Source organism: Nonomuraea sp. NPDC052129 (assembly GCF_040680095.1).
Classification (GTDB): domain Bacteria; phylum Actinomycetota; class Actinomycetes; order Streptosporangiales; family Streptosporangiaceae; genus Nonomuraea.
In genome coordinates, this window is record NZ_JBFAVX010000017.1 from 57,672 (window position 1) to 173,014 (window position 115,343).

Sequence of the window (115,343 nt, forward strand, 5' to 3'; positions counted from 1 at the left end):
GTCACCCCGCTGCACCGCCGACGCTGAAAGGGGGCGCCTCAGGGAAGCCTGGGTGCAGGCGGTGACTGCGTTATCACCGTGACGTTAGGGGTCGTTCTCATCCTCGCGTGATTACTTAGCGTATGCGACAGCAACTCAAAGTAATCACGCGTAGTGAAAGGGTCTCCATGCGCCGCATCCTGACCAAGATCCTCACGGTTGGCACCACCATCGCGACGATCGGTGTCGTCGCCCCTGCACCCGCCCAGGCGGCCGACTCGGCCTACTTCGTGATGACCGACGTCACCCGCGCGGAGTTCGTCGTCAAACTCACCGACCCCGGCAAGATCCAGCACGCCCGCGACCTGCTCAGCGGCGCCACCGCGAGCGAACCACACGTCATCGGACGCATCGACAAGAGACCCGCTCCCTACAACTGGCGCTGGAGTTACCATCTGAGGCCCGAAACGGTCGACTTCTTCGACTTCGCCATCGAGGTCTGCGACGCGACCATCCCGTACGTCGAGGATCACCTGGACGAGGCCGGCGGGCCGTTCCTGCCGGGCCTTGTCTGGTGCCCCTGGAGTTCCCAGCTCGTGCGCGAAATCCCGGCGCCATAGCCCCGGACGGCATCTGTCATCGCGGCCCCCGAGACAACCGCTCCGGGGGCTGCCCCATCCGCTGACACGATCTCCACGGCGAGCAGGCAACGTGAAGTGAAAAGAATGAGCATCCTTCAAAGCCGACGGGCTCGATTGACTACGTGATAATCGAGATGGCCGAGCTCGGTGCTGGTGTGACGACGGTCGATCCGGTGCCGATCGTCAGGCCGGGGACGCCAGCTCACTGTCCTTGACCAGATACATGAACGTCCCATCCGAAGGACCCGCACGACCACGTAGGAACCCTGGGCCTTATGGCTGTCGATCGAGCTGCTCACGGTCTGCTCGCGGCTGACGGACGGGACCTTCAACGAGAATGGCGGCTCTTTGGCGACGGCGCCAAGCGCGAGGGGTTTGGGCGCCTGGCTCTTCGACGGGCTGGGATCGCCCGCCTCTGCGGACGCGGTGGCGGAGGCGACGATCTGGTCGATCTTCGTCGCCGCATCGCCCACGGCGTTCACCGTGATGACCAGCCCCCAGGTGGCGAGTGCCATGGAGATCAGGCCGAGTATGGCTCCCGAGAGTGCCGTCCCGCCGTTGGCGGCGGCGCCACGGCCCGCGCGGGCACGGCCGACGAAGCCGAAGATCACCGCCAGCAGGCCGAGAGTGCCGGCGATGAAGAACAGCACCGGGATCAAGCCGACCAGTGCCCCGATGATGCCGATGACCAGCGCGGCGACGCCTAGCCCATTGCTGCTGCTCGTATGGGTTGGACATGTCGAACCCCTCCGCGACGGACCGGGTTTGGCCGTGCCGCCGCAGAGCGATTCCATCCCCGTATAGACCCCGTGCGATGCGCCTACAAGATCGTAATGGCGCGATCCAACAAGCAAAAGGCTTGCGCCGTATTTTGCTGATGGTCAGCCATTGGAGTCGGCAGGAATGAAGCGTCTGCCGCTGGAGTTCATAGCCGCGACTCGCCGAGGCGCCGAATGGACGACAGGACTTCGCGAATTGCGCCATTTCATTGAACGCCCCCGGATCTCATTCCGGGGACGTTCATGTGGGGGTTACCCCGGCATTCCATCGCGTAATGCACAGTGACGGGGAGTATGGAGCGTTTCGTGCTTACGCCTGCTCGGTTACCTCGATGGCGGCGCCGGGGCAGACGGCGGCGGCCTCTCGGACCGCGCTGCGCTGGTCGGCCGCGGGCTCGGGTTCGAGCAGGATGACGATGCCGTCCTCGTCGCGCTGGTCGAACACCTCCGGCGCGATCAGTACGCACTGCCCGGCGCCGCAGCACTTGACCTCGTCCACGATGACCTTCATCTTGGGTTCCCCTCCTTGTCGATCGAGATCACCAGCGGACCGGCACCGTACGCAGGCCGCCGACCGCCAGCCCTTCCACGCGCTCCAGCTCCTCCACCGGCACCGCCAGCTCCAGCGTGGGCAGCTTGCGCAGCAGCACCTCCAGCACGACCTGCAGCTCAGTACGGGCCAGCGCCTGACCGAGGCAGGAGTGCGCCCCGGAGCCGAAGGCCAGGTGGGGGTTGGGGCTGCGGGTCAGGTCCATCTGGTCGGCGGCCTCGAAGGCGCTCTCGTCCCGGTTGGCGGCGGCCATGCTGCAGATCACGGTGGTGCCCTTGGGCAGTACGGTGCCGCTGACCTCGGTCTCCTCCTTGAGGTAGCGCGGCAGGCCGAAGCCGGAGTTGGCGTCGAGGCGCAGCGTCTCCTCCACCGTGGAGCGGATCAGCGAGGGCTCGGCCAGCAGGCGCTCCCACCGGGTGCGGTCGGCCAGCAGCATGGAGACCATCTTGCCGATCATGTTGGCGGTGGTCTCGTGGCCGGCGACCAGCAGCGCCATGCCGGTGACCAGGATCTGGATCTCGGCCAGCCCGCCGTCTTCGGGGCCGCCGGCCGCGATCAGCTCGCTCAGCAGGTCATCGCCCGGCTCGATGCGCTTGGCGGCGAGATGGTCGGACATGTACTGGAAGAACTCGGCCTGGGCGGCCTCGATCTCCTCCTTGCTGTAGCGGGTGAGGTTGAGCAGCGTGTCGGACCAGTACGAGAACCGGTCCCGGTCCTCGGCGGGCACGCCGAGCATGTCGCAGATGACGTACACCGGCAGCGGAAACCCCAGGCCCGCCCTGAGGTCGCCGGGGGCGCCGTGCTCGACCATGTCGTCGATCAGGCCCTCGGCGATCCGCGCCATCTGGGGCCGCAGGGCGTTCATGCGCTTGGCGGTGAACCACTTGCCGACCAGGCGCCGCCAGTGCAGGTGCTCCTCCCCGCTGTCGGGGATGATCGCCGCCATGTCGCTGTTGAACAGCCCGCCGTCGTCCGTGGCCGACAGCCGGGCCGCGTCGGGGGCGTTCAGCAGCCGGGTGAAGCGCGGGTCGGCCAGCACTTCCTTGACGTCCTCATAGCGGGTCAGCAGCGTCGCCTGGTCGCCGCTGGGCAGCTTCACGTGCGCCACCGGGCACTTGCCGCGTAGCTCGGCCCACTCCGCGGGCGGGTCCAGCGCCGCGTCGTTGGGGATCGGATAGCTCAGAACCTGCTCGTTGACGCTCATCGGGCATCTCCTCGTGAACGAACGGATGGATGGTGGTCTTCTGGTCGCGCGGGTGGTCATGCGGGGTGGGAAATGCGGGTGGTCGTGCGGGTTCTCACGCGGGCGTGAGTGGTGGGGTGGCCTGCCAGGTGCCCAAGAGTTGCTGCCGTAGGAGGCGGGCCTGCTTGGGCATGTTCCAGCCGAGTACGCCGGTGATCTGGCCGCCCTCGCGGTAGACGGCGGCGAAACGGTGCTGTTCCGGGTCGCCCTCGGCGATGGTGACCTCGGCCGCCGGTGAGGGCAGACCGTGGGCCTGGATCTTGATGTCGTACTGGTCGGTCCAGAAGTACGGGATCGGCGTGTACGGGCGGTCGGCGCCGAGGAGGTTGGCCGCCACCACCTGGGCCTGCTCGGTGGCGTTGGTGCGGTTCTCCAGCCGGAGGCGCCTGCCGAGCCCGGCGTGCTCGAAGGAGGCCACGTCGCCGACGGCGTACACGCCCTCGGCGGCGCGGCAGCGCGCGTCGCACTCCACCCCGTCGCCCAAGGTGAGGCCACTGCCGGTCAGCCAGCCGGTCGACGGGCGGGAACCGATGGCGACCACGACCGCGTCGGCGGGCAGCAGCTCGCCGGTGGCCAGCCGCACACCGGTGACCCGGCCACCGGCGCCGGTCGGCTCGTCGACCGCGACACCAAGCTTGCCAGTCAGCTCGTCGACCGCGACGTCGGGCTGGTCGTGGGTGCCGGTCAGTTCGGAGACCGCGACGCCGAGCCGCAGCCGGACCCCGCGCTCGGTGTGGGTACGGGCGAGGAGGCCGCCGACCATGTCGCCGAGCTGTTCGCGCAGCAGCGTTTGACCCATGCCGACCAGGGTGACCTCCAGGCCCATGGCGCGGGTGGTGGCGGAGAGTTCGGCACCCAGTACGCCCTCGCCGACGACCACGAGCCGGGTGCCGGCGGTCAGACGAGCGCGCAGCGTGAGCGCGTCGTCCAGGCCGCGCAGCACGTGCACGCCCGCCAGCCCGTCCTGGCCAGGCAGCCGGTACGGCGTCAGGCCGGTGGCCACGACCACGGCGTCGGCCCGCAGCACGCGGCCGGAGGTAGTGGTGACCGCTCGCTCCGCCGCGTCCAGCGCGACGGCGGGCTCACCCCGGATGAACTCGGCGGCCAGGGCGTCGAGCTGGGCCGCGGTACGGAGCTGGGCGCGGGCCGGTTCCCAGGCGCCGGCCAGGATCTGCTTCGACAGCGGCGGCCGATCGTAGGGGAGGTGGGGCTCGGCGTCCACCAGGGTCAGCCGGCCCTCATGGCCGAGCCGCCGCAGTGCCTCCGCGGTGCTGAGCCCGGCGGCGGACGCGCCGACGATCAGTACGTGTCCGGGCGAGGTCACGAGGCGCTGCCCGGGGCGAGGGCCTGAGCTGCACTTATGCACATAAGTCGAGATCCCTTCGTCGTCCCGGTCACACATTAGCCTACAGGTGCAAGGAAACTTGCACCTGTAGGCGTTCGATAGGATGGCGACTGTGGACACCGCCAGAGAGAGCAAGGCCTCATCAGGTGACCGGCGCGTGCGCCGTACCCGGACAGCGCTGGCACGCGCGCTGATCCAGCTGGTCGAGGAGCAGGACCTGTCCCGGATCAGCGTCTCCGACGTCGCCGAAGGCGCCGGCGTGAGCCGCTCGGCCTTCTACGACCACTACCGGGACGTCCACGAGCTGGCCGAGGACGCCTGCACCGCGATGATCGACGGCTTGATCGAGTCCTTGCCCGCTCCAGAGCTCGATTCGCCGGACCTGGTGCAAGAGGCGATCCGGTCGCTGGCGGCGTTCTTCGCCAGTCTCGCCGAGCACGCGGGGCTGTATCGCGCGCTGCTGGGGCTGGAGGGCAGTGCGCGCGTCGTCGGCCACATTCGCCACCGCATGGCCACGGTCATCCGTGATCATTTGGTCGCGGCCGACGCCGGGCAGTGGCCGGAACTCGTTCCGCATGACGTCACGGCCGCGTTCACCGCCGGGGCGCTCCTCGGTGTGGCCGTCGATTGGCTTGAGGGCGGATGTGCCCGCACCCCTGCCGAGATGGCCGAGGTGATCTGGCCGCTCTTGAACGCGCACTACCGCATCAACGAGGGCGGATGGAGATGAGGCCGACGGATCCGTCGGCCTCTGGACCGCTGAGGGCTTACGAGATGAGGCCGACGGATCCGTCAGCCTCTGGACCGCTCAGGTCTTACACGCGCACTTTTCCCCTGAAGGAGAGCACCATGTCCACCGCTGATGTGTCGAGCAGGTCCCTGGCCGAGCTCGTTTCCCTGACGGGCCGCCGCGCGGTCGTGACCGGAGGCGGTCGCGGACTGGGCAAGGCGATCGCGTCACGCCTGGCCGAAGCGGGCGCCGACCTGCTGATCGGCGACATCGACGAAGAGCTCGCCCTGACCGCCGCCGGGCAGCTCGCGCGGCGCCACGGTGTACGCGTGATCGGGGCCGCCATGGACGTCACCGACGCGGCGTCCGTCGCCGCTACGGCCGACCGCGCGGTCGCCGATCTCGGCGGCCTGGACATCTGGGTGAACAACGCCGGTATCTTCCCGGCAGTCCCCCTGCTGGAGATGACCGAGGAGACATGGGACAAGGTGTTCGCGGTGAACGCGCGCGGCGTCTTCGTCGGCGCGCGTGAGGCGGCCCGGCGGATGGCGGCCGCGGGCACGGGCGGTGTCATCGTGAACATCGTCTCGACCGCCGGTTTCCGCGGCAGCGCGCCTGGCCTGGCCGCCTATGTCGGGTCGAAGCACGCCGTGCGCGGCGTCACGCGCGAGCTGGCCCTCGAACTCGCCCCGCTCGGCATTCGCGTGCTCGGAGTCGCACCGAGCTTCGTCCCCACCGAAGGCAACATGCTGGCCGCCGCGGCCGTGATGACCGACGACATCCCACCGAGTGACCTCCCGCCGACCGAGATCCCACCGACCGACCTCATGTTGAACGGTCCGATCGGGCGGGTCGGCGTACCTGATGACATCGCGCGCGTCGTCCTGTTCTGCGCGTCGGACCTGTCGACCTTCATGACGGGCAGCACACTGCTCGCCGACGGCGGCGACACCGCCTGACCCGCCTCGGTCAGTAGTCCCGTTCGGGCAGTCGCAGGTATGTGTCCGGACCGGTGATCGCGCGGGCGTCGGCCGGGCGCAGGCCCGCGCCGGCGAAGCAGTAGGCCTCGGCATGGCCCACGTACAGGTATTTGAGCAGGACCTCCTCGGCAGAGTGATCCTCGGACACGTCGCCGCCGCCCGGATGGGTGTCCCAGTCCACGACCTCGCCGTCGCGGTAGACGCAGCCCTGGTTGCCGCTCTTGGGGTTGGCATACATGCCATAGGCGACCGTGCCCGCCGACAGCACCTGCATGACGACGGGAGTCGAGGCCATGTAGCCCCATTGCTGGCTGACGAGGCAGCCGCCGGGTACGTCGGTGAAGCCGATGAACTGCATGGCCTCCTCCTCGAACGGGTCTTCCATGGCCTCTTCCAGCTCTTCCTCGTCGACGGGTGTGGCGGCTAAGCGCTGTGCCGCCTCGGCGGCGCTGATGCCGCGTACACACGCCAGGCTGAAACCGTCGTTCACGATGCCGTCCAGCGCGCCGATCAGGCGGTCGGCCTCCGTCACGGCGGCGGACTCGGCCTCGGTCAGCCTGGGATGACCGGGCGGGAACGGGAAGAACAGGCCAGGCGTGGGGCCCGCCAGGCTGAGCCGGCCGGGCGACCAGCCGGCCATCATGGGCCGCCACGGGTCTGCTCCGGCGGCGACCAGGGCGAGGGCGTTCTCGGGCCGGTCGCTGAAGACCGCGTCCCAGAGCGCGGTGCGGCCCTTGCACTCCGTGTCAACGTCATCGACCCGGTCGGCCAGCTCGGCGACCACCTCAGGCGAACCGCGCTCCGCCGCGGCGTGCAGCGGCCGCCCGAAGGGGTAAGCCCCGTCGAGCGGGTCGGCGCCCGCGTCAAGTTTGGCGCGGACCAGAGCGAGGTCCTCCCAGGAATTCCACCCGAAATCTGACCAATCTGCGGTTTCCTTGGCGGTCATGACAGCCCCTTCGAGATCACGTACGTGGACACGAGCGGGGCCATCATGGCGGAGGGCAAGGACAATTTCGGCGCGCGTCAGCCGGCAGTGCCGAACATCTGGGCGGCCATCCGGAGCGAGGCGTCGACGGTGTCGAAACCGCGCGGGAGCATGACGCGTTCGTACGCGGTGACCGCGTCGATGAGTGACTTGTCGCCGCGTGCGGCGGCGAGCAGTTCGCCGGCCAGTGTCGCGGCGTCCCGCAGCGCGGTGTTCGCGCCGACGCCGCCGGTCGGCGGCATGGTGTGGATGGCGTCGCCGAGGAGCGTGACCGGGCCGGACGTCCACGCGTCGACCCGCTCACCGGCCCGGATCGTGATCGAGAAGAACCTGTCCGAGTCGGCGTACGCGAACAGCTCCCGGAGCGCCGGATGCCAGTCGGCGGTCACCTCAAGAGCGAGCTTCCACAGGGCCTCCGGCGAGAGCTCGAACAGCTCCTCGTCCGGTGAGCCGAGCCGCTCGGGAGTGGCGAGCAGGGTGGTCATCAGGTAGTCCGACGCGCCCTCCGGCCGGGAGCGGAACCGCACCGGCGCGAACCCGGCGCCGCACCCGCTCTCGTCGGAGACCCAGGAGAAACCGCGGCTGATGGCCTCCGGGATGAGGGCCTCGGTGGTCTCGTTGATCGTCATCCGGCCGTAGACGCATCGGAGGCCGAGGTCTTTCACGGTGGCGTTCGGAAGCAACTGGCGGCGTACCGGCGAACCGACGCCCTCCGCGCCGACCAGCAGGTCGCCCTCGTCGTCGCCGCCCTCGGCGAACTCCACCCGTATCCGGCCGGAATCGGTGATCCGGTAGCCGGTCAGCGTCCGCCCGAAGCGGACGGTGTCGGCCAGTCCGGTGAGCAGGCCCTCTCGGAAGGTCTCGCGGTCCACGTTGGTGATCAGGTCGTCGGTGATTCCCGGGAAGGTCCGCGTCGTCACCTGCCGCAACTGGTGGGTGTAGCCGGCCACTACGTCGTCGTTGACCCCGCTGGTGCGGCGGACCAGGTCGAGTGTCCGCGCAGGCAGGCAGGTCCGCAGCGCGGCGTTGCCATCCGGGTCGATGTGGATGCGGTAGCCCTGGCTGCGGATCTTCGGTGTGGAGTCCCGCTCGTACACGGCGACGTCCAGGCCGCCGTGACGCAACGCCTGCGCGAGCGCCAGCCCGCCGACGCCGGCGCCCGCGATGAGGATCCGTGGTGAATCTGGCATGTCATTGTCCTTTGTTGTCCAACGTGTCCTCGCCATCGTCAAACGTTCGAAGGACTCTGTCAAGCGTTCATTTGATTAGGTCATAAGAGTGCTTGATATTGCCAGGCGTATGTATAGTCCTGCGTGTGTCTCCGTCGTCGAGTCCTCGTAGGTCGCCCAAGCCGCAGGAGCGGCAGCGCGATCCCGAACGCACCCGCAAGCGGATCCTGGACGCGGCATCGGCGGAGTTCGGCGCGCACGGCTACGCGGGCGCCCGGATCAGCGCGATCGCCGCCAGGGCGGGTGTCAACGTGCAGCTGATCTCGTACTATTTCGACGGCAAAGAGGGCCTGTACGAGGCCGTGTCGCAGCAGTGGCAGCAGCGGCGCCGCGAGCTGGCACCACCGGGCACGCCGCTGCCCGAGCAACTGCGTCGATACGCGATGGAGGCGTTGCACAACCCGGAGGGCACCCGGCTGCTCGCCTGGAACGGCCTGCAGTACACCGGTCCGGACGACGACCCCGACCACGCGCCGCGCACCCGGTTGCTCGCCGAGAGCGTCGACGAGCTGCGCGTACTGCAGGCTGCCGGCCGGCTGCCGGCCGAGGTGGACCCGGCGAGCCTGCTGGTCATGCTGATGGCCGCCGCCATGGCGACCACCACGCTGCCGCATGTCATCGAAGGCGTCTGCGGCACCGATCCGACCTCGCCGGAGTTCATCGCGCACTTCGCCGACCAGGTCGCCGTCCTGGCCCGGCTCATCGGGCTCGATGGCTCTGAGCAGTAGTGGGGAAATGACCGCTATCTTCGTTGATGCTGTTGCGGACGAAGTCGGCGGCCAGGAACAGGTTGGGGATCTGCGTCGTGGCCGTGGGGCGGTTGGTCCAGGACGCGGGCGTGTTGATGAGCAGCGGCTCGTCGTTGGCCACCGCCGAGGTGGCCTCGCCGGTGATCGCCGGATCCACGAACCAGGACCGTACGATCGAGTCGGGCAGCAGCGCCGCACCACCGGGCAGGGCCGCGCGGACCTGGGCCAGGACCTCCTGGACGATCTCCGGCCGGGTGCACTGCCGGGCGGTCTTGCCGAACAGGACACCGGGAGTGCTCCAGTCCGAGAGGTCGAGGGACAGGCAGTCGGTGACCGTGCCGTCCCCGTAGCTGGTCGCGAAGTCGCCGCGCCAGAACTGTGCCTGGCTGATCGAGGTGAGCGCCCAGGGGGTGCCCGCGTAGATGAGGTGGCCGTTGGCGATCGGGCGGGGCTCCTTGAGGTAGATCATGACCCTGTTCATCCAGTCCGTCGCCAGATGGTCCAGCCGGGCCAGGGCGGGGTCGGCCGCCTTCATGGCGGAGGTCAGCAGGGGGCGCAGGCGCTCGACGGGGAGGGCGGCCACGTAGTGGTCGGCGGTGACGGTGCCGGCGGCCCCGCTGGGATCACTCACCCGCGCGCCGGTGATCCGGCCGCCGGAGTAGTCGAAGCCGGTGGCGCTCCAGCCGACCTTGAACTGCACGCCGAGGCTGGTGAGGCAGCCGATCCAGGGGGTGAGCCAGACATCGTTGGACGGACCGCCGAGCACCCGGTCGGGCGGGCCGTACGGGCCGAGGCCGGGCCCGCTGTAGACCAGCGCCTCGAACATCAGGCCCATGGTGCGGGTGTTGGCCTTGTTCGGCTGGGCCGCGACCAGCGACGCGGTGAACAGCCTGACCAGCAGATCCCGATACTCCTGCGACATGATGCTCGCCTTGATGAAGTCGGCGAAGCCCATGTTCTCCCACCGGTCGAGCCGCCGCCTTGGCCGCTGAGGTGCCCCACAGGGGTCTGGTCGCCGCGGCCATGGCGCCCGTGACGAAGCTCCGGGCGCCCGATCTTGTTCGGTTTCTCTTGCTCGCCCACGACGGAACTTCCGCTTAACCGACACACCTGTTGGTTGAGTTAGGCGAACGATGAACGCGTGGCTCACATCTGTCAATACGTGAACGTGAGCGTCACTGCCGGGGAACGTGAAGGCTCAGCGAGTGCTTCGGTACGGGGAACGTGAAGACTCAGCGAGTGTCGGTGCCGGGGAGTTGTGACAGCCCGTTCCACACCACGAGCATGGCGGCGTCCACGAGTTCGTCCCGTGAGACCGAGGGGTGCCGCGCCCACCACTGGGCCAGGCCGTCGGTGCCCGAGATCAGCAACTCCACCACCGCCTGGGCGGCCTCGGTCTCGGGGTCGAGGCCGAGACGGCGCAGGTCACGCCCGAGCATCACGGCCACCGAACGCGTGCGGGTCTCCCTGATGCCCCAGCGCACGGCCTTGATCTCGGGATCGTCCTCGTCGGTGTGGTCGAACAGCAGGCGGCGCGCGGCGGAGTTGGCCTCGGCGAAGCTGAAGTAGGCGTTCAGCGTGGCCCGCAACCGCCGGTTGGGCGAGCCCGAGCCGGTGATCCGGGCGCCGACATGCTCGACGAGCAGGGCGTTCTGCTCCTGCAGCACCGTGATCAGCAGCACCCGCTTGGACGGGAAATGGTCGTACAGGACCGACCGTGTCACCCCCGCCGCGATGGCGATCTCCTCCATCGCCGTGGCGTGGTAACCCCGGGTGGCGAAGACCTCCAGAGCCGCCTCGACGATGCGGGCCCGGCGGGCCGAGCCCGGCATGCGCTTCCTCAGCTCCTTGCTCGCCATGCCGTGCACACTACCGTCCGACCGGCAGTTGATCCGGACTTCGGGCCGCTTACCGTCCAATTAACCGACACTCAAGTCGGTTAGCGGACTGTCCGCGAGGAGGCCCGATGGCCGAGCAGGCCGACGTCGTCATCGCCGGGGCACGCTGCGCGGGCTCGGCCGTGGCCACCGCCCTCGCCCGGGCGGGGCGCCGGGTGATCGTGGTGGACCCGGTCCGGTTCCCCGCCACGACGGTCTCCACTCACCTGCTCTTCGCCGGGGGCGTCGCGGAGCTGGCCCGCATCGGCGCGCTGGAACGGGTCGAGAAGATCGGCGCGCCGCGACTCTCGCGCGCCTTCATCGGCGGCCCCGGCCACGCGGCCGACGGCTCATACACGCCGATCGACGGGATCGACTACGTTCGATCGGACCGTGGGTCTCATCCCGGGGCTGGCCGCGCGCCTGGCGGGTTGCCGCCGGAGCACGAGGATCGTCAGCTCCGCCGAACACCCGCCGTACTTCCGCCGCTCGGCGGGCCCCGGCTGGGTCCTGGCCGGCGACGCGGGACACTTCAAGGATCCCGTCACAGCCCAGGGCATCCGCGATGCCGTACGGTTCGGGCGGCTGCTGGGCGAGGGCGTCGCGCCCCTGCTGGACGACCCCGCCGCGCTCGACCGGGCCACCCGCGCGTGGGAGCGCACCCGCGACGCGCAGTGCGTGGACACCTACCACTGGACGAACCTGCTCGGCCGCGGTGACGGCCTGGCGCACGTACAGTTCGAGCTGCTCCGCGCGCTGACCGGCCGGCCGGGCGGCGTCCGACGCGTCCTCGACGTCTACTCCCGGATCCGCGACCTGCGCGAGACGCTCGCCCTGCCCGGCCTGCTCAAGGCGACCACCCGCGCGCTCCGGAGCGGCGCCGGCGCACGACCCGCCATCGTCCGGGCGGTCGGGGACACCCTCCTCGAACTCGCCGGTCACCGGGCGGAGGCCAGACGGCTGCTGACCGGTGGGGCGGCAGCCGTCCGGCCGTGAGCCCCGGTCTCCACCGCTCCTCAGCTGCATGATCCAATTAGGGTTGACACGAATCTGGCGACCAGGTCATCCTGATCCGCGGCGTGCCCAGAAACTCGCAAAACTCAACAATCGGCAGGCGCGACAATGACGTCAGATGCATCATCCTTAGCATCTGTTCTGCAGCTTTATCAGGACCAGCTGTCCAGGGCCCCAGAAAGGGTCGCTGTTTCGGCCGGTCAAGAACATCTCACCTACCGAGAGTTAGATCGCCTCGCGAACGGCATCGCCGCTCGGCTGCTTCGTCTCACGATGACCGGGCAGCCCTGGGTGGCCGTGCTCGCGAGCCGCTCGATCCGGCTGGTCGCGGGCCAGCTCGGTGCGATGAAGGCGGGCCTCGCCTTCGCGCCGATCGACCCCGCCACGCCCGCCGAGCGGATCCGCGCCATGCTGGCGGGAGCCGCGGCCGTGGTCACGGCGCCGGAGTGGAGAGCTCTGGTCCCCGACGGCATCCCGGTGATCGACACGTCCGACGTGGCGGACGCCTCACCCCTGCCGGACGTCAAGCCCGGCGATCTCGCCTACGTCATCCACACCTCCGGCTCCACGGGGACTCCCAAGGGCGTGCTCGTCCCGCACCGCGCGCTGGCCAACCTGATCAGCTGGTCGCACGAGACCTTCGGGACCGGCGGCCGGGCCCCGCTGCTCACCAGCCCCAACTTCGACCCGTCGGTCTGGGAGATCTGGACGTACCTGACCGCAGGCACCACGATGGTCATCCCCAGCGAGCGGACCAGGCTCTCCCTGCCCGCGTTACGCGACTGGATCGTGGATCAGGAGCTGACCACCTGCTACGCGCCCACGCCCATCGCTGAAGGGCTGCTCGGCCTGTCCTGGCCGGAGAAGACCACGCTGGCGACGCTGAGCACCGGCGGCGACCGGCTCACCACGTATCCGAGACCCGAGCTGCCCTTCCGGCTGATCAACCTCTACGGCCCGGCGGAGTGCGCCGTCAACGCGATCGCCGGCGAGGTGCCGGTCGCCGACGGCCAGACCCGCCCGCCCGCGCTCGGCTCACCGCTGCCCGGCGTCACCGTCCATCTGCTGGACGAGGCGATGCGGGCGGTCGAGGAGGGCGAGATCTACCTCGGCGGCGTCTGCGTCGGCCTGGGCTACCTCGACCGGCCCGACCTCACGGCCGAGCGCTTCGTCCACGACCAGGACGGACGGCTCCTCTACCGCACCGGAGACCTGGCCCGCCGTGACCAGGCCGGCCGGATCGAGTTCCTGGGCCGCGCGGACGACCAGGTCAAGATCCGCGGCAACCGGGTGGAGCTCGGCGAGATCGAGACCGTGCTCGGCCGGCACCAAGGGGTCCGGGCCGCCACCACCGCCGTCCGCGGCCACGAACTGGTCGCCTATCTCGTGGGCACGGCGAGCGAGCAGGAGGCGCGCGCCCACCTGCGCAGGTACCTGCCCGACTACATGATCCCCACCGCCTGGGTCTTCCTGGACGAGCTTCCACTGACCCATAACGGCAAGGTGGATCGCGCCGCGCTGCCCGACCCCGTCCGCGAGCCCCGCTCCATCACGCCGCCCAGCACCGCCACCGAACAGCTGCTCGCCGAGCTCTGGCAGGACGTCCTCGACGCCGGGCCGATCGGTGCCGACGACGACTTCCTGGCGCTGGGCGGCCAGTCGCTGCTGGCGATGCGCATCGCCGCCCGCGCCTGCGGCAGGCTGAACAAGCCGGTCGAGCCCCGGATGCTCTTCGAACATCCCACGCTCGCCGCGCTGGCCCGCGCGATCGACGACCTCCCGCGGATGACGTCGGTGACCGCCGCCGAGGGCGGGCTCACGCCCGCACAGCGCCGGCTCTGGTACATCGACCAGGTGGCGCCCGGCGCGCAGTACAACGTGCCCATCCTGTACGCCCTGGACGGCCCCCTCGACACCGGCCGCCTGCAGAACGCGATCAACGAGATCGTGCGCCGGCACCCATCCCTGCGCACCCGTTACGAAGAGCGCGACAGCGAGCCGGTGCCCATCGTCGTCGAGCCGGCCGACGCGCTCATCACGATGAAGGTCATGGACGCCACCCCGCGTGGCGCGAAGGCGCTGGCCCAGCACGCCGCCCGCGACCCCTTCGACCTGCGCAACGGTCCCGTGCTGCGGGCGCTGCTGCTCCGGCTCGCCGATGACCGGCACCGGCTGCTGGTGACCGTGCACCACATCGCCTTCGACGGCTGGTCGGCCGGGGTCCTCCTGGACGAGCTGGCCCGCCTCTACACGGGGGAGAGCCTGCCCGCGCCGATCGCGCCGTACGGGCGCAGGCAGGGTCTCGACGGCCTGCCGTACTGGCGGAAGGTCCTGGAGTCGGCGCCCGAGCGGCTGGGGCTGCCCGCCGATCGCCCGGGATCGACGGGGCCGCTCCGGCCCGGCGGCCGGGTCCGGGCCACGCTGCCGGACGGGCTGCTCGCCGAGGTGGAGTCGCTCGGCAGGAGCGCCGGGGCCAGCCCGTTCATGGTGCTGTTCGCGGCCTTCCAGGCGTTGCTGTACCGCTACAGCGGCCAGGACGACATCGTGACGGGCGTGCCGTTCTCCGGCAGGGAGGCGCCGGGCGCGCACTCCGTGATCGGCTTTTTCGTGGAGACGTTGCCGATCAGGACCGGCCTGTCGGACGACCCCTCCTTCGAGCGCCTGCTGGCACAGGTGCGGGCGACGGTCCTGGCCACGCCCACGGATGTGCCGCTTGAGGACATCGTCCGGGAGCTCTGCCCCGACGGCCGGCCGCCCTTCGACGTGATGTTCGCGATGCAGGAGCCGCCGGACGTCAAGCGGGGCGACGGAGTGACCTTCCGGATGCTCGAGGAGGTGGAGAACGGCGGCGCCAAGGCCGACCTGGTGCTCTACGCCGAAGGGCGGGAGATGAGCCTGGAGTTCGCCGCCGACCTGTTCGAGCGCGCCACCGCGGAGCGTCTGCTGGGACATTACCTGCGGGTCCTGGAGCAAGTGGCGGCCGACCCGGCCGCGCCGATCTCCACGCTGCTCGCCCGGGAGCACGAGCTCGCCGGTCGCGGTCCCGACCAGTGCCTGCACCGGCTCTTCGAACAGCAGGCGGACAGGACGCCCGACGCGGTCGCCGTCGAGTTCGACGGCGCCGCCCTCACCTACGCCGAGCTCGATCGGCGGGCCAACCAGCTGGCCCACCTGCTGCGCGGGATGGGGGTGGGCCCGGAGGTGCCGGTCGCCCTGCACGTACGGCGCTCGCTCGACCTGCCCGTGGCGATCCTCGGCATCCTGAAGTCCGGCGGCGCGTACGTACCGCTCGACCCCTCCTACCCCGAGGGACGCCTCACCCAGGTGCTCGGCCGGGTCGACACCCCGGTCCTGGTGACGCACCAGGCGCTGGCCGGCGCACTGCCGCACGAGCGGCCCGTCCACGTCGACACCGACCTCGACGGCCAGCCCGAGCACCGGCCGGACAGCGGCGTCACGCCCGACGACCTGGCCTACATCCTGTTCACCTCGGGCTCGACCGGTCAGCCCAAGGGCGTGGCGATGCCGCACCGCCCCGTCGCCAACCTCATGGCCTGGCACAGCGGTACCTACCGGAGCCTGCAGTTCACCGCGCTCGGCTTCGACGTCTCGGTGCAGGAGATCTTCAGCACCTGGGCGTACGGCGGGACGCTGGTCATGGTCAGCGACGAGGTGCGGCGCGACCCGGCCGCCCTGCTCGACCACATAGCCAGGACCCGAGTGGAGCGGATCTTCCTGCCCTTCGTGGCGCTGCAGTCGCTGGCCGGCGCCGGGATCGAGCCGCCCGCCACGCTGCGCGAGGTGATCACCGCCGGCGAGCAGCTCCAGGTCACCCCGCAACTAGAACGGTTCATCAGGCCGTGGATGACGCTGCACAACCAGTACGGCCCCACCGAGGGCGCGATCATCGACATCGCCCACACGCTCACCGGCCCGCCGGAGAGCTGGCCGCGGCTGCCGCCCATCGGCAGGCCGGTCACCGGCATCCAGACACCGATCCTGAACCGCCTGGGTCACGAGGCGCCCGACGGCGTCCCCGGTGAGCTGCACCTCGGCGGCGCCTGCCTGGCCAGGGGCTACTACAACCAGCCCGAGCTGACCCAGGAGCGGTTCATCACCTGGCGGGACGGGCGCCGGCTCTATCGGACCGGGGACCTGGCCCGTCGCGACGAGGCGGGCGAGATCGAGTTCCTGGGGCGCGCGGACGACCAGGTCAAGATCCGCGGTTACCGGGTCGAGCCCGGCGAGATCGCCGCGGTGCTGGCCGGGCACCCCGCCATCCGTGAGGCGTTCGTCATGGTCCGGGACAGCGCCCTGGTGGCCTACGTGGTCGCCGACGGCAGCCCCGAGCTACGCCCTTACCTGGCCGAACGGCTGCCCGAGTACATGGTGCCGAGCACATTCGTCACACTCGACTCCTTGCCGGTGAGTCCCGCGGGCAAGGTGGACCGGCAGGCCCTGCCGGAGCCGGGCCGCAGCGCGCGGGTCGTCACGGCCCCGGCCACCCCGGTGGAGCAGGCCATCGCCGCCATCTGGCAGGAGGTGCTGGGCGGGCAGGTCGGGCGGCACGACAACCTGTTCGAGCTGGGCGGCAATTCGCTCAACGCCACCCAGATCGCCTCCCGGGTGCGCGAGGCGCTGGAAGTGCAGGTGCCGCTGCGGACGCTCTTCGCCCACCCGACCGTCGCCGAGCTGGGGGCGCAGCTCACGTCGCCGGACGTGGAGGCGGCCGCGGAGCTCTATCTGATGGTCGCCGCGTATTCGGACGAAGAGGCCGAGGCCCTGCTGCGCTCGATGGAAGGTAATCAATGAGCCTGTCAGCCCAGCAGCGCCAGCTCCTGGAAGCGTTACGCAAGAAGAAGCAGCAGCAACAGACCGAACGGCCCAGGCCCGACCGGCTGCCGATGTCCTTCACCCAGCTGCGCGCCTGGTATCTGGACAAGATGGCGCCCGGCGCCGCGCACTATCTCATCCCGCTCGCCTTCCGCGTCGAGGGCCCGCTCGACCGCGAAGCGCTGCACCGCGCGCTGAACGCCCTGGTGGCCAGGCACGAGAGCCTGCGCACCACGTTCGCCATGGACGAGGACGGCCCGTACCAGATCGTGGCCGACTCCCTCACGGTCGACCTGGCGGACGTCGAAGACAGCACGCCGATGGACCTGACCACCGGCCCGCTCATCCGCGCCCACCTGGTGCGCGAGGGCGCGGAGCGGCACGTCCTGCACCTGTTGCTGCACCACATCGTCGCCGACGCGTGGTCGCTGGACGTGCTGCGCCGGGAGCTGAGCGCGCTCTACAACGGCCAGGAGCCGCCGGCGCTGTCGCGGCAGTACCCCGACTACGCGATCTGGCAGCGGGAGAAGGACTACAGCGGGGATCTGGCCTACTGGCGCGAGCGGCTGGCGGGTGCGCCGCCGTTCACCGAGTTACGGACGGACCTGCCGCGGCCGGCCGTCCAGACGTACGCGGGCGCCGAGCTGCCCTTCTCCCTCGACCTTCCGCGCGAGGAGTTCGCGGCCTACTGCCGCGGCCTGGGCGCCACGCCGTACATGGTGCTGTTCGCCGCCTACCTGGTGGTGCTCTCGCGCCGCTCCGGCCGGCTGGACCTGGTGGTGGGCACGCCCATCGCCAACCGGGACCGGATCGAGTACGAGGGCCTGATCGGGTTCTTCACCAACACCCTGGCCATCCGCGCCGACCTGTCGGGCGAGCCGTCGTTCGCCGAGGTGGTCGAGCGGGTCAAGGAGGCGGTGCTCGACGCCCACGACCACCAGGGGATGCCGTTCGAGCGGCTGGTGGAGGAGCTCAATCCGGAGCGCCGCCTGGACCGTACCCCGGTGTTCCAGACGATGTTCAACATGCTGCCCGAGGCCACGGCGGCGCTGGACCTGGCCGGCCTGACGGTCACCTCCGTCGAGATCCCCGAGCACACGGCCAAGTTCGACCTGACCGTGGGCGTCCGCGAGACGCTGGACGGGCTCGTGGAGTACAACACGGACCTGTTCCACGCCGGCACGATCCGCGGCCTGGTCGCCGACCTCCAGCAAGTGCTGGACGGGGCGATGAGCGGGGAGGAGAGGCCGAGGGAGCTGCCGCGCCGCGAGATCTCCCAGCTCGTCACCCGGGCCTGGCGCGAGGCGCTGGGCACCGACGCCTTCGGCCCCGACACCAACTTCTTCGAGGTGGGCGGCCATTCGCTGCTGGTCCTCGAAGTGCACGAGCGACTGCGCAAGCGGTTCAGCCTGACGGTCACCGACCTGTTCAGGTACCCGACGATCGCCTCACTGACGGCCTACCTGAGCGACGACGGCCCGGCCCCGGCGGCGGTCTCGACCACCGCGCCCGCCGCCGACGGCGCGCTCGCCATCGTCGGCATGGCCTGCCGTTTCCCCGGCGCCACGGGGCCCGAGGAGTTATGGGCGGCGATCCGCGACGGCGTGGAAGCCGTCCAGGACTTCACCGACGAGGAACTGCTCGCCGACGGCGAGGACCCCGACCGGCTTTCGGACCCCGCCTACGTCAGGTCGGGTACGGTGCTGGACGGTATCGACCTGTTCGACGCCACGCTGTTCGAGTTCACCCCACGCGAGGCCGAGATCCTCGACCCGCAGCAGCGGCTGTTCCTGGAGAGTGCCTGGGAAGCGCTGGAGGACGCGGGCTGCGACCCCGCCCGCCACCCGGGGCAGATCGGCGTCTTCGCCGGCTCGGCGATGAGCAGCTATCTCATCGAGAACCTGCTGGCCGCGCCGGACGTGCTCAAAGCGGTCGGCGACTACCAGGTCATGCTCGGCAACGACAAGGACTCGCTGCCCACCCGGACCTCCTACAAGCTCGACCTGCGCGGGCCGAGCATCAGCGTCAACACCGCCTGCTCCACCTCGCTGGTCGCGCTCCACCTGGCCAGGCAGAGCCTGATCGCGGGGGACTGCGACATCGCGCTGGCCGGGGCGGTGCGGGTCAACGCCTGGACCCGGCGCGGCTACGTCTACCAGAGCGGCGGGATCGGGTCGCCGGACGGCCACTGCCGTCCCTTCGACGCCGAGGCCCGGGGCACGATCGGCGCCAGTGGCGTGGGCGTGATCGTGCTCAAGCGGCTGGAAGACGCCATCGCCGCGGGCGACACCATCCACGCCGTCGTACGCGGCTCCGCGGTCAACAACGACGGCACCAGGAAGGTCGGCTACACCGCGCCGGCCGTGGACGGCCAGGCCGAGGTCATCACCGCGGCGCTCGCCTCGGCCGGCGTCGACCCCGGCACGATCGGCTACATCGAGGCGCACGGCACCGGCACCGCGCTCGGCGACCCCATCGAGGTCGCGGCGCTCTCCCAGGTCTTCACCGGCGATCGGCGGATCGCCCTGGGCTCGATCAAGTCCAACATCGGCCACGCCGACGCCGCCGCCGGGATGGCCGGGCTGATCAAGACCGTACTGGCGCTCAAGCACCGCACGCTGCCGCCCACGGTCAACTTCGCGACGCCCAATCCGCGCATCGACTTCAGCCCGTTCTACGTGCCCACCGCCAGCGCGGAGTGGCCGCAGGAGCCGGGGCCGCGCAGGGCGGGCGTCAGCGCCTTCGGGATGGGCGGCACCAACGCCCACGTCGTGCTGGAGGAAGCACCCGCACCCGCACAGCTCCCCGCCGCACAGTCCCTCGCCCCGCTGGAGCCCCTCGCCCCGTCGGCGACCGGCCCGAACCTGCTCATCCTGTCGGCGGCCAGTGACTCGGCGCTGGGGGAGGCGGCCACGCGGCTCCGCGCCCACCTGCGCGCGCGTCCGGACACGGATCTGGGCGACGTCGCCGCCACGCTCCGGCACGGCCGCCGTCAGCTGCGGCACCGCGGCATCCTGGTCGCCGAGGACCACGAGTCGGCGCTGGACGCCGAGCTCGTCACGGGCGAGTCACGCCCCCGCGAGGTCGCCTTCGTCTTTCCCGGCCAGGGCGCACAGCGCCGGGGGATGGGCGCGGGCCTGTACCAATCGGAGAGTGTCTTCCGCGCCACCGTCGATGCCTGCTCCGGCATCCTTGAGCCGTACCTCGGCCTCGACCTGCGCGAAGTCCTGTACGGCGAGGTCGGCGACCTCGACCAGACCTGGCTCACCCAGCCCGCGCTCTTCGTCACGGAGTACGCCTTCGCCCGCGCGCTGATCGAGCGCGGTGTCCGCCCGGCGATGATGGCCGGGCACAGCATCGGCGAGTACGTCGCCGCCTGCCTGGCCGGGGTCTTCACCCTGGAGGACGCCCTGCGCCTGGTCGCCGCGCGCGGTCGCCTGGTGCAGAGCCTGCCCCCCGGCTCGATGCTGGCCGTGCCGCTGCCCGAGTCCGAGCTGGGTGACCTGCTCGGCGCGGACGTCTCACTGGCGGCGGTCAACACCCCCGAAATGTGTGTCCTGGCCGGGCCGGAGGAGGCCATCGCGGAGGTGGCGCGGCGGCTGGAACGGCAGAGTGTCGCCGGCCGCACGCTGCGCACCTCCCACGCCTTCCACTCCGCCATGCTGGACCCGGTGCTCGACGCCTTCGCCACCGAGGTCGCCTCGGTGCAGCTGGGCACGCCCGAGCTGCCGTACCTCTCCAACGTCACCGGCGGCTGGGCCTCCGGCGCAGAGACCAAGGACCCCGCCTACTGGGTGCGCCATCTGCGGGAGACCGTGCGGTTCGCCGACTGCGCCCGCGCCCTCGTGGCGGCCGACGCCGCGGTGGTGGAGGCGGGGCCGGGCCGTACCCTGACCACCCTGGTACGCCGACAGGGCGGCCAGACGACGGTCGCCACCCTCTCCTCCGCCCTCGCCGAGCCGGAAAGCGGGCGGACCGCCCTGCTGGAGGCCGTCGGGCGGCTGTGGGTGCACGGCGCCGACGTCGACTGGACGGCGTTCGGCCCACCGGGCAGGCGGGTGCCGCTGCCCACGTATCCGTTCGAGCGGCGCCGCTACTGGATCGGGCCGCGTACCCGGCGCTTCGAGGTCGCGGCCGCGCCGGTGGCGGAGGCGGTCCAGGAGCTCGACGTGGTCGCCGCCGTCTGGCGGGACGTGCTCGGCATCGCGCCCACCGGCCCCCAGGACGACTTCTTCGACCTGGGCGGTGATTCCCTCGTGGCCACCCAGCTCGCCTCGCGCCTCGGCCTGTCCATCGAGGCGGTCTTCGACCACCCCACGCTGGGCGGCCAGCGGGCGCTCGTCGCCTCGGCGGCCTCCCGCGAAGCGATCCCGGCCGTCGCCTCGGCGGACCACCGAAAGGTCCTTGCCTCGGCGGGCCAACCTGAGGTGACGCCGGTCGCCGTCTCGGCGGGCCTCCGTGAGGTGATCCCGGTAGGCGAGGAGCCCGCGCCCGTCTCGTTCATCCAGCGGCGCATGTGGTTCATCGACCAGGTGCACGGCTCGGCCGCCTACGCCGTGGCCACGGCGCTGGACCTGCGGGGCGAGCTGGACGTGGCGCGGCTGCACGAAGCCCTGCGCGAGCTGGTGCGGCGGCACGAGTCGCTGCGGACCGTCTTCCGCGCCCCGGACGGCGAGCCGGTGCCGGTGGTGCTGCCCGCGGGGGAGACGCCGCTGCCGGTCGAGGACTGCGACGACGCCGAGCGGGCGCTGAGCGAGGCCGCGACCGAGCCGTTCGACCTGGCGCACGGGCCCCTGTTCCGCGCCCGGCTGCTGCGGCTTGCCCCGGATCACCATGTTCTGTCGCTCAACTTCCACCACATCGTCGTGGACGGCTGGTCGATCACCTTGCTGAGGAGCGAGCTGGTCGCGCTGTACAACGGTGAGACCCTTCCCGAACCGCAGGTCAGATACCGCGACTACGCGCGCTGGCAGCGGGAGCAGGTCGCCGACCTCGGCTTCTGGAAGGAGCGGCTGCGCGGCATCCCGCACAGCCTGGACCTGCCCACGGACCGGCCGCGCCCGCCGATGCAGACCTTCGAGGGGGCGGTCGCCACCCACGTGCTGCCCGCGGAGCTGGCCCAAGGGCTGCGGAAGCTGAGCCAGGAACGCGGCGCCACGCTCTACATGGCCCTGCTGACCGCGCTCCACACGCTGCTGTACCGCTACAGCGGCCAGGAGGACATCTGCGTCGGCTCGCCGGTGGCCGGGCGCACCCGCCCCGAGCTCGAAGGCATCGCGGGCTGCTTCATCAACACCCTGGTCATGCGGGCCCAGATGGACGGCGGCCTGCGGTACACCGACCTCCTGGCGCAGGTACGCGAATACGCGCTGGGCGCGTACGCCCATCAGGACGTGCCGTTCGAACGGCTGGTGGAGGAGCTCAACCCGCCCAGGGACCTGTCGCGCAACCCACTCTTCCAGGTGCTGTTCAACCTGCTCAACCTGCCCAAGAGTGACCTGGACATGGCCGGGCTGGCCGTCGGGGAGCTGGCCGTGGAGGTCGGCACCGCCCAGGTGGACCTGGTGCTCTACGTCAATGAGCTCTACGTCAATGAGCAGGGCGACGAGCTGGAGTGCAGGCTGGAGTACAACACCGCGCTCTATGACCCCGGCACCGTCCAGCGGCTGCTCCGGCACTACGAGGCCCTGCTGTCCGCGATCGTCGCGGCGCCCGAGACCACGCTGTCCGAGCTGGACTTCCTCACCGGCGAGGAGCTGGCCGAGCAGCTGGACAGCCAGGACGTCGAGGTGCCCGACCTGTGCGTCCACGAGCTGGTGGAGGCCCAGGCCGACCGGACGCCCGACGCCGTGGCCGTCAGCTTCGAGGGCGCCTCGCTTACGTACCGGGAGCTGGACGGGCAGGCCAACCAGGTCGCCGGGCGGTTGCGCGCGGCGGGGGTGGGGCCCGAGACGCTGGTGGGTGTCGCGATGGAGCGCTCGGCCACGATGCTGGTCACCCTGCTCGGCGTGTTGAAGGCGGGCGGCGCGTACGTGCCGCTCGACCCGATGTACCCGCAGGACCGCCAAGACTACATCCTGGACCACTCCGGCATCGGCGTCCTGGTCACCGAGCGCGAGCTCGCCGGGCGTTACACCGGTTACCAGGGGGAGCTCATCCTGACAGATGAGGGTTTCTCCGGCGAGAGCCCGGAACGGCCGCCCGCCCTGGCCACCCACGAGAACCCCTGCTACGTCCTGTACACCTCCGGCTCCACCGGGCGGCCCAAGGGCGTGCGCGTTCAGCACTCCTCGGTGGTCAACTTCCTCACCTCCATGAGCCGCGAGCCCGGCCTGACCGGCCAGGACACGCTCCTGGCCGTCACGACGACCGCCTTCGACATCTCGGTGCTGGAGTTGTTCCTGCCGCTCACGGTCGGCGGCCATGTGCTGATCGCGAGCCGCGAGGCGGCCTACGATCCGCTACAACTGGCCGCCCTGCTGGACGGCGCGACGGTCATGCAGGCCACTCCGGCGACCTGGCGGCTGCTGCTGTCGTCGGGCTGGGCGGGCAAGCCGGACCTGAAGGCCCTGTGCGGCGGCGAGGCGCTGCCCGCCGACCTGGCCGCCGACCTGCGTGGCCGGGTGGCCGAGCTGTGGAACATGTACGGCCCGACCGAGACCACCATCTGGTCCACCCTCACCCGGGTCACCGACGGGCCGATCACCATCGGCCACCCGATCGCCAACACGCAGATCCACCTGCTCGACGCCGCGATGCAGTTGGTGCCCACCGGCGTGGTCGGCGAGCTCTACATCGGCGGGGCGGGCCTGGCCCGCGACTACCTTGGCCAGCCCGAACTGACGGCCGAACGCTTCATCACCTGGCGCGACGGGCGCCGGCTCTACCGGACCGGTGACCAGGCCCGCCGCCGGGCCGACGGCTCGATCGAGTTCCTCGGCCGGGCCGACGGTCAGGTGAAGGTGCGCGGCTACCGGATCGAGCTGGGCGAGATCGAGTCGCTGCTGCTGGCGCATCCCGCGGTCCGCGAGGGGGCCGTGGTGGTGCGTGGTTCGGACGATGACAAGAGCATCGCCGCCTACCTGGCCGCCGACGCCGAGCACGACTGGCGCGAATACCTGCGGCGCAAGCTGCCCGACTACATGATCCCCTCGGCGTTCGTGCTGCTGGACGCCCTGCCGCTCACCCCGAACGGCAAGGTGGACCGCAAGGCCCTGCCCGAGCCGGTCGCCCAGGTACGCGCTGAGGGCGCGGCGCCGCGGACCCCGGCCGAGGTCAAGCTGGTCGAGCTCTGGACGGCGATCCTGGGCGTGAAGGGGATCGGGATCGACGACGACTTCTTCGCGCTGGGCGGCGACTCCTTCAAGGCCGTACGCGCCGTACGGGACTCGGGGATCCAGGCGACCGTGCTGGACCTCTTCAAGAACCCCACCATCCGCACATTCGCCACACTCGACGGATCATCCCGAAATATCGGGTTATTGCATGAACTGACGCCGCCACGATCCGCGGCCTCGCTGACCCTGGTCTGCGTGCCGTTCGCGGGCGGCGGCGCGATTACGTACCAGCCGCTGGCCTCGGCGCTGCCCGAGCACATCACCATGCTCGCGCTGCAGCCGCCGGGCCACGAGACCGGCAACCCCGGCGAGCCCGTGCTGCCCTTCCACGAGCTCGTCGAGGGCTGCGTCAAGGAGATCAAGGAGAAGGTCGACGGCCCCCTCGCCCTGTACGGCCACTGCATGGGCGGCGCGCTCACCGTCGAGCTGGCGCGCAGACTGGAGGAGGAAGGCGTCGCCCTGGAGAAGGTGGTCATCGGCGGGCACCTGCCCGCGCCCCGCCTGCCGGGCAAGACCTTCGCCTGGTTCCGCAAGGTCTTCCCGATGGAGCGGTGGACCTCCAAGCGGCAGGCGCTGGAGTTCCTGCGGGCCATGGGCTTCTTCACCGAAGCGCTGGACCCCGCCGAGCGCGACTTCATCATGGGCGTCTTCCTCCACGACACCCAGGAGGGCGAGGACTACTACACCGAGCTCTACCAGGCGCCCATCAAGAAGCTGTCCGCGCCGCTGGTCTGCGTGGTCGGCGAGAGCGACCGCGCCACCGAGCTGTACGAGGAGCGCTTCCGCGAGTGGGAGTCCTTCTCCGACGAGGTGTCGCTGGTGGTGATCCCCAAGGCCGGGCACTACTTCCAGAAGCACCAGGCGCCCGAGCTGGCCGAGATCCTCGATGCCGGGGACCGGTCACCGGCGCCGCTGCCGCCCCGCTACCAACAGGCCAGCCTGAAGACGTTCTTCCTGGTGGCCTTCGGCCAGCTGGTGTCGCTGATCGGCACCGGGCTGACCACGTTTGGCCTGGGTCTGTGGGTCTATCAGCAGACGCGGTCGATCTCGATGTTCGCCATCGTCTCGGTCATGGCGCTGCTGCCCGCCGTCGTGCTGGCGCCGGTCGCCGGAGCGGTGGCGGACCGCTGGAACCGCCGGCTCGTCATGATCACCGCCGACTCGGCGGCCGGGGTCTCCTCCGCATCGCTGGCCGCCCTGCTGTGGACGGGCGGGCTCCAGCTCTGGCACGTCTACCTCATCGTCGCCGTCGGCGCGGTGTCGACGGCCTTCCACCAGCCCGCGTACATGGCGGCCGTGGCCCAGCTGGTGCCCAAACGATATTACGGCAAAGCCAGCGGCCTGGCCCAGCTGGGGCAGGCCGCGGGGACCGTACTGGCGCCGCTGCTGGGCGGCGCGCTCGTGGCCGCCATCGGGCTGCACGGCATCGTCGTGATCGACCTGTCCACCTTCGCCTTCGCGGTCACCGTGACCCTGGCGGTCCGCTTCCCGAACACGCTGTTCAAGAAGCGGGAGGAGTCGTTCTGGCAGGAGATGACGGGCGGCTGGCGCTACATCACCCGCAGGCACGGGCTCCTGGCGATCATCCTGTTCACCTCGTTCCTGAACTTCCCCTTCGCCATGGTCGAGGTCCTGTCCACGCCGCTGCTGCTCAGCCTCACCGACACCCGCGGCCTGGGCATAGCGCTCTCGATGACCGGCATCGGGCTCCTGGTGGGCAGCGTGATCATGACGGTGACCGGGGGCCTGGCCCGCCGCACGTACGGCATCCTCGGCTGCTTCATGGCCCTGGGCGTCTCCTTCGCCGTCATCGGGATCGCGCCCCATCCGGCGCTGCCCGCGATCGGGCTGTTCTTCATCGGGCTGTTCACCGCGCTGCTGAACGCGCACTGGTTCGCCATCGTGCAGCAGAAGGTCGGGCTCGACCTCCAGGGCCGGGTCATCGCCACGAACCTGATGCTCAGCTGGGCCATGGTCCCGGTCGGGTTCCTGCTGGCCGGGCCGCTGGTCGAGCGGGTCTTCGACCCGATCGCCGGCGCCCCGCACGGCAGGGGGATCGCCCTGCTCACCCTCGTCGCGGGCGCGGTGACCGTGCTGATCGGCCTGGCGGCCTACCGCTACCGGCCGGTCCGCTTCCTGGAGGACGACCTGCCCGACGCGATCCCCGACGCGGTGGTCATCACCGACAAGGACCTGATCCAGCGGGCGGCCGACAAGCAGCTCGTCGCCTGACCCGGTTTCCCGGTACGGCGTCGCCGTACCGGGAAGCGCACAACGCTTCCCGTCCGGGATATTGACGGTCCTGACGCAGGAAGTTACGTTTCGTCGGCAGATCGGGGGCCCGAGCGTCACACAAGGAGCCAGCCCATGATCCGAAGAATGCTGACATTCTGCACGATCGCCATCGCGTTAGCCGCCGGACTCCCCGCTCCGGCCTGGGCGGTCGACGCGACCCGTACACCGGGCTCGGCCTCCTACACCGTGAACCTCACCAGCAACGCCTCGGGCACCACCTGGACCGGCCACGAGAGCGTCAGCTTCACGAACCTGTCGGCCGACCCCCTCACCGAGGTCTACCTGCGCCTGTGGGACAACTACCACGGCAGCTGCCCGTCCACCCCGATCACGGTCACGAACGTCACCGGCGGTACGGCCGGCTCGCTGACCGTCGCCTGCACGGCGCTGAAGATCACCCTCCCCGCGCCACTGGCCCAGGGTCAGAACGGCTCGGTCGGCTTCGACCTGAGCATCGTCGTGCCCAGCGGCGCCGACCGGTTCGGCCACGACGGCGCGTACAACTTCATCGGCAACGCCCTCCCCGTCCTGGCCGTACGCGACGGCGCCGGGTGGCACCTGGACCCGTACACCAACAACGGCGAGTCCTTCTACCAGCTCGCCAGCGACTACCGGGTCACCCTGGACCACCCCAGCTCGCTGCTCGTCCCGGCGACCGGCACCTCCGTGGACACCCCCGGCGGCTCCGGCCGGACGATCACCACCGCGACCGCGAGCCACGTCCGCGAGTTCGCCTGGGGGGCCGGCGCGTTCACCAAGACCACCGGCACGACCACCACGGGCGTCACCGTTAACGTCTACCGCGTCAGCGGCATCAGCGCCGCCAGCGCCACCTCGATGATGAACACCGCCAAGAACTCGCTCGTCGCCCACGCCGGCCGCTTCGGCGCCTACCCCTACGGCGAGGTGGACGTCGTCCTGGACAACAACTTCTGGTTCGGCGGCATGGAGTATCCGGGGTTCGTGCTCGACCTGGTCAGCTCCACCGCGCTCGCCCATGAGCTGGCCCACCAGTGGTGGTACGGCATCGTCGGCGACGACGAGTACAACACCCCGTGGCTGGACGAGTCCTTCGCCGACTACGCCACCGACCTGTACCAGGGCATCAGCGGCACCAACTGCTGGAACAGCGTCTCCTGGCAGTCGTCGGCCGAGAAGATCAGCAACTCGATGGCCTACTGGGACGCCCACTCCAGCCGCTACGGCACGGTCGTCTACACCTACGGCAAGTGCGCCCTGCACGACCTGCGCCGCCTGATCGGCACCACGGCCATGCAGACGCTCCTGCACGACTACGCCGCTTCACACTGGTACGGCATCTCCACGGTGGCCGACTTCAAGGCCGCCGCCCAGGCCGCGACGACGGTCGACCTGTCGTCGTTCTGGACCACGCACCGCATCTAGGAGTCCTGCCGGGTCAGCGTGAAGTCGATCTCGAACGAGCGCTGCCAGGGAAAGGTGACGCCGGGCGGCCGTCCGGTCCAGGGTCTCCTCCCTGGTGCCGACGACGGTCGCCACGGCGGCGGCCACCACGGAGCCGATCGTGTTGCCCGCGGTGTTCCAGCCGCTGTAAGCCACCAGGCCGTCGATGAGGCCCTCCGCCCACAGCGTCTCGACCAATGGCCCTGCGCCTGGCTCTCGCCCGCCAGGCCGGGACCGACGTGAAAATGACGTCGCAGGCCCTGCGCGCCCTGGAGACGAAGGGACTGACCGAACGCGAGGTCGACCCGGCCGACACCCGCGCCAAGCGACTCCGCGTCACCGCCGCGGGCGCCGAGCTGGCGCCCCACGCGATCGCCGTTGTTGAGCAGGTCGACGCGGACTTCTTCCAGCCGGTCGCCGTCGACGACGCGATCACCCTGCTCACCCACCTGGCCCATCCCAAACCCTGAGGGGCCTCTACCCCTCATCCCTCCAGGGCGAAGAGCATCCAGGACTGGCCCGGTGCCAGGCCGGCCAGTTCCCGGCCGCACTCCTGAAGCACCTGCGGGCCCGAGGTGATGTGCGCGGTGCCGGCGTGGACGTCCCTGAACAGCCGCTGGATCAACCCGTCCCGCAGCGCCGAGGTGCCGCCCGACGCGTAGACGAACCGGGCCACCTCGGCGATCGTCGACGTGATGTGGTTGAGCGCGAGCCGCACCATGGTCTCCTGGCGTACGTCGAGGGTCCGGCCCGAGTCCAGGGTGCGTTCGGTGTCGTCCCAGGTCTCGTGCACCAGGGCCTTGGCCGCACGGAACGCCGCCTCGGCGCGGGCGAAGTCGGCGTGGAAGGCATCGCTCGCGGCGATCTGGCCGGGCCGCCCGGCCCGCGCCCCGGCATGACGGCTCAGCTCGTCGAGCAGCCGGCGGCCGACACCGAGCGCCCAGCCGGAGTGACAGATCAGCGCCTGGTCGAGGACGCCGAGCCGGAAGATCGCGCCGCCGCGCAGCGGTTCGTTGTGCGTGAAGACGTGGGTCTGCGACTCCGGTACGAAGGCGCCGTCGATGGAGTAGTCGATGCTGCCTGTGGCGCGCAGGCCCAGGACGTCCCAGTTGCCGAGCATCTTGACGTCTTCGATCGGGGTGATGAAGATCCGGGCCTCGTCGGTGCCCTCGACGGCGCCCAGGCAGTGGGCGTACTGGGCGTGCGGCATGCCCGAGGCGAAACCCCACTGGCCGCTGAGGCGGAAACCGCCGTCTTCGCGTACGGCGGTGCCCGGCCGGGTGCCCTGGCCCGCGATGACCGGCATCCGCGGGCCCGTGAAGATCCGTGCGACGGCCTCGTCGCCCAGGTAGGCGCCGGCCGTACCGTTCTCCAGGGTGGTGGCCATGACCACCCAGCCGGTCGAGGGGTCGGCGTACGACAGTTCCTCGAAGACGGCGAGCAATTCTCTGGGGGACGACTCGGCGCCGCCGAGCGGCGTAGGCACCCATATGCCGAAAAGTCCCGCCTCATGGAGGGCATCCACAACGGGTGTGGTGAGCCTGCCCTGCGCCTCGGCGGCGGGCGCCTCGCGCTCGATCAGTGGGCGCAGGTCACGGGCTCGCTCCAGCAGGGTGGGGCCGGCTGTGTGGAGTCGCAGCGTGTCGCTCATGTCCAGGTACTCCTGTTCGTGATCGTTGACGCTCTTACTCCGTCAGATCACGTCGGCAGCACATTGTCCAGAGCCGCGGCCGTTCTTCCTCCCCGTACGGATGTGGCGCGACTAGTAGTTCTACGGAAGGCGCCCGTAGCCGGCGACGGCATGCTGTGAGGCATGCAAAACGTGAACATCTGGAGCGAAGAGTTCGGCGCCGAGACGGATGCGCCGATCCTGTTGATCATGGGTTCGATGTCGCAGGGCGTCCTGTGGCCGGACGAGTTCGTCGGCCGGCTGACCGCTGGGGGCCGCCGGGTGATCCGGTACGACCACCGCGACACCGGCATGTCGGGCACCGTCGACTTCGCGGCGGACCCGTACACATGGGATGACATCAAGAACGACGTTTACCGGGTGATGGATCACCACGGCCTGGCCAGCGCGCATCTGGTCTGTCACTCGGCGGGCGGGCTGCTCGGCCAGTTCGTCGCGGTGGAGCGGCCGGAGCGGGTGCGGTCGCTGACCGTCATCGGCTCCTCCCCTCTGGGCGGCGGCGAGGGCCAGGTGATCATGCGGGCTCTGATGGGGCAGCCGCAGCCGGAGGGGAGCCTGCCGGAGCCGGCACCGGAGTTCGTGGACTTCTACCGTAAATTGATGGCCGCGCCGCCAGCGGCGGACCGGCGCGCGCGGATCGACGGCATGATCGCCGAGCAGCGGCTGCTGCACGGCACCGGGTTGCCGTTCGAGGAGGACGCGGCGCGGCGGCTGCAGGAACGGATCTACGACCGGGCCCGCGACCTGTCGGCGGTGGCCAACCATCGGCTGGCCGCCATGGCCAAGCCCGACTTCGAGCCGGTGGGCGTACTCCATCAGGTCAAGGCACCCACCCTGGTCATCGAGGGCAGCCACGAGCCGGCCAAACCGGGCCACAGCGCGATCATCGCCGAACAGATCCCGGGGGCGCGGCTGATGATCGTGGCGGGCATGGGGCACACGCTGCCGCCCGAGGTGCACGAGGAACTGGCCGCCGCCATCCTCGCGCACACGGCCGAGTGAGGCGTGTTCCGGCTCGGGCCAAGCCGCCGCAGGAGACAGCGATCGGTGAAGCGGCCGTTGCCGGTGAGCTGTCGCTGCTCTTGTGGCAGGTGAGTGGGGCCTACAGGCATGCCGCACCTGCGCTCCTGCCAATGTCACGCCGTCACGGCCGGATGGCCTGGGTCCGCCATCGCGCTTCCGGCCGCACAAGGGCGGGCTTCAAGGGATGACCGGACATTTAGCTCAGATGATGACAAAAGTTAGGTACTTTCTTCAGATGGTCTCCTACCGCCCTACCGTCCCCGCCGACCTCGACCGCGTGACCGCGTGGAGCGTGACCGAGCCCGTCGGCTGGATCCCCGCCGACCGTTACCTCGCAGATCTGGCCGAGAACATGTACCGGCCGGGATGGACATGGATCGCCGAGATCGACCACCAGGTCGTGGGACGGGCACTGTGGTGGGGGCCGGGGGACAGCGCGCACCCGGTCGCGCTCGACTGCCTCGACGTGGACCCCGCAGTGGGTGACCGCACCGCTGTCGCCGCCGAGCTGATCAGGGCCGCGCTGGCCGGATTCCCACAGCCGGTGCAGTACGCGATCAAGGCGGCCGGCGGCTGGCGCGACGATCCGGCCACCTCGATGGCGGTGGAATGGCGGCGGGCGGCAGCACACGCGGCCGGCCTCACCCGGGAAGTGGAGCGGCTGCAATTCGAGTGGACACCCGCCGACGGGGTGCCCCCGGCGACCGGCGTGCTGCGGTTCGCCGAGGCGTCCGATGAGGAGTTCCTGACGGTGTTCACGAGAATCGCCGAGGGCAGCCTGGACGCCCAGACCCGAGCGAACCTGGCAGCCAAGGGCGTGGACGCGACCGCGCGCGAAGAGCTGGACTTCTATCTCAGGGCGCCGGGCAAGCGGGAGTGGTGGCGGATGGCCTATACGCACGAGGGCGAGGTGGCGGGAATGGCGATCCCTTCGGCGACGCCGTACAACGTGAACGTCGGATATCTGGGGGTGGTCCCGGAGCTCCGGGGGCGCGGCTACGTGGACGAAGTACTCGCCGAGATCACTCGCATCCACGCAGCCAACGGAGAGCTACGCGTCACCGCTACCACCGACGTGGGCAACGCGCCGATGGCGGCCGCGTTCGGGCGCGCCGGATACCGCAACACGGAGATCCGGATCAACCTCTCCAACGATCTCCGGCCCTAGCCCGTCCGCTGCCGATGGCCAGTCGTCATGCCGCCTGGCCGGCCTCGGCGGCCGTCAGGGGAGTGGCGATCTCCTCCAGGCCCTTGCGTTCGGCCTTGACGCCCAGGAAGAGCTCCACCAGACCCGCCGCGATCATGATGATGGCCCCGATCGAGAAGGCCAGTGCCGTGTCGCCCGGTACACCCGTCTCGACCAGGTGGGCGAAGACGAGCGGGCCCGCGATGCCTCCAGCCGCCGTGCCGATGGCGAAGAAGAACGCGATGGCCATCGCCCGCGTCTCCATCGGGAAGATCTCGCTGACCGTCAGATACGCCGAACTGGCTCCCGCAGAGGCCACGAACAGCACCACCGACCAGCAGGCCGTCAGCGTCACCGCTGTGAGCATCTCCTGGTTGAAGAGCCAGGCCGTGCCGAGCAGCAACAGTCCTGATCCGATGTATGTGGCGGAGATCATCGGGATCCGGCCGACCGTGTCGAAGAGCCGCCCGAGCAGCAGCGGGCCCAGGAAGTTGCCGACCGCGATGACCGCGAAGTAGTAGCCGGTGTGCGTGTCGATCTTGAAGAACGTGGACAGGATCTGCGCGTACCCGAAGGTGATCGCGTTGTACAGGAACGCCTGGCCGATGAAGAGCGACAGGCCGAGCACCGTCCGCTTGGGATAGAGCGCCACCATGGTGTGCGCGATCCGGACGAACCCGATCGACTTGCGCTGATGAATCGTCATCGACTGCGCCGGCTCCGGCAGGTCCCCGCCCACCTGGCGCTCGATGTCGTCGACGATCTCCTCGGCCTCCTGGCCACGGCCGTGGATGAACAGCCAGCGCGGGCTTTCCGGTACGTGCCGCCGTACGAGGAGAATGGCCAGACCAAGCACCACGCCCAGCCCGAAGGCGACGCGCCAGCCGATGTTGACCGGCAGGTCGTTCAGCAGCGGCACGGTCAGCAGGGCGCCGCCCGCCGCCCCGAGCCAGTAGCTGCCGTTGATGATGATGTCGATCCGCCCCCGGTGGGCGCTCGGGATCAGCTCGTCGATGGCCGAGTTGATCGCCGCGTACTCGCCGCCTATGCCGAAACCCGTCATGAACCTGAACAGGAAGAACCACCACGCGTCGAACGACAACGCGGTCATCAGGGTCGCGACCAGATAGACGACCAGCGTGATCAGGAACAGCTTCTTCCTGCCGAACCGGTCGGTCAGCCAGCCGAAGAACAGCGCCCCCGAGCAGGCGCCCGCGACATACAGAGCGGCGGCCAGGCCGGCGACCTGCGCCTGCGTGATGTCGAGGCCACTGCCGGGTTTGGCGAGCTGGGCCGAGAGGTTGCCCACGATGGTCACTTCGAGCCCGTCCAGGATCCAGACGGTGCCGAGGCCGATGACGATCATCCAGTGCCAGCGTGACCAGTGCAGCCGATCGAGTCTCGCGGGCACCTTGGTGGTGATGGTGCCAGTCTCCAGGTCGCTCATGAATTCAACTCGCTACCCCGAGGCCGGCTCGCAAACGTGCCGCGAAACTGCCGCGTGATCTTCAGCTGTCATCATCCGGTCCATGACCCGTCCCTTACTCGCGGGCGTGTGCCTGCTGGCCGCACTTCTGGGCTGCAGCGCCACGCCCCCCGCCGTAGCGACGCCTCCAGCCGTATCGGCGCAGCCCGCCCCGTCCGCCGAATCTTCCAGCGGGGCGGCGAGCCCGGTAGCCGGGGTGCAGTATCACGCCACCGAACTACGCCCCGGCGACTGCATCGAGCCCATACCCGAGAGCTTCATGGTGACCGTGGTGCCTTGCACGGTGCCGCACTCGGCGGAGTACGGGGCCATGTACGTCATCGCCGACGGCCCATGGCCGGGCATGGCCGAAATGCGACGCCTGTCCGAGAATGGCTGCGCGCCCAGGTTGCGGTACGTGGCGTCGAGGAGGGAGGAGGTCGGCCTCATGCAACTCATCCCGCTGGAGCAGGACTGGCCGAGGAACAGGACGGCGTACTGCCTGGCCGTCGCCGGGAACGGCGGGAAGCTCGTCGGCCACGTGCTCAAGTAGGAGCCGGCTACGCCGGTCGGACGAGTTCCGAGACCTGATGCCCAGAGCGCCTCTCGCGCCGGTACAAGATCGCCCGAGCGGCCATCACCACGCAGCCGATGCCGAGCAGCAGGCCCCAGGTGACGTCGGTGAGGAAGTGCATGCCCCGGTACAGGCGGGAGAAGGCGACGATGAGCGGCGCGGCGATGCCGAGCACCCAGATCACCACCTGAAGCGCCCGGTTGCGGACGTGCATGCTCAGGATGAGCGCGACCGAGCAGTAGAACCCGACGGCGGCACTGACGTGCCCCGACGGGAAGCTGGAGGTGGGCGGGGCCGGGTCGATGTGCTGCACCGGCGGCCGGTGCCGGCCGACGGGCGTGGTGGTGGCCAGGAAGATGAGCGACTGGCTCCAGACGGCCGCGATCAGGAAGATCGATTCCCGCCAGCGCTTGTACACCAGCCTGAAGACGATCGCGGCTATCGCGGTGAGCGCCACGATGTAAGGAGTGTCCGAGAGGCTGGTGCCGAAGTCGGTGAGCGTGTTCCACAGCGGGGTGCGTCCGGCGGCCAGGCCCCGGCTCACCTCTGCCTCACCGGTGGGCCAGGCGACGATCAGCTTGCCCACGCCGAACGTCACCGCGGCCATCAGGACCATCGGCAATAAGATCGTCAGCGCGTAATACTTCGCGTGCTCAGTTTTGGTCATGGGTCACCTTCTCTGACTCGGGTTCCACTCCTTCGGCCAGCGGAGAGTTGGGCCTGCGGCCCTGCTCGCGCCGCCACGTCTCGAATCCCGCCGCGGTGGCGGCGACCACGGCCACGCCCAGGATGATCCCGGCGATCACGTCGCTCACCCAGTGGACGCCGAGCGCGATGCGGGTGTAACCGACCGACAGCACCAGGAAGCAGGCGATTGCCCAGGTCACGCGCCGCCCCCACTGGGGCAGCATGGGCAGGAGGAGCAGGACGACCACTCCCGCGCCGAGCGTCACGTTGACCGCGTGGCCCGACGGGAAGGAGTCGCCGGGCGCGAGTGCGACGGGATCTGGCAGGTGAGGTCTGGCGCGGGCAGTGATGATCTTGAGCGCCAGGCCGAGCAGCCCGCCCACGGTGATGGTGACGATCGCCCAGACGGCCAGCCGTCGCGCGCCCTTGTGCCACAGCCAGGCGGCGAACACGATGACCGCGATCCGCCACGGCCACGGGCCGAACAGATCCGTCCACACGATGAGCACTCTGGTCACGCCTGGATGGGTGATCGCGTACGCGTGCAGATCATCGGCGACCTGCTTGTCCAGTCCGTTGACCGGCATCTTGGCCACGACGAGCAGCAGGCTGAACGGAACCATGATGAGCGCCACTGCGAGGCTGGCGATCGTCAGCCGCAGTCCCAGACTGCGGTCAGGATCGACGCGAGCTTTGACCCATTGGCGGCTCACTGTCCTGATCCTCCCTCGTTCGGCATTCGCGCTCGGCTACCCAGACAGCGGCCATTGATTCCTGCCTGAAAACCGGCGCCGAGGGTAGTCCGGTGACCATGTCCCCCACCGTGGCGGTCGTCGCGCACCGCAAGAAGACTCTCGGCGCAGGCCTGGACAGGCTGCGCGTGCTCATCACCGAAGAGGACGTCGGCGAGCTCCTCTGGTACGAGGTGCCCAAGAGCAAGAAGGCGCGTAAGAAGGTCCGGGAGGCGCTCAAGCAGGGCGCCGATCTGGTGTTCGTCTGGGGCGGCGACGGCATGGTGCAACGGTGCGCCGACGTGATGGCCGGCTCCGGCGTGCCGATGGCGGTCCTCCCGGCGGGGACCGGGAACCTGTTCGCCAACAACGTCGGCATCCCCATCGACCTCGAAGAGGCGGTACGCATCGGCTTCCACGGTCGGCGGGAGAAGCTGGACCTGGGAGTGCTGAACGGCGAGCACTTCGCGGTGATGGCGGGGGCCGGGTTCGAGGCCGAGATGATCGCCGACGCTGACAGGCAGGCCAAGGAGCGGCTCGGCAAGCTCAGCTACGTCAAGGCGGCCGTCCGGCACGTCGGCGGGCCGCTGGTGCCGATGGAGATCAAGATTGATGGGACGACCTGGTTCGACGGGGAGGCGAGCTGCCTGCTGCTGGGCAACGTGAGCACGATCGCCGGCGGCATCGAGGCGTTCGACGACGCCCAGCCGGACGACGGCTGGCTGGACGTCGGGGTCTCCACCGCCCAGGGGCCGGTCCAGTGGGCCCGGGTGATCGGCAGGATGGCCACGGGACGCTCAGACGACTCGCCGTTCGTCCGGATCACCCGCGCCAGGAAGGTGTCCGCCCGGTTCGGCGCTCCGCTGACGTACGAGCTCGACGGCGGCGACCGCGAGGCCACCACCCGCCTCAAGGCGAAGGCCGTCCCGGGCGCCCTCACGGTCTGCCTGCCACCGGACGGGCGCTCAGACGAGAGCTGGGACGGGTAGTCGTTATGAGCCGGCGGCCGCGGTGAACCGCACCGTGCTCGGCTCCTCGCGATCCCGCAGGTCGGCGGCGGTGGCCTCGGCGCCGCGCAGCGCCCGCAGCACGTTGCGCCCGGCCACCTTCACCAGGTCGTCGTCGGACCAGCCCCGGTCGGCCAGGGCCGCGAACAGCCGAGGGTAGCCGCGCACGTCTTCCAGGCCGACGGGCAGCCCGTCGCACCCGTCGTAGTCGCCGCCGATGCCGAGATGGTCGATGCCGGCCACTTCGCGTATGTGCTCCAGGTGCGCCACCACGTCGTCGAGCGTGACAGCGGGCTTGGGGTGTGACTTCTCCCAGGTGGCCAGGAACTCGTGGGTCGCCTCGTAGTCATGGGTGTTGACCCCGGCCGAGCGGGCGGCGTCGGTGCCCGCCTGCCGCCACTCCCAGTTGGCCTGCGACACGAAGGAGGGCACGAACACGGCCATGCACACCCCGCCGTTGCCCGCCAGCGTCTCCAGCACGTCATCCGGTACGTTGCGCGGCGCGGAACAGATCGCGCGCGCCGACGAATGGGAGAAGATCACCGGCGCCCGAGTCACGCGCAGGGCGTGGCGCATCGTGTCGGCCGACACGTGGGACAGGTCGACCAGCATGCCCAGCCGGTTCATCTCCCGCACGACCTCCTCCCCGAACGCGGACAGCCCGTGGTGCACCGGCTCGTCGGTCGCGGAGTCGGCCCAGGGGGTGTTGTCGTTATGGGTCAGCGTCATGTAGCGGACGCCGAGCTCGTACAGCATCCGCAGCGCGCCCAGCGAGCAGTCGATCGAGTGACCGCCCTCGGCGCCCATCAGCGACGCGATCCGCCCACCGGCGAAGACGCGCTCCACCTCGTCGGCAGTGGTCGCCAGGGCCAGCTGGTCGGGGTAGCGCCGGACCATGGCCCGTACGCAGTCGATCTGCTCCAAGGTCGCGGTGACCGCCTGCCCGCCGGGCAGCCCGCACGGCACGAAAACCGACCAGAACTGCCCGCCGACCATCCCGGCCGCCAGCCGGGGCAGGTCGGTATGGGTCCGGTCGGAGGTGTCACCACTGATCTCGAGCCGGTCGAAGTCGTAGCCGGTGAGCTGGCGCGCCGCCCAGGGAAGATCGTTGTGCCCGTCGATCAGCGGGTGCTCGCGCAGCAGCTCGGTGACGCGCCGCAACGAGTCGGTGGACGTGGTCAGAGAAGGTGCTTCCATGCCGATCAGCCAATCACAGGGCACGCCGTCGTGGCGGATCGGCTTACGCCCGACTCAGGTACGTCGCCGGCGGGGATCTCCCAAGCAGCGACGAGCTCAGGTACGCCGCCACCGGGCCTCTCCCAAGCAGTACAGGGCGAACAGCAGCAGCCCCAGCGCCACCACCGCCAGCAGCCAGGGCCCCGCCGGGGTGTCGGCGAACGCCCTGAGCGTCGCGTCGATGCCCCCGGCCTTGTCGGGGTCGAAGGTGATGGCCGCCTGGATCACGAAGACCCCGGCCAAGCCGGCGATCAGGCCGCGCGCGATGTACCCGGCGAGTCCCAGCCGGTCCATCACCGCGCCGGCTCGCGGCGGCATCGGCCTGAGCTGTTTGCGGAACTCCTTCTTGATGCCGTACCGCACCCAGTAGACGCCGAGCGCGACGATGCCGAGCCCGATCAGGCCCACGATGACCTGCCCGGCCGGCAGCGCGAGCAGCTTGCCCGTCAGGTCCTGGGACCGCTTGTCATCGGACCCGGTCTTGCCGGTCAGCAGCATGGTCAGCAGCGCGGCGCAGATGATCACGTAGACCACGGTCCGGCTGGCCGGCTCGACCCGGTCCTTGAGCTTGTGGGCGCCGAAGATCGCCTCGGACGCCTGCCACAGGGCCAGCGCGGCGAACCCGACGACCATGATCCATAAGAGCACGGCCCCGAATGGCAGCGCGGCCACCGTACTGATCGCCCCGTTCTTGTCGGCCTGCTTCCCTCCACTGCCGAACGCGATCTGGATCGCCAGCACCCCGATCAGCCCGTAGAGCACGCCACGACAAACCAGCCCAACCCGCGCGAGCTTGTCCATAGCCGGGCTGTCTGCCGCCCGGCGTGCCATCGCCTCAGCTTCGCTCATGGATTCTCCCGAGAGTCGTCAAAGACTCTCGGACTGCCCCGGATTCCGCGCTCTAGACCTTCACCCGAGCAGACCAGGGACGGCGCTCAATCCCGATCGTCCATGACGCCGTAGGTGGAGGCCCGGAACAGGAAGGAGGCCCAGGAGCGATAGGGCCGCCACGCCTCGGCCAGCTTCCGGTACGCGGCCGGCGGCGCGTCCTCCGGCAGGCCGTACGCCTCACGCAGGATCGCGAACAGGCGCGGCTCGTCGCCCGGGAACGCGTCCGGCGCGCCCGCGCCGCGGATGAGGATGAGTCCGGCGGAGAACGGTCCCACGCCGGGCAGGGCCCGCAGCTCGGACAGGGCCTCCTCCGGGGCGAGCGCGCGCAGGTGCTCGGTGGTGAGCAGGCCGTCGAGCGCCGCGCGGGCCAGCCCGCGCACCCACTCCTCCTTCTGCGCGGGCAGGCCCAGGCCACCGGCCTCCAGCAAGGTCACGGGCGGGGGAAAGGCCGGGTACACCTGTCCGTCCAGGGTGACCTTCGCGCCGTACCGCTCCGCGATGCGCTGCTTGAGGCGGGCGGCGATGAGCATCGACGAGCGCTGTACGATCACCGCCCAGCACGCCGCCTCCCACGGGCTCCAGAAGCACACCGGCCGCAGGCCGGGCCGGGCCCGCTGGAGGTCGCCGAGCACCGGGTCGGCCTCACCGAGCCGGGCGAAACCGGCGCCGTCCACGTCGAGGGACAGGATCCGCGCCACCTCGCCACGGATGCCCGGCCCCGCGGCCCGCGTCGTGGCGACGGCGACCCCGCCCGGCGCGGCCGTCACGCTCACGCCGATCGGCAGCCAGTCGGACTCCGCGCAGTAAGCGAAGCGCAGCGCCCGCCCGTCGGAGGGCAGCGCGCTGGTGGCCGGCCAGTCCTCGACGAAGCGCAGCGAGGCACCGAAGTCGAACGGGCCCTCGGCGGTGAGCGTGAATCCGTGCGTGGTCATGCGCCGTATCGTAGGAGCCCGAGCGGGCCGGCCGGGACTCAGAGCATGCCGGCGGGGAGTCAGGCGTCGATCTCGTCCTGGTCGTCCGGCGGATGCTTGCGCAGGCGCCAGGCGGCCTGGGCGCCGAGGCTGGTGTCGATGTGCTCGCGCATGACGGCGGCGGCGCTGTCGGCGTCGCCCGCGATCACGAACTGCGGGAGACCATGACGATCCGCGGCCTCGGACCGATCGGCGACGGCCTCGTCCCGCCCACGCTGACCGTCACGGCCGATGACATCACCTTCGAGGTGAAGGTCCGTCTCGACACCGGACGCGAAGCCGACTACTACCGGCACGGCGGAATCATGCCCTAGTTCCTGAGAGGTCTCATATCGCGGACCCCGGTGTGACCTCGCGCCGCCTCTGGGTAGGGGGCGACTGTAAGGCACGAGGAGGGGAACACTTATGAGCCGCATCGGAGAATGGCTGAAGAAGGCCGAGGACCTGGCCAGAGGGCACTCCAAGCAGGCTGACCAGGTGCTGGATCGCGCCGAGCGGTTCGCCAAGGAGCGGACCGGCCACAAGTACGACGACCAGGTCGAAAAGGGCGCGGACACGGTCCGGCGCCGTTACGGAGGAGGCGAACCGCAGGGCCAGCAGCCGCCGACGCAGCCAGGCCAGCCACCGACACAGCCCGGTCAGCCGCAGCAGCCACCGGAGTAGCTCGGACTGACGACGACCTGCCGAAGCGCGAGCGGCCGGCGCGGCGTCCGCTGCTAGCGGGTCCTAACGGCGACGCGTACGTGGATCAGGGGCGCGCCGCGTGGCGGGCTGTTCCACCAGTGTGGCGCCCGTCTCCGCCTCCACGGCGGGGGCGTAGCCCGCCGCTCGCAGGGCGGTCACCGTCTCTCGCTCCGGGCTGGCGCTGATCAGTACGGTCGGGGCGATCAACCGCAGGCCGAGCGCGCGCAGCGGCTTGGCGTGGACGAGTTCGGCCAGCAGCGCCTCGTCGTCGGAGCGGATGCAGCAGCCGGATCGCACCACCCGCATCCGCCCATGGGTCCGTCCGACATCCTTGATCAGGTACTCCAGCGGCTGCGGCAGCTCGCCCTCCGCCACGGCTCGGAGCTGGTCGAGCAGGGTGTCCGGCTGGTGGCCGGAGTCGAGGGCGTGGCGTACCGAGGCGTGGCTGATGCGCCACACCACCGCGTGGCCTTCCGATTCGCGGACGCCGACCGCGTTGAGCAGGGCGGCCAGTTTCGCCTCAGGGGCGCCGCTCACCACGGCGGTCAGGTCGGTCTGGAAGCGGGCCGTGGTCCGGGGCGCGGGCAGTATTTCGGTCAGTACCGGGGCGAGCGCGGCGTCCGCGCTCTTCCATGCCTCGCCGGTGCGGAGCAGGTCGAGCACGGTGTGGCCGAGCCGGGTCAAGGCGCCCTGGCCGATGACGCCGAGGAGCGCGGCCTCGCGGAGCGTGGACTCGATGCGCTGGGCACCGGCCGGGCCCTGCGGAATTCGTGCGGGGCGGTGCCAGGTGGTCGCGGGCACCAGGTACGGCAGCGCGTCGGCCGCGCGCAGCGAAGGGGCGGCGCCCAGGGCCTCCAGCAGCGCGTAACGCAGGCTGACGGCGTCCGGGTCGTCCAGGCCGGCCAGGGCGACGGGTGTCTGGTCGGGGTCGGGCCACCAGAGCGGGATGTCGCGGCACACGGTCCAGGCGGCGATGATCGGCACCAGCCGCTGGGCGGGAGTGCGCGCCAGCCAGCGGTCATAGGCCGTGGTGGGCAGGACGACCTGGGCGGGAGGCGGCACCTTGGCGCGGCGGTTCGCGGGCGGCTCGGTGGGCTCGGCCAGGAGGCCCAGCAGGCCGGCGCGGAAGCAGAGCTCCAGCAGGAAACGGACGGTCTCCGGGTCGGCGATGTCCTTGGCCAGGCGTTTGGTGTCGCGCACCGCGACCCCGCCGGATTTGCGTACGGTGAGCGGCTGTTCGGCGCAGCCGGCGAGCAGCCGTTCGAGCTGCCAGGTGAGCGTGCCCAACGCCGCCGCGGCCGCGGGCTCGACGCCCTCGGCCCGTTCCAGATCGTGCGGCTCGGGAGGGTACGGGGTGAACGTCGCCCGCAGCTCGCCCCGGACCGCGATCGCGACCTCGGCCGGCAGCTCGGCTATATGGGGCACGCCTGCCGGGAGCAGCAGCCCGCGCGCCGCCAGCCAGTCCGCGCCGGCGTGTCCCGAACCGCCGGCGAAGACGTACTTGTTGCTGCCGTACGACCCCGCCTGGTGGAAACAGTGGGCCTCGACCATGGGCCCCTCGTACGTGAGCCGCTCCAGCAGCTCCGTGGCCGAGGCGGGCGCCTTGTCCAGCAGGGCGCGCAGGAGGGCCGGATCCGTCAGGTACGCCACGACGTCGCGTTCGGCGGCTTCCCGGCTCGGCGCCTTTTCCAGCCCCAGCGCGGTGGCCAGCCGATGGACCTCGGGCGCGTTGAAATAGCGGGCGACGAGGTAGGCGACGGAGCGGCCCAGCCCCATGCCGTCCGCCAGGTTCCGGTGGACGTAGGGCGCCACCGAGCACTGCTCGCCATGCGGCGGCTGAAGCAGGGCCTGGTCGGCCAGCCGTTCCACGGCGGCGTTCGCCTCCGCCCGCAGGTCCTGGTCCTGTCCCGCCAGGAGGGTCAGCAGCTCGGCCCGGGGAACCGGGCGTGGGTCGGGGGTGCGCCAGTAGTCGCCGGGGAAGGGGCCGTAGCGCTGGGTGGCCAGCCAGGCGATCGCACGCAGGACCTGGAGCTCAGGGAGCGTGCAGAAGCTCACCAGCCGGGACACCACAAGATCCTGGTCGAGCAGGCGGGCGTAGTCCTCCAGCGACGGCTCACGACCGCGAACGCGCAGCGCGCCGCGATCGGCCACGAGCGCCAACTGCTCGGGAGCGCGCGAGGTGAGCCAGTCCATGAGGGCGTCGCGGGGCATGCCTGGCAGCGTAGTACGCGGCGGCCGCCAACTCTTCTCCGTTGCGGGGAACCAGCAGGTCTAGGGGCTCTCATCGGGGTATGAAGCCTCAGGGAGACGTAGGAGGCGCGCCCATGCGAGGTAAGGGAGAGGCCATGCTGGGCGCCCTGCTGGACGCGAGCCACCTGGCCGCGATCGAGGACCTGCCGGCCCTGCTCGCCCTGCACGCCGAGCCGGCCGGGTTCTCCCACGCCACGATCTACGTGGTCGACCTGCAGCAGCAGTATCTCGTCCCGCTGCCCGGCCAGCGCGATGCGGCGGGGGAGTCGCTGCAGGCGATCCGCATCGACTCCACGCTCGCCGGGCGGGCCTATCGCAATGTGGAGATCGTTCAGGCCAAGCACGCCGTCGAAGGGGAGCCGGAGCCGCCGCCCGACGAGGACCGGCGGCGGCTGTGGGTGCCGCTGCTCGACGGCACCGAACGGATCGGCATGCTGGCGGTGACCGTCTCCGCCGGCGATGAGGCCGCCGACCTGCTGGTGAAGCAGCTGGCGGGCCTGGTCTCCCTGATGGTGATCAGCAAGCGCTCCATCAGCGACACCTACGCCTCACTGGTGCGCGCGGAGTCGATGACCCTGTCGGCCGAGGTGCTGTGGAACCTGATGCCCAACAGCAACTTCGCCAACGACAAGGTGGTGGTCAGCGCCGCCCTGGAGCCCGCCTACGACGTGGGCGGCGACGCGTTCGACTTCGCCATCGCCGGAGACACGCTGCACCTGTCGATCTTCGACGCCATGGGGCACGACATCTCCGCGGGGCTGACCGCGACGATCGCCGTCGGCGCCTGCCGCAACAACCGGCGACGGGGGACCGGCCTGCTGGCGGCGAGCGAGGCCATTGACGAGGCGATCGCCGACCAGTTCGGCATGACCCGCTTCGCCACGGGCATCCTCGCCGACCTGAACCTCAAGACCGGCGAGCTGACCTGGGTCAATCGCGGGCACTATCCGCCGCTGGTGATCCGGCGGGGCCGCCGGGTCGCCATCCTGGAGACGGTGCCGTCGCCGCCGATGGGCTTCCGGCTGGGCCTGTCCGCCGGTCTGGAGCACTACCAGCTCGAACCCGGCGACCGCCTGCTCTTCTACACCGACGGCATCGTGGAGGCGCAGAGCCCGGAGGGGGAGATGTTCGGGCTTGAGCGGTTCACCGACTTCGTCGTGCGCCGCGAAACCGACGGGGTCTCGGCGCCGGAGACGCTGCGCCGGCTGATCCAGTCGATCCTCGCGCACCAGCACGGCCGGCTCCAGGACGACGCCACGGTGCTGAGCGTGGAGTGGCGCGGCGAGAAGGAGCACCGGCTCACGATGTGAGCGGCCTTGGCGCGTGATGTGAGCACGCGCGATGTGCGCAAAAGGAGCACCGCCCTACGATGTCAGCCATGAAGAGCGGAGCGCTGCTGGTCGCGGGCACCACGTCGGACGCGGGCAAGAGCGTCGTCACCGCCGGGATCTGCCGCTGGCTGGCCCGCAAGGGTGTCCGCGTGGCGCCGTTCAAGGCCCAGAACATGTCGCTGAACTCGTACGTCACCGCCGACGGCGCCGAGATCGGCCGGGCCCAGGCCGTGCAGGCGCGGGCCGCGGGCCTCGAACCCGTCGCCGACATGAACCCGATCCTGCTCAAGCCGGGCAGCGACCGCCGCAGCCAGGTGGTCCTCATGGGGCAGCCGGTGGCCGACGTCGACGCGATGGAGTACGGCCGGCTCAAGGACCTGCTCCGCGAGAGCGCGCTGGCCTCGCTCGATCGGCTGCGAAGCTCGTACGACGTGGTCATCTGCGAGGGCGCCGGCAGCCCCGCGGAGATCAACCTGCGCCGGGGCGACATCGCCAACATGGGCCTGGCCAGGGCGGCCAACCTGCCCGTGATCGTGGTGGGCGACATCGACCGCGGCGGCGTCTTCGCCGCCTTCTACGGCACGGTCGGCCTGCTGGACGCCGCCGACCAAGCCCTCATTTCCGGATTTGTCGTGAACAAGTTCCGAGGCGCTGCCGAGCTGCTCGAACCCGGCCTGGACCAGCTCAGAGACCTCACCGGCCGCCGCGTCTACGGGGTGCTGCCCTGGCTGGACGGCCTCTGGATGGACGTCGAGGACTCCCTGGCCCTCGGCAGCCGCTCGATCGCCCCGCAGCGGCCCCACGGCGACCAGACACTCCGCGTGGCGGTGGTCAAGCTGCCGAGGATCTCCAACTTCACCGACCTCGACGCCCTGGCCGCCGAGCCGGGAGTCCTCGTCCGCTTCGTGACCGACCCGGCGGAGCTCGACGACGCCGACCTGGTGGTCCTGCCCGGCTCGCGCGCGACGGTGGACGATCTGGCCTGGCTCCGCGACACAGGGCTGGCCGCGGCCGTCCAGCGGCGTACCGGGCCCGTTCTCGGCATCTGCGGCGGCTACCAGATGCTCGCCCGCGAGATCCATGACGACGTCGAGTCGGGCGCCGGACGGGTCGACGGCCTGGGCCTGCTTCCGGTCCGGGTCCGGTTCGCCGCGGGCAAGACGCTCGGCCGCCCGGCCGGTCACGCCTACGGGCATCCGGTGAGCGCGTACGAGATCCACCACGGGGTCGCGACCGTCGAAGGCGGCGAGCCGTTCCTCGACGGCTGCCGCGTGGCCGACGTGTGGGGCACCACCTGGCACGGCGCGCTGGAGAACGACGGCTTCCGCCGCGCCTTCCTCACCGAGGTGGCCGAGCGGGCCGGGCGCGCCTTCGTCCCGGCGCCGGACACCGACTTCGCCCTGCTGCGCGAGAGCCGCCTGGACGCGCTCGGGGACCTGGTCGAGCAGCACCTCGACACCGACGCCCTGCTCGACCTGATCGAGAACGGCCCGCCCGCCGTCCCGCCGCTGCCGCCGGGGGCCTAAGAGATATCCCTTAATACGCGTCAGAGCGTGTTTTCTCTACCGAGGGGCTCCGGTTTCCCGGGGTCATGCGGCCAGGTCGAGTTTGAGGTTGTGGAGCGCGGCTACCTCAGCGATGGCATGGTCGACTCCAGCGCCGCGGCAGCGGCACTGACGCAGGATCTGGTGGTCTTTGAGGCGGGCGATGGCGTGCTCGGCGACGGCGCGTTTGCGGAACCGTTTGTCAGCCGCATCTGTGATGATCTTCCGGTCGGGTCCGAGGCGCGGGGTATGGACCCGGTCGCTGCCCTGGTAACCGCCGTCCCCGGACAGTTGGGGATGCGCGGGTAGCGTTTGCCGACGGTTTAACGGAAGACCACGATGTCGTTGCTGTTGCCGGGCCAGGCCGTCCCGGTGGCGATGATCCGCCGGTCCCGGGCGCGGACCACGATCTGGGTGTTCACGCTGCGCCGGTAGTTCTTGGACTTGGCGGTGCGGGTCTTGTCGTGGACCGAGATCAGTGTCTCGTCGATCATCCCGCAGTTCGTGTTTGTCGGCCGGCGGCGGGCCGAGCAGGGCGGCCAGGTGTGGGGCGAAGCCGGTGATGCCCTGGTGTATGGCCGAGTCGGAGATCCCAAACAGTGCGGCGAGCTGGAGCATGGTCAGGTTGGTGCGGTAGGCGAGCACGATCAAAAGCACCCGGTCGCAAAGCATCCGGTCGGTATAGGCCGGGCCTCAGGGCCGCCCCCGCCCACCGTCGGCCGGACCTCCCACAGGTGGGTGATCAGCAGCTGCGCTGTGGGCAGGTCAGGCCGGGTCCAGGCCCGCAAATCGGTGGTGGAGCCGGTGGCAAGGCGCAGACGCATTCGAAGATCGTGACGCCCGGGGGTGGCCTCTCCATCACCGTCGCGGAGATTGGAGAGCGAAGAGTGGAGAGAATCGTTGGAGAATTGTCGGTGGGCTCGGGCATGGTGGTGTCATGACCGTGACCAGGGAGAATAGCGGGACAGCCGGTGCGGCTGATGTCCGGGTTTCTCCCGATGCCAAGGGTAGCGGCGGTGGTGCTGCGGGGCGGCGGTTTCGGGGGAAGAACAAGAAACCGGCGTGGCGGCGGGCCGAGGAGGCCCCGGTTTCGGTGATCCGGCTGCCGGTGGATGTGTCGGATCCGGCGGTCCGGGCCCGGGTGGAGAAACTGTTCTGCGCGGCTTGGTCGCTGAAGCGAGCGCTGCAACACGATGCACGGGCCCGGGTGGAGGCCTATTGGGCGGGTTCGCATCGACGGGCGGCGGATGCGAGGGCCTGGCGGTCCGAACTTGGGCTGACCCGTGCGGGGCTGGAGCATGCCGCCTACGCCCACCTGGAGTCCTCCGGGCATTTGACGCATCATCTGTCCAAGGCGCTGGGCATGCATCTGGGCGATGAGGTGTGGGCGGGGGTGGACCGGCACCTGTTTGCGGACGCGGCCGGGAAACGGGCTGGGCGGCCACAGGTGGGGTCGTGGTGGGGGTTCACCCGGATCCCGGGCAGGGCCCGTTCGCACACCCGGGAGCGCAAGTGGGAGACGTTCCGGCTGGCCGGGACCCTGGCCGGGCATCTGGCCGCCTACGGCTGCCCTGCAATGACCACGCGGACCAGCGTGCAGGCCACAGTGGTCGCGGCGGCGGCCTCGGCAGCCAGCCTGGAGGGTACGGCGTCGCAGCTCACCGTCGCCGATGCGCTGGCGATGGGGGCGGGTTCGGCGGTGCTGGCCCAGCCCCGCCGTCTGCCCGCCCCTGTCGGCCCGTCCGATTCCGCGTCGTCGGGGCGGCGGGTCTCGTGGTGGGAGCACACCGGCCCCCTGTCGGTCGTTTACACGAGCGCGGGCGCCCCGGATCTGGTGCTGCCGGTCCGGCTGCCGCAGGGATCAGGCCGTTGGCCGTATGTGGCGTATTTCCTGGACCGGCCGCACCTGTGGCACAAGATCGATCTGGTGCGGCGGCGGAAGGCCTCGGCTCCGGGCGGGTGGACCTATGAGGCGCATCTGCTGATCCTGGACGCCGGGTACGCCTGCCCGGCCACCCGCGCCCGCCGCACCCGAGCAGCGCAGCTGGAGCGGCGGGCCGGGGTCGACGGTAACGTCTCCAACCTCGCCGTCGTATCCGCGCCCGCCCACCTGCCCACGCCGCCGCCCGACTCCCCGCCATCGGGCAGGCCGGACACCGCAACCGGCGCGGACACCAGCGGGGAGGCTGGGGCGGACGGTGGGATGGACGGTGGGACGCGCGTTGGTGGTGAGCAGGTCGCGGCGACCCTGCTCACCCTCACCGAGCGGGAAACCGCCCGCCTGGCACGGGAACAACGCAAAGCCCAAGGGCGGGCCCGGGCGCTGGAACGGTCCCGTCGGGCATCCAACCCCGGCCGCTACCACCTCTCCGCCCGACAGGAGGCCCGGGCCGAACGCCGCGCCGACAAAGGGCTACCCGCCCGGCAGGTCAACCTGCCCAAAGGCCCCCGGATCGCCAACAAGGCCGGGGTAGCGAAGAACGCCTACCGGACCGACACCCTGTCTGGCGGCTATCACCAGACCCGGGCCCGGCACGCCCAGGCCGCCCGCGCCTTCACCGAAGCCCGCCAGGACCGGGCCCGCCGCGCCGCAGCCCAGATCATCGAAACCCATGGGGCGAACCTGGTCATCGAGGACTGCGACATCCGGGCCTGGACCCGCCTGTGGGGTGCCGCGGTGGCCCGGTTCACCCCCGGCATGCTCGCCGCGGCCCTGGCCCGTGAGGCCACCGCGTGCGGTGGCGCCGTCCTGCGCGCCGCCACCACCCCAACCGCGATGTCCCAGCACTGCCTGTGCGGGTCCCGGGTAACCAAAAACCTGTCGGTCCGGGTGCACCACTGCGACCAGTGCGGGCTAAGGGCGCCCCGGGACCTGATCTCAGCCGCGCTGGCCTCCTGCGTCACCCTCACCGATCCCAGTGACCCCGCCACGGCCCGGGTCGACTACAGCCGGGCCGCCCAGCTCATCGAGACCTACACCATTCCAGGGCTGCAAGAAGTCCTGTCCGCGTCAACCGCATCGTGTTCCCCGCCCGCCTCACCGGCGGGAACGGACCACGCGGCAGTCACCACCCCGGTGGCCTCTGCGCGGCGAAGTGCCGGAGAGTACGGGACGCCGACCCCGGATGAGACCCCCGACCCGGGGACCACGCCGGACAGACGTACCCGCAACCCGGACTATCCCGACTTACGGGATAGCTCTTAGTGCAGGGTGAGCCGCTGGGCGCTGATCCAGTCGTCGATGAGCTCCCACTGGTCGTACAGCCAGCGGATCCGCGCCTCGCGCGCCACGGGGATCCGCGAGGCGGGCACCCGCCACCACTTGGCGGTGATGTGCGCGCTGACCGGCAGTTTGTGCCACACGTCGCCGATCGTGACGAGGTCGTCCAGGCCGGTGTGCGCGACGAAGATGACGTCGGCCGCCGGGCAGGACTCGATGGCCGCGATGGCGCCGCCGGGGCGGGGCGGCAGCAGGTGGTCCATGCCACGGGCCCGCGACGCCTCCTCTTTCAGTCCTTTCTCCTCCAGCCGCCGGATCGCCAGCCGGCGGCGGCGCGGGGTGAAGTTGCCGCCCTCAGGGAAGATCACCAGGGCGTCGTTCTCGTCCATGGGCGCGGACAGCCGCCTGATCTCTTCGATGATGCCGCTCTCGGCGGTGCGGCGGGGCACGAAGGCGTTCGGCAGCCGGTTGATCACCACGTCCAGCGACGGGTCGAACTGCAGCGCGGCCTTCATCACGATCCGGGGCCGCCGGCCGTACAGGGAGAGCAGATGGTAGATCAGCAGGAAGGAGTCGCCGGGACCCGCGTGACGGGCCAGGACGATCACCGGGCGGGTCAGGCGGGCGGCCTGCTCCTCTTCGGTGCGCGGCGGTTCGTGGATGTCGACGGTGAGCCGGAAGATCCGTACGGCGGCACCGTACACCTTGGTCAGGAACCACTTGATCAGCGCATAGTGCCGCTCCTGATCCCGGTCGCGGCCGAACGCCCCCGCCACCCAGAGCCCGAGGCAGGCGATGAGCACCGCCGACTCCAGCGTCAGCCAGGCCACCCCGAACCAGATGAAGCGCAGCCCACGGCGCTGCGGCGGCGGGAGCCGCAGTGAGGCGGCGAACGTCACCCCGGCCCACACCGGCAACGTGATGAGCACGACCACGGTCACCACGATGACCAGGGGGGCGAGGATGAGCCGCCGCAGGATGCGTGGGGGCAACAACGTCGGCCTCCAGGATGTCAGGTCTTCATCGTCCTCCTGTCCGCAGGTATCGGGAAGATGCGTGATAGGCGCGCTCGATGTAGTGGGAGATCTGTGACAGGTCGCGGTAGCGCAGGTTCGACAGGGGCCGCGTCACTCCGGCGGGCAGCACGTGCACCTCGACGTCGGGTGGCAGCGTGGCCATCTCCTCGGCGAACCGGTGCCTGCGCGCGATCTCGAAGGCCACCATGCCCACCTCCCAGGGCCGCCGCGGCACGGTGAGCGGGCGCTCGATCCGCCCGACGTGCAGGACGTAGACGCGCTTGGCCCCCAGTTGCACGGCCCGGCCGACGGGGATGCTGTGCACCAGGCCGCCATCGAAGAAGTGCTCACCGCCGATGGACACGGGCGGCAGCAGACCGGGCACCGCGCACGAGGCCAGCACGGCGTCGACCAGCGGCCCCTGGTCGAACCAGTGGGCGGTGGCCCGCTCCACCGAGGCCGCCACGCACTGGAACGGCACCGCCAGGTCCTCGATCTCTGAAACCGGCAGCATGTCGCTCAACAACGCTCGAAGCGGTCCGATCGGGTGCAGATGGGTGCCGGTCTTCGCCAAGGTGGACAGCCGGGTGACCCACGAGCCGGCGAACGCCGTACGGACCACATCGGAGCGCCACAACGACGACAGCAACTGCACCGCGCGGCCGGGATCGGCGGCCAGCAGCACGCCGTTCAGGGCGCCGACGGACGTGCCGACCACGAGGTCGGGCACGATGCCCTCCTCGTCGAGCGCCTGGAGCATGCCCACCTCGTGCGCGCCGAGCACGCCGCCGCCACCGAGCACGAACGCCGTCTGCACAGCAGCACGTTACCGGGAGCCAGCAAAAAACGACCGGAGGGTTCGGACGGCTCAGGCGTCGTCCCCACTGATGATCAGCTTCCACACGTCTTCAACGTCACACGGCCGTCCCCGGCTCGCCTCCGTCGCGGTGACGCGTCCGCCCTTCCGCTCCGTGCGCTGGATCACCCACTGTCGGCCTTCGCCGCACAATTCCAGCTCGACAGGGCCGCGTGTGATGCAAGCCCGCGCCGCTCAGGCGTGGCGCTTCACCTCCGCCTTCGCCGTGCCTTTCACCAACAACCCCGCCGAGCAGCCACAGCGTATGGTCAAACTGCTCGAAATTTCCGAAACGGGATTCATGCCGAATTGATTTCGACGCTCAAGAACCAAACTCGGGATGGTGGCTGGCTTCGTCGCACGACGACGTCTCCTGCTGCGTGACTTGTGATTGTCCCTGCAGAGGGAGGGCGAGAGAGTATGTGAAACAACGTGGACCGACCGGCGTAGAAGCCTGTATGCGCACAGTGACCTGTATCTCTGTCTCACCGCGGGAGGCGCGCCAAGGATACCGCAGAACAGCTTCGTTGATCTCGGTGTCGGTCAATGCGCCGTCCTGGCTGTGCTCGTGCAGGCGCTCCTTGATCATGTCTGCGCGCTGACGCATGTTGGCCATATCCAGCTTTTGCTGGTTGTCCTGGTAAGAACGCAGCGATATACCGGCCCACACATAAAAGGCAGCCACTCCGAGGGCGGCGACCACGAGTGCAACGACGATGCCCACCAAGACTCTCGCCTTGCGACTGGTGGGCTCACGCCGTTGCGCCCGCTGGTAGGTCATGGCCGGAAGTATACTCTGCTACGAACCCTTGTAGCCAATGGCGTTTAATGCACTATCGACCACAGTGGCGTACGCTGTCGTGCCTGCGGCCTTGGGATGGAAGGATTCCCGGCTGAGGCAGAACGACTCCCACAGGATACAGAATTGTGTCGCGGGATCGCCTTCATGGAAGTCGCCATCGCCGGTCGGACCATTGACGACGGCGTTGATCCACTCCGTGTCAAGCGCGCACGCGCCGTGGCCGATAAACGTATTCACCGGATTGGCGTAGGCTACCTTGATGGGGCTGCTCCCGCCGGCCAGCGTGGTCACCATCTGCGCTTGTTTGCCGTCCGCGTAATTCGCCAGCTCATTGAGTGCGGCGGCTTCCGAGGCCGAGATAAGAGCAGAATCGCACTCCCTATCGCGGGCAATCAGCTCCGGGTAACCGACGAGAAGGATCTGGGCATTGGGCGCCTTTTGGGCGATGTCTCGGACGGTCCACTCTAGATCCGGAATCATGGCGTCAGCGAGTTGTTTGTATTTCGGCAGGAACCCGGAATCGAGGGAGCACGCGCCTTGCGCGCAGTCCATCATCGCGGACGTGAATGCTTGGTTGTCGTTTCCGCCGAGGGTCAGTGTCACCAGGGTGGTGTTCTCGTCCAAGACCCCGGAGTTGACCTGGTTCTGCTCCTTGAACTGGCCTTCCCCGTTTGGCTGTCGCTGCGCAAAGGACCAGTCTCGCACGTTCTGCGTCTGCGCTCCGGAGCAGGCGACGAAGCCGAGTTCGGCATTGGTGCTCCAAGTGTCGGACAGTGGGCCGAGTTCTCCAGAAAGGCCATAGAGGTGAAGTTTCCTGCTCCACGCGTTCTTGCTGCGGCGGCAGCCGTTCCAGTCGGGGGTGCCGTGCAGCGCGTCGGACTCCCGGTAGTAGCTACCCGCTCCTTCGCCCGAGGAGTAGGAGTCGCCGAGGGCAGCGACAATGTGCTTCGGCTTGCCCGGTAGGGGCTGGAAGGCGATGGCGTCCCAGGAGACCGCGTCCGTCCCGTCGCCGGCACCGGTTTCCGCCAGTGTGCCGAGCTTCACCTTGGGCGTGCCCGCAAAATTGAACACCCCTAGGCTCACCCATTTGTTCTGCTCGGTGAGCTGCGGCAGGTACCTCTTCTTGGTCTTGCCGTTGCCGAGATCGATGATGTATGGCGCCTGCTGGGTGTGCGCACGTCGTTGTGGCACATGAACCAGCAACCGTGCCCAACCGTTGATCGCCTGGTGCAGTTCCCACGTACCGACGATCTCCATAGCATCGCCGTTCGACGTGGTGTCCCGCATGTAAGCGAACCATTGGTGCGCTCCGAAGCCATTGCCGAGCTGGTGGAAGTCCCCTCGGGCCGGATAGGTGCCCGGGTTGTAGGGATCTTCCTTGAAGGTGAAGGTGAGCGCGCCCGAGTTGGTCCAGCTCTTGGTGCAGCCGGGGCGCGCTGGAACGTTGACGGGTACGTCATCGATGATGAGTGCGCCGGCAGGCAGACCGGTGGTTGTGCAGTTCGGTTTGAAGGGATCGCTGGGGCCGCCGGGCACAGCGTCCGGCGGTTCGGCCGCGCCCGCTGGGTATTTGGCCGTCCAGAAACCGCATTGGGCATTGCAGTCGTTCTTCCAGATGATCGCGACGTGGAACCAGCACTTCAGATCGGCTGTGCGTTTGCAGGGGCCCGGCTTCTCGTTGGGAAACTCCACGGGGTCGGGGGTGTTCGAGGTTCCCACTACGCATTCGTTGGACGCCAGGCAGAGGAGCTCAGGGCCGGGAATGGCCCGGCGGCGATTCTCTTCAGCCGGGGTGGCGGGGGTGCCGTTCCACCAGGCTGGCTGGAAGCCGGGCTCCCAGGAACTGCCCTGAGACTTCGCGATGGAGTAGGCCGCCCACCCGATGACCTTCTCCTGGTACGGCCAGTCCTGCGGGTGCGCCGCGTCTGCGGGGAGTTCCATGAACATGCTGCGACCCTGCACATAGCGTGGGTTGATCGGGTTGTTGAGCCACCCGAGTCCCCACGCTCCATTATTCGGTTTTCCGTTCGCGTCATTGCCGTTCGCGTTTGCCAGAGGATAATAGCCGCTGTTGTACGCCCAGAGCGCGAAGTACCAGTTCTCGATCTTGTCAGTGTTGTCGTTGTTGACTTTCATCATGGGGTCGGTGGTCGAGTGGAGCTGGTTCCACCTTAATTATCTCGATCCGGACACCGCAACGACGAAGGGATATTTACGCGCCAGCGTGGATCCGAAACTGGCTGCAATCGCGAGAGTGCGACCAAGTCACGTCCCAACCAAAGAAGAAATGATCGCCTACGATGGGCGCGCATCCACAACGAAAGAAGGCAAGCAGATACCGAGCGAAGGCTGCATCGGCGATGCCAATCGGAATATCTTCGGAAAGAATCTCAGGCTCCCAGCCGACCCGCGTGCCCTGGCAGTTGATTCTCGCGTGTCCGCAATGCGGGACAGCAGGGTAAAGCAGGCAGTCTCCGCTTGGAGGGCCTGTGTGCAGAAGAACGGTCTTCGCTACGAGAGTCCAGTCGAACCGCCGCACGATCCGCAATGGATGTCACGCGAATCTTCCTCCCCGGCGACGGAAGAAGAGAAGCGAGTGGCTGGAGTGGATGCCAGCTGCCAAAGAGACGTCAACCTCGTGGGCATATATAAAACCGTACGAATCGCATACGAACAGAGGCTCCTCGCTGAACACAAGGAGGAGCTTGCAGCCGCTGCACCGATCTTCAGGGCATGGGTCGAAAAGGCCGATGCGATCATTGCGGCTGAATGATGCCGAACGACTGCCGGCTGGCCTGACAGGCCAGCCAGCGGAGGTGGCCAGGCCGAGGAGTGCTCAGTATCAGCTGCGTCGACTGCCGGCCGGGGACTCTCATGACCCCCATTGCCGGCGGCTCGATCATCTACGCTACGCAGACGCTCGTGCGGCGCGAACGCTGATGAAGGTTGCGAAGTAGAAGATGGCGAGCTTCGGATGCGGTGCTGTGTCGGCGATGGAGGTCCCGTAAGCAGCCGATGGTCATCAGGGGCACGCTCCTCCGGATGCGAGACTGGGCGCCGTGACGTGCGCATGGTTGACCGGAGCGCTCTAGCTCGATACCTAGTTGTCCAAGGCCAGACGGAGGCCGAAGGCGACGATCACGACGCCCGTCACGCGATCCAGCAGCCGTTTGACGGCCGGAGTACGCAGCGCGCCGCTCATGAGGGCCGCGAAGCCCACCAGCACGGTGCTCCACACGAGGCCCTCGGCCACGTGAACCCCGGCCAGGAGCAGGCCCATGGCGGCGTGCGGGGCGTCCGCCGGGATGAACTGCGGCAGCATCGCCACGTAGAAGGCGCCCACCTTGGGGTTCAGCAGGTTCGTGAACAGGCCGCGCCGGAAGCCGGTGCGGAAGCCGGTCTCCGGCGAGCCCTCCTGCGTGCTCGCCTTGGTCACGAGCATGCGGATACCCATCCACACCAGGTACGCGGCACCCACCCAGCGCAGGACGTCGTAGGCCAGTTGGGAGGCGGCCAGGAGCGTGGACAGGCCCACCGCGGTCAGCAGGCCCCAGGAGAGGGTGCCCAGCTGGATGCCCAGCACGACGCCCCAGGCCGGGCGTCTGCCGGACAGCAGTGACGTACGCAGGATGAGCGCCGTGTCGAGGCCCGGCGTGATGGTCAGGAGGGCGACCACTGCGGCAAATGACCAAATGGAGGGGGCGATGTCCATGTTCGGCAGCGTAGTTCACACCCCTCGTACGGCGGGAGGCGGCCATGCGCGCGCCACCTCCCGACGCGTCTCCAGGAGGACTCAGGGGATCAGGAGCAGCTTGCCCGTCGTACGGCGGGCGGCAAGGTCCTCATGCGCACGGCCCGCCTCGGCCAGCGGATAACGCTGCGAGATGTTGATCTTCAGCAGCCCGTCGGCGATCCATCCGAACAGGTCGGAGGCGCGCCACAGCAGTTCCTCCCGCTCGGCGATGTAGTTGACCAGCGTCGGCCTGGTCAGGAAGAGCGAGCCCTCCTTGTTGAGCCGCTGCGGATCGACCGGCGGCACGGGCCCGCTGGCCGCCCCGTACAGCGCCATGAGCCCGCGCGGACGCAGCGCCGCCAGCCCGCCGTCGAACGTGGCCGCCCCGACGCCGTCGTAGACCACGTCCACCTGATTGCGCAGCACGTCGACGAAGTCGTCGTAGCGCAGCACCTCGTCGGCCCCGGCGGCGCGGGCCACCTTCTCCTTCTCCTCGCTGGAGACGGTGGTGTGCACGGTCGCGCCCCTGAGCTTGGCGAGCTGGATGAGCAGCTGGCCCATGCCGCCGGCGCCCGCGTGTACGAGGACGCTGTCACCCGGCTTCACCTCGTACGTGGAGTGCGTGAGGTAGTGGGCCGTCATGCCCTGCAGCATCACCGCGGCGGCCACCTCGGCCGGAACGCCGGCGGGCACGGGCACCACCCGGTCGGCCGGGACCACGGCCTTCTCGGCGTAACTGCCGAGCACGCTGGCCCAGGCCACGGTGTCGCCGACGGACACGTCCGACACATCGGGGCCTACGGCGGAGACGACACCCGCTCCCTCCGACCCGATCGGGCTGGGCAGATTGAGCGGGTACGCCCCGGAGCGGTGGTAGATGTCGATGAAGTTGACGCCGCTGGCCGCGACGTCGACCACGATCTCCCCGTCACCTGGCTCCGGGTCGGGACGCTCTACGTACTCGAGGACCTCTGGGCCGCCCTGGGCGGTGATGACTATGGCACGCATGCCCCTAGTCAACCTCTTGTCCGCACCCTCGATTCCACCTTCCGACAGAACCTTGGGTGTTTCACTCGATCTTGGCCAGTGCGCCCGCCTCCAGCGCGACCCAGATCGCGCCGTCGGGGCCCACCGTGAGCCCGTGCGGCTCGGCCTGGACGCCGCGCGACGGTAGCTCGTACTCCTTGAGGTCGCCCTCGGTCGTGATGCGGCCCACGCGGTCGGCGGCCCACTCGGTGAACCAGAGGGCGCCGTCCGCCCCGGCGATGATGGCGTGCGGCCGGCAGGCCCGATCCGGCAACGGATATTCAGTAATTTTTCCGGAAAGGTCCACGCGGCCGATCTGGCCCGCGCCGATCTCCACGAACCACAGCGCCCCATCGGGGCCCGCCGTGATGCCCACCGGCGCGGCCCCCTCCGTCGGCAGCTCGTGGATCGTCACCGCGCCCGACAGCGCGATGCGGCCGATGGCGTTGCCCTGATTGAGGGCGAACCAGAGGGCGTCGTCCGGCCCGGCGGTGATGGCCGCGGGCATGCCGCCCATCACCGGGATCTCGAACTCGGTCCGCGCCCCGTCCGCCGCGATCCGCCCGATCTTGTCGGCCTGCATCCGCGTGAACCACATGGCCCCGTCCGGCCCGGCGGCGATCCCGTAGGCGCCCTCCGCCTCGAACGACGTCACCTGACCCGACCCGGTGATCCGCCCCACCCGGCCGCCCTGGAACTCGGTGAACCACATCGCCCCGTCGGCTCCCGGCACGATGACCGTCGGCCCGCCGTCCGCCGGGTCGAGCTGGTGGATCACGGGTTCCGCACCCGGCACCAGCCTGCCGACCCGGCCCTGGTGCACGAGCGTGAACCAGAGCGCGCCGTCAGGGCCGGTGGCGATGCCGTACGGCGCGCCGTCAGAGATCTCGATCAGCATGTGTGGTCAGGGTTCCTTTCTCCCACGTAGCTCGAAGTCGTCGAAGGTGGTCTTGAGCACCGACGTCGCGTCCTTGGACGTGCGCGCGAACAGGCCCACATAGCCGTTGCCGATGCCGTTGGGGTCGTCGACCTGGTGGACTTTCTCGCCGTTCACCCACATGGTCAAACGCACGGCGCCGCCGTCCTGCTCGCAGGAGGCCTCGATCCTGGCCTTCCTGTCCTTCTGCAGCCCGTCCACCTGCACCGGCTGGGCCAGCGTGCCGCCCGAGCCGTCGGAGATGCGCCGGATGCGGGCCATGCCGGAGGTGTTCAGGGCGAACTCGTAGTACGTGCCGTCGGCGCTGTTGTGGCAGAAGACGCCGTACTCGCCGGTGCCCACGGACCGCTTCACCTGGGCCGTCACGCCGACCACCACCGTGTGGGGCAGCATCGGCGTGGGCGTCGCCGACGGGCTGGGCGCCGGGGTGGGCGTGGCGATCAGGAAGGGCGCCGGGGCCTTCACCAGGTGCTCTTCGTCGTCGTCGGCCACGTCCAGCCCGTACATGCCGTCGGTGCGGTAGCCGTAGCTGTACTCGTCGGTCGGATCGTAGGTGCCGTCCCAGCCGCCACCGGTCTGCGTGAAGTCCTCCCGGTAGAGGACGGAGAGCTGCGGCGGCCCACTGTCCCGGAGCGTCGCCCAGGCCGTGACACCCCCGGCGACCAGCACCGCCACGGCCGCGGCGATCGCCCCGACCACGACCCGGCTGCTCCGGCGCTTTCTGACCGGCTGCTCCTGCTCCGCGGTGAACGCCGTGGTCCCGTGCTGCCAGGCCACCTGAGCGGTTTGGGCGGCCAGCTCAGGTCGTACTCCCTGGACGGCCTGCTCAGGATGTCCCGCCTGGACGGCCTGGACAGTTTGGATGCCTTGCTCCGGGGCGACCGAACGCCCCACGAGATGGTCGAGCAACTGCTGCGCGGTCGGCCGCGCGGCCGGATCCTTGCGCAGCGCCGCCCTGACCAGCTCCCGCAGCCCCGGCTCGACCGCGTCGAGCGCCGGCTCGGTGTTGAGCACCTGGTAGACGGTCGCGGGCAGCGTGTCGCCGCCGAACGCGGCCTTCCCGCTCGCCGCGTACACGATCAGCGAGCCCCACGAGAACACGTCGCACGCGGGCGAGACCGGCTCACCACGCAGCACCTCGGGCGCCATGTACCGGGGCGTGCCGATGAGCTCGCCGGTCCCGGTGACTCCGCCCAGCGTGTCGAGCGCCCGCGCGATGCCGAAGTCGATCACCCGCGGCCCGACGGGGGACAGCAGCACGTTCGACGGCTTGAGGTCGCGGTGCACGACCCCCGCCCCGTGGATCGCGGTGAGCGCGGTGGCCACGCTGACCGCCAGCGCGTCGAGGCTGGACCCCTTGAGCGGCCCCGACTGCCGGACGGCCTCCTCCAGATTGGGTCCTGGCACGTACTCGGTGACGACGTAGAGCTGATCACCGTCGAGCGCCGCCTCGAGCACCGCGGCCGTACAGAACCTGCGCACCCGCTGCGCGGCATCGGCCTCCCGGCGGAACCGCATCCGGAACTGCTCGTGCTGGCTGAGCTCCGGGTTGATCACCTTGATGGCGACCCGCTGCCCAGCGGCATCTTCGGCCAGGTGGACAGTACCCATCCCGCCTCGGCCCAGGACGCTCAGCAACCTGTAGCGCCCGATCTGGGGGGATTCACCGCTCACGGCGGGCTAGCTTACCGACTTCTGCCTGATTGGCGGATGACTCGACGCTCACATGACATCGCGCAGGGAGTCCAAGCCGGGTAGTCCCCGTCCGGCGTCGATCATCATGACGCGGCAGCCGGCGGCCGTGGCGGCGGCGATTCCGGTGGGGCTGTCTTCGATCGCGACGCAGCGACGAGGGTCCACGCCGAGCCGGTTCGCGGCCATCAGGTACGGATCCGGGTGCGGCTTGCCGCGGGCGGTGTCCTCGGCCGTCACGATCAGGTCGAAGTCGTGGTCCAGGAGGGGCAGCACCAGGTGGACGATGCTTCGCGGTGAGGCGCTGACCAGGGCGGTCGGGATGCCTTCGGTGTGGAGTTCGCCGAGGAGGTCAAGGGCGCCGGGGATCAGCGGCACGCCTCCGGGCTGCCTGGCGATGCGCGCGGCGAAGGCATCGATGAGCTGCCGGGCAATGTCGGGGTGTCGGCGGGCCCCGCTGGGAAAGCTGGGGTGAGGCTCGGCGGTGGCCAGCAGGTGGGCCGCCACGTCCTCGGCCGCGCGGCCGAGGACGTCCGGGGTGTCGGCGGGGCCCAGTTCGACGCCGAGCGTCCGGGCCACCGCGGCCGTGGCCTGCCACCAGAGGCCCTCGGTGTCCACCAGCGTGCCGTCCATGTCGAACAGGACGGCCTGCGGCGCCTCCGACGATGCCACTTCCGACAGTGCCACTCCCGATGACGGTGCCCCTGAAGACGGCGCCTCCGGTGACGGCGGCTCAGACGGCATCGGCCGGTTCCGAGGCGGGGGAGGGGACCGTGACCGTTCTCTCGGCCACCAGTACGGGACGCTCCACCAGGCGGACCGTCACCCGGGTGCCGGGTGCCAGGCTCAGCGCCTCGTGGCCCGGTACGTCGGCCAGCACCTCACCCCCCGACAGCGCCACCCGGAGCCGGACCGAGGCGCCGCGGAAGGAGGCGGCGAGCACCTCCGCCGTGCCCTCCGGAGCGGGGGTCACCCGTACGGCCTCGGGGCGGATCAGTACGTCCACCTCCAGGGTGCCGGGGGGCTCGCCGTCCACGGGCAGCAGTTGACCCAGCACCGTCACCTGGTCGCCCGAGACGTGCCCGGCCAGGTGGTTCATGGTGCCGACGAACTCGGCCACGAACGGGGTGGCCGGGCGGTCGTACACCTCGGCGGGCGGCCCGCACTGTTCCAGGCGGCCGTTGCGCAGAACCGCGACCCGGTCGGCGATCGACAGCGCCTCCTCCTGGTCGTGGGTGACGAAGATGGTGGTGATGCCGAGGTCGAGCTGGAGGCGGCGGATCTCCTCGCGCAGCGAGACCCGTACCTTGGCGTCGAGCGCCGACAGCGGCTCGTCGAGCAGCAGCACCCGCGGCTTCAGCGCCAGCGCGCGGGCCAGGGCGACGCGCTGCTGCTGGCCGCCGGAGAGCTGGTGCGGGAAGCGGTCGGCGTGGGAGGGGAGGCCGACGAGTTCGAGGAGTTCGACCGCCTTGGCGCGCCTGGTGGCCACGGGCACCTTGCGTACGCGCAGGCCGAAGGCGACGTTGTCGCGGGCGTTGAGGTTGGGGAAGAGGGAGTAGGACTGGAAGACCATGCCCGCGTCGCGCTTGTTGGCGGGCACGTCGGTGATGTCCGAGCCGTCGATGAGCACGGCGCCGGAGTCGGGCCGTTCGAACCCGGCCACGCACCGCAGCGCCGTCGTCTTGCCGCAGCCGGAGGGACCCAGCAGCGCGACGAACTCGCCCGGCGCGATCGTCAGGTCGAAGCCGTCCAGCGCCACCGTCTTGCCGAACACCCGCCGCAGCCCCCGGAACTCCACCTGAGCCGTCATTTCCGCTCCTTTCCCGAGAACGCGGTGGACACCGCGAGCAGCAGCAGCCAGATGAGCAGCAGGCTGAGGATGGACACCGCGACCGACACCTGGCCCTTGGACCCGGAGATCGTCACGATCCACACCGCGAACGGCTGGTAGCCCAGCAGCCTGGCCACGGTGAACTCGCCCAGCACCAGGGCGAGCGTCAGGAACGACGCGCTGGCCAGGGCCGAGCGCAGGTTCGGGATGATCACCCGGAACAGCACGTGCGGCCACGACGCGCCCAGGTTGCGGGCCGCCTCGACGAGCGTGCGCACGTCCATGGTGCGCAGCCCGGCGTCGAGCGAGCGGTAGACGAAGGGCAGCACGAGCACCACGTACGCGAGCACGAGCACGACGGGGAACGCCGGGTTCTGCACCGCGATCAGCGTGGCCCAGAACGGCGTCGGAGCGAGCACGTCCGTGCCGGTACGCAGCGACGTGCTGAGCCCCGCCACGAACGTGATCGGCGGCACCACCAGCGGCAGCGTGCAGAGCACCTCCATCACGGGACGCAGCCGCGGCGCGCTGAGCCGTACGGCCAGCATCGCCGGCAGGGTGAGCAGCAGGGCCAGCACGATCGTCGCGACGGCCAGCGACATGGACAGCAGCAGCGACGACCCGAAACCCTCGGCCGTCAGCAACTCCCCGTAAGCCGCGAACGACACCCCTGTCGTGGGCGTGTAGATCGTGTACCAGAGCGAGGCCCCGAGCGGAATCAGGAAGTACGCGCCGGCCAGCAGGAGCACCGCCCCGCGCCACAACCTGGGCCGGGACGGCGCGCGCGGCGGAGCGGTCACCGGCTCCAGCCCGGTCAGCGCAGCCATCGGGTGCTCCTCTTCTGCAGCGGCAGGTAGATCGCCATGACCAGCCCGGCCACCACGATCATGTCGAGGCTGAGCGCGAGCGCGATGTTCTCGTAGCCGATCAGCACGTCACCCGTGAGCGCGCTGGCGATCTTCAGTGTCACCAGCGGCACCACGGTCCCGACCATGGCGTTGGCCGTCGCGAAGGCCGCGAACGCGCTGCCGAACAGCAGCACCACCCCGCCGAGCATCGCCGGCGTGAGCACCGGCAGCCCGACGAAGCGCCAGAACTGCCAGGCCGTCGCGCCGTTGTTGGCCGCCGCCTCGCGCCACTGCGGCCGCAGCCCGTCCAGCGCGGGCGCCATGACCAGCACCATCAGCGGGATCGCGAAGTACAGGTAGACGATCACCAGCCCCCAGAAGGTGTACAGCGCGCCGGACGGCAGCCCGAGCAGCCCGCTGATCACGCCGGAGTTGCCGAGGGTGGCGATCCAGAAGAAGGCCAGCGGCACGCCGCCGAAGTTGGCCAGCACGCCGGAGGCCGTCAGCACCGCCTCGCGCAGCAGGGCGAACCGGGAGGTCACCACGGCCTGGGCGAGGAACGTGCCGAGCACGGCCCCGGCCAGCCCCACCACGGCCGAGAGCTGGACACTGCCGGCCATCGCGGTGAGGTAGCCGCCCTGGAGGCTCTGGCCGATGTTGGCCAGGCTCGGCTGGCCGTTCGCGGTGAACGCCCCCGCCACCAGCGCGATGGCGGGGATGCCGAAGACCAGCGCGAAGAAGACCAGCAGGGGCAGCGCGCCGAGCCACCCCTTGGCGCGGGTCATCCCGAGACAGCGGCGTCCCAGCCGCTGGCCAGCTTGGCCTTGGCCGCGTCCACCTGCTCGGGGGTGGGGAACGTGGGCGTGCCCTCGACCTTGGGCAGCGCCTCGGCGGCGGCCTTGTCGACCGAGCCGTCGGTGGTCATGGACGGCAGGAGCACCGGCCTGGCGAAGCCCTTGAGATAGAGGTTCTGGCCCTCGGCGCTGTAGAGGTATTCCTGCCAGAGGCGGGCGGCGGCCGGGTGGGGCGCGTCCTTGTTGACGGCCTGGGCGTACATCTGGAAGTACTTGCCGTCCGAGGGGACGTTCACCTTCCAGTCGAGGCCCTTGGCGGACATCTCGGGCGCGTAGGCGGCGTTGTTGTAGTCCCAGTCGATGCTGATCTGGGTCTCGCCCTTCTCGATCGTCGCCGGGGTGGTCTCGACCGGATTGTAGTTGCCGGCCGCCTTCAGCTTCTTGAAGAACTCCAGGCCAGGCTGGATGTCGTCGAACGAGCCGCCGTTGGCGATCGACGCGGCGTAGACGCCGGCGAAGGCCGAGCCGGACTTGGTCGGGTTGCCGTTCATCGCGACCTTGCCCTTGTACTCGGGCTTGAGCAGGTCGGCGAAGCTCGTCGGGCAGGCGCTGATCTTCTTGGCGTCGCAGCCGATCGACACGTAGCCGCCGTAGTCGTTGGTCCAGAGCCCGGTCGGCTCCTTCTGCCCCTCGGGGATCTTGTCGAACGCCTGCACCTTGTAGGGCGCGAACAGGCCCTCCTTGGCGCCGCTGATCGCGAACGACTGGCCGAGGTCGAGCACGTCGGGCGCGCGGTCCTGGCCCTTGCGGGTCTTCACCGCGGTGATCTCGTCGGCGCTGGCCGCGTCGGGGTCCTCGCTCTCGATCTTGATCCCGTACTTGGCGGTGAACCCCTTGATGATCTCGCCGTAGTTGGCCCAGTCGGGCGGCAGCGCGATGACGTGGAGGTTGCCCTCCTTCTTCGCCGCCTCGACGAGTTTGTCCAAGCCGCCGAAATCTGCGGCGGAGGTGGCGGTCTTCGCGTTCACCCCGCCCTCTGACGCCTTGGTCTCCTGTGTGCCAGGGGCGGCGCCACACGCCGCCGTGGCTACGGTAAGGGCTGCGATGACGCCTGCCGCGCGAGTACGAGGTGTGAACACGTTGGCTCCACTCTCCGGGGGGTGTGGAAAGAAGTTAGAGGAACTTGTACAAACAAGCCAGCACAAGTAAGTCCCATGAAGATTGCTCTTTCATGAATGCGAAAGGTCGCGGATGGTTGCGCGTTATGAACGGATCGCCGGTGAGCTGCGGGACGACATACTCACCGGCGTACATCCGATCGGCTCGCAACTGCCCACGGAGGCGGAGCTGGCCGCGCGCTACCGCGCCGCCCGCGGCACCGTACGCCAGGCGGTCGCGGTGCTGGTCGCCGAGGGGATCGTCGGCTCCCGGCAGGGGGCCAGGCGCATCGTGCTGGGCAAGGTACGCAGCCAGAGCTTCGCCGAGCTGCACAGCTTCGCGCAGTGGGCGCGCGCCAACGGCTACCGCTACGGCGGCCAGGTGATCGCCCAGAAGCGCAGGGCGGCCGGCCCCGCCGAGGCCGCCAGGCTCGGCACCGAAGAGGTGCTCGACGTGCTCCGGCTGCGCACACTGGAGGGCGAGCCCGTCCTGGTCGAGCGCACGGTGTACGCGGGATGGGTGGCCGCCGCCGTAGAAGGGCTCGCGCCCGGCTGCGAGTCGGTCACCGAGGCGCTGTACGACTCGATCGGGCTGGTCTTCGCCTACGGCGAGCACCTCATCGACGCCGTCTCCGCGGGCGTCCAGGACGCCGGTCTGCTGGGCGTACGGCGCGGCAGCCCGCTGCTTCGCCAGCGCCGCATCACCACCACGCACGAGGGCAGGCCGGTGGAGTGGTCGGACGACCGCTACCGGGCGGGCAGCGTGGTCTTCAGCATCCGCAACTCGATCGACGCCAATCCTCTGGTGCGGCAGGCAGGCGACTTGCGTTTCGGGGCGTAAGAACATATGTTCGAGACATAAGCGCCCGCCTTCCCCCGGGTGGCTCAGCATAGGCACCAGAGCCGCGGGGAGAAGCGTCTTGAGCAGACTCTATGGCGATCCGATAGAGGTGTGGACCCGGGACGGGCAGCCGACCCAGTTCGTCTGGCGCGATCGCCTCTATCTCGTCCGCCGTGTCCTCGACCAGTGGGTGGTGGCCCGCGAGTGGTGGAAGATCGACGAGAACGATCCCGGTGAGCGGCAGTTCTGGCGGGTGGAGGCCAGCCCGGGACGCGAGCTCGGGTCCTACGAGTTGCGGTTCGACACCGCCAGTGGCGGGTGGCTGCTCCTGCGGGCGTGGGACTGATGGCGCCGCCGTTCCCTCACCTGAACGTGAGCTCCGCCTACTCGATGCGCTATGGCACCGCCTTTCCGCAGGCACTGGTGCGGCGGGCGGCCGAGGACGGGATGGACATCCTCGCGCTGACCGACCGCGACGGTCTCTATGGCGCGATCAAGCACGCCCAGGCGTGCGCGGAGGCCCGGATCGCCTCGGTTTTCGGGGTCAACTTCGCGCTGGCGGGTTCCGCGGCCCGCCCAAGCCCGAGGAGCGGGCCGGGAAGCTGGGAGCGGACCGGCACCGGACCGGTCGGCCGGGGGCGGGTCAGGACCGGGCCGGGGGCTCAGGACCGGGTCACGGTGCTGGCCAGGGCGGGCGGCTGGTCCTCGTTGGTGCGCCTGGTCACGGCCGCCCACTACGCGGGCGAGCGCGGCGCGCCCGAGGTGACGCGCGACCTGATCGCCTCCGTGGCCGGGGGCGGGCTGACGGTGCTGCTCGGGCCGCGTTCCGACGTGGGCCGCGCCGTGGCCGAGCGGCGTGACGAGCACGCCAGGGCGCTGCTCGACCTGTGGCTGGCCACCGTGCCGGGCGTGGTGATCGAGCTGGTCGACCAGTACGGCTTCCGCGACGCCACCACCGCCGTCCGGATGCTCGCCCTGGCCGAGTCCCGGGGCGTGCCGGCCGTGCTCACCAACGCCGTCAGATACCTGGACCCCGCCGACCACCAGGTGGGCGACGTGCTCGACGCGGCGCGGCAGCTCGTACCGCTGCACCCGCGCCACCTGGAGCGCACCACCTCGCACGCCTACCTCAAGGGCACCAAGGAGATGTGGCAGGTGGCGGCCAAGATCTGCGGGGCCGACCCCGACCGGATCGGCCGCCTCCTGCACGCTACCCGCACGCTGGCCGAGGCGTGCGCGATCAACCCGGTGGACCTGCTCGCGCTGAAGCACGACCCGCCGAACCTGCACCTTCCCGAGGTCGGCCGCGATCCGGTGCCGCTGCTGCGGCACCGCGTCGAGGACGGGCTGAGCTCGCGCGGGCTGGATCGCTCCGGCGACGCCAGGGACCGCCTGCGGGCCGAGATGGATGTCATCGAGCGGAAACGTCTGTCCGGATATTTCATAGCCGTGGCTGGCATCACCGACATGATCCGTGGCATGGGCATCCGCTGCGCGATTCGCGGCTCGGGAGCGGGCAGCCTGGTCAACTACCTCATCGGCATCGGCGAGGTGAACCCGCTCGAACACGGCCTGCTCATGGAACGCTTCCTGTCCGACGGCCGCATCGGGCTGCCCGACATCGACGTGGACGTGGAGTCCGCGCGCCGGCTCGACTGCTACAAGGCCATCTTCGACAGGTACGGCGAGTCGCGGGTGGCCTGCGTCTCGATGATGGAGACCTACCGGGCGCGCAGCGCGATCCGGGACGTGGCGGGGGCCATGGGGCTGCCGCCGTACGAGATCGACGCGATCGCCAAGGCGTTCCCGCACATCAGGGCCAAGCAGATCACCGCGTCGCTGAACGACCTGCCCGAGCTGCGCGACAGCCGGCTCGGCGAGGCCGGGCTGGAGCGGGTGTTCCGGCTGGCGGAGCGGCTCGACGGGCTGCCCAGGCACATCGCGCTGCACCCGTGCGGGGTGCTCATCGGCAACGCGGGGCTGCGTGACAGGACGCCGGTGGAGCGGAGCCTGCTGGAGTTCCCGATGTCGCAGTTCGACAAGGACGACGTGGAGGAGGCCGGGCTGCTCAAGCTCGACGTGCTCGGCGTACGGATGCAGTCGGCGATGGCCTACACGCTGAGCGAGATCCAGCGGGTGGACGACGTCGTGGTCGAGCTCGACACGCAGCACGGCTCGGAGCCCGGCGTCGAGTACGTACCCCACGACGACCAGGCCACCTACGACATGATCTGCGCCAGCCGTACGCTCGGCTGCTTCCAGATCGAGTCGCCCGGCCAGCGCGAGCTGGTCGCCAAGCTGGAGCCGCGCAAGATGCACGACCTGATCGTGGACATCTCGCTGTTCCGGCCGGGGCCGGTGAACTCCGACATGGTCACGCCCTACCTGGAGGCCAGACATGGGTGGCGCAAGCCGCACTATCCGCATGAGCGGCTGCGCGGCGCGCTGAAGGAGACGCACGGCGTCGTGGTCTTCCACGAGCAGGTACTCAAGATCATCGAGGTGATGACGGGCCGCGACCTGTCCTTCGCCGAGTCGCTGCGGCGCACGCTGGCCTCGCCGGAGGGGCGCGAGCGGGTGCGCAAGCACTTCGTGCCGCTGGCCAAGTCCAACGGGTTCGGCGACGCGGCCGTGGACAAGGCGTGGAAGGTGCTCGACGCGTTCGGGGCGTTCGGGTTCTGCAAGGCGCACGCGGCGGCGTTCGCGCTGCCCACCTACCAGTCGGCCTGGCTCAAGCGGCACCACGCGGCCGCGTTCTTCGCCGGGGTGCTCACACATGAGCCCGGCATGTACCCGCAACGCGTGATCATCGACGAGGCGCGGCAGTGCGGGGTCGAGATCCTGCCGCTCGACGTGAACAGGTCCGGCAGGGACTGGCGCGTGGAGCGGCTCGGCCCACGGGTGCGGCTCAGGATCGAGCCGGGCGACTTCCGGGTCGGGGAGATCGGGAAGGGCTACGCGCTGCGCGTGCCGTTCTCCGCGATCAAGGGAGTGAGCGAGGCGGAGGTGGGGCGCATGGTGGCCGGCCAGCCGTACACGTCGATCGCCGACTTCTGGGACCGCGCCCGCCCGTCGCGGCCGGTCATCGAGCGGATCGTCCAGGTGGGCGGCCTCGACGACCTGCACGACCTGCATCCGGGCGGGGCGCGCTGGCGGCCGGGGCGGCTGACCCGCCGCGACCTGATCGCCCAGGTCGGCGTCCTCGAACGGGCCTCCACGTCGGGCGTCAAGCCGTCCGCCGCGAAGTCCAAGCGCTACACCCCGCCCGCCGCTCGTCCTGTTGTCCGGGCTGAGGAAGCGGCGGTGCAGCTCCCGCTGGGCTTCGCCGAGCACATCGCGCCCGGCGAACTGCCCGAGATGACCGAGAGCGAGATGGTGGAGGCCGAGCTGGAGATCCTGGGCATCGACATCAGCCGCCACGTCATCAGCTTCCACGACGAACTGCTCGACGCGATCGGGGTGGTGCGCTCCAAGGACCTGCTGACCCAGCGCAACGGGGCCGAGGTGCTGGTCGCCGGGGTCAAGGTGGCCACCCAGACGCCCGCCGTACGCTCGGGGCAGCGCGTCATCTTCACCACGCTGGACGACTCGACGGGGCCGATCGACCTGACGTTCTTCGAGTCGGTGCAGGGGCGGTGCGCGGCGACGGTGTTCGGGTCGTGGCTGATGGTGGCGCGGGGCGTGGTCCGGCGTACGGGGACGCGGGCGATCTCGATGCGCGCGGTGGACTGCTGGAACCTGGTCGACCTTGACGCCTTGTGGCGATCGAGCGGGATCGAGGCGGTCAGAGCGCTGCTCGACCAGGCTCCCGAGGATGCGGGCGGGGTCGGCGGGCGCCGCATCGAGTACGCCAACGGCTTCCGCCTGTCTCCGTACGCGGACCTGGGGCCGGTGGTCGCGCCGCCCACCCGCCGCCTCTGGCACGCCAGCCAGGGGAGTTCGGGGCCTAGTGCGGCGTGATTCCGGCCTCAGCCAGGGAAGTTCGGGTCTTGACGCGGCGTGATTCCGGCCTGGTCAGGGGAGCTCGGGTCTTGACGCGGCGTGATTCCGGCCTGGTCAGGGGAGCTCGGGTCCTGGCGCGGTGTGATCCTTCCACCATTTTTCTTTTACGGCACAGCCGCCCCCACCGCCACCCGCCGACCGTGGCCAGGGGCCTCCAGGAAGACGCCCGCTGACCGGCACGTGGCCGGCCGCCGTTACGGCGTCTTCTCAGCCGTCTCCGGGGGCATGGCTTGGCATGAGGTTTCGGCTCTCAACCTGTCTGTTCGAGCGGGGTGGGCTCCGTGGGTGGTGTGGGGAGCTGGGTCACCGTGCCCGCGGTGCGGAGGCGGGCCCGGCCCCGGCTGTGGGCGCGGGAAGTGGAGCACTGGATGCGGGTGATGTCGCGGACCGTGGCCGCGCACAGCAGGGCGGACACCGTCGCGCAGGCCAGCTCCGGGAGGCCGATGCCCGTCAGGTCGCCCGACGAGGAGCCGAGCGGGAGGCGGACGGTCACCAGGGCGAGCATGGCGAGCCAGGTCAGCCACCAGGCGGCCAGCAGGGCGAGCCAGCGGGGCCGCCGGTCGTTGGGCGGGCGGGCGCCGCGCCACACCTGGTCCAGCAGGAGCGGCGGCGCGATCAGGTTGACGCCGGGGATCAGCCAGGCGGTGGCCACCGGACCCGTGGGGGCCGAGCGGTCGTTGGCCTGCCGGGCCCGGATGAGCCAGGTGACGTAGGCCGCCGCGGCGGCGATCGCCGTGCCCGCGACCAGCATCATCAGCACGGCGAACACCGTCACGGCCCCGACCACCGCCTGGGCGTCGGCGCCGTGCGGGCGGCCGCCGAACGCGGCGAGCTGGGTGGCGAGGCGACGGCCGCGGGCCTGTTCGAAGATCACGAGAGCGCCCAGGGAGAGGACCTGTGCGGCAAGGGTCACGTAGACGACAGAAGCGGCCCTAGTGGGCGGTGCCTGGGCGTAGCGCACGTTGTTCTCCCCCCGGGCCATGCGCTGAGGTTCTGCTTCACTTCTATCCCGCCAGGCTCCGTGTTAATCAGCTGACGACATTTATCATCCGACGACACCGGATTCCCACGCCCAAGCTGCGATTCCCACCCGATTACGGACACGGAGCTTCCGTTGAATACTCCCAAGATGGGTCTTAACCGTCGAAAGTGAGACAAACAGCTCGCCAGCCACTTCCTGGTTCGTCCGGCCCCGCGCCACCAGGCGTACGACGTCCAGTTCGCGGTCGGTCAGCGGGTCGTTCAGCGGGACGGGGACGCGGACCTTGGGCTGGGCCAGGTGCTGCAGCAGCCGTACCGTCACCGAAGGCGACACCAGCGAGTCACCGCTCGCCGCCGCCTTGACCGCCTCGATCAGCAGGGTGGGCCCGCTGTCCTTGAGCAGGAACCCGAGGGCTCCCGCCCGCAGCGCGCCGTAGACGTACTCGTCCAGATCGAAGGTGGTGACGATGACGACCCGCATGGGGTTCTCGACACCGGGACCGGCCAGGGCACGGGTCACCTCGATGCCGTCCAGCTTGGGCATCCGGATGTCGAGCAGGCAGACGTCCGGCCTGAGCCGCCGGGCCTCGGACACCGCCTCCGCGCCGTCGGCGACCGCCGCCACGACCTCCATGTCCGGTTGCGCATCCAAAATCATCTGAAATCCGGTACGTACAAGCTGTTGATCGTCGGCGATGAGCACGCGAATAGTCACGCCCACAACTCTAGGATCAGCCGACGCCGCCAACTCTGGGATCAGCCCGCGCTCGCAACTCTGGGATCAGCCCACGCTGCCAACCCTGGGGCCGGCCCGCGTCGGCAACTCCAGGATCAGCCGTTCGGCCGATGGGGAACCGGACGTCCGGCTGATCCGCCGGGCCCCTCCCCGGCGGGAGGCTCGACACCATGAACGACGTGCTTGTTGGACGAGCCCTGGCCAAGCGGTTCGGGCAGACGGTGGCCCTGGGCGGAGTGGACCTCGCGGTCCGGGCCGGAGAGGCCGTGGCGATCATGGGCCCCAGCGGCTCCGGCAAATCAACCCTGCTGCACTGCCTGGCCGGCATCATGAAGCCCGACTCCGGCGAGGTGCACCTGCTCGGCCAGCGCATCGACAACATGCGCGAGCGCGGCCGCAGCGCGCTGCGCCGCACCCGCTTCGGCTTCGTCTTCCAGTTCGGCCAGCTCCTGCCCGAGCTGCCCGCCGAGGAGAACGTGGCCTTGCCGCTGATGCTCGGCGACGTACCGAGGGCGCAGGCCGTACGGCAGGCCCGTGACTGGTTCGGGCCACTCGGCCTGCACGGCATGGAGACCCGGCGGCCCGGCGAGCTGTCGGGCGGCCAGGCGCAGCGCGTCGCCATCGCCAGGGCGCTGGTCACCAAGCCCGCGGTGGTCTTCGCCGACGAGCCGACCGGCGCGCTCGACCAGACGACCGGCCAGGAGACGATGCGGCTGCTGGTCGAGGCGACCAAGCACAACGGCGCCTGCCTGATCGTGGTGACCCACGACCCCAACGTGGCCGGCTGGTGCGACCGCACGGTCGAGGTCCGCGACGGCCACCTGCTCGCGGGCGGGGTACGCGCGTGAACCTGGACCTGACCTGGCGGCTGCTCAAGGGCGGCGGGCGCAAGGGCCTGCTGGGCACCTGGCTGACCCTGGGGGCCGTCGCCGTCTCCATGGCGCTGCTGCTGTTCGCGGTGGCCGCCAACTACGCCTTCGAGGCCAGGGCCGACCGGAGCGCCTGGCGCAACCCGGTGGCGGCCACGGGGAAAGCGGTGGCGATCGAGGCGTCTCGTCATGACTTCGTCCGCGACAAGGACATCACCGTCGTCGACCTGGGGGCGCTCGGGGCGGAGGCGCCCGCGCCGCCGCCCGGCCTGGCCCGCTTCCCCGCGCCCGGCGAGGTCTGGCTCTCCCCGGCACTGAAAGAGCTGGCCGAGCAGCTGCCCGCCGACCAGCTCGCCGCCCGCTTCCCGGGCACCAAGGGCGTACTCGGCGAGGAGGCGCTGCTCTACCCGGGCGAGCTGGTCGCGGTCGTCGGTCACAAGCCGGACGCGCCCGAGCTGACCGCGCAGCGGAGCGACGACTGGATCATCGCCAAACCCCCGGTGAAGGTGGCGAGCCTGGCGGGGGAGCCGACGGAGGACGCCGAGGCCTACCAGGTGCTGGCGCTCATCGCCGGGGTGCTCATGGTCGTGCCGCTGCTGGTGTTCGGGGGCGCGGCGGCCCGGCTCACCGTGGCCAGGAGGGACCAGCGTCTGGCCACACTCAGGCTGGTCGGCGCCACGCCCGGCCAGGTGGTCGGGATGACCGTGGCCGAGGCGATGATCGTGGCCTTCGCGGGGGCGGTCACGGGCACGCTCGCCTACGCCCTGGCGGCGCCGCTGCTGGCCGGGATCCAGATCGGCGGCGGGCCGTGGTTCGTCTCCGACCTGTGGCCGAGCCCGCTGGTCCTGGGCGGGCTGCTGGTCGCGGTCCCGCTGCTGGTGGGGCTCTCGGCCGTGGTGGGGCTGCGGCGGGTCGTGGTCAGCCCGCTCGGGGTGGCCAAGCGGGAGACGCCTCCCGCCATGCGCTTCGTCAGGGTCGTCGCCCTGCTCGTGGTGCTCGCCGCCGTTCCGCTGCTGAGCCGGGGCAACGCCGTGGGCCCCATCGCGGTGGTGATCGGCCTGGCCTTTCTCTGCGTCAATCTGGTCGGCCCGTGGGTGGTCGGGATCATCGGCCGCGTCACGGCCAGGCGGGCGAACCGGCCCGCCCGGCTGCTGGCGGGCCGGCGGCTGGTGGACGATCCGCGCTCCGCGTGGCGCACGGTGAGCGGGGTGGCCATGACCGGCTTCGTCGCCGGGTTCCTCTGCCTGCTCAGTCCGGGCGTCTTCAACAGCAGCGGGGTTGCGGGGCAGCTCCAGGTAGCCGTCCCGGCGAATCAAGCGGCCGCCGTGGCCGAGCAGGCGCGTACCCGGCTGAAGGAGGCGGGGATCACGGCCACGGTCAAGCCGGTGAAGAAGGTCGTCGCCGTCGCTCTCGGCACCTCGGCCGACGCCGCGGCCATCGACCGGGCCCGTACGGCGCTGGCCGGGCTGGTTCCCGGGCACACGCCCACCACGGACGCCGACGACGGGCACTTCGGCGTCCAGATCCTGGCCGACATCCGCGCGGGCACGGTGGTCGTGCTGTCGGTGTCGTTCCTGGTCGCCATCGCCAGCGCCGGGATCACGGCCGCGTCGTCGATCCTCGACCGCCGCCAGACGTACGGGCTGCTGCGCCTGGCGGGCACGCCGCTGGAGGTGCTCGACAAGGCGCGCAGGGCCGAGACGCTCATCCCGCTCACGGTGATGGGCGGCGGCGCGATCCTGGTCGGCGCGTTCTGCGCGACGCCCTTCATGATCGGCGCGGTGAACTCGACCGGGGTGATCACACTGCTGGTCTGCGTCGGACTCGGCTTCGCCGGCGTGATCGGGGCAGGGGCACTGAGCAGACCCCTGCTCAACTCGGTCACCACCGACCCAGCTCCCCGCCCCGACTAGCACGGCGTTCACCGTCCTTTCGCTCCCCCGGAGGGGGCCACCCTCCAGGGGACCTTTGCCACGACAGACCTCCGGAGGGTCCCCAGCCGCCACGGACCGGTTTCTTCCGCTCCCCCGGAGGGGGTATCCCACCAAGGGGCCTCAGCCGCCACAGACCGTTACAGGGACCGAGACGGTCAATGGTCGCCAGCCGTCAGTTCAGAACCAAGTCGCGGATGATCGTCAGTGACCGCTCGTCCCGCGGCCCCATCACCAGCAGGCTGGTGACCGGGCTCTGGCGCCAGAGTTCGAGGCGTTCCTTGATCCGCCCCGGCGGCCCGACGAGCGAGATGCCGTCGGCCAGCTCGTCCGGGATCGCCTGGAACGCCTCATCCTTCTTCCCAGCCAGGTACAGCGCCTGGATGCGCTCTGCGGCCTCGGCGAACCCCATCCGGCCGATGATGTCGGCGTGGAAGTTGCGGTGCTTGGCGCCCATTCCGCCGATGTACAGCGTGAGCATCATCTTCACACCGTCGAGCGCGGCCCGTACGTCGTCGGAGATCACCACCATGACCATGGCCGCGACGTCGAAGCCCGGCGCGGCGCCCGACAGCGCCTCGCCGTACATCTCCTCGATCTTGGACGGGAAGGCGAACAGCGGGAGCCAGCCCTGGCCGAGCTCGGCGGCCAGGGCCACGTTCTTGGGTCCTTCCGCCCCCAGATAGAGGGGGATGTCGGGCCGCAGCGGGTGGGTGATGAGCTTGAGCGGTTTGCCCAGCCCGTCCGCCAGGGGGAGCGGGTAGTGCGGTCCGTCGCTGGTCACCGGCTCCTCGCGGCGCCAGACCTGGCGCATGATGTCGACGTACTCGCGGGTCCTGGTCAGCGGCTTGGCGAACGGCTGGCCGTACCAGCCCTCGACCACCTGGGGGCCCGATGCGCCGATGCCGAGCAGCAGCCGCCCGCCCGTGAGATGGTCGAGCGTCATCGCGGTCATCGCCGTGGTGACGGGCGGCCGGGCCGACATCTGGGCGATCGACGTGCCGAGCTTGATGCGCGAGGTCCGCGCGCCGTACCAGGCCAGCGGGGTGAAGACATCGCTGCCGTACGCCTCGGCGGTCCATATCGAGTCATAGCCGAGCCGCTCGGCCGTCAGGACGGTTTCGGTCGCGTCGTCCGCGTTGCGCTGCCAGTAGCCAAGCTGCAAGCCGAGCTTCATGTGACACCTCCGGAATTTAGTTCTATTACGGCCGCGGTGGAGCCGGGTGTCAATGCATGATCTTCCGGGGAAATCCTCCTCGTGGTTAACGTTCTGTGTCGACTCGCTTGCGCGCTGCTGTTTCTTTCGGCAGGGGTGCTGCCCGTGATTCGTCCGGCGGTGGCCTCCGGGGCAAGCCGGCCGAACATCGTCATGGTGATGGCGGACGACCTGGAGTACGGGGCGCTCTCCTACTTTCCCGCGATTGACCAGCAGCTGGTGCAGCAGGGCGCCTCGTTCGAGCGGTTCTTCGTGTCCAACTCCTGGTGCTGCCCATCGCGCACGACGATCCTGCGCTCCCAGTACGTCCACAGTCATGGCGTGCTGACCAACACCGCGCCGGAAGGCGGCTTCGACCGCTTCCACACCCTGGGTCTGGAACAGTCCACGATCGGTACCTGGATGCAGCAGGTCGGCTACCGCACGGCGCTGATGGGCAAGTTCCTCAACCACTATCCGGGCGGCACCGCCACGCAGACGTACGTGCCGCCCGGCTGGCATGAGTGGGACGTGCCCGTGCGCAACCTCTATCAGGAGTACGGCTACCGCCTCAACGAGAACGGCAACCTGGTCGACTACGGCTGGGGCGAACAGGATTACCTGTCCGACGTGCTGGCGGGCAAGGCCAGAGACTTCATCAACGCCGGCTCGGAGCCGTTCTTCCTCTATCTCGCCCCCATCGCGCCGCACAACCCGGCCAATCCCGCCGTCCGCAACATGGACGCGTTCCCCTGGTCGCAGGCGCCGCGCACGCCGTCGTTCAACCAGGCGGACGTGTCGGAGGAGCCGGAGTGGCTGCGATCGAGGCCGCTGATCTCGCCGGAGGGCATCGACGAGGTCGACGAGCGCTACCGCAGGAGGCTGCGGGCCATGCTCGGTGTCGACGACCTTGTCAACTCAGTGATCACCACCCTCCGCGACTCCGGCAAGCTCGACAACACCTACATCTTCTTCACCTCCGACAACGGCTTCCATCTGGGGACGCATCGCCTCCCTCAAGGCAAGACCACCCCGTTCGAGGAGGCCATCCATGTCCCGCTGGTGGTGCGCGGGCCGGGCATCGAGCCGGGCTCGAAGATCAACGAGATGACGGCGACGGTGGATCTGGCGCCCACGTTCGCCGCGCTCGGCGGGGCGGCGGTGCCGCCGTTCGCCGAAGGACGGTCGCTGGTGCCGCTGTTGGAGGGGAAGCACCCGTCGCCGTGGCGGCGGAACGTGCTGGTCGAGTTCAGCCGACCGGCCAACCGGTCGTCGGCCGCGCAGACGCCGGTGCCCTCCTATGAGGCATTGCGTACGGAGACGCACACCTACGTGAGGTACGTCACCGGCGAGATACAGCTGTACGACCTCACCCGAGATCCCTACGAGCTGCACAACCTCGCCCGGTTCGCGGACCCGGGACTGGTGCTGCAGCTCCAGGAGCGGCTGTCGAGGATGCACTCCTGCTCGGGCGCCGAATGCCTGGAAGCCGACTCAGCCGGCTGAGCAGGCGGCGGGGACCGGCAGGCGGCCCGCCCGGTAGGCGCTCGGGGGCACGCCCATCACCGCACGGAACTCCGCCGTCATGTGCGACTGGTCGTAGTAGCCCGCGTCGGCGGCCAGTGAGGCGCCCTCTTCGCGACACACCCTGGCCAGCACGCCACGGACCCGGCTGATCCGGGCGAACCGCTTGGGCGGGACACCGACGCCGCCCGTGAACAGGTTGCGCAGGTGCCGCTCACTCACCCCCAGCTCCCTGGCAACCGCGACCACCGGAGGCGCCGCCGCGACACCCACCAGGTCGCCACGATCCAGCGCTGCCACGCCCACCAGGTCGCCGCGGTCGAGCGCCGCCTCGGACGAGAGCAGCGCCGCCGCCGCGCCCACCAGGCCGGCGCGGTCCAGGTCGGCGGGCGACTGCGCGGCCAGCCGGTCAAGGAACGCCGCCTCCAGGCGCGCCATCACCCGCTCCGACCAGTCACTTCCCGTCACCATGCCCGTCAGCTCTTCGGCCAGCCGGTCCGCCCGTACCCCCCAAAGGTCCCGAAGCGGGACGACCTGGTCCACGAGCTCGCTCAGCGGCACCCCGAGCAGCGGCCGGGCGGTCCCCGGGCGCAGCCGTACCGTGACGCAGTGCGGCACGTCCTTGGGCACCAGGTACGACGCCCGCGTACGCGGCCCCAGCACGTACAGGCGCCCAGCTCCGTCCACCGTGCGGAAGGCCACCGTCGGCGTGGTGTCGGGCTCCCGGACGTGAATCCGCCGGGTTCCCAGGAGTGCTCCATCCATAGTGCCGATTCTTCCTATAACCGACGCCAGGTGCGCTGTCAGCCTGGCTGACATGATTCTGATCACCGGTGCCACGGGCACCATAGGCAGCCAGACCGCCCGCCTGCTCATCGAGCGCGGTGAGGCCGTACGGTCGATGACCCGGGACCTGTCCCGCTCGCCCGGCGGCGAAGCCGTCCAGGCCGACTTCGAAGACCCGCGATCGCTGCGGCGGGCGTTCGAGGGCGTGTCGGCCGCCCTCCTGCTGACCGGATTCGGCGGGCGGCTGAAGGAGCACGACCAGGCCATGATCGAGGCGGCCGTGGCGGCGGGCGTCAAGAAGGTGGTGAAGCTCTCGGCCATCGGCACGGGCGGCACCGACGACCCCGACGATGTCAGGTCGTGGCACGTGCCGGGCGAGGAGGCCATCAAGGCGAGCGGCATGTCGTGGACCATGCTGCGCCCGGCCGGCTTCGCCTCCAACTCGCTGGGCTGGGCGGAAGCCGTCAGGTCGGGCGGCCCGATCCCCAACTTCACCGGCGACGGCGTGCAGCCGATCATCGACCCGCGTGACATCGCGGCCGTGGCGGTGGCCGCTCTCACCACGAGCGCGCACGACTCGCGCACCTACGACCTCACGGGCCCGGACCTGCTCAGCGTCCCCGCCCAGGTGGCGATCCTGGCCAAGGTGCTCGCCCGCCCGCTGGAGACCGTCGAGATCCCCATCGAGGCGGCCAAGGAGCAGATGCTCGCCTCGGGCGCCGATCCGAGCCTGGTCACGGTCGCGGCGACGGGCTGGACCATGCTCAAGGAGGTGGGCTGGCCGCAGCTCTCGGACGACGTCCAGTCGGTGCTGGGCCGCCCGGCCACCTCCTACGAGTCCTGGGTCCAGGACCACCGGGCCGCCTTCAGCTAAAACCCTGGAGCGAGGGGTAGGCGTGGGCGAGGTGCTCGGCGACCGCGTTCGCGGCCTCGTCGGGATCGCCCGCCCGTACGGCCGTGAGGATGCGTTCGTGGTCGGCGCGCAGCACGGACGTGTCGCCGAGCCGCGTCACCGCCTCCACCGCGTAGCGTCTCATCGAGTCGCGCAGGGACCGCATGATGGCCGCGATCAGCCGGTTCCCCGACGCGTCGGCCAGCGCGCAGTGGAAGGCGGTGTCGTGCTCGACGAACTCCTCGGCCGACGTCGCCGCGTCCATGCCCGCCAGGGCCGTGGCGAGGCCGGAGGTGTCGGATCCGGCCGAGGCGGCGCGGGCCGCCGCCCAGCGTTCGATCATCAGCCGGGTGTCGATCACCTCGCGCAGCTCCAGGCTGGCCAGTCCCAGATGCAGCCTGAGCAGATCGGTGAGCGCCGTGTCGGGGCGGGAGGTCAGCACCGCCCCGGCGTCCGGCCCCCGCCCCACCTGCGACGACACCACGCCGAGCGTCTCCAGCACGCGCATGGCCTCCCGTACCGACGAGCGGCTGACCCCCAGCTGCTCGGCGAGGCTGCGCTCGGCGGGCAGCCGGTCGCCCGCTTTGAGACCGTCTTCGGCGATGCGCCGTTCGATCTGTGCGATGACGTCCTCGAACGTACGGGTCCGCCGGACGGGCTGCCAGTCGGCCACCGTTGTCCCCCTCGTGCGGCTTCGATATGGTCTGACCATACTGTGGTCAGACCATACATCGGAAGGAGAGCCGTGCGAGTCGCCCTGTTCATCACGTGCGTGAACGACACGCTCTTCCCCGGCACCGGCAAGGCCGTCGTGTCGCTCCTGCGCAGGCTCGGCTGCGAGGTGGACTTTCCCACCGCCCAGACGTGCTGCGGCCAGATGCACGTCAACACCGGCTACCGCGAGGAGGGCGTACGGCTGGCGCGCCGCTTCACCGAGGTGTTCGCCGGATACGACGCGGTCGTCGCGCCGTCCGGATCGTGCGCCGCCATGGTGCGCGAGCAGTATCCCAAGCTGGTACGGCAGGGGAGCAGGGGAGCGGCGGCGATCGCCGAGGTCGCGCCCAAGGTCTACGAGCTGTCCGAGTTTCTGCTCGACGTCCTCAAAGTCGACGACGTAGGCGCATATTTCCCGCACCGGGTGACGTATCACCCGACGTGTCACTCGCTGCGCGGGCTCCACCTCGGCGACCGTCCGACCAGGCTCCTCCAGAACGTCCGGGGCCTGGAGCTGGTCCCGCTCCCGGCGGCCGAGGAGTGCTGCGGCTTCGGCGGCACGTTCTCGGTCAAGAACCCGGCCGTCTCCGCCGCCATGGGCGCCGACAAGGCGCGCAGCGTGCTCGATACGGGCGCGGAGGTGCTGTGCGCGGCCGACAACTCGTGCCTGATGCACATCGGCGGCACGCTCAGCCGCCAGCGGACCGGTGTCCGGGTCATGCATCTCGCCGAGATCCTCGCCTCCACCGAAGAGGGCGGTGCCCAATGAGCGCGACATTCCTCGGCATGCCAGGAAATTTCCCGAAAAATGCGGCGGAGGCCGTACAGAACTCCCAGCTCCGCTACAACCTCCGCAAGGCCACGCACACCATCCGCGGCAAGCGCGCGAACGTCGTCAGCGAGCTCCCCGACTGGCAGGAGCTCCGCGCGGCCGGCAAGGCGATCAAGGACGACACCCTCCGCCACCTCGACCGCTACCTCATCCAGCTGGAGGAGGCCGTGACCAGGGCGGGCGGCCACGTCCACTGGGCCCGCGACGCCGACGAGGCCAACCGCATCGTCACCCGGCTGATCCAGGCCACGGGCGAGAGCGAGGTGGTCAAGGTCAAGTCGATGGCAACCCAGGAGATCGGCCTCAACGAGGCGCTGGCCGCGCAGGGCATCACCGCCTACGAGACCGACCTGGCCGAGCTGATCGTGCAGCTTGGCGACGACTTCCCGAGCCACATCCTGGTGCCCGCGATCCACCGCAACCGGGCCGAGATCCGCGAGATCTTCCTCGACAAGATGCGCCCGGTCCCGGCGGACCTCACCGACGAGCCGCGCGCGCTGGCCGAGGCCGCCCGGCTGCACCTGCGCGAACGCTTCCTCAAGAGCAAGGTCGCCGTCTCCGGCGCCAACTTCATGATCGCCGAGACCGGCACGCTGGTGGTGCTGGAGTCCGAGGGCAACGGCCGGATGTGCCTCACGCTGCCGGAGACCCTGATCAGCGTGGTCGGCATCGAGAAGCTGCTGCCCTCCTGGCGCGACCTCGAGGTCTTCCTGCAGCTGCTGCCGCGCAGCTCCACCGGCGAGCGCATGAACCCCTACACCAGCATGTGGACCGGCTCGGCCGAGGGCCAGGACTTCCACCTGGTGCTCCTCGACAACGGCCGCACGAACGTGCTCGCCGACGAGGTGGGCCGCCAGGCGCTGCGCTGCATCCGCTGCTCGGCCTGCCTGAACGTCTGCCCGGTCTACGAACGCGCGGGCGGCCACGCCTACGGCTCGGTCTACCCGGGCCCGATCGGCGCCATCCTCACCCCGCAGCTCAGGGGGATGTCGTCGGAGCTGGACGCCTCGCTGCCGTACGCCTCCAGCCTCTGCGGCGCCTGCTACGAGGTGTGCCCGGTCGCGATCGACATCCCCGAGGTGCTCGTGGACCTGCGCGCCAAGGTCCGCCACGCGCCGGCCGAGCGGGCGGGCATGCGGGTCGCGGGCTGGATACTCAACGACGAGGTACGGCTGGCGAAGGCGCAACGCCTGGCCACCCGCTTCCGCAAGGTGGTGCCGAAACGCCTGCCGGGCCCCCTGTCGGCCTGGACCGACACCCGGGACCTGCCGGAGATCCCGGAAGAATCATTCAGAGACTGGTGGGAGCGGAATGAGCGCGCGTGACGAGATCCTGGCCAGGGTCCGCCGAGCCGTGGCAGGCGCCCCCGAGGTGACGATCCCGCGCGGTTACCGTACGGCCGCGCAGGTAGATGACCTCGTGGGGCTGTTCGCCGAGCGGGTGGACGACTACCGTGCCGTCGTGCACGTGCTGCCCGCGGCCGAGGTGCCCGGCAAGGTGGCCGAGCTGGTGGCCGGCCGCCGGATGGTCGTGCCCGACGGGCTGCCGGCCGAGTGGCAGGTGCCCGGTGCCGTCGCGGGCGGCTCCGTGGCCGAGCTGGACGCCGCCGACGGGGTGATCACCGGCTGCGCGGTGGCCATCGCCGAGACCGGCACGATCGTCCTCGACTCGGGCCCCGGCCAGGGCCGCAGGGCGCAGACCCTGGTGCCCGACTACCACCTGTGCGTGGTCCGCGCGGACCAGATCGTGGCCGGCGTGCCCGAGGCGGTCGCCCGGCTCGACCCGGTCCGCCCGCTGACCTGGATCAGCGGCCCGTCGGCCACCAGCGACATCGAGCTCAACCGGGTCGAGGGCGTACACGGGCCGCGGACGCTGGAAGTGATCATAAGTACCTGATGACCGCCGCCGCGTCCGAGATCTCCGGGCTGAACCACAGCTCGGCGTCCGTCATGGTCGCGGCTCTGGTCAGCGCGGAGTCCGCGCGCTCCGGCACCGGATCCTCCACCCCCCAGCCGCGCAGCTCCTCGGGGGCGGTGGCCAGCTGTGTGCCGCCTCCGCCGCCGATCCACATGGGCTTGGTCACCTCGCCCGGCATCAACACCGCGTGCACCCTGCCCTCCCGCAGGGCGTGCGCGACCTCGGCCAGCCCGGTGGGCCCGCCGGTCTCCCGGTAGCGGTCGAGCAACTCCGCCCGTCGCCGGCCGAGGTAGGAGTCGAGCGCGGTCTCGACGTCTCGTTCGAACTGCTCGTGGTCGGCGCGGCTGCCGTGTTCGACCATCATCACGCGGTCCACGGACTTCGTACCGAGATGATCGCAGACCAGCGAACGCGACTTCGGGTCGCCGGCCACCACGACGAGTTCGAGGCCGAGCCGCCGGACCTGTTCGTCGATCTCGTGCGCGACGACCTTCGCGCTCTCCTCCCACGCCTCCTCCATGTCGCGCTCGAACCGCTTCCGCGACCAGCCACCCCAGCTGGTCCTGTGCAGCGGCCACGGGGTGGGCTCCACGGTGGGCCGGCGGGGCGAGCCGCTGCCGAAGACGGCCAGCTCGGTGCCCGCGTGGTCCACGATGGCCCGCAGGTGCGGCACGTTCTCTCCGCGCAGCATCAGCATGGGCGTGACCAGCGGCAGCGGGCTGTACGCGGCCAGCTCCGGCGCCTCGGCGAGCGTCTCCGCCAGCACCACGTCGCCATGGGTGGCGAACATCACCCGTGCGGCCACCGACCCCGCCGCCTCCGACTCCAAAGCGTCGAGCGTGTCCGGGTCCACCTCGCCGCGCAGCTGGGCGCGCAGGTCACGCCAGTGCCTCTCGCGGTCGCGCCCGGCGAGGGTGCTCAGATAGACCGAGGCGTACGGCCCGCGGCGTTCATAGAGCGGCCGGATGAAGTCGAGCCGCACCACTCACCACCTCCGCTTCTCCATGCTGAGCCCGAGCGCCTCCGTGGCCTGCCCAATGGTGTGGTACTGCCGCTCCGGGAGCGAGTGCAGCAGCTCCAGCACCTCGTCGGGCGCGCGCCGATGCTCGGCGTGCCGCAGCAGGTCCTCCCTAGATGAGGGGAAAGAGGTGTCATTGACCCATTCGAAGAGCTCGGCGCCCTCGGCGTGCGTGGGTTCCATGGTGGTCACTCCTCTCTAAGGCGACCTACCCCCGCCTTCATGGGCAAACATCGCGGCTGTGTACCCTGCCGAGGGTGTTCGATCCCGGTGTGAGAATCACCACCGCGCGGCTCGTGCTCCGGCCCTTCGGCATCTCGGACGCCGACCGGATCCGCTCGATCGTGCAGTCCGGTGCCCAGTTCCTGCCGCCCGGCACCCCCGGCAAGGCGTCGGGCATCGCGCAATGGCTCAAGTCCGGCGTGCACGAGCTGCGTCGCTCCGGGCAGGGCGTGCACCTGGCGATGGCCGACGCCGACGACCGCGTCGTGGGCGCCATCAGCTTGTTCAAGACCTCGTGGGGCGCGGGTACGACCGAGGTCGGCTACGGCGTGCACCCCCTCTACCGGGGCCGCGGGTTCGCGCCCGAAGCCGTACGCGGGCTGGTCGAGTGGGTGTTCGCCACCACGGAGCTGCGCAGGATCGACCTGACGGCCAACCTCGACAACCTGGCCTCGCTACGCGTCGCACAGAAAGCGGGCTTCACCTGGGAAGGCGTGCTCCGCGACGCCGCGATGGAGGACGACGGGCCGCATGATCTGGTGATGTTCGGCCTGCTGCGCGGCGACAGCCGCGTCCCGTCCGACACGCTGCCCCGCACCGAGTTGCGTACCCGGCGGCTGCTGCTCAGACAGCCGGCCGAGGCCGACGTGGCGGATCTGGCGGCCACGGGCGCCGACCCGCTCACCCAGGCCGAGACCGGGCTGCCGCGCGGCTACACGCAGGCGGACGCCCGCGCCTTCATCGGCGCCGCCGAGCGGATCCGGACCAGGGGACAGGGGATCGCCTACACCGTGGCGGAGCTGGCCGGCGGCCGTTTCGTGGCGAACGTGGACCTCAGGGACGCCGACTGGGTCAACAGATCGGCGGAGGTCGGCTACATGACCGCGCCCTGGGCCCGCGGCCAGGGGTACGCGGGGGAGGCCGTGCTGGCGATCGCCCGCTGGCTGTTCGTCACGCAGGGCTTCGGACGGCTGCAACTGCGGGCGGCGGTCACCAACATGGCCTCGCGGCGGGTGGCGGAGAAGGCGGGCTTCGTCCGGGAGGGCGTGGCGCGCAACGCGCTCCACGGGCGTGACCTGGTCGTCTACAGCCTCACACCGGCCGATCTGGCGTGACGGATCTCACCGGTCCGGCCGGGCAGGACGGGGTGGTTCGTGCGGACAGGCACACCGGACAGGCGTTCGTACCCTTTGTGAAACGCCGCGGCACCCGTCACCCTTAGTGGTGAGGCGGTGGTGCGCATGATCACAGTGGTCGGGTGGGACGGATCGGAGCTGTCGGCCAGGGCGGTCGAGCGGCTACGCGGGGCGACGCTCGTGGTGGGGCCGGACGCCATCATCGGGCAGCTCAGGCTGACCGCTTCGGTCGTGGCCGACGGGTCGCTGCTCCAGACCCTCGACAGCCACTTCGAACAGGGCGAGGGCGCCGCCGTGGTCGTCGCCGAGGGTGATCCCGGCTTCTTCGGCGTGGTGCGCAGGCTGCGCGCCCACGGGCTCAAGCCCGACGTACTGCCCGCCACCTCGCTCGTCACCCGCGCCTTCGCCTGCGCCGGGCTCAACTGGGAGGACGCGCTCGTCGTCGCCCCGGCCGGCCCGCACCAGCTCAACCGGGTCGTCAACGCCTGCCGGGCGCACCCCAAGGTGGCCCTGCTGGTCGCGCCCGGCGTCGGGCCCGGCGACATCGCCCGCGAGCTGGCTCCGACGACCCCGCGCGAGCTGATCGTCTGCGAGGACATCGGCGGACCTGACGAACGGGTCACCCACAGCCGCATGGGCGAGGCCACCACCCGGCCGTGGAAGGACCCCGACGTGGTGCTCGTCATCGACCCCCTCCACCAGGCCAGGGAGCCCGGCTGGGTGGCGGGCGCGCAGCCGGGACCGGCCGAATGGGCGTTGCCGTTCGAGAGCTCGATCCCGGCCGAGGTCAGGGCGTACATCCTGGCCAAGCTCGGCCCCCGGCTCGGCGACCTGGTCTGGGACGTGGGCGCGGGCTCCGGCGAGATCGCCGTCGAGTGCGCCCGGCTCGGCGCGGCCGTCGTGGCCGTCGAGCGGGACGAGGCGGCCTGCGCCCGGCTGCGCGCCACCGTACTCGAACACGGCGTCAAAGTGGCCCTGGCCAGGGGACAGGCGCCACCCGCGCTCGAACCGCTGCCCGACCCCGACGCCGTCTTCATCGGCGGGGGCGGGGCCGACGTCATCGTGGCCTGCGCCGCCCGCCGGCCGCGCACGCTGGTCTGCGCGCTGAAGACGGTCGAACGGGTCTCCGCGGTGCTCGACCGGCTCCGCGAGCACGGCTATCGTGCCGAGGGCACGCAGATAATCGCCTCAAAGCTCACCATTCAGCCGGACGGATCGCATAGCCTGGCCGCGGCCGACCCTGTCTTCGTCGTACACGCGACCCCCTCGCGTGTGGCGTGACCTGTTTCAACCGGCACGCATCGGTTATCCTCGCGTGTCTTGCCTACGCACCGGAGATTCCCTCAATGAAGCCCCCGCTCCTGCTCATCGGGCAGGGCTCGAACGATGACGCCGACTCCGCCGAGTTCGGCCGGTTCGTCCACAGGCTCCGATGCCGCCTGGACCAGCGGGCCGCCGACGTCTCCGGAGGCTATCTGGAGCGCGCCACGCCACGGGTGAGCGAGTCCGTCGCCTCCCTGGTCGCCCGGGGTCACCACCGTCTGGTGGCGCTGCCGCTGAGCCTCAGCCGGGTGGGCGCGGAGTTCCCCGCCGCCATGGCCAGGGTGCAGGAACGCCACCCGACCCTCATGTGCGACTACGGCCGCCCGCTGGGCCCCGACCCTCGCGTGCTCGCGCTGCTGGCCGAGCGCCTCAACGACGCCGCCACCGAGATGCCCAAGCTGCGCCCGCTGGAACTGGTCGGCGGCCGGCCGCGGCTGCGGGCCGTCGACTCGGCGACCACCGAGCTTCCCCTCCATGTCGAGCCGGGGGAGACCGCGGTCGTCCTGGTCGGCGAGGGCTCCACCGATCCGGCGGCCAACGCCGAGATCCACCGCGTCTCGCGGCTGTTCTGGGAGACGCACGCCTACGACTTCATGACGGTCGAGACCGCCTTCGTCTCGGTCACACCGCCCGGAGTGCCCGGCGGGCTCGAGCGCTGCCGCCGGCTGGGCGCCAAGCGGGTGATCGTCGTCCCGTACCTGCTGTTCGCGGGCGGGATGCTGGAGCGCGTGTGGGCGCAGGCGCTGGCCTACGGCGCCGGCCACCCCGATCTCGACATCCGTTGCGCCGAGGTGATCGGCGACTGCGAGACCCTGGCCGATGTCGTCATCGACCGTTACGAGGAAGCGCTCCAACTGGTCCCCTGACCCCTACTCGGAGGTAAGCCGTGCTCGCTGAGACGCTCGCCGCGATTCGCCCCGCCGACCCGCGCGCCATCGCCGACGCTCGGGCCTACCAGGACCGCCTCACCAAGCCGCGCGGCTCGCTCGGCGCCCTGGAAGAGGTCGCGGTACGTCTGGCGGGCGCCGCGGGCACCACCCCGCCGCCCATGCCGACCCCGGCGGCCCTGGCCATCTTCGCGGCCGACCACGGTGTCCACGCCCGGAACGTCACCCCGTGGCCGCAGGAGGTCACGATCCAGATGGTGGCCAATTTCCTGTCGGGCGGCGCGGTGGCCAACGCCTTCGCCAAGCAGGTCGGCGCGACGGTGACCGTGGTCGACGTGGGCGTCGCGGCGGACCTGCCCGACGCTCCGGGCCTGGTGAAGCGGAAGATCGGCTACGGTACGGCCGACCTGGCGGCGGGGCCGGCCATGACGGTGGATCAGGCCGTACAAGCTCTGGAAGCCGGTATCTCGGTGGCCCGCGACCTGGTGGCGGGCGGCGCCCGCTGCCTGATCACCGGCGACATGGGCATCGCCAACACCACCGCCTCCGCCGCGCTGATCTCCGCCTTCACCGGCCGGGACCCGGCCGACGTGACGGGCCGGGGGACCGGGATCGACGACGAGACGCACGCCCGCAAGGTGAGCGTGATCCGTGAGGCGCTGCGCGTGAACGGCGTCAACTCCGTCATGTCCCTGCCCAACGACGCCCTGCGGGCCCTGGCCGCCGTGGGCGGGTTCGAGCACGCGGCGCTGGTGGGCTTCATCCTCGGCGGCGCCGCGGCCCGCGTGCCGCTGATCCTCGACGGGGTCATCGCCGGGGCGGCCGCCCTCGTGGCGGCTGCGCTCGACCCCGCCGCGCTGGACCACTGCGTCGCCGGGCACCGCTCGGCCGAGGTGGGCCACACCGCCGCCCTCGGGCACCTCGGCCTGCGCCCCATGGTGGACCTGGAGCTGCGGCTGGGGGAGGGCACCGGTGGGCTGCTCGCCTACCCGCTCGTCTGCGCCGCCGTACGCGTCATGCACGAGGTCGCCACCTTCGACTCGGCGGGAGTGACCGAAAAACACGTGTGATGATGGGGCCATGTCGAGATACGGCCCCATGTACGGCCCCGATATCACCTTCCTCGGTGTCGAGCGGTGCGACGTCGGCGACCCCGCGACGTACGCGGGGGCCGACGTCGTGATCATCGGGGCTCCGTTCGACGGCGGCACCTCCAACCGTCCCGGCGCCAGGTTCGGCCCGATGGCCCTGCGCCAGGCCTGCTACCTGCCGCACGACGGCTCCAGGCCCAGCCTGGCGCTGCGCGTCGACGCGCTGCGGGACCTGCGCGTGCTCGACGCGGGCGACGTCGAGTGCTACTCCGGCGACGTCGAGTCCTCGCTGGCCGCCATCGAGGACGCGGTCCACCGCGTCGCCGTCTCCGGGGCCGTGCCGCTCGTCCTGGGCGGCGACCACACGGTCGCGCTGCCCGACGCCAGGGGCACCTCCAGGGCGTACGAGCCGGGCCGGACCTCGATGATCCACTTCGACGCGCACGCCGACACGGGCAACATCGCCTTCGGCCACCTGTACGGCCACGGCCAGCCCATGCGCCGTCTCATCGAGTCCGGCGCCATCCGCGGCGACCGGTTCCTGCAGATCGGGCTGCGCGGCTACTGGCCGGGTCCCGAGACGCTCGGCTGGATGGCCGAGCAGAACATGCGCTCGTACGAGATGACCGAGATCGTCACCCGAGGGCTCGAAGAGTGCCTGACGGAGGCGTTCGGCATCGCGCTCGACGAGTGCGACCAGATCTTCCTGTCCGTCGACATCGACGTCTGCGACCCCGGTCACGCCCCCGGCACGGGCACCCCCGAGCCCGGCGGACTGTCGGCCAGGCAGCTCCTCGACTCGGTCCGGCGGATCTGTTATGAACTGCCGGTGGCCGGTATGGAGGTGGTCGAGGTGGCTCCGCCGTACGATCACGCGGACATCACCGCGTTCCTCGGGAACCGGGTTATCCTTGAGGCGCTGTCAGCGATGGCCAGACGCCGGAAGGACGATAATGGCGGGCCCCGCTGGGATCCTCACCAGCCGCTTCTTGACGGCCGATAAATCTCTCGGTAAGACCCGGTAGGTTTACCTCTTAACACACCAAGCTTCGCGAACGGGAGATTCCCCAGCATGGGCCCCTACCTCCTCGGCCTGCGGCTTTCCGGGCGCAGGGTCCTCGTCGTGGGCGGCGGGCGCGTCGCGCAGCGGAGGGTGCCGGCGCTGCTGGAGGCAGGCGCCGAGGTCACCGTGGTGTCCACGAGCGTCACGCCCGCGCTCGACGACCTGATCGCCTCCGGCCGGGTCACCTGGCACGCCCGCCCCTACGAGGTCGGCGACTGCGACGGCGCCTGGCTCGTCCAGGCGTGCACCGACGACAAGTCCGTCAACACCGCCGTCGCGGCCGAGGCCGAGGCCAAGCGGATCTGGTGCGTGCGAGCCGACGACAAGGACGCCTCCGCCGCCTGGACGCCCGCCTCCGGGCGGGTGGACGAGATCACCGTGGCCGTGACCGCCGGCGGCGACCCGCGCAGGGCGGCCGGCATCAGGGACGCGGTCGTGGGCGCGCTGCGCGACGGCACGGTCGACGCCCGCCGCAGCCGCACCAAGCCCGTCGGAGTGGCCCTGGTCGGCGGCGGCCCCGGCGATCCCGGGCTGATCACCGTGCGCGGCCGGCAGCTCCTCGCGCAGGCCGACGTCGTGGTCGCCGACCGGCTCGCGCCCCGCGCCCTGCTCGACGAGCTGGCGCCCGACGTCGAGCTCATCGACGCCGCCAAGGTCCCCTACGGCAGGTCGCTGTCGCAGGAGACCATCAACGAGCTGCTCGTCGACCGGGCCAGGCAGGGCAAGTTCGTGGTCCGGCTCAAGGGCGGCGACCCGTTCGTGTTCGGGCGCGGCGGCGAAGAGATGATCGCCTGCGCCCAGGCGGGCATCCCGGTGCTCGTGGTTCCCGGCATCACCAGCGCCGTGGCGGTGCCCGCCTCGGCCGGGGTTCCGGTGACCCATCGCGGGGTCAGCCAGGAGTTTCACGTGATCTCCGTGCACGTCGCGCCGGACGACGCCCGGTCGACCGTCGACTGGCCGGGGCTGGCCCGTTCGCAGGGCACGCTGGTGCTCATGATGGCCGTCGAGAGGCTGGCGAAAGTGGCCGAGGCACTCCTGAGAGATGGACGCCCTCCGGAGACTCCCGTAATGGTGGTACAGGACGGTACTCTTCCGACCCAGCGGGCGGTTGTGGCTCCACTTTCCAGCGTGGCCGACCGCGTGTCCGCGGCTGGTATACGGCCGCCGGCGATCGTCATCGTCGGCGACGTCGTAAGGGTCGGCCAGGAGGTCGAGATGGTCAGAGCGGAGCGCCTGCCGTGAACACGGCCATGGATGACGGGCGGCAGGAGTCGCCTGGGGAGCAGACGTTGAGCTTCCGCGCCTTCACGGACGAGTCCGCGGCGCCGGCGGCGGCATCCGCGGCTGACGAGGAGGCCCCGGTCCCGGCTTCGGCCTCGGCCGGGGAGTCGCCCGGCGAGCCGGCGGACCCTGGGGCGTCGCCGTCCGGCGACGAGCCGTCTGACGAGGGCGACGAGCCCTCTGATGAGGCTGAGGTGTCGTCTGACGAGCCCTCCGACGAGGCTGAGGCTCCCTCTGACGAGCCATCGTCTGATGAGCCTGAGGCGCCGTCTGACGAGGAGGCTCTTGGCGGCGCCGAGGCGTCTTTTGACGAGGAGCCTTCGGGCGATGCCGAGGCGTTGTCGGAGGCTGAGGCGTGGGCCGAGTTGGTGGAGTCGGCCGCGTTGGCCGATCCCGGGGGCGATGAGCCCGCGGACGACGACCTTCGCCTCGCTGGTGACGAGCCTGAGGGGTCGGCGGATGTCCGCCCGGAGCCGTCCGCGTGGCACTTCCCGGACCCGCAGGCCGAACAGGGCTCGGACGACCTGCGGGCCGGACAGGACCCGGACGACGCGCGGGCCGAACAAGTCTCGGACACGCAGGCCGTACACGCTGGGCCCGCTGAGCCGGTCGAACCTGCTGAGCCCGTCGGTGCGGAGCAAGCCGCAGCTGAGCGGCTCCCCGCCCGGCGGGTCGAGCCGCTGCCTCCCGAGATGGTCGCCGCGCTGACGGCGGCGCTCGACGCGCTCCGCGAGAGCGTGTCCGACCTGCGGTTCGGTCTGGACCTGCCGGGCGCGGCCGAGGCCAGGCAGGCCCGCGCCGACCTGCTCGCCCAGCTCAAGGACTACGTGCTCCCGAGAGTACGGACGAACACCGCGCCCGCCCTCATCGTGGTCGCGGGCTCGACCGGCGCGGGCAAGTCCACGCTGGTCAACTCCCTCGCCGAGAAGAACATCTCCCGCACCGGCGTACGACGGCCCACCACCGGCATCCCCGTGCTGGTCTGCCACCCGGACGACCGGCAGTGGTTCACCAAGGGTGACCTGCTCGGCGGCATGCGGCGGATCGACAAGCCGTCGCCCGAGGACGGGATCGGCAGCCTCGTCGTGGTCGCGACCGAGAAGCTGCCGCAGGGCGTCGCGCTGCTCGACACCCCCGACATCGACTCGGTCGTCGAGGAGCACCACGAGATCGCCCACCGCATGCTCGACGCCGCGGACCTGTGGATCTTCGTGACCACCGCCGCCCGCTACGCCGACGCCCCCGCCTGGAACCTCCTGCGGCTGGCCAAGGAGCGCGGTGCCCGGCTGGCCATCGTGCTCTCACGGGTCCAGCCCAAGGCGCGTGAGGTCGTGCTGAAGCACTTCATCCGGATGCTCACCGAATACGGCTTGGGCGAGGTCGACCGGTTCGTCATCGGCGAGGCGAAGGTCGTCGACGGCCGGCTGCCCGATCATGAAATGACCGATCTGCGCCTCTGGCTGGCCGAGCTCTCCGTCGACGAGGACCGCCGCGCGCAGGCCGTACACGAGACGCTCAACGGTGTGCTCGACAGTTTCCGTACCCGCGTCCCCGCCCTGGCCAGGCATCTGGAGGGGCAGGTCGCGTTCCGCACCGAGCTGCGCGCGGACGTGGAGGCGGCCTACATGAGCGCGCTCGCCGAGATCGACAAGGCGACCAGGAACGGCATGCTCGTCCACGGTGAGGTGCTGGCCCGCTGGCAGGACTTCGCCGGGTCCGGTGACCTCATGCGCACGATCCAGTTCCGCAAGCGGGGCAGGTCGGGCAGGCAGGCGCCCGAGCGCGTCACGGCGTTCCGCGCGGCGCTGCGCGCCGGTCTGGAGTCGGTGATCGTCGCCGCCGCCCACCGCGCCGCCGAGGAGGTGGTCGCCCGCTGGCGGCACCGCTCGGAGGTGGGCGGCACGATCGGGGCGGGCCTCGAACGGCCTTCCGACGAGCTCGTACGGCATGCCACCCGGGCCATCTCCGCCTGGCAGGAGCACGTCACGGAGCTCGTACGCACGGAGGGTGTGGCCAAGCGGTCGGTGTCCAAGTTCGTCTCGTTCGATGCCGACTCGCTATCGTTGATCTTCATGGTTGCGATGTTCAGCGGCGGCACCGTCGAAGGCGTGCCGCACCGGCTGGTCAATGCCCTGCTCGGCGCCGAGTCGCTGCGCGGCATCGGCGCCAAGGCACTCAGTGACCTGCGAGCCAGGATCGGCATGCTGTTCGACGAGGAATCCATGCGTTACGTGCAAGCGCTCGACTCGGCCGGGATACCCGACGAGTCCACCGCGACTCGCCTCTACCAGGCGACGTACAACCTCGAGGTCGCTCGATGACCGCCGTCACCACCAGGCCGGGCCTGGCTCCGCGGCTGACCGCGCTGACCAAGATCGTTGAGCTCGGGCCGGGGCGGCTCGACCAGAAGGTGCTCTCCGAGGCGAGCGCGTTGCTGACGCGGGCCGGTGACCGGCTCAAGCTGTCGTCGGAGCACACCGTGGTCGCCCTCGCCGGTGGCACCGGCAGCGGCAAGTCGTCGCTGTTCAACGCGATCTCCGGGCTTGAGCTCTCGCCGACGGGCGTACGCAGGCCCACCACGGCCCGTACCCACGCCTGCGTGTGGGGGCTGGAGGGCGCCGCGCCGCTGCTCGACTGGCTGCAGATCCAGTGGCGCCACCGCTTCGCCCGCGCCAGCGCGCTGGACAAGGGTGAGAGCCAGCTCCACGGGCTGATCCTGCTCGACCTGCCCGACCACGACTCGATCCGGGCGCTCACCGACACCGAGGCCGACCGGCTCATCGGCCTGGCCGACCTGGTGGTGTGGGTGCTCGACCCGCAGAAGTACGCCGACGCCTCCACACACCGGCGCTACGTCACCGACCTGGCCGGGCATGACGCGATGACCGTGTTCGCGCTCAACCAGGCCGACAAGCTGTCCACCGAGGAGCTCGCCGAGCTGGTCATCGACCTCAACGACCTGCTCCGCCGCGAAGGCGTCGAACATCCCAGCGTGGTGCCCACCTCGGCGGTCAGCGGCCGGGGCATCGACAGCCTCAAGAGCGTCATCTCGGGCGCGGTCTCCCGGCGGCGGGCGGCCATCCACAAGATCGAAGCCGACCTGCGCCGGCTGGAGCGGCGCCTCACCGAGACCATGCCGGTCGGTGAGGCCCTCTCCGCGCCGGCGTCGGTCGACGAGGCCCGCAGGCTCGGCCTGACGGACGCGCTCTGCGACGCCGTGGGCGTTCCGGCCGTGGGCGAGGCCATGGAGAACGTCTACGCCGAGCGGTCGAGCCGCTGGGTGGGCTGGCCGTACCCGCGCTGGCTGGCCAAATTTCGTCCGGACCCGCTCAAGTCGCTGCGCCTGGAGGATGTCAGCGACGAGATCCGCGGCATCACGACCGGCTCGGTGAGCGCGCAGGCCGCCGAGGTGTCCAACGCCGTCCAGGCACTCGCCGACGGGCTGTCGGTCGGGATGCACCCGGTGTGGCGAACGGCGGTGCACCGTGCGGCCCGCTCCCGCTCCAGCCAACTGCCCAAGGTGCTGACCGAGGACCTCACGGAGGTCGCGCCGGAGCTCGACCGGGTGCCGGGTTGGTGGCGGATCCTGAAGATCTGGCAGTACTTCCTGGTCGGCGCCTTCGTCGGCGGACTCGCCTGGCTGGCGGTGGGGCTGACCGTCCCCGGCCAGCTCCCCGCGTCTCTCCAACTGCTCGGCGACAGCGCCGCGCTGCCTTGGGTGGGGCTGATGATGGCCTCCGTACTGGGGTTGGGGGCGCTGTCGGGCATCGCGTCACGCAACTTCGTCGTACTCGGGGCATCGAGGGAACGCGAACGCCTGGAACGGGAGATGCGCCGTCGGGTGGCGGCGGTGTCGGAGACCATGGTGGTGGAGCCGGTGGAACGCGAACTGGGCCGCCACCACGCCTTCTACAGCGCCATGCGTGGGCTGTCCGGCTGACTCCTCTGCGGGCTGGGCGGCTTTTCTCTCACGGTGCTTTGTGTGGTCGGCTTTTGGAGCGCCTCGCCTGGCCTCTTTCTGCGGGCAGCCGTCTCGGGAGCAGCCTCGTGCACGGGCAGTTATCACAGGGGCGGCTTGTCCAATGGGCAGTCACCTCAGAAGCGGCTTCGTCCACAGGCAGCCGTCCTCAAGGCGACGCTGTCCACAGAACCCCGTTCGGCCCCGCCCGCCCACGCCTACCTGAGGCACCGTACTCCCAGGCCGCGGGCACCCCGCCCGCCACAGTGGAGGCAACGGGATGAACGACATCTACATCACACTCACCGGCAACGTCGCAGCAGAGCCACGCCAATACAGCTTCGACGACGGGGCCAGGGTGACCTCACTCCGGGTGCTCACCACCCACCGTTACTTCGACAAGAGGACCGGACAATGGGCGGACGGGGAGCGAGTGTGCTTCGCGGTCCGTTGTTGGCGCGCCCTCGGTGACAACGTCGCCAAATCCGTGCAGGTAGGACAGCCCGTGGTCGTCTCCGGCAAGCTCCGCATCAGAGAGTTCGGCCCCGAGGGTGACCGGCGCTTCATGCCCGAGGTCGAGGCCAGCTCGGTGGGCCACGACCTGCGCTGGGGCACAGGTGTCTTCGCCAAGCCGGAGCGCGGCGGCGGCACCGGCTCGGTGAGCAAGGAGATGCGCGACCGCCTGGACGAGGAAACCCAGGACTGGGCCATGGGCGCCAAGCCCGCCCCCGACCGCCTCACGACAACCCGGGTGACCGCCCGAGTAGATGCCCGAATGGATGAAGGCTCCGCACCCCGCGTCGCGGAGGAGCAGAAGCGCGGCCCTGACCGTCCGACGGAGCCGCCAGCCCTGGCAGACGAGGCGATGACATCGGAGAACCGCACGGCATCGCAGCAGGACCGCCCGACTTCACAGCCCCACACGTCCGAGGAGAGCGGCACGGCAGAGGAGAGGCGTGCGCCGACTCACAGCATCAAGGACCAGATATCCGCCAGCGTGCTCGGCACCGGCTCCCGTCGCAGCCGCACCCTCGAAAGCATCACTACGGCAACCGCCACCAAGCAGAACGGCCCCGCAGCCACCAAGCAGCCCAACACCAAGCATTCCGCCTCTTCGCCGAGCGCCACCTCGCCTACCGGTGATTCGTCAACCGATCTCGCGCCCACTCACGCCGAGCCAACGGGTGCGGCGTCAGCCGCTGCGACGTCAGCAGTTGCGGCGTCGATAGGTGTCACGTCAGCAGGTGCGGCGTCGACGCGGTCCCAATCCCGAGGCGCTCCGTCTCCGGGGGGTAAGAGCGGCGGCGCGACCGTACGGATCCTGGGTGCCGACGACAACGAGACCGAGGCGGAGGACGCTGGTTGGCCGACGGAGGAGCGAGCAGCGGCATAGCGGGCGAGGACCGAGCGGTGGTGTAGCGGGCTCTGCTGCACAACGGCTCACGCATGAGCGGAGCATCGGTCGATCAAGCCGGTGCCCGCTCATGCGCCCGCAGGTAAGAGCGGGAAGGAAGGGAGGGGTCACCGGCCGTACGCGGTGATGCCATGAAGCCCCACGGGGTGGCACCGAAAATTCGGCCGATGGTGTTGCCGGGTGTCAGATTGCTAGAGCGTCTCTCAGGTCCAGGTCACGCCCTGCACCATGGCTGCTCCTTTCAGCACGGTCCACTCGCGGAGTGAGCGGGTCATTCGCCGACTACAGCACGTATGTGGTCACAACGTCAAACGTAGTTGGTTCCCATCGCGCAACGCACACTCCGCAATTAATGTGTTACACATCGTTAGTCAGGGAGGGGACGAGATGGCGGCGACCAGTCACGCCTCGGTCAAGCCTCGCAACGGTGTTTCAACGCTGGCCAGCCGTTGGCCACTACTCGGACAACGTCGTCCGCTTCTTTACTACCTGAGCGGGATCGTCATCCTGAATCTCGCCGCAACCGTCTTTTTCACGACATCTACCGAACTCCGGTGGCCGCAGCTACTGACGTTCGCCGCTCTCATGGGCTGCGGCGCGGTCTGCATCGAGGCCACCAGACGTCTGGGCATGCCCGCCGGTGTCTCCCGCGACCTGCTGTCCGCGTGGTGGTTGCCGGTGGCGTTGCTGCTGCCGCCGGCCTACTCGCTGTTCGCGCCGATCGTGCTGCAGGTCCTGCTGCAATGGCGGGTCCGTGCGACAGTCCTCTACCGCCGGGTGTGCAGCGCGGCGGTCATCGGGCTGGCGGCCTGCACGGCGTCCGTGACGTTCCACTGGCTCGTACCCGACTCGGCGGTGCTCTCGCGGGGCAGCGGACTCCCGATCCTCTGCGCCATTGGCTCCGCCGTGCTCTTCGCCCTGCTCAACACCATCCTCATCGCGATCGCGGCACACACCGCCAACCCCGACATCTCCTGGCGCGAGGTGCTCTGGGACAGGGAGAACGTGCTCCTTGACGTCGTGGAGCTCTGCCTCGGCGTCACGGTCGCGATCGCCTGCGGGCTCAACCTCGCCCTCTTGCTCCTCGCCTTGCCGCCGGTCGTCCTCCTCCAGCGCAGCCTCCTGCACGCCCAGCTCCAGGCGGCGGCCCGCACCGACGCCAAGACCGGCCTGCTGAACGCCGCCGCCTGGCAGCGAGAGGCCGACACCGAGATCGTCCGCGCCCGCCGCACCGGCGAGACGCTCGCCCTCCTGATCATCGACATCGACCACTTCAAACGAGTCAACGACACCCATGGCCATCTGGCCGGCGATCAGGTTCTCGTCGGCGTCGCGGCCACTATCCGCAGCCAACTGCGCGACTACGACGTGGTGGGCCGCTTCGGTGGAGAGGAGTTCGTGGTCCTTCTTCCGCGCGCCGACATCCACGAGGCCCGCCGAGTGGCCGAACGCCTCCGCTACTGCATCGGCCGCATGTCCGTCCCGGCGGACGATGCGATGATCTCGGTCACCATCTCGGCAGGCGTGGCCTTGATGAGCGTCCACGGCGACGACCTGATCGAACTCCTCGCCGCCGCCGACCTGGCGCTGTACCGCGCTAAAGAACTCGGCCGCGACCGCGTCTGCGTCCCCGTGATCCAACCACCGCCACCCGCCTTCCCCGAAGACCCCGCCGCTTGACCTCCCCCCGAAGTCCTCGTCGCGTGATGCCCTCCTGAAAGATCCGCTGCCTGGCACTGGGCTTCGGTGGGCTGTTGCCTGAGGTGCCTCCGAAGGGTCCGCTGCCTGGCGTCGCAGTGGGCCTTCGGTGGGCTGTTGCCTGATGTCCCTCTGGAGGGGTCGCCGCGTGATGCCGCACCGGACTTCTGCGGCCCGCTGTCTGGCGTCCTCCTGAAAAGGCCGCCGCCTGACGGCGAATCGCAATTCTCCAGTCCGCAGCCGGAATCCATCGTCGCGGCCGGGGGATTCGTGGGTGCCCTTCTGGTTGCTGCCACACGCCGAGGCATTACGTACACTTCGTAAAGTACGTACTTCACGATAACGTCGGAGTTTGCATAGATGGATCAGCAGGAGACCGAGTTCGTCGACCGCATGGGCCTGGTCATGGAGCGTTTCGGTGGGACGCGGACAATGGGCCGCCTGTATGCGTGGTTGATGATCTGCGACCCCGTGCACCAGTCGCTCACTGATCTGGCCGCGCAACTCGACGTGAGCAAGACCGCGATCAGCACGGTGGCCAGGCAACTGGAGGGCACCGGGATGATCGAGCGTGTTCCCACGTCGAGCCGTGAACACCGCTATCAGGTGGCCGGCGGTGGATGGGCACACGTCATGGGGGTTCAGCTGGCCGGGGTGCGGTCCAGCCTGGAGGCGTTGGACTTCGGGCTCTCAGTCGTCGGCGAGGGCCGACTCGAGCAGCGGGCGCGGCTGGAGGAGACCCGGGAGTTCTTCGCCTTCGTTGAGCGCGACGCGGGGGAGTTCCTCCAGCGCTGGCAGGACTATCGCGAGAAGTCGGGTGAGGAGGATCAGAGTGGTAAATGACGCATCCCTACGCTGAGGCGCGCGTCGTGGCGGCACGAAGCACGTCTCGATCTTTCAGGAACTGATCCACAACCGAAAATGGATCTACCGAGATGCGGGCCAGTGCTCCCGTCTTTAGGCGGGATGGTGCAGGCCCGCGCGTGAGTGCCCTCTGGGGCGCGAGTGTGCAGGGATCGGAACTGGTTGCGACGCCTCAATCACGTACGGTAAGGTTTCGTGATCGAACTGGCAAGCGATAACCAAGCTGGCCGCGAGATCACTTTCTGGATTCATCGGTATGACGAGGCCGCCGGGCGGGCGGTGACAGGACGTGGAGACTTGCCGGTAGGCGGGTCGGTGAAGCGTCAAGCATCCTGTTCCACGGCTCGTGCTGCTTGCGCGGCATGGACTGCTGCGTAGCAGCACGGGAATCCTCGCCTCTTCAGGGCGAGGAGCACGTCAATACCAAGGGAGAGGCGATGACCGACATCGTCGAGAGGTACAACATCCCCAAACAGCACTTCTGGCTGCACGGGCCGCGATCGGGTCAGCCGGTCGAGTACGACGCCGACATCGGAATGTGGAACGTCTATGGCTACCCGGAGCTACAGGAGGTCCTCGGGGACCCAGCGACGTTCTCCTCCGACACCATGCGCGTGATCCCCAAGGGCCTGATGCCGACCGCCGAGGAATTCTCGATGGAGGGCTTCATCACCCAGATCGACCCGCCGGAGCACGGCAAGCTGCGCAAGCTGGTCAGCAGCGCCTTCACCCGTAAGGTCGTCGCGGATCTCGAGCCGAGGATCGCCGCCCTCACTCACGAACTGCTCGACGAGGCGCAAGAACGCGGGCAACTGGAACTCGTGACCGATCTGGCCTACCCGCTTCCGGTCATCGTCATCGCCGAACTGCTCGGTGTGCCCAGCAGCGATCGCGCCCTGTTCAAGCAGTGGGCAGATGCGCTGTTCCAGCGCGACGCCAAGATCTCACTCAACAAGACCACAGAAGAACAGAACGCGGACATTCAGGCCTCGCTACGACCGTGGCATGAAATGTCTGCCTATCTCGCAGGCCACGCCGCAGAGCGCAAACGGCAGCCGCGTGCCGACCTGCTCACCAGGCTGGTCGAGGCCGAGGTGGACGGAGAACGCCTTCCCGACATCCAGGTGGTCAACTTCGCGATCATCCTCCTGCTCGCTGGGCACATCACCACGACGATGCTCCTCGGCAACACGGTGCTCTGCCTGGACGCCTTTCCCGAGCAGCAGGACAAGGTACGGGCTGACCGCGACTTGGTCCCGGCCGTCATCGAGGAATCTCTCCGCTTCTTCACCCCATTCGCCGCCCTCGGCCGCTCCACCACCCGCGAAGCCGAACTCGGCGGCGTGACGATACCGGCCGACCAACTGATCATGGTCTGGCCCGGACCGGCCAACAGAGACCCTCGTCAGTTCCCCAACCCCGACATCTTCGACCCCGGTCGCGACCCCAACCCGCATCTCGCCTTCGGCCGCGGCATCCACTTCTGCCTGGGTGCCCCCTTGGCCCGGTTGGAGGGACGGGTCGCCCTGAACATCCTGCTCGACCGGTTCAGCCCCCTGCGCACCGATCCGAACGATCTCGTGGACTTCATGCCCGCGCCGACCATGACAGGAGTGCGCCGCCTTCGATTGATCTGACCATTTGCGTGCGGGGCTGCCTGGTCGAGGTGCGCAAGCAACTCGTCCAGAACGGCCTCCCGCGCGCGCCAACGGTCGGCCAGGGGCGTGTCCGGCGATGCGATCCAGCCGGTGAAGCTGGGTGGGGTGGCCGACCTCGCCCGTGGCCTGGCCGATCCGTCGACGATCACCTGTACCGACAACCCCAAGGAGTTGGGGCTGCGGTGCGCCGATCTCGGGTTGTGGCGCGGCGGACGGGGTCGTCTCTGTGGCGACAACCCGAGTTCGGGATCACGCCGGCTGCTGATGGCCGACACCCTGCGGAGGCCGGCCATGCCGATCGTCAGGTGGCACGTACGGCGAACAAGAAGAGGTTCCAGGCGGCCGGCTGTGCAACGCGGCGGTGGATGATGGCGAAACAAACCGTCGTCGTCCACCTGAGCACTCGCCGGACATGTGTACCTGCGCCCGAAACGCTTGCCGGGCATGGGTCTCTGCGCCCGAAACGCTCGCCGGGCATGGATCCCCGCGCCCGAAGCCGTTGCCGGGCATGTACTTCAACGACCGAAACTGTCGTCGGAGATCGCCCACTATCCGATGTGGCGCCTGCCATCTCATGACCGTCCGGTGGGGCGGCGGAAGCCCGGGTCGAGAGCCCCTAAGCTAGATGCCATGCCGGAGTACATCTATACGTTGCAGCGCGTGCGCAAGGCGCACGGCGACAAGGTTGTCCTTGACGACGTCACGCTGTCGTTCCTGCCCGGAGCCAAGATCGGCGTCCTGGGTCCGAACGGCACCGGAAAGTCGACGCTGCTCCGGATGATGGCCGGCCTGGAGCAGCCGTCCAATGGCGACGCCAAACTCATGCCGGGCTTCACCGTGGGCATGCTCCAGCAGGAGCCCCCGCTCAACGAGGAGAAGACCGTCCTAGGCAACGTCCAGGAGGGCGTAGCCGAGACGCTGGAGATGCTCGAGCGCTACAACGCGATCGCCGAGCAGATGGCCACCGACTACAGCGAAGAGCTGCTCGCCGAGATGGGCAAGCTGCAGGACCAGCTTGAGCACCGCAACGCGTGGGACGTCGACAGTCAGCTCGAGCAGGCCATGGACGCCCTGCGCTGCCCGCCGCCCGACGCCGACGTGACCACGCTGTCCGGTGGCGAGCGCCGCCGTGTCGCCCTGTGCAAGCTGCTGCTGGAGGCCCCCGATCTCCTGCTGCTCGACGAGCCCACCAACCACCTCGACGCCGAGAGTGTGCAGTGGCTGGAGCAGCACCTGGAGAAATACGCGGGCACCGTCCTCGCCGTCACCCACGACCGCTACTTCCTCGACAACGTCGCCGGGTGGATCCTGGAGCTCGACCGCGGCCGCGCCTACGCCTATGAGGGCAACTACTCCACGTACCTGGAGGCCAAGACACAGCGCCTCAAGGTCGAGGGGCAGAAGGACGTCAAGCGTAAGAAGCGCCTCGAAGACGAGCTTGAGTGGGTCCGCTCCAACCCGAAGGCCCGCCAGACCAAGAGCAAGGCCCGTCTGCAGCGCTACGAGGAGATGGCGGCCGAGGCCGACAAGCACCGCAAGCTCGACTTCGACGAGATCCAGATCCCGCCGGGCCCGCGTCTCGGCACCACGGTGATCAGGTCCGAGGACCTCACCAAGGGGTTCGACGACCGGGTGCTCATGGAGAAGCTGACGTTCGACCTGCCGCGCAACGGCATCGTCGGCATCATCGGCCCCAACGGCGTCGGCAAGACCACGTTGTTCCGCATGGTCACCGGCAGTGAGACGCCCGACAGCGGGTCGATCGTCGTCGGCGACACCGTCAAGATCTCCTACGCCGACCAGAGCCGTGGCGGCATCGACCCGAACAAGAACGTCTGGGAGGTCGTCTCCGACGGGCTCGACCACATCAAGGTCGGCAACGTCGAGATGCCGTCCCGCGCCTACATCGCGGCGTTCGGCTTCAGGGGGCCCGACCAGCAGAAGAAGGCCGGCGTTCTGTCGGGCGGCGAGCGCAACCGCCTCAACCTGGCGCTCACCCTCAAGCAGGGCGGCAACGTCCTCCTGCTCGACGAGCCCACCAACGACCTCGACACCGAGACGCTCTCCTCGCTGGAAAACGCGCTCCTCGACTTCCCGGGCTGCGCGGTCATCACCTCGCACGACCGGTGGTTCCTCGACCGCATCGCCACGCACATCCTGGCGTGGGAGGAAGGGTCGAACTGGTTCTGGTTCGAGGGCAACTTCGCCGACTACGAGAAGAACAAGATCGAGCGCCTGGGCGCGGACGCCGCCCGCCCCCACCGGATCACCTATCGCAAGCTCCACCGCGACTAACTTCCGCCCCCGGCCGGGAGCGCACGAGTTTCCTCGACACTCCCGGCCCTGGACATCTGCGGCCATTAGCGCACAGACGTCTGCGGTCATCAGTGGCCGGTAAATCTTGGCGCTCATCCGCCGTACGGGACCGGGGTGCGTGTCGTTGGAAGTGGTTGGGCATTTCTGACGGTGTACGCTCCGCGCGGTCAGGCTCGGCTGGCGCGCGCGAGGACTGCGGGCGGGCCGGGCTCGGGCCGCCCGGGGTGTGGGTTGTCGGCGGTGGCGTGCTGTTTCCGTTGGTTTAGGCCTAGCCCGGTGTGTCGCGTGCCCCATGCGGGGCGTGTGCCGCTGGACGTGGCTGGCCGGCTTTCGGTGGTTCCCGAGTTCGATCGGTTCTTCGGCCCGCCGAGGGCGGTCGTTCTCCGGTCTTCCGGAATTCGGTCAGCCTTCGGTCGCCGAGGGCGGTCACCCTTCGGCCGCCCAGGGCGATCGTCCCTCGCTCTTCCCGAGCTCGGTCGTCCTTGGTCCGATGAGGGTGGCTGGCCTTCGCTGTCCCAAGCTCGGTCATCCCTTCGGACCGCCGAGGGCGGTCGGCCTTCAGCCGACTTCAGGGGGCTGTCAGCCTTCGGCCGACTCTAGGGCGACGGTGACAGGAGTGCGGGCGGGGCGGCGCCATGGGCCGTTGAACAGGACGATCGCCGGGATGAACAGGATCAGGCAGCCGAGCGAGATGAACAGCCAGATCTGCCAGTTCGTTGCCTCGACCACCCGCGGGATGACGACCAGCCCGATCACGGCGATGCCTTTGGTGAGGAACCCGAACAGCCCCCAAGCCGTGCCCTGCAGTCGCGGGTCGGCGTCCTCCGCGTCCTCGGAGTAGTTGGCCATCCAGGGTGCGTACGCCACGCCGAGCGAGCCGCCGAGCAGCGCGCCCACCAGCATCAGCGTGCCTGTCGAGACACCTTCCTGCCCCAGCGAGACGGCGAGGTAGGCCGTGACGAGCACCGCGGCGATCGTGCCGCCCAGTGAGAACGGCTTGCGCAGTTGGGTACGGTCCGAGAGACGTCCGGTGATGATCAGTGTGATCAGGTTCAGGCTCCAGAACGCCGCCATGATCGTGGACGCCTGGGCGGTGCTGATGCCGAGCGCTCCGACGAGCATCGTCTGCCCGAACAACGACAGCGTGAGGTAGAGCACCAGCCAGAGCGAGATGCCCACCACGTGCGCCCAGATGTTGCGCCTGGCGAACAGCGAGCGGAGGCGGGCCGGCTGGCTCAGGTCGACCACCTGGGTGGCGGCCTGTTCGGTGTGCTGGATCCTGGCCCGCAGCTCAGGGGAGAGGTCGGCGATGTTGAAGGCGATGACGAACGAGATCACCAGCGAGAAGCAGCCCATGATGACGAACTGCGAGCGCCACGAATCGTGGAAGATCGGCAGCGTCCAGCCCGCGATGGCCGCGGCCAGGAAGTTGGCGCCGACCGGTCCCCAGGTCCAGAAGCCGAACGCCTGCGCCCGGCCGAGCCGGGGCGAGAAGTCGCGTACCAGGGGCGCGGTGCTGGCCATGGCCACGCCGTCCACGAACGCCAGCAGGATGCGGGCGAGCAGCAGGTCGCGCGGGCTGTGCACGAGCGTCATGACGAAGCAGCACACGGCGGTGAGCATCATCAGGGGCACCAGCAGCCGCACCCGGCCAAGCCGGTCGGTGAGTCGTCCGCCCAGGATGGAGGCGATCGCCCCGGCGATGGCCGCGGCGCCCGACACGGCGCCGTAGGTGGCCAGCGTCATGTGCAGGTCCTTGAGGAGCAGCGGGACCACCGGCGCGATCTGCGCCTCGTAGGACCCGATGAGGATGGCGAGCACGGCCATCGTGAGGATTTTCATGCGTCGGGCGCCGGTGGGGTACTCGTCGAGTTCGCGGACGTAGGACAGCCTCATGACTCGCCTCTCTCGTCGTACAGGCCCCCGTCATGAGTTCTAGAAGGTAGCTCTAGAATCCATTTCTGAAATGCTGCTCCTCACAACGCCCCACGTCAAGAGTGCGGGACGCTCCGCTAAGATCTAGAATCGAATTCTAGGAAGGGAGTCAGTGTGGACCTGGAACTGGATGGGCTAGAGGTGACCTTCGATCACACGGCCGTGGCGGCGCCCCGCATCCGGGACCTGCTGCCGATCTATCGCGACCTGCTCGGGGGCCGCCACCTGGGCGGCGGTGGCGATAACCGTTCGAGCGGCTACCGCACTCTGCAGCTCACCTATGAGGGCGGCGGCAAGGTCGAGCTGATGGAGCCGCTGGCCGGTTCGGACTTCTTCGACAGCTTCTTCGAGCTGACCCGCGGCAGAGGCGGCGTCCACCACCTGAACTTCCACGTCAACGACCTCGACGCCGCTGTGGCCAGGCTGACCGGGCGCGGCTACCGGCTTCACGGCCTGAACGTCCGCGACCAGCGCTGGCGTGAGGTGTTCCTGCATCCCAAGGAGGCGCACGGCGTGCTGATCCAGCTGGCCCAGGCGGGACCTCGCGGCGCGGAGCACCGGCCGTCGCTGGACGACGTGCTCGACGGCCGTGGCCGCAACGGCAACGGAATCCCCAGCCCTTGAGGTTCGCCCGAATCTAAATCTAGAGTTTCATTCTAGAACTAGATTGGGGAGGCCGATGAAGCCCGTACCGAGGCCCACGCCGGAGACGCAGCCCTTCTGGGACGGCACGGCGGCCGGAGAGCTCGGGATCCAGCGTTGCCGGGCGTGTGCGCGGCACTACTTCTATCCACGGCCCGACTGCCCGCACTGCGGCTCCGCCGACGTGGAGTGGGTGCGGGCCAGCGGCCACGCGACCTTCCTGGATTCATCGGTACGACGAGGCCGCCGGACGGGCGGTGACAGGACGTGGAGACTTGCCGGTAGGCGGGTTAGTGAAGCGTCAAGCATCCTGTCCCACAGCTCATGGCGCTTACGCGGCATGGACTGCTGCGTAAGCAGCGCGGGAATCCCCGCCTCTTCAGGGCGAGGAGCATGTCAGTCGTACGTGATCAACCACCATCCCACGCCCGGCCTCCCACACACTCGGCGTCACACTCGCCTGGCTCGACGGGACCGGCGTGGGCGGGTCGTCGTTCCTCTTCCATGTACGGCATGCGGCCGCGGCGATCCGCGCCGGGCTCTGCCACACCGTGTTGATCACTCACGGCGAGTCGGGGCGGTCCCGGGTGGGCGCGGCGCGGTTCGGGATGGGGGCCGACTCGCTGTTGGGGCAGTTCGAGCTGCCGTACGGGGTGGCGGGGCCGCCGACGCTGTTCACGCTGACGGCGCTGCGGTACATGAAGGAGACCGGGCTCACGCACGAGCAGCTCGCCGAGGTGGCGGTCGCGCAGCGGCGGTGGGCGCACCTCAATCCGCGCGCGATGTACCGGGAGCTGATCACGGTCGAGGACGTGCTGGCGTCTCGGCTGGTGGCCTACCCGTTCCACCTGCTGGAATGCTGTCTGGTGACGGACGGGGGCGGCGCGCTGATCGTCACCTCCGAGGATCGGGCCAGGCGTGAGCCGGTCCACCTGCTCGGCTCGGGTGAGGCGGCCGACTCGCCGATCATCTCGCAGATGGAGGACTTCACCACGTCCAAGGCGTTCCGGCTGTCGGGGGAGTCGGCCTTCGCCGAGGCCAAGATCTCGCATGTGGACGTGGACCATGTGATGGTGTACGACGCGTTCGCGCACGTGCCGATCTACGGGCTGGAGGATCTGGGCTTCGTCGGGCGGGGTGAGGCGGGGGCGTTCATCGCCGAGGGGCACACGTCGCCGGGCGGTCGGCTGCCGCTCAACACCAACGGGGGCGGGCTCTCGTACACGCATACCGGGATGTACGGGATGTTCGCCATCCAGGAGGCGGTCCGGCAATTCCGCGGGGAGGCCGCCGCCCAGGTGCCGGGGGTGGAGGTGAGCGTGGTGCTGGGCAACGGCGGCATGTTCGCCACCGCTGCCACCTTGATCCTTTCGAACCGGCTGTCATGACGGGAGCCTGTGGTCCCGTCAGGCTGCCGTGACGGACGTCCGCAATCCCATCAGGTGCGCCATGTCACCAGCGCGTCCAGAGCCTCCACATGGGACCCCCTGACCAGCAGCGGGTTGATCTCCAGCGACTCCAGGCGGTCCCCCAGCGACTCCGCGAACGCCGCCACCCGCGCCACCACCTCGGCCACCGCGTCGAGGTCGGCGGGCTCGCCACCCCTGACGCCACGCAGCAACGCGGCCCCGCGCAGCTCCGTCAGCGCCTCCCGCACCGAACGGGCGTCCACCGGCAGGATCCGCAGGGCCGTGTCACGCAGCACCTCCACCCAGATCCCGCCCAGTCCCACGGCCAAAGTCAGGCCCCAGGCGGGATCTCGCACGACGCCCACCAGCAACTCCACCCCGCCGTCGCGCTGCGGCTGCACCAGGGCGGCCGCCTCCCCGGCCAGCGCGGCGACCACGTCGCGGTACGCCAGCCGTACCTCCTCAGGAGAGGAGAGTCCCAGCCGCACGCCGCCCAGGTCGCTCTTGTGGCCCAAGCCCTCGGCAGCGGTCTTGAGCACCACCGGGAACCCGAACCGCTCCGCCGCCGCGACCGCCGCCGCCTCATCGCCCACCAGCTCCGACGGCACGACGGGCACCCCAGCCGAGGCCAGCAGCGCAGCGGCGCGATGCTCCCCCCACACCCCGACCGCCCCGACCAAGGCCGCCTCCTCACTCGCGAGGGCAGGCGCTCCAGCCGAGGCCGGGTCGGCGAGGGCGCGGGTGTGGGCCGCCGACCAGCGGACGGCCGCGCCGATCGCCGACATCCCGTGCTCGATCCCGCCCACCACGTACGGAAACCCGGTCTCCTCCTGCACCGCCCGGCCGAACTCCGTCACATCCGTCAGCACGTTGCTCACCACCACGACCGGCACCGGCGACTCGGCGATCCGCCGGGCGCTGGCCGCGTACAGGGCGAAGGCCGGAGCGGGGTCGGCCGGCGCGACCCGTGGCGGCTCCGACAGCAGCATGACCAGGTCGATCCCCGGATCGGCGGTCACCGCTTCCAGGGCCCGGCCCAGCAGCGTCCGGTCGATCAGCACATAACCGGTCACGTCGAGCGGGTTCTGCACGGTGCCGAAGGATGGGACGATCTCCGCCAGCCGCGCCACCGTCGACGGCGCGAACGGCGGCAGCTCCAGGCCCTCGTCCTCGGCCCGGTCGGCGATGATCTCCGACGCGCCGCCCGACGGCGTGACGACGCCGACGCGCCGCCCGGGCAGCGGTCCCACGGAGGCGAGCAGCCCCGCCGTGATGACCAGGTCCTCCAGGGACCGGACCCGGATCACGCCGAGCTGCCGCAGCGCCGCGTCGATGACGTCGTCGTCCCCCACCAGCGCGCCGGTGTGGGCTTGCGCCGTGTGGGAGGCGAGCCTGCTGCGGCCGATCTTCAGCGCCACGATCGGCTTGCCCGCCAGCAGCGCCCGCCTGGCGACGCGGGAGAACTCGGCCGGATCCCGGATCGTCTCCAGGAACAGCGCGATCACCTTCGTGGCGGGATCGTCCACGAGATGGTCGACCACGTCGGTGACGCTCACGACCGACTCGTTGCCCATCGAGGTCAGCAGGCTGATGCCGACGTTGCGGGCCTGCGCGAAGCCGAGCACGGAGCTGGCCAGCGCGCCGCTCTGCAGCACCACGCCCACCGATCCGCGCAGCAGCGGCTGGGGGATGGGCAGTCCGTACGGGGTGATGCCGGCGGCGGCGTTGATGTAGCCGTTCCCGTTCGGCCCCAGGATCGTCAGATCATTTTCCTCAGCAAAAGCCGAAATTTCCGACTCCAGCCGCGCACCCTCAGGCCCCGCCTCCCCAAAGCCCGCCGTCAGGATCACGTAACACCGGATCCCCAGCTTGGCCCCCTCCCGCAGCACCCCCAGCACCGCGCCCGTCGGCACCATGACGTAGGCCAGGTCGATCGGCGCGGGCACCTCGGCCAGGCTCCGGAGGGCGGGCGCGCCGTGCACGGTCCCGCCGCGCGGATTGACCAGGTGCACGGGCCCGGCGAAGCCGTACGTACGCAGGTTGAGCAGCGTGCTGATCGACCACCCCGACTTGTCGGTGGCGCCGACCAGCGCGATGGATCCCGGGTTGAACAGCGCCTCTACCGACATGTCACTTCCCAACGGTCACTCCCCGATAGTGCCCAGACGGGCGTGTCCCTTGATCAGATTGCGAGCGATCGTACGGCGCTGGATCTCGTCGGTGCCCTCGAAGATGCGCAGCAGGCGCAGCTCGCGATACCAGCGTTCGATCGGCAGCTCCTTGGTGTAGCCCATGCCGCCGTGGATCTGCAGCACCCGGTCCACGACCTGGTTGGCCATGATCGCGCCGTTGAGCTTGGCGATCGACGCCGCGTGTCGGGCGTCCAGGCCCTCCTGCACCCGCCAGGCCGCGTACAGGGTCAGCCACTTGGCCGCCTCGATCTCCACCTGCGAGTCGGCGATCATCCACTGGATCGCCTGGTACTCGGAGATCGTCTGCCCCATCGACTTGCGGATCTTGGCGTAGTCGATGGCCATGCCCAGCATGCGCTCGGCCGAGCCGATGGCCCGCGCCGGGATCATGTAGCGGCCCTGGCCGATCCACTGCATGGCCAGCTCGAAGCCCTTGCCCAGCTCGCCGAGGATGTTCTCCTCGGGCACCCGCACGTCCTGGAACACCAGCGACGCCGGGCCCCATTCGCCCATGGTCGGGATCGGCTCGGACGTCCAGCCCATGTCGCGGTCGACCAGGAAGCAGGTCACGCCGTACGGCTCGGCCACGGCGAACACCATGACGAAGTCGGCCTCGCTGCCGCCGGTGATGAACGTCTTCTCGCCGTTGATGATCCACTCGGCGCCGTCACGGACCGCGCGGGTACGGATGTTGCGCGCGTCGGAACCCGCGCCCGGCTCGGTGATCGCGAAGCAGGAGCGGCGCTCGCCCTCGATCGTCGGGAGCAGGTAACGCGCCTGCTGCTCGGGGGTGCCCGCGTAAAGGATGTTGTCGGCGCTGCCGCCGAACATGAACGGGACGAAGGTTCTGCCCAGCTCCATGACGATGATCGCGGACATGACCGGGCCCAGCGCGGCGCCGCCGTACTCCTCGGGGGTGTTGATCCCCCAGAAGCCCATCTTCCTCGCCCTGGCCCGCAGGTCGCGCAGGACCTCCGGGGCAAGCGCCGGGCGGCCCTCGCGTTCGTTGCGCAGGACCTCCGGCTCCAGCGGCATGATCTCCTTCTCGACGAAGGAGCGTACGGTGTCGCGGATCTGACGCTCCTCGGCACTGAGCGAGAAGTCCATGGCCGCCTCCCCAATTTCTAGAACGTTCCTCTAGGAAGCCAGTCGGGACGCATTCCTGTCAAGAATCAAATTCTAGAATTCGCCCCGGTACGATAGGACCCATGGCACGGAAGTCGTCGTGGGAATGGAGCCGTACGGCCCAGACCCGCCAGAGCATGCTGACGGCGGCTCGCGAGGTCTTCAGCGAGCACGGTTTCGCCGAGGCGAACGTCTCCGAGGTCGTGGCCCGCGCCGGCTCCAGCGTCGGCAGCCTCTACCACCACTTCGGCGGCAAGACCGAGCTGTTCCTCGCGCTCTACGAGGATCACCAGGCGGCGCACGAGGAGGCCGCGGCCGCCAGCGTGTCGCGGGCCAAGCAGGCGGGCGTCCATGACCCCGTCGAGCTGCTCATCGCCGGGGCGCGGGCCTATCTCGCGGGCGCGTGGGAGCGGCGCGACCTGGTCCGGCTGTTCATCGACGGCGACGGGCCGCCGGGCTTCGAGCTGGTCCGCCGCACTCGGGGCCGGGAATGGGTACGCCAGAACGCCGTGCTGCTCGGCGCGGGCGCCGACCCGCTCGACCGGTTCACCGTCGCCGCGCTGACCAGCATCATCGGCGAGGCGGCCCGCGAGGTCGCCACCAGTGACACCGAGGACGCCGCCCGCGAGGTGATCGAGGCGGCGATGACGCTGATCCGCCGCCTCGACCCGCTAAGGGTCCTGGCAGAAGGCTGACCACCCCGACCTCACGACGCGCACCACGTTCAGCTCTCCCGCTAAGAGATCGGTCAGCTCTCCCGTCGTCCAGGGATCTGGCCGTTGGTCAGCGCGTTGGGCGCGGCCTTGTCGACGAGAGCGGGGATGACCGCGCCCAACTCGGCCGGGTCCCACCGGCCGCCCTTGTCGACGGCCGGACCGGCGTGCCAGCCCTCGGCCACGCTGATCACCCCCGCCCGTACGTTGAACACCCGCCCGGTGATCCCCCTGGCCTCGGCGCTGGACAGCCAGACCACCAGCGGCGCGATGTCGTCGGGGTCGGCGCTCGATGAGCCGGCGCCGGTCGGGACGAGGTTCTCCGTCATGCGGGTGAGCGCCGCCGGGGCGATCGCGTTCACGGTCACGCCGTAGCGCTCCAGCTCCTTGGCCGCGATGACCGTCAGGCCCGCGATGCCGGCCTTTGCGGCGCCATAGTTGCCCTGCCCCGGGTTGCCGTAGATGCCGGAGGACGAGGTGGTGTTGATGATCCGCGCGTCCACCCGCTCCCCGGCCTTCGCCTTGGCCCGCCAGTAGGCCGCCGCGTGCCGCAGCGGCGCGAACGTCCCGCGCAGGTGCACCCTGATGACCGCGTCCCACTCCTCGGCCGTCATGTTGACCAGCATCCGGTCACGCAGGATGCCCGCGTTGTTGACCAGCACGTGCAGGTCGCCGAAGCGGTCGACGGCCGCCTGGATCAGCCGGGCCGCCCCGTCGAAGTCGGAGACGTCCTCGCCGTTGACGATCGCCTCCCCGCCCAGCGCCTCGATCTCCTCGACCACCGCGGCGGCGGCGTCCGACGAGCCCGTGCCGTCGACCTCCGCGCCCAGGTCGTTGACCACGACCTTCGCGCCCTGCCGGGCGAACTCGAGCGCGTGACCGCGCCCGATGCCCCTGGCCGCGCCCGTGACGATCACCACGCGACCCTCGACGATCCCGCTCATGTCGCACCTCGATCCTTGACTGCCCGCCGATGCGAACTAGATTCTAGTATTGAAATCTAGAAAGGACAGGCCCCGTGGTGACGGTAGTCGAGGAACGGGAGCAGGTCCGGTACGCCTGGCGCACCCTGTCGGTGGTGAGCCTGGCCAGCGTTCTCACCGGGCTCGGCGGCAGCGCGATCAACGTCGCCCTGCCCGAGATCGCCAGGAGCACCCACGCCGACGCCACGGCCGCGAGCTGGATCCTGCTCGGCTTCCAGCTGACCAACACCGTGCTCATGGTGGTCTTCGGCCGGCTGGCCGACATGTTCGGGCGGCGCATGCTCTACCTCTGCGGGCTGGGCACCTACACGCTCGCGGCGCTGCTGGCCGGGCTGTCGCCGGACGCCTGGACGATCGTCGCCCTGCGGGTGTTACAGGCCGCCGGCGCCGCCATGCTGATGACCAACAGCGCCGCCCTGGTCACGGACGCCTTCCCCCGCGCGCGGCTCGGCGAGGGGATGGGCGTCTATGTCGCCTCGTTCTCGATCGCCCAGCTCGCCGGGCCCACGCTCGGCGGCCTCCTGGCTGAGCAGCTCGGCTGGCGCTGGGTGTTCTGGTACAACGTGCCGCTCGGGCTGGCCTGCCTGGTGTGGGGCGCGATCGTGCTGCGACGGGTCGAGTCCGCCGGGCGTGATCGCGGTCTCGACCTGCCGGGCAACGTGCTCGTCCTGGTCACCCTGGGTGGTCTGCTGCTGGCGCTGTCGGAGGTGACCAGGCTCGGCTGGGGCCACCCGCTGATCCTCGCCGGGCTGGCCGCCTTCGTGCTGGGGTTGCCGCTGTTCGTGGTCAGGGAGCTCAGGGCCGCTCACCCGGTCGTGGACATCGGCCTGTTCCGGGATCGCGGCTTCGCCTTCGGCACGCTGGCGTCGTTCCTCAACTCCGTCGCCCGCGTGGGGCTGGTGTTCCTCGTCGCGCTCTACTTCCAAGCCGTGCGCGGCGACGACCCGGTGCGCGCCGGGCTGAAGGTGCTGCCGCTGGCCGCCGCGGGGATGATCGGCTCGGCGGGCTCGGGCCTGCTGCAGCGCCGAATGAGCCCGCGCACGCTCGCGGTCGCCGGGGCCGCCACGACCACCGCCGGGCTGTTGCTCCTGCTCTGCATGATCTCGTCGAGCGTCCCGTACGCCACGGTCGCGCTCGCGCTGGTGCTCATCGGACTCGGCTCCGGGGTGTTCCTGCCCTCCAACACCACCGCGATCCTGGACGGCGTGCCCTCGAACCGGCTGGGCATCGTCAACGCGATGCGGCTCATGCTGCAGAACACCGGCGTGGTCGTGGGCACCGCGCTGACGCTGTCCATCATCACCGCGCCGCTGCCCGCCGCGCTGCATGACCGGGTCTTCGCCGGCACGCTCTCGCGGGTTTCCGGTCTCGCGGTCGAGCAGCTCGTCACCGGCTACCGGTGGGCGCTCGGGTGCACGGTCGCGATCTCGGTCCTGACCGTTTTGGCCTGTACGGCCCGGCGCAAGGCCACCTGACCGGGACGGGTACGGTGGCCTGCGTGGTTGAACATTCCCTCGCCCAGCGGCATATCTTCCCCCGAATGGTGAGATTTGCGGACATCGACTCACTTGGGCATGTGAACAACGTCCGCTTCTTCGACTATCTGGAGGACGCCCGGCTGGGGATGCTCCACATCGATCCGTACAAGGCGGGTGACGCCCCCTTCAAAGGGCTCGTCGTCTCCCGGCACGAGATCGACTACCTGCGCCCGCTCGGCTTCCGCCCCGAGCCGGTCCGGGTGGAGACCTGGGTGACCGAGATCAGGCCGGTCCGATTCACGCTGGAGTACGAGATCCGCGACGACGAGGAGCTGTTCGTCCGGGCCACCTCGGTGATCGTCGCCTACGACGTCGAACGCGCCGCACCCCGCAGGCTCACCTCCGACGAACTCGGCTACCTGCGGCGGTTCATGTCGGCATGAAGCGCTGGCTGATGCTCGGACTGGGGGTCAACGCGCACGCCTGCGTCACGCTGGGGCTGTTCGGGCTGCCGCTCGTCATGCCGGATATCCAGCGATATTTCGGTGTCTCGCTGCCGGTCGCCGGGGTCATCGGCAACGCTCCCGGCTTCGGCATCCTGTTGTCCCTGGTCGCCTGGGGCATGCTGGCCGACCGGCGGGGCGAACGGCTGGTGCTCGGCGTCGGCGTCGGGCTGGCCGCCGTGCTGTTCGCCGCCCTGGCCTTCGTGACCGAGATCTGGGCGGTGGTCCCGCTGCTCGCCCTGGCCGGGGCCATGGGGTCGGCGGCCATGGTCGGCGGCGGCCGGATCGTGCTGCGCTGGTTCGAGCCGCCGGAGCGCGGCGTCGCGATGGGCCTGCGCCAGGTCTCCTACACCCTTGGCATGGCCGTCGCCGCGTTCGTCCTGCCGCCGATCGCGCGGGCCCACGGCATCTCGGGGGTGTTCATCGTCTGCGCCGGAGTCAGCTTGCTCGCCGCCGTCCTGGCCGCCCTCTTCCTGGCCGAGCCGCCGCACGCGATCTCGGGCGCCCGTACGGCACCGGCCGCCTCGCCGTACCGGCAGCCCGCGCTCTGGCGGGTGCACGCGACCAGCGCGCTGCACGTGGTGCCCCAGATCGTCGTCAGCACGTACGGCGTGGCCTGCCTGGTCGGCGTCTACGGCTGGGACGGCGTACGGGCGGGACAGCTCTTCGGCGTGGCGGCGATCGGCGGCGCGGCGGTGCGCATCGCGGTCGGCCGCTGGTCCGACCGGAGCGGCCTGCGGATGGCGCCGCTGCGGCTGCTGACGTTCGGCTCGCTGGCCGTGCTGGCCCTGCTCGTGCTGGGCGCGGTCACCGAGTCCTGGCTCGGCCCGGCCATGCTGGCGCTGGCCGCGGTGATCACCGTGGCGGGGAACGGGCTCGCTTACCTCTCGGCGGGCGAGCTCGCCGGCCCCGGATGGGCGGGACGGGTGCTGGGCACCCACAACACCATCCAGAACGTCGTGTCCCTCGGCGTCACACCGCTGGCCGGGCTGCTGATCACGGCCACGGGCTACTGGGCCGGGTTCGCGGCGGGGCTGGCGTGCGCGCTGATCTCGCTGCCCGTCATCCCCACGCGCGGCGAGCGCCACGCCACCGCGGTGCCGGAGGAGGCCCGCCCGTCAGGCTGACGTACGTAGCCAGACGGCGGTGTCGGGCGGCAGCAGGTCGCCGTCGAGCGGCCCGCTGGGCAGCAGGACCCCGTCGTGCGGCGGCAGCCGCACCGGCTCGGCGCCGCAGTTGAGTGCGCAGATCAAGGACCCGCGGGTGAAGAAGAGCGCGCCTTCGGGGGAGTCCAGCCACTCCAGCGTGTACGGCAGCGAGCCCACCAGCTCACGGCGGCAGGCCAGGGCCCGGCGGTAGAAGGACAGCGTCGACCCCGGATCGGCGGCCTGGGCCGCCGCGCTGAGTGCCCCGAACGCGGCCGGCTGCGGCAGCCACGGCGCCACCCCGTCGGGGGAGAACCCGTACGACCCGCCGCCGGCCGTCCACGGCAGCGGCACCCGGCAGCCGTCGCGGCCGACCAGTTCGCCCTTCGACTGGATGAAGACCGGGTCCTGCCGCGCCTCCGGGGGAAGATCCTTCACCTCAGGGAGTCCAAGTTCCTCCCCCTGGTAGAGATATGCCGACCCAGGGAGGGCCAGCATCGTGAGCAACGCCGCCTTGGCCCGCATCAGACCCGTGCCCGGATCGGCGGTGTCGTAGCGGGTGCGGTGCCGTACGACATCGTGGTTGGACAGCACCCACGTGGCGAACGGGACCGCGGCCAGCGTGTCGTCGATGACCTTCTTGAACGCGGTCGCCGACCACGGCGCCTGCAGCCAGGCGAAGTTGAAGCTCTGCTGCAACTCGTCGGGGCGCACGTAGAGCGCCAGGTCCTCGGGGCTGTCCGTCCACACCTCGCCCACCGCCATGCGCTCACCGGGATAGCCGTCGAGCAGTTTGCGCCAGGACCGGTAGACCTCGTGCACCTCCGGCTGGCCCCAGATCGGGGAGACCGACTTGAACGACTGGTCCTGGATGTCGGGCAGCCCCCACGCCTTGTACAGGCCCATCGCCACGTCGATGCGGAACCCGTCGACACCCTGGTCGAGCCAGAACCGCAGGATGTCGAGGAACTCCCGGTGGATCTCGGGGTTGCGCCAGTTGAAGTCCGGCTGGGCGGGGGCGAACAGATGCAGGTAATACTGCCCGTCCGGCAGCCTCGTCCAGGCCGGGCCGCCGAAGGTGGACTGCCAGTTGTTCGGCTCGGCGCGGAAGAGGTAGCGGTCGCGGTGCTCGCCGCGCAGCGCGGCCTGGAACCAGGGGTGCTCCGAGGAACTATGGTTGGGCACCACGTCCACGAGGACCTTCAGCCCGAGCCGGTGCGCGTCGGCGACCAGCGACTCGAAGTCGTCCAGCGTCCCGAACAGCGGGTCGACGCCGCGGTAGTCGGCCACGTCGTAGCCGCCGTCCGCCATCGGCGAGGGATAGAAGGGGGTCAGCCAGATCGCGTCGACCCCGAGCTCCGCCAGGTACGGCAGGTGCTCACGCACTCCGGCCAGATCGCCGACGCCGTCTCCTGAGGCGTCGGCGAAGCTGCGAACATAGATCTCGTAGACGACGGCATCACGCCACCAGGGGATGTCCATGGGGCGGTCATGCCCGCTATGTCGGAGAGTTCACCATGCTGTGCGCCGCGTAGACCAGGTAGTCCCAGAGCTTGGTCTCCTGCTCCTGCGGCAACTCCAGCGACTCGACCGCGTCGCGCATGTGCCGCAGCCAGGCGTCGCGCTCGGCCTCGCCGATGACGAACGGGTTGTGCCGCATCCGCAGCCGCGGGTGCCCGCGCTCCTGGCTGTAGGTGGTGGGGCCACCCCAGTATTGAATGAGGAACCCCCGCAACCGGTCTTCGGCCCCGGTGAGGTCTTCCTCCGGGTAGAGCGGGAGCAGCAGCGGATCCTGCGCGATCCCCTCATAGAAGCGGTGTACGAGTCGCCGGAAGGTCTCCTCGCCGCCGACGGCCTCGTAAAAGGAGGTTTCAGTCACCGTACAAGCCTATGCGGTGGCGACCATGGGGATGCCCGCGGCGTCGAGCGCGGACTTGACCTGGAGCCTGAGCTCCCGCGCGACCTGCGCCTGCTTGGACGGCAGCGTCTTCGCGGAGATCCGGAACACCACCGAGCTGTCGGACAGCTGCTCCACGCCGAACACGGAGGGCTCCTCCACGATGAGCGTCTCGCGGAAGTCGGTGTCGGCCCAGATCTCCTCGGCCACATGCTCCAGGATGGCGCGGACCGTGGTGACGTCGGTGTTCCAGGCGACGGGGACGTCGAGGTAGGCCCGCGACCAGCCCTGCGACTCGTTGCCGATGCGGGTGATGGTGCCGTTGCGGATGTACCAGACGCGGCCGTCGGCGTCACGCAGCCTGGTGACGCGCAGGGTGACCGCCTCGACGGTGCCGACCGCGGCGCCCGAGTCGATCACGTCGCCCACGCCGTACTGGTCTTCCAGCAGCATGAACATGCCCGCGATGAAGTCCTTGACCAGCTCCTGCGCGCCGAAGCCGATCGCCACGCCGAGGATGCCGACGCTGGTGAGCAGGGGAGCGATGGGGATCGTCAGCCGGTCGAGCACGGTCAGTACGGCGGTGCCCATGATGACGATCGAGGCGATGTGCTGCAGCACCGAGCCCATCGTCTCGGCGCGTTGCTTGCGGCGCTCGTGGAGCAGGGCGTCGATGCCCTCGGTCGCGGCGCCGGACCTGCGGAACCGGCCGGTGATCGAGCCGCCGGTGGCGGCGCGGCTGACCACCCGGATGATCAGGCGCTTGGCGACGTTCCGCACGACGAGGGCGAGCGTCAGGATCAGGACGACCGTGATGAGCGTGGCGATGAGCGGCGCGAGGAAATCCACCGGGATCAAGGTTTGCAGGAACCCGCAGATGACCTTGTCCTGCCCACAGACCTCACCCACATCGCTGATCATCTTCAACGGGTCCAGGGGACTCGGTGGAGGAGTGGTAGGCGTTGCCAGCAGGAACACTGGTTGGGTCCCCTTCCGGAAGCG

97 protein-coding genes and 1 pseudogene (1 of these 98 only partly in view) are annotated in these 115,343 nt (G+C 70.0%); 52 read left to right on the forward strand and 46 right to left on the reverse strand.

The genetic code is table 11. The features are described 5' to 3' along the window. Both AB0L53_RS32170 and AB0L53_RS32175 read left to right on the forward strand, forming a co-directional pair. Window positions 1-82, forward strand: the final stretch of a protein-coding gene (locus AB0L53_RS32170; RefSeq protein ID WP_364001825.1) for a hypothetical protein. The gene continues 221 nt to the left of window position 1, outside the view; only the last 82 of its 303 coding nucleotides appear in the window; its start codon lies beyond the left edge, outside the window; the stop codon is at window positions 80-82. 85 nt (window positions 83-167) lie between these two features. Next, window positions 168-599 (forward strand): calmodulin-binding protein, encoded by a 432-nt coding sequence (locus AB0L53_RS32175; RefSeq protein WP_357953737.1) that lies wholly within the window; start codon window positions 168-170, stop codon window positions 597-599. Between the two features lie 116 nt (window positions 600-715). Here the strand turns inward: AB0L53_RS32175 and AB0L53_RS32180 are convergent, their stop codons facing one another. The 4 genes from AB0L53_RS32180 to AB0L53_RS32195 all read right to left on the reverse strand — a co-directional run bounded on the left by AB0L53_RS32180 (window position 716) and on the right by AB0L53_RS32195 (window position 4,516). Further along, on the reverse strand, window positions 716-1,414 hold the full coding sequence (locus AB0L53_RS32180) for a hypothetical protein (protein ID WP_364001827.1): 699 nt from the start codon (window positions 1,412-1,414) through the stop codon (window positions 716-718). 295 nt (window positions 1,415-1,709) lie between these two features. Continuing rightward, window positions 1,710-1,910, reverse strand: a complete 201-nt coding sequence (locus AB0L53_RS32185; RefSeq protein ID WP_364001830.1) for a ferredoxin — start codon at window positions 1,908-1,910, stop codon at window positions 1,710-1,712. A 28-nt stretch (window positions 1,911-1,938) separates the two neighbouring features. Next, complete coding sequence (locus tag AB0L53_RS32190; protein WP_364001833.1) at window positions 1,939-3,153, reverse strand: cytochrome P450; 1,215 nt, start codon at window positions 3,151-3,153, stop codon at window positions 1,939-1,941. A 94-nt stretch (window positions 3,154-3,247) separates the two neighbouring features. Continuing rightward, a complete protein-coding gene (locus AB0L53_RS32195; protein WP_364001836.1) occupies window positions 3,248-4,516 on the reverse strand; it encodes an FAD-dependent oxidoreductase in 1,269 nt (422 codons plus the stop codon). A gap of 124 nt (window positions 4,517-4,640) precedes the next feature. On the opposite strand from AB0L53_RS32195, the gene AB0L53_RS32200 reads away from it, so the two are divergent. Continuing rightward, a complete protein-coding gene (locus AB0L53_RS32200; RefSeq protein WP_364001839.1) occupies window positions 4,641-5,267 on the forward strand; it encodes a TetR/AcrR family transcriptional regulator in 627 nt (208 codons plus the stop codon). 119 nt (window positions 5,268-5,386) lie between these two features. Further along, a complete protein-coding gene (locus AB0L53_RS32205) occupies window positions 5,387-6,226 on the forward strand; it encodes an SDR family oxidoreductase (protein ID WP_364001842.1) in 840 nt (279 codons plus the stop codon). A gap of 10 nt (window positions 6,227-6,236) precedes the next feature. On the opposite strand, the gene AB0L53_RS32210 is transcribed toward AB0L53_RS32205, so the two are convergent. Together AB0L53_RS32210 and AB0L53_RS32215 are read right to left on the reverse strand one after the other, a co-directional pair. Next, a complete protein-coding gene (locus AB0L53_RS32210) occupies window positions 6,237-7,193 on the reverse strand; it encodes a DUF6461 domain-containing protein (RefSeq protein ID WP_364001846.1) in 957 nt (318 codons plus the stop codon). 77 nt (window positions 7,194-7,270) lie between these two features. Continuing rightward, window positions 7,271-8,422, reverse strand: coding sequence for an NAD(P)/FAD-dependent oxidoreductase (locus AB0L53_RS32215; protein WP_364001849.1), 1,152 nt, complete (start codon window positions 8,420-8,422; stop codon window positions 7,271-7,273). A 125-nt stretch (window positions 8,423-8,547) separates the two neighbouring features. Between AB0L53_RS32215 and AB0L53_RS32220 the strand changes: the two genes are divergently transcribed. Continuing rightward, the gene (locus tag AB0L53_RS32220) at window positions 8,548-9,189 is read left to right on the forward strand and encodes a TetR family transcriptional regulator (protein WP_364001852.1); all 642 of its coding nucleotides are present in this window, start codon (window positions 8,548-8,550) and stop codon (window positions 9,187-9,189) included. Here AB0L53_RS32220 and AB0L53_RS32225 read toward each other — a convergent pair. Beyond that, window positions 9,161-10,165: an FAD-dependent oxidoreductase gene (locus AB0L53_RS32225; RefSeq protein WP_364001855.1), complete on the reverse strand. Its 1,005-nt coding sequence runs from the start codon at window positions 10,163-10,165 to the stop codon at window positions 9,161-9,163. The genes AB0L53_RS32220 and AB0L53_RS32225 overlap by 29 nt on opposite strands. A gap of 277 nt (window positions 10,166-10,442) precedes the next feature. Next, a complete protein-coding gene (locus AB0L53_RS32230; RefSeq protein WP_364001858.1) occupies window positions 10,443-11,069 on the reverse strand; it encodes a TetR/AcrR family transcriptional regulator in 627 nt (208 codons plus the stop codon). Window positions 11,070-11,480: 411 nt separating this feature from the next. Here AB0L53_RS32230 and AB0L53_RS32235 point away from each other — a divergent pair, with 411 nt between their 5' ends. The 4 genes from AB0L53_RS32235 (at window position 11,481) to AB0L53_RS32250 (ending at window position 27,970) form a co-directional block, all read left to right on the forward strand. Beyond that, window positions 11,481-12,083, forward strand: coding sequence for a hypothetical protein (locus AB0L53_RS32235; RefSeq protein WP_364001861.1), 603 nt, complete (start codon window positions 11,481-11,483; stop codon window positions 12,081-12,083). A gap of 126 nt (window positions 12,084-12,209) precedes the next feature. Continuing rightward, window positions 12,210-16,913 carry an amino acid adenylation domain-containing protein gene (locus AB0L53_RS32240; RefSeq protein WP_364001864.1) on the forward strand — a complete coding sequence of 1,568 codons (4,704 nt, stop codon included), beginning with the start codon at window positions 12,210-12,212 and terminating at the stop codon, window positions 16,911-16,913. Further along, window positions 16,910-26,503: an amino acid adenylation domain-containing protein gene (locus AB0L53_RS32245; protein ID WP_364001868.1), complete on the forward strand. Its 9,594-nt coding sequence runs from the start codon at window positions 16,910-16,912 to the stop codon at window positions 26,501-26,503. Before AB0L53_RS32240 ends, AB0L53_RS32245 begins: the two co-directional genes overlap by 4 nt. 135 nt (window positions 26,504-26,638) lie before the next feature. Continuing rightward, window positions 26,639-27,970 (forward strand): M1 family metallopeptidase, encoded by a 1,332-nt coding sequence (locus AB0L53_RS32250; protein ID WP_364001871.1) that lies wholly within the window; start codon window positions 26,639-26,641, stop codon window positions 27,968-27,970. Here AB0L53_RS32250 and AB0L53_RS32255 read toward each other — a convergent pair. Then, a complete protein-coding gene (locus AB0L53_RS32255) occupies window positions 27,869-28,144 on the reverse strand; it encodes a DUF4127 family protein (RefSeq protein ID WP_364002236.1) in 276 nt (91 codons plus the stop codon). The two genes, AB0L53_RS32250 and AB0L53_RS32255, sit on opposite strands and share 102 nt — an antisense overlap. A gap of 41 nt (window positions 28,145-28,185) precedes the next feature. Here AB0L53_RS32255 and AB0L53_RS32260 point away from each other — a divergent pair, with 41 nt between their 5' ends. Further along, a complete protein-coding gene (locus tag AB0L53_RS32260; protein ID WP_364001874.1) occupies window positions 28,186-28,458 on the forward strand; it encodes a winged helix DNA-binding protein in 273 nt (90 codons plus the stop codon). A gap of 14 nt (window positions 28,459-28,472) precedes the next feature. Here AB0L53_RS32260 and AB0L53_RS32265 read toward each other — a convergent pair whose 3' ends face one another. Beyond that, window positions 28,473-29,639, reverse strand: a complete 1,167-nt coding sequence (locus tag AB0L53_RS32265) for an acyl-CoA dehydrogenase family protein (protein ID WP_364001877.1) — start codon at window positions 29,637-29,639, stop codon at window positions 28,473-28,475. A 162-nt stretch (window positions 29,640-29,801) separates the two neighbouring features. On the opposite strand from AB0L53_RS32265, the gene AB0L53_RS32270 reads away from it, so the two are divergent. Continuing rightward, window positions 29,802-30,680 carry an alpha/beta fold hydrolase gene (locus tag AB0L53_RS32270; RefSeq protein ID WP_364001880.1) on the forward strand — a complete coding sequence of 293 codons (879 nt, stop codon included), beginning with the start codon at window positions 29,802-29,804 and terminating at the stop codon, window positions 30,678-30,680. A 256-nt stretch (window positions 30,681-30,936) separates the two neighbouring features. Further along, on the forward strand, window positions 30,937-31,869 hold the full coding sequence (locus tag AB0L53_RS32275; protein ID WP_364001883.1) for a GNAT family N-acetyltransferase: 933 nt from the start codon (window positions 30,937-30,939) through the stop codon (window positions 31,867-31,869). A 25-nt stretch (window positions 31,870-31,894) separates the two neighbouring features. Here the strand turns inward: AB0L53_RS32275 and AB0L53_RS32280 are convergent, their stop codons facing one another. Then, a complete protein-coding gene (locus AB0L53_RS32280; protein WP_364001886.1) occupies window positions 31,895-33,334 on the reverse strand; it encodes an MFS transporter in 1,440 nt (479 codons plus the stop codon). 82 nt (window positions 33,335-33,416) lie between these two features. Here AB0L53_RS32280 and AB0L53_RS32285 point away from each other — a divergent pair, with 82 nt between their 5' ends. Next, complete coding sequence (locus tag AB0L53_RS32285) at window positions 33,417-33,905, forward strand: hypothetical protein (RefSeq protein WP_364001889.1); 489 nt, start codon at window positions 33,417-33,419, stop codon at window positions 33,903-33,905. Window positions 33,906-33,912: 7 nt separating this feature from the next. Here the strand turns inward: AB0L53_RS32285 and AB0L53_RS32290 are convergent, their stop codons facing one another. Then, window positions 33,913-34,593: a phosphatase PAP2 family protein gene (locus AB0L53_RS32290; RefSeq protein ID WP_364001892.1), complete on the reverse strand. Its 681-nt coding sequence runs from the start codon at window positions 34,591-34,593 to the stop codon at window positions 33,913-33,915. After that, window positions 34,580-35,326, reverse strand: a complete 747-nt coding sequence (locus AB0L53_RS32295; protein ID WP_364001895.1) for a phosphatase PAP2 family protein — start codon at window positions 35,324-35,326, stop codon at window positions 34,580-34,582. The genes AB0L53_RS32290 and AB0L53_RS32295 overlap by 14 nt, the downstream gene beginning before the upstream one ends. A 98-nt stretch (window positions 35,327-35,424) precedes the next feature. Between AB0L53_RS32295 and AB0L53_RS32300 the strand changes: the two genes are divergently transcribed. Continuing rightward, complete coding sequence (locus AB0L53_RS32300; protein ID WP_364002239.1) at window positions 35,425-36,333, forward strand: diacylglycerol kinase family protein; 909 nt, start codon at window positions 35,425-35,427, stop codon at window positions 36,331-36,333. Between the two features lie 3 nt (window positions 36,334-36,336). Here the strand turns inward: AB0L53_RS32300 and AB0L53_RS32305 are convergent, their stop codons facing one another. The 4 genes from AB0L53_RS32305 to AB0L53_RS32320 form a co-directional block, all read right to left on the reverse strand. Further along, window positions 36,337-37,548, reverse strand: a complete 1,212-nt coding sequence (locus AB0L53_RS32305) for a dipeptidase (RefSeq protein ID WP_364001898.1) — start codon at window positions 37,546-37,548, stop codon at window positions 36,337-36,339. Window positions 37,549-37,644: 96 nt separating this feature from the next. Beyond that, a complete protein-coding gene (locus tag AB0L53_RS32310) occupies window positions 37,645-38,436 on the reverse strand; it encodes a DUF1206 domain-containing protein (protein WP_364001900.1) in 792 nt (263 codons plus the stop codon). An 86-nt stretch (window positions 38,437-38,522) separates the two neighbouring features. Further along, window positions 38,523-39,410, reverse strand: a complete 888-nt coding sequence (locus AB0L53_RS32315; RefSeq protein ID WP_364001903.1) for a hypothetical protein — start codon at window positions 39,408-39,410, stop codon at window positions 38,523-38,525. Window positions 39,411-39,469: 59 nt separating this feature from the next. After that, window positions 39,470-39,598, reverse strand: coding sequence for a hypothetical protein (locus tag AB0L53_RS32320; protein ID WP_364001906.1), 129 nt, complete (start codon window positions 39,596-39,598; stop codon window positions 39,470-39,472). A gap of 15 nt (window positions 39,599-39,613) precedes the next feature. On the opposite strand from AB0L53_RS32320, the gene AB0L53_RS32325 reads away from it, so the two are divergent. Together AB0L53_RS32325 and AB0L53_RS32330 are read left to right on the forward strand one after the other, a co-directional pair. Continuing rightward, complete coding sequence (locus AB0L53_RS32325; RefSeq protein WP_364001909.1) at window positions 39,614-39,763, forward strand: hypothetical protein; 150 nt, start codon at window positions 39,614-39,616, stop codon at window positions 39,761-39,763. Window positions 39,764-39,854: 91 nt separating this feature from the next. Further along, entirely contained in the window at window positions 39,855-40,112 is a 258-nt protein-coding gene (locus AB0L53_RS32330) for an antitoxin (protein ID WP_364001912.1), read from the forward strand. A 63-nt stretch (window positions 40,113-40,175) separates the two neighbouring features. On the opposite strand, the gene AB0L53_RS32335 is transcribed toward AB0L53_RS32330, so the two are convergent. Then, the gene (locus AB0L53_RS32335) at window positions 40,176-42,344 is read right to left on the reverse strand and encodes a helicase-associated domain-containing protein (protein ID WP_364001915.1); all 2,169 of its coding nucleotides are present in this window, start codon (window positions 42,342-42,344) and stop codon (window positions 40,176-40,178) included. 113 nt (window positions 42,345-42,457) lie between these two features. Between AB0L53_RS32335 and AB0L53_RS32340 the strand changes: the two genes are divergently transcribed. From AB0L53_RS32340 to AB0L53_RS32350, 3 genes are all read left to right on the forward strand, one after another. After that, the gene (locus AB0L53_RS32340; protein WP_364001918.1) at window positions 42,458-43,693 is read left to right on the forward strand and encodes a PP2C family protein-serine/threonine phosphatase; all 1,236 of its coding nucleotides are present in this window, start codon (window positions 42,458-42,460) and stop codon (window positions 43,691-43,693) included. A 68-nt stretch (window positions 43,694-43,761) separates the two neighbouring features. Continuing rightward, window positions 43,762-45,240: a cobyric acid synthase gene (locus AB0L53_RS32345; protein ID WP_364001921.1), complete on the forward strand. Its 1,479-nt coding sequence runs from the start codon at window positions 43,762-43,764 to the stop codon at window positions 45,238-45,240. Between the two features lie 90 nt (window positions 45,241-45,330). Further along, window positions 45,331-45,567: a hypothetical protein gene (locus AB0L53_RS32350; protein WP_364001924.1), complete on the forward strand. Its 237-nt coding sequence runs from the start codon at window positions 45,331-45,333 to the stop codon at window positions 45,565-45,567. A gap of 14 nt (window positions 45,568-45,581) precedes the next feature. Here AB0L53_RS32350 and AB0L53_RS32355 read toward each other — a convergent pair whose 3' ends face one another. Beyond that, window positions 45,582-45,752, reverse strand: a complete 171-nt coding sequence (locus AB0L53_RS32355) for a hypothetical protein (RefSeq protein ID WP_364001927.1) — start codon at window positions 45,750-45,752, stop codon at window positions 45,582-45,584. 599 nt (window positions 45,753-46,351) lie between these two features. Between AB0L53_RS32355 and AB0L53_RS32360 the strand changes: the two genes are divergently transcribed. Next, a complete protein-coding gene (locus tag AB0L53_RS32360) occupies window positions 46,352-48,463 on the forward strand; it encodes a hypothetical protein (RefSeq protein WP_364001930.1) in 2,112 nt (703 codons plus the stop codon). Here the strand turns inward: AB0L53_RS32360 and AB0L53_RS32365 are convergent. Together AB0L53_RS32365 and AB0L53_RS32370 are read right to left on the reverse strand one after the other, a co-directional pair. Then, window positions 48,460-49,470, reverse strand: coding sequence for a 1-acyl-sn-glycerol-3-phosphate acyltransferase (locus AB0L53_RS32365; RefSeq protein ID WP_364001933.1), 1,011 nt, complete (start codon window positions 49,468-49,470; stop codon window positions 48,460-48,462). The two genes, AB0L53_RS32360 and AB0L53_RS32365, sit on opposite strands and share 4 nt — an antisense overlap. A gap of 28 nt (window positions 49,471-49,498) precedes the next feature. Further along, entirely contained in the window at window positions 49,499-50,311 is an 813-nt protein-coding gene (locus AB0L53_RS32370) for a patatin-like phospholipase family protein (RefSeq protein ID WP_364001936.1), read from the reverse strand. A 70-nt stretch (window positions 50,312-50,381) separates the two neighbouring features. Here AB0L53_RS32370 and AB0L53_RS32375 point away from each other — a divergent pair, with 70 nt between their 5' ends. Continuing rightward, window positions 50,382-50,663: a hypothetical protein gene (locus tag AB0L53_RS32375; protein ID WP_364001939.1), complete on the forward strand. Its 282-nt coding sequence runs from the start codon at window positions 50,382-50,384 to the stop codon at window positions 50,661-50,663. 9 nt (window positions 50,664-50,672) lie between these two features. Here the strand turns inward: AB0L53_RS32375 and AB0L53_RS32380 are convergent, their stop codons facing one another. Next, window positions 50,673-51,131 carry a hypothetical protein gene (locus AB0L53_RS32380; protein WP_364001942.1) on the reverse strand — a complete coding sequence of 153 codons (459 nt, stop codon included), beginning with the start codon at window positions 51,129-51,131 and terminating at the stop codon, window positions 50,673-50,675. A gap of 18 nt (window positions 51,132-51,149) precedes the next feature. Further along, complete coding sequence (locus tag AB0L53_RS32385) at window positions 51,150-53,291, reverse strand: SGNH/GDSL hydrolase family protein (protein ID WP_364001945.1); 2,142 nt, start codon at window positions 53,289-53,291, stop codon at window positions 51,150-51,152. 7 nt (window positions 53,292-53,298) lie between these two features. Between AB0L53_RS32385 and AB0L53_RS32390 the strand changes: the two genes are divergently transcribed. Continuing rightward, window positions 53,299-53,925 (forward strand): hypothetical protein, encoded by a 627-nt coding sequence (locus tag AB0L53_RS32390; protein ID WP_364001947.1) that lies wholly within the window; start codon window positions 53,299-53,301, stop codon window positions 53,923-53,925. Window positions 53,926-54,252: 327 nt separating this feature from the next. On the opposite strand, the gene AB0L53_RS32395 is transcribed toward AB0L53_RS32390, so the two are convergent. From AB0L53_RS32395 to AB0L53_RS32435, 9 genes are all read right to left on the reverse strand, one after another. After that, window positions 54,253-54,864 carry a LysE family translocator gene (locus AB0L53_RS32395; protein WP_364001950.1) on the reverse strand — a complete coding sequence of 204 codons (612 nt, stop codon included), beginning with the start codon at window positions 54,862-54,864 and terminating at the stop codon, window positions 54,253-54,255. Window positions 54,865-54,945: 81 nt separating this feature from the next. Further along, a complete protein-coding gene (locus tag AB0L53_RS32400) occupies window positions 54,946-55,893 on the reverse strand; it encodes a quinone oxidoreductase (RefSeq protein WP_364001953.1) in 948 nt (315 codons plus the stop codon). A 61-nt stretch (window positions 55,894-55,954) separates the two neighbouring features. Then, window positions 55,955-56,809 carry a virginiamycin B lyase gene (locus AB0L53_RS32405; protein ID WP_364001956.1) on the reverse strand — a complete coding sequence of 285 codons (855 nt, stop codon included), beginning with the start codon at window positions 56,807-56,809 and terminating at the stop codon, window positions 55,955-55,957. Window positions 56,810-56,815: 6 nt separating this feature from the next. Next, entirely contained in the window at window positions 56,816-58,522 is a 1,707-nt protein-coding gene (locus AB0L53_RS32410) for a serine/threonine-protein kinase (protein ID WP_364001959.1), read from the reverse strand. 48 nt (window positions 58,523-58,570) lie between these two features. Next, entirely contained in the window at window positions 58,571-59,227 is a 657-nt protein-coding gene (locus AB0L53_RS32415; RefSeq protein WP_364001963.1) for an HAD family phosphatase, read from the reverse strand. A 46-nt stretch (window positions 59,228-59,273) separates the two neighbouring features. Continuing rightward, window positions 59,274-60,350: an ABC transporter ATP-binding protein gene (locus tag AB0L53_RS32420; protein ID WP_364001966.1), complete on the reverse strand. Its 1,077-nt coding sequence runs from the start codon at window positions 60,348-60,350 to the stop codon at window positions 59,274-59,276. After that, entirely contained in the window at window positions 60,347-61,198 is an 852-nt protein-coding gene (locus AB0L53_RS32425) for an ABC transporter permease subunit (RefSeq protein ID WP_364001969.1), read from the reverse strand. Before AB0L53_RS32425 ends, AB0L53_RS32420 begins: the two co-directional genes overlap by 4 nt. Then, the gene (locus AB0L53_RS32430; RefSeq protein ID WP_364001972.1) at window positions 61,186-62,004 is read right to left on the reverse strand and encodes an ABC transporter permease; all 819 of its coding nucleotides are present in this window, start codon (window positions 62,002-62,004) and stop codon (window positions 61,186-61,188) included. Before AB0L53_RS32430 ends, AB0L53_RS32425 begins: the two co-directional genes overlap by 13 nt. After that, window positions 62,001-63,041, reverse strand: coding sequence for an ABC transporter substrate-binding protein (locus AB0L53_RS32435; RefSeq protein WP_364001975.1), 1,041 nt, complete (start codon window positions 63,039-63,041; stop codon window positions 62,001-62,003). The genes AB0L53_RS32430 and AB0L53_RS32435 overlap by 4 nt, the downstream gene beginning before the upstream one ends. A 223-nt stretch (window positions 63,042-63,264) precedes the next feature. On the opposite strand from AB0L53_RS32435, the gene AB0L53_RS32440 reads away from it, so the two are divergent. The 3 genes from AB0L53_RS32440 to dnaE all read left to right on the forward strand — a co-directional run bounded on the left by AB0L53_RS32440 (window position 63,265) and on the right by dnaE (window position 67,971). Further along, window positions 63,265-64,011 carry a GntR family transcriptional regulator gene (locus AB0L53_RS32440; protein ID WP_364001978.1) on the forward strand — a complete coding sequence of 249 codons (747 nt, stop codon included), beginning with the start codon at window positions 63,265-63,267 and terminating at the stop codon, window positions 64,009-64,011. A gap of 79 nt (window positions 64,012-64,090) precedes the next feature. Further along, window positions 64,091-64,357, forward strand: a complete 267-nt coding sequence (locus AB0L53_RS32445) for a DUF6504 family protein (RefSeq protein WP_357953631.1) — start codon at window positions 64,091-64,093, stop codon at window positions 64,355-64,357. Then, window positions 64,357-67,971, forward strand: a complete 3,615-nt coding sequence (dnaE, locus tag AB0L53_RS32450) for a DNA polymerase III subunit alpha (protein ID WP_364002242.1) — start codon at window positions 64,357-64,359, stop codon at window positions 67,969-67,971. The genes AB0L53_RS32445 and dnaE overlap by 1 nt, the downstream gene beginning before the upstream one ends. A gap of 292 nt (window positions 67,972-68,263) precedes the next feature. Here dnaE and AB0L53_RS32455 read toward each other — a convergent pair whose 3' ends face one another. Continuing rightward, window positions 68,264-68,995, reverse strand: coding sequence for a DUF4328 domain-containing protein (locus AB0L53_RS32455; protein ID WP_364001982.1), 732 nt, complete (start codon window positions 68,993-68,995; stop codon window positions 68,264-68,266). Between the two features lie 63 nt (window positions 68,996-69,058). After that, window positions 69,059-69,709, reverse strand: a complete 651-nt coding sequence (locus tag AB0L53_RS32460; protein ID WP_358183259.1) for a response regulator transcription factor — start codon at window positions 69,707-69,709, stop codon at window positions 69,059-69,061. 191 nt (window positions 69,710-69,900) lie between these two features. On the opposite strand from AB0L53_RS32460, the gene AB0L53_RS32465 reads away from it, so the two are divergent. Together AB0L53_RS32465 and AB0L53_RS32470 are read left to right on the forward strand one after the other, a co-directional pair. Further along, window positions 69,901-70,578: an ABC transporter ATP-binding protein gene (locus tag AB0L53_RS32465; RefSeq protein ID WP_357953625.1), complete on the forward strand. Its 678-nt coding sequence runs from the start codon at window positions 69,901-69,903 to the stop codon at window positions 70,576-70,578. Next, window positions 70,575-72,512 carry an FtsX-like permease family protein gene (locus AB0L53_RS32470; protein WP_364001986.1) on the forward strand — a complete coding sequence of 646 codons (1,938 nt, stop codon included), beginning with the start codon at window positions 70,575-70,577 and terminating at the stop codon, window positions 72,510-72,512. Before AB0L53_RS32465 ends, AB0L53_RS32470 begins: the two co-directional genes overlap by 4 nt. A 193-nt stretch (window positions 72,513-72,705) precedes the next feature. On the opposite strand, the gene AB0L53_RS32475 is transcribed toward AB0L53_RS32470, so the two are convergent. Continuing rightward, window positions 72,706-73,707: an LLM class F420-dependent oxidoreductase gene (locus AB0L53_RS32475; protein ID WP_357644555.1), complete on the reverse strand. Its 1,002-nt coding sequence runs from the start codon at window positions 73,705-73,707 to the stop codon at window positions 72,706-72,708. A 144-nt stretch (window positions 73,708-73,851) separates the two neighbouring features. Between AB0L53_RS32475 and AB0L53_RS32480 the strand changes: the two genes are divergently transcribed. Beyond that, entirely contained in the window at window positions 73,852-75,231 is a 1,380-nt protein-coding gene (locus AB0L53_RS32480; RefSeq protein ID WP_364001990.1) for a sulfatase, read from the forward strand. Here the strand turns inward: AB0L53_RS32480 and AB0L53_RS32485 are convergent. Continuing rightward, entirely contained in the window at window positions 75,220-76,014 is a 795-nt protein-coding gene (locus AB0L53_RS32485) for a helix-turn-helix domain-containing protein (RefSeq protein WP_364001993.1), read from the reverse strand. The two genes, AB0L53_RS32480 and AB0L53_RS32485, sit on opposite strands and share 12 nt — an antisense overlap. Window positions 76,015-76,066: 52 nt before the next feature. Between AB0L53_RS32485 and AB0L53_RS32490 the strand changes: the two genes are divergently transcribed. After that, window positions 76,067-76,909 carry an NAD(P)H-binding protein gene (locus AB0L53_RS32490; protein ID WP_364001996.1) on the forward strand — a complete coding sequence of 281 codons (843 nt, stop codon included), beginning with the start codon at window positions 76,067-76,069 and terminating at the stop codon, window positions 76,907-76,909. Here AB0L53_RS32490 and AB0L53_RS32495 read toward each other — a convergent pair. Continuing rightward, the gene (locus AB0L53_RS32495; protein WP_364001999.1) at window positions 76,902-77,600 is read right to left on the reverse strand and encodes a FadR/GntR family transcriptional regulator; all 699 of its coding nucleotides are present in this window, start codon (window positions 77,598-77,600) and stop codon (window positions 76,902-76,904) included. The genes AB0L53_RS32490 and AB0L53_RS32495 overlap by 8 nt on opposite strands. 72 nt (window positions 77,601-77,672) lie before the next feature. On the opposite strand from AB0L53_RS32495, the gene AB0L53_RS32500 reads away from it, so the two are divergent. Genes AB0L53_RS32500 through AB0L53_RS32510 form a run of 3 tightly spaced genes read left to right on the forward strand, consistent with a single transcriptional unit; the run spans window position 77,673 to window position 80,369 of the window. Further along, complete coding sequence (locus tag AB0L53_RS32500; RefSeq protein ID WP_364002002.1) at window positions 77,673-78,410, forward strand: (Fe-S)-binding protein; 738 nt, start codon at window positions 77,673-77,675, stop codon at window positions 78,408-78,410. Next, window positions 78,407-79,798 carry a lactate utilization protein B gene (locus tag AB0L53_RS32505; RefSeq protein ID WP_358544798.1) on the forward strand — a complete coding sequence of 464 codons (1,392 nt, stop codon included), beginning with the start codon at window positions 78,407-78,409 and terminating at the stop codon, window positions 79,796-79,798. Before AB0L53_RS32500 ends, AB0L53_RS32505 begins: the two co-directional genes overlap by 4 nt. Next, window positions 79,785-80,369 (forward strand): lactate utilization protein C, encoded by a 585-nt coding sequence (locus AB0L53_RS32510; RefSeq protein ID WP_364002005.1) that lies wholly within the window; start codon window positions 79,785-79,787, stop codon window positions 80,367-80,369. Before AB0L53_RS32505 ends, AB0L53_RS32510 begins: the two co-directional genes overlap by 14 nt. Here the strand turns inward: AB0L53_RS32510 and AB0L53_RS32515 are convergent. Together AB0L53_RS32515 and AB0L53_RS32520 are read right to left on the reverse strand one after the other, a co-directional pair. Further along, complete coding sequence (locus AB0L53_RS32515) at window positions 80,356-81,372, reverse strand: Vms1/Ankzf1 family peptidyl-tRNA hydrolase (protein WP_364002008.1); 1,017 nt, start codon at window positions 81,370-81,372, stop codon at window positions 80,356-80,358. The two genes, AB0L53_RS32510 and AB0L53_RS32515, sit on opposite strands and share 14 nt — an antisense overlap. Before the next feature lie 3 nt (window positions 81,373-81,375). Further along, window positions 81,376-81,591, reverse strand: a complete 216-nt coding sequence (locus tag AB0L53_RS32520) for a DUF2795 domain-containing protein (protein ID WP_364002011.1) — start codon at window positions 81,589-81,591, stop codon at window positions 81,376-81,378. A gap of 89 nt (window positions 81,592-81,680) precedes the next feature. Here AB0L53_RS32520 and AB0L53_RS32525 point away from each other — a divergent pair, with 89 nt between their 5' ends. From AB0L53_RS32525 to ettA, 13 genes are all read left to right on the forward strand, one after another. Next, a complete protein-coding gene (locus tag AB0L53_RS32525; RefSeq protein WP_364002014.1) occupies window positions 81,681-82,745 on the forward strand; it encodes a GNAT family N-acetyltransferase in 1,065 nt (354 codons plus the stop codon). A gap of 126 nt (window positions 82,746-82,871) precedes the next feature. Further along, the gene (locus AB0L53_RS32530) at window positions 82,872-84,047 is read left to right on the forward strand and encodes an SAM-dependent methyltransferase (protein WP_364002017.1); all 1,176 of its coding nucleotides are present in this window, start codon (window positions 82,872-82,874) and stop codon (window positions 84,045-84,047) included. 65 nt (window positions 84,048-84,112) lie between these two features. Continuing rightward, window positions 84,113-84,955: a sirohydrochlorin chelatase gene (locus tag AB0L53_RS32535; RefSeq protein ID WP_364002020.1), complete on the forward strand. Its 843-nt coding sequence runs from the start codon at window positions 84,113-84,115 to the stop codon at window positions 84,953-84,955. 20 nt (window positions 84,956-84,975) lie between these two features. Beyond that, entirely contained in the window at window positions 84,976-86,046 is a 1,071-nt protein-coding gene (gene cobT, locus AB0L53_RS32540) for a nicotinate-nucleotide--dimethylbenzimidazole phosphoribosyltransferase (protein WP_364002023.1), read from the forward strand. A 10-nt stretch (window positions 86,047-86,056) separates the two neighbouring features. Further along, on the forward strand, window positions 86,057-87,070 hold the full coding sequence (speB, locus tag AB0L53_RS32545; protein WP_364002026.1) for an agmatinase: 1,014 nt from the start codon (window positions 86,057-86,059) through the stop codon (window positions 87,068-87,070). Window positions 87,071-87,139: 69 nt separating this feature from the next. Beyond that, on the forward strand, window positions 87,140-88,372 hold the full coding sequence (cobA, locus tag AB0L53_RS32550; RefSeq protein WP_358449531.1) for a uroporphyrinogen-III C-methyltransferase: 1,233 nt from the start codon (window positions 87,140-87,142) through the stop codon (window positions 88,370-88,372). Beyond that, a complete protein-coding gene (locus AB0L53_RS32555) occupies window positions 88,369-90,732 on the forward strand; it encodes a dynamin family protein (protein WP_364002029.1) in 2,364 nt (787 codons plus the stop codon). Before cobA ends, AB0L53_RS32555 begins: the two co-directional genes overlap by 4 nt. Beyond that, a complete protein-coding gene (locus tag AB0L53_RS32560; RefSeq protein ID WP_364002032.1) occupies window positions 90,729-92,351 on the forward strand; it encodes an ABC transporter in 1,623 nt (540 codons plus the stop codon). Before AB0L53_RS32555 ends, AB0L53_RS32560 begins: the two co-directional genes overlap by 4 nt. Before the next feature lie 298 nt (window positions 92,352-92,649). After that, the gene (locus AB0L53_RS32565; protein ID WP_364002035.1) at window positions 92,650-93,762 is read left to right on the forward strand and encodes a single-stranded DNA-binding protein; all 1,113 of its coding nucleotides are present in this window, start codon (window positions 92,650-92,652) and stop codon (window positions 93,760-93,762) included. Window positions 93,763-94,170: 408 nt separating this feature from the next. Then, window positions 94,171-95,463: a GGDEF domain-containing protein gene (locus AB0L53_RS32570; RefSeq protein ID WP_364002038.1), complete on the forward strand. Its 1,293-nt coding sequence runs from the start codon at window positions 94,171-94,173 to the stop codon at window positions 95,461-95,463. 378 nt (window positions 95,464-95,841) lie between these two features. Continuing rightward, complete coding sequence (locus AB0L53_RS32575) at window positions 95,842-96,324, forward strand: MarR family transcriptional regulator (protein ID WP_364002041.1); 483 nt, start codon at window positions 95,842-95,844, stop codon at window positions 96,322-96,324. 458 nt (window positions 96,325-96,782) lie between these two features. Next, on the forward strand, window positions 96,783-97,982 hold the full coding sequence (locus AB0L53_RS32580; RefSeq protein WP_364002044.1) for a cytochrome P450: 1,200 nt from the start codon (window positions 96,783-96,785) through the stop codon (window positions 97,980-97,982). A 651-nt stretch (window positions 97,983-98,633) separates the two neighbouring features. Then, entirely contained in the window at window positions 98,634-100,298 is a 1,665-nt protein-coding gene (gene ettA / locus AB0L53_RS32585) for an energy-dependent translational throttle protein EttA (RefSeq protein ID WP_225292519.1), read from the forward strand. A 600-nt stretch (window positions 100,299-100,898) separates the two neighbouring features. Here the strand turns inward: ettA and AB0L53_RS32590 are convergent. Further along, window positions 100,899-102,215: an MFS transporter gene (locus AB0L53_RS32590; RefSeq protein ID WP_364002047.1), complete on the reverse strand. Its 1,317-nt coding sequence runs from the start codon at window positions 102,213-102,215 to the stop codon at window positions 100,899-100,901. Window positions 102,216-102,368: 153 nt separating this feature from the next. On the opposite strand from AB0L53_RS32590, the gene AB0L53_RS32595 reads away from it, so the two are divergent. The 3 genes and pseudogenes from AB0L53_RS32595 to AB0L53_RS32605 all read left to right on the forward strand — a co-directional run bounded on the left by AB0L53_RS32595 (window position 102,369) and on the right by AB0L53_RS32605 (window position 104,284). Further along, the gene (locus tag AB0L53_RS32595) at window positions 102,369-102,878 is read left to right on the forward strand and encodes a VOC family protein (RefSeq protein ID WP_364002050.1); all 510 of its coding nucleotides are present in this window, start codon (window positions 102,369-102,371) and stop codon (window positions 102,876-102,878) included. Window positions 102,879-102,933: 55 nt separating this feature from the next. Continuing rightward, window positions 102,934-103,074 (forward strand): annotated as a pseudogene (locus AB0L53_RS32600) (zinc ribbon domain-containing protein); the annotation flags it as partial. A gap of 301 nt (window positions 103,075-103,375) precedes the next feature. Continuing rightward, window positions 103,376-104,284 (forward strand): thiolase, encoded by a 909-nt coding sequence (locus AB0L53_RS32605; protein ID WP_364002053.1) that lies wholly within the window; start codon window positions 103,376-103,378, stop codon window positions 104,282-104,284. 50 nt (window positions 104,285-104,334) lie between these two features. Here AB0L53_RS32605 and AB0L53_RS32610 read toward each other — a convergent pair whose 3' ends face one another. Further along, window positions 104,335-106,434 (reverse strand): acetate--CoA ligase family protein, encoded by a 2,100-nt coding sequence (locus tag AB0L53_RS32610; RefSeq protein WP_364002056.1) that lies wholly within the window; start codon window positions 106,432-106,434, stop codon window positions 104,335-104,337. A gap of 15 nt (window positions 106,435-106,449) precedes the next feature. Next, window positions 106,450-107,604 carry an acyl-CoA dehydrogenase family protein gene (locus tag AB0L53_RS32615; protein ID WP_364002059.1) on the reverse strand — a complete coding sequence of 385 codons (1,155 nt, stop codon included), beginning with the start codon at window positions 107,602-107,604 and terminating at the stop codon, window positions 106,450-106,452. A 101-nt stretch (window positions 107,605-107,705) separates the two neighbouring features. On the opposite strand from AB0L53_RS32615, the gene AB0L53_RS32620 reads away from it, so the two are divergent. After that, complete coding sequence (locus AB0L53_RS32620) at window positions 107,706-108,317, forward strand: helix-turn-helix domain-containing protein (protein WP_357953572.1); 612 nt, start codon at window positions 107,706-107,708, stop codon at window positions 108,315-108,317. Window positions 108,318-108,370: 53 nt separating this feature from the next. On the opposite strand, the gene AB0L53_RS32625 is transcribed toward AB0L53_RS32620, so the two are convergent. Further along, window positions 108,371-109,279 carry an SDR family oxidoreductase gene (locus AB0L53_RS32625; protein WP_364002063.1) on the reverse strand — a complete coding sequence of 303 codons (909 nt, stop codon included), beginning with the start codon at window positions 109,277-109,279 and terminating at the stop codon, window positions 108,371-108,373. A gap of 74 nt (window positions 109,280-109,353) precedes the next feature. On the opposite strand from AB0L53_RS32625, the gene AB0L53_RS32630 reads away from it, so the two are divergent. From AB0L53_RS32630 to AB0L53_RS32640, 3 genes are all read left to right on the forward strand, one after another. Further along, entirely contained in the window at window positions 109,354-110,793 is a 1,440-nt protein-coding gene (locus tag AB0L53_RS32630; RefSeq protein WP_364002066.1) for an MFS transporter, read from the forward strand. 65 nt (window positions 110,794-110,858) lie between these two features. After that, window positions 110,859-111,239, forward strand: a complete 381-nt coding sequence (locus AB0L53_RS32635) for a thioesterase family protein (RefSeq protein ID WP_357953568.1) — start codon at window positions 110,859-110,861, stop codon at window positions 111,237-111,239. Continuing rightward, complete coding sequence (locus tag AB0L53_RS32640) at window positions 111,236-112,426, forward strand: MFS transporter (protein WP_364002069.1); 1,191 nt, start codon at window positions 111,236-111,238, stop codon at window positions 112,424-112,426. The genes AB0L53_RS32635 and AB0L53_RS32640 overlap by 4 nt, the downstream gene beginning before the upstream one ends. On the opposite strand, the gene AB0L53_RS32645 is transcribed toward AB0L53_RS32640, so the two are convergent. Genes AB0L53_RS32645 through AB0L53_RS32655 form a run of 3 tightly spaced genes read right to left on the reverse strand, consistent with a single transcriptional unit; the run spans window position 112,418 to window position 115,262 of the window. Continuing rightward, window positions 112,418-113,926 (reverse strand): alpha-amylase family glycosyl hydrolase, encoded by a 1,509-nt coding sequence (locus AB0L53_RS32645; RefSeq protein WP_364002072.1) that lies wholly within the window; start codon window positions 113,924-113,926, stop codon window positions 112,418-112,420. The genes AB0L53_RS32640 and AB0L53_RS32645 overlap by 9 nt on opposite strands. A gap of 16 nt (window positions 113,927-113,942) precedes the next feature. Beyond that, window positions 113,943-114,323 carry a globin gene (locus AB0L53_RS32650; protein ID WP_357953563.1) on the reverse strand — a complete coding sequence of 127 codons (381 nt, stop codon included), beginning with the start codon at window positions 114,321-114,323 and terminating at the stop codon, window positions 113,943-113,945. Between the two features lie 9 nt (window positions 114,324-114,332). Next, on the reverse strand, window positions 114,333-115,262 hold the full coding sequence (locus AB0L53_RS32655) for a mechanosensitive ion channel family protein (RefSeq protein WP_364002076.1): 930 nt from the start codon (window positions 115,260-115,262) through the stop codon (window positions 114,333-114,335). Window positions 115,263-115,343 lie beyond the last annotated feature (81 nt).

Bases quoted from the DNA above. Each gene is read 5' to 3' on its own strand.
- AB0L53_RS32175 (WP_357953737.1), top strand. From the start codon at position 168: ATGCGCCGCATCCTGACCAAGATCCTCACGGTTGGCACCACCATCGCG.
- AB0L53_RS32180 (WP_364001827.1), bottom strand. From the start codon at position 1,414: ATGGAATCGCTCTGCGGCGGCACGGCCAAACCCGGTCCGTCGCGGAGG.
- AB0L53_RS32185 (WP_364001830.1), bottom strand. From the start codon at position 1,910: ATGAAGGTCATCGTGGACGAGGTCAAGTGCTGCGGCGCCGGGCAGTGC.
- AB0L53_RS32190 (WP_364001833.1), bottom strand. From the start codon at position 3,153: ATGAGCGTCAACGAGCAGGTTCTGAGCTATCCGATCCCCAACGACGCG.
- AB0L53_RS32200 (WP_364001839.1), top strand. From the start codon at position 4,641: ATGGCGACTGTGGACACCGCCAGAGAGAGCAAGGCCTCATCAGGTGAC.
- AB0L53_RS32205 (WP_364001842.1), top strand. From the start codon at position 5,387: ATGTCCACCGCTGATGTGTCGAGCAGGTCCCTGGCCGAGCTCGTTTCC.
- AB0L53_RS32210 (WP_364001846.1), bottom strand. From the start codon at position 7,193: ATGACCGCCAAGGAAACCGCAGATTGGTCAGATTTCGGGTGGAATTCC.
- AB0L53_RS32215 (WP_364001849.1), bottom strand. From the start codon at position 8,422: ATGCCAGATTCACCACGGATCCTCATCGCGGGCGCCGGCGTCGGCGGG.
- AB0L53_RS32225 (WP_364001855.1), bottom strand. From the start codon at position 10,165: ATGGGCTTCGCCGACTTCATCAAGGCGAGCATCATGTCGCAGGAGTAT.
- AB0L53_RS32230 (WP_364001858.1), bottom strand. From the start codon at position 11,069: ATGGCGAGCAAGGAGCTGAGGAAGCGCATGCCGGGCTCGGCCCGCCGG.
- AB0L53_RS32240 (WP_364001864.1), top strand. From the start codon at position 12,210: ATGACGTCAGATGCATCATCCTTAGCATCTGTTCTGCAGCTTTATCAG.
- AB0L53_RS32245 (WP_364001868.1), top strand. From the start codon at position 16,910: ATGAGCCTGTCAGCCCAGCAGCGCCAGCTCCTGGAAGCGTTACGCAAG.
- AB0L53_RS32250 (WP_364001871.1), top strand. From the start codon at position 26,639: ATGATCCGAAGAATGCTGACATTCTGCACGATCGCCATCGCGTTAGCC.
- AB0L53_RS32260 (WP_364001874.1), top strand. From the start codon at position 28,186: ATGGCCCTGCGCCTGGCTCTCGCCCGCCAGGCCGGGACCGACGTGAAA.
- AB0L53_RS32265 (WP_364001877.1), bottom strand. From the start codon at position 29,639: ATGAGCGACACGCTGCGACTCCACACAGCCGGCCCCACCCTGCTGGAG.
- AB0L53_RS32270 (WP_364001880.1), top strand. From the start codon at position 29,802: ATGCAAAACGTGAACATCTGGAGCGAAGAGTTCGGCGCCGAGACGGAT.
- AB0L53_RS32275 (WP_364001883.1), top strand. From the start codon at position 30,937: ATGGTCTCCTACCGCCCTACCGTCCCCGCCGACCTCGACCGCGTGACC.
- AB0L53_RS32280 (WP_364001886.1), bottom strand. From the start codon at position 33,334: ATGAGCGACCTGGAGACTGGCACCATCACCACCAAGGTGCCCGCGAGA.
- AB0L53_RS32285 (WP_364001889.1), top strand. From the start codon at position 33,417: ATGACCCGTCCCTTACTCGCGGGCGTGTGCCTGCTGGCCGCACTTCTG.
- AB0L53_RS32290 (WP_364001892.1), bottom strand. From the start codon at position 34,593: ATGACCAAAACTGAGCACGCGAAGTATTACGCGCTGACGATCTTATTG.
- AB0L53_RS32300 (WP_364002239.1), top strand. From the start codon at position 35,425: ATGTCCCCCACCGTGGCGGTCGTCGCGCACCGCAAGAAGACTCTCGGC.
- AB0L53_RS32305 (WP_364001898.1), bottom strand. From the start codon at position 37,548: ATGGAAGCACCTTCTCTGACCACGTCCACCGACTCGTTGCGGCGCGTC.
- AB0L53_RS32310 (WP_364001900.1), bottom strand. From the start codon at position 38,436: ATGAGCGAAGCTGAGGCGATGGCACGCCGGGCGGCAGACAGCCCGGCT.
- AB0L53_RS32315 (WP_364001903.1), bottom strand. From the start codon at position 39,410: ATGACCACGCACGGATTCACGCTCACCGCCGAGGGCCCGTTCGACTTC.
- AB0L53_RS32325 (WP_364001909.1), top strand. From the start codon at position 39,614: ATGACGATCCGCGGCCTCGGACCGATCGGCGACGGCCTCGTCCCGCCC.
- AB0L53_RS32330 (WP_364001912.1), top strand. From the start codon at position 39,855: ATGAGCCGCATCGGAGAATGGCTGAAGAAGGCCGAGGACCTGGCCAGA.
- AB0L53_RS32335 (WP_364001915.1), bottom strand. From the start codon at position 42,344: ATGCCCCGCGACGCCCTCATGGACTGGCTCACCTCGCGCGCTCCCGAG.
- AB0L53_RS32340 (WP_364001918.1), top strand. From the start codon at position 42,458: ATGCGAGGTAAGGGAGAGGCCATGCTGGGCGCCCTGCTGGACGCGAGC.
- AB0L53_RS32345 (WP_364001921.1), top strand. From the start codon at position 43,762: ATGAAGAGCGGAGCGCTGCTGGTCGCGGGCACCACGTCGGACGCGGGC.
- AB0L53_RS32355 (WP_364001927.1), bottom strand. From the start codon at position 45,752: ATGATCGACGAGACACTGATCTCGGTCCACGACAAGACCCGCACCGCC.
- AB0L53_RS32375 (WP_364001939.1), top strand. From the start codon at position 50,382: ATGATCAGCTTCCACACGTCTTCAACGTCACACGGCCGTCCCCGGCTC.
- AB0L53_RS32380 (WP_364001942.1), bottom strand. From the start codon at position 51,131: ATGACCTACCAGCGGGCGCAACGGCGTGAGCCCACCAGTCGCAAGGCG.
- AB0L53_RS32385 (WP_364001945.1), bottom strand. From the start codon at position 53,291: ATGATGAAAGTCAACAACGACAACACTGACAAGATCGAGAACTGGTAC.
- AB0L53_RS32395 (WP_364001950.1), bottom strand. From the start codon at position 54,864: ATGGACATCGCCCCCTCCATTTGGTCATTTGCCGCAGTGGTCGCCCTC.
- AB0L53_RS32400 (WP_364001953.1), bottom strand. From the start codon at position 55,893: ATGCGTGCCATAGTCATCACCGCCCAGGGCGGCCCAGAGGTCCTCGAG.
- AB0L53_RS32405 (WP_364001956.1), bottom strand. From the start codon at position 56,809: ATGCTGATCGAGATCTCTGACGGCGCGCCGTACGGCATCGCCACCGGC.
- AB0L53_RS32420 (WP_364001966.1), bottom strand. From the start codon at position 60,350: ATGACGGCTCAGGTGGAGTTCCGGGGGCTGCGGCGGGTGTTCGGCAAG.
- AB0L53_RS32425 (WP_364001969.1), bottom strand. From the start codon at position 61,198: ATGGCTGCGCTGACCGGGCTGGAGCCGGTGACCGCTCCGCCGCGCGCG.
- AB0L53_RS32430 (WP_364001972.1), bottom strand. From the start codon at position 62,004: ATGACCCGCGCCAAGGGGTGGCTCGGCGCGCTGCCCCTGCTGGTCTTC.
- AB0L53_RS32440 (WP_364001978.1), top strand. From the start codon at position 63,265: ATGGTTGCGCGTTATGAACGGATCGCCGGTGAGCTGCGGGACGACATA.
- dnaE (WP_364002242.1), top strand. From the start codon at position 64,357: ATGGCGCCGCCGTTCCCTCACCTGAACGTGAGCTCCGCCTACTCGATG.
- AB0L53_RS32455 (WP_364001982.1), bottom strand. From the start codon at position 68,995: ATGGCCCGGGGGGAGAACAACGTGCGCTACGCCCAGGCACCGCCCACT.
- AB0L53_RS32465 (WP_357953625.1), top strand. From the start codon at position 69,901: ATGAACGACGTGCTTGTTGGACGAGCCCTGGCCAAGCGGTTCGGGCAG.
- AB0L53_RS32475 (WP_357644555.1), bottom strand. From the start codon at position 73,707: ATGAAGCTCGGCTTGCAGCTTGGCTACTGGCAGCGCAACGCGGACGAC.
- AB0L53_RS32485 (WP_364001993.1), bottom strand. From the start codon at position 76,014: ATGGATGGAGCACTCCTGGGAACCCGGCGGATTCACGTCCGGGAGCCC.
- AB0L53_RS32490 (WP_364001996.1), top strand. From the start codon at position 76,067: ATGATTCTGATCACCGGTGCCACGGGCACCATAGGCAGCCAGACCGCC.
- AB0L53_RS32505 (WP_358544798.1), top strand. From the start codon at position 78,407: ATGAGCGCGACATTCCTCGGCATGCCAGGAAATTTCCCGAAAAATGCG.
- AB0L53_RS32510 (WP_364002005.1), top strand. From the start codon at position 79,785: ATGAGCGCGCGTGACGAGATCCTGGCCAGGGTCCGCCGAGCCGTGGCA.
- AB0L53_RS32520 (WP_364002011.1), bottom strand. From the start codon at position 81,591: ATGGAACCCACGCACGCCGAGGGCGCCGAGCTCTTCGAATGGGTCAAT.
- AB0L53_RS32530 (WP_364002017.1), top strand. From the start codon at position 82,872: ATGATCACAGTGGTCGGGTGGGACGGATCGGAGCTGTCGGCCAGGGCG.
- AB0L53_RS32535 (WP_364002020.1), top strand. From the start codon at position 84,113: ATGAAGCCCCCGCTCCTGCTCATCGGGCAGGGCTCGAACGATGACGCC.
- speB (WP_364002026.1), top strand. From the start codon at position 86,057: ATGTCGAGATACGGCCCCATGTACGGCCCCGATATCACCTTCCTCGGT.
- cobA (WP_358449531.1), top strand. From the start codon at position 87,140: ATGGGCCCCTACCTCCTCGGCCTGCGGCTTTCCGGGCGCAGGGTCCTC.
- AB0L53_RS32560 (WP_364002032.1), top strand. From the start codon at position 90,729: ATGACCGCCGTCACCACCAGGCCGGGCCTGGCTCCGCGGCTGACCGCG.
- AB0L53_RS32565 (WP_364002035.1), top strand. From the start codon at position 92,650: ATGAACGACATCTACATCACACTCACCGGCAACGTCGCAGCAGAGCCA.
- AB0L53_RS32570 (WP_364002038.1), top strand. From the start codon at position 94,171: ATGGCGGCGACCAGTCACGCCTCGGTCAAGCCTCGCAACGGTGTTTCA.
- AB0L53_RS32575 (WP_364002041.1), top strand. From the start codon at position 95,842: ATGGATCAGCAGGAGACCGAGTTCGTCGACCGCATGGGCCTGGTCATG.
- AB0L53_RS32580 (WP_364002044.1), top strand. From the start codon at position 96,783: ATGACCGACATCGTCGAGAGGTACAACATCCCCAAACAGCACTTCTGG.
- ettA (WP_225292519.1), top strand. From the start codon at position 98,634: ATGCCGGAGTACATCTATACGTTGCAGCGCGTGCGCAAGGCGCACGGC.
- AB0L53_RS32590 (WP_364002047.1), bottom strand. From the start codon at position 102,215: ATGAGGCTGTCCTACGTCCGCGAACTCGACGAGTACCCCACCGGCGCC.
- AB0L53_RS32610 (WP_364002056.1), bottom strand. From the start codon at position 106,434: ATGTCGGTAGAGGCGCTGTTCAACCCGGGATCCATCGCGCTGGTCGGC.
- AB0L53_RS32615 (WP_364002059.1), bottom strand. From the start codon at position 107,604: ATGGACTTCTCGCTCAGTGCCGAGGAGCGTCAGATCCGCGACACCGTA.
- AB0L53_RS32620 (WP_357953572.1), top strand. From the start codon at position 107,706: ATGGCACGGAAGTCGTCGTGGGAATGGAGCCGTACGGCCCAGACCCGC.
- AB0L53_RS32625 (WP_364002063.1), bottom strand. From the start codon at position 109,279: ATGAGCGGGATCGTCGAGGGTCGCGTGGTGATCGTCACGGGCGCGGCC.
- AB0L53_RS32635 (WP_357953568.1), top strand. From the start codon at position 110,859: ATGGTGAGATTTGCGGACATCGACTCACTTGGGCATGTGAACAACGTC.
- AB0L53_RS32640 (WP_364002069.1), top strand. From the start codon at position 111,236: ATGAAGCGCTGGCTGATGCTCGGACTGGGGGTCAACGCGCACGCCTGC.
- AB0L53_RS32645 (WP_364002072.1), bottom strand. From the start codon at position 113,926: ATGGACATCCCCTGGTGGCGTGATGCCGTCGTCTACGAGATCTATGTT.
- AB0L53_RS32655 (WP_364002076.1), bottom strand. From the start codon at position 115,262: ATGATCAGCGATGTGGGTGAGGTCTGTGGGCAGGACAAGGTCATCTGC.